Origin of the sequence: Halopseudomonas aestusnigri (assembly GCF_002197985.1) — a bacterium.
Lineage (GTDB): Bacteria > Pseudomonadota > Gammaproteobacteria > Pseudomonadales > Pseudomonadaceae > Halopseudomonas > Halopseudomonas aestusnigri.
The window spans coordinates 146,712-262,054 of the sequence record NZ_NBYK01000002.1 but is presented as its reverse complement, the minus strand read 5'-3'; the positions used below and the strand labels follow the sequence as shown (position 1 = coordinate 262,054).

At 59.6% G+C, this 115,343-nt stretch carries 105 protein-coding genes, 4 tRNA genes and 1 pseudogene (1 of these 110 only partly in view); 48 read left to right on the top strand and 62 right to left on the bottom strand.

The features are described from left to right. Positions 1 to 341: 341 nt before the first annotated feature. The 4 genes from B7O88_RS05285 to B7O88_RS05270 form a co-directional block, all read right to left on the bottom strand. Positions 342 to 431 (bottom strand) — tRNA-Ser (locus B7O88_RS05285). Between the two features lie 85 nt (positions 432 to 516). Next, on the bottom strand, positions 517 to 1,014 hold the full coding sequence (gene tpx / locus B7O88_RS05280; protein WP_088274165.1) for a thiol peroxidase: 498 nt from the start codon (positions 1,012 to 1,014) through the stop codon (positions 517 to 519). A 76-nt stretch (positions 1,015 to 1,090) separates the two neighbouring features. Continuing rightward, complete coding sequence (locus B7O88_RS05275) at positions 1,091 to 4,786, bottom strand: translocation/assembly module TamB domain-containing protein (protein WP_088274164.1); 3,696 nt, start codon at positions 4,784 to 4,786, stop codon at positions 1,091 to 1,093. Further along, positions 4,786 to 6,492 (bottom strand): autotransporter assembly complex protein TamA, encoded by a 1,707-nt coding sequence (locus B7O88_RS05270; protein WP_328587506.1) that lies wholly within the window; start codon positions 6,490 to 6,492, stop codon positions 4,786 to 4,788. Before B7O88_RS05270 ends, B7O88_RS05275 begins: the two co-directional genes overlap by 1 nt. Before the next feature lie 148 nt (positions 6,493 to 6,640). Here B7O88_RS05270 and xthA point away from each other — a divergent pair, with 148 nt between their 5' ends. After that, a complete protein-coding gene (xthA, locus tag B7O88_RS05265) occupies positions 6,641 to 7,453 on the top strand; it encodes an exodeoxyribonuclease III (protein WP_088274162.1) in 813 nt (270 codons plus the stop codon). 51 nt (positions 7,454 to 7,504) lie between these two features. On the opposite strand, the gene clpA is transcribed toward xthA, so the two are convergent. Both clpA and clpS read right to left on the bottom strand, forming a co-directional pair. Next, positions 7,505 to 9,772 carry an ATP-dependent Clp protease ATP-binding subunit ClpA gene (gene clpA, locus B7O88_RS05260; RefSeq protein ID WP_088274161.1) on the bottom strand — a complete coding sequence of 756 codons (2,268 nt, stop codon included), beginning with the start codon at positions 9,770 to 9,772 and terminating at the stop codon, positions 7,505 to 7,507. 33 nt (positions 9,773 to 9,805) lie between these two features. Beyond that, the gene (gene clpS, locus B7O88_RS05255; protein WP_412779060.1) at positions 9,806 to 10,159 is read right to left on the bottom strand and encodes an ATP-dependent Clp protease adapter ClpS; all 354 of its coding nucleotides are present in this window, start codon (positions 10,157 to 10,159) and stop codon (positions 9,806 to 9,808) included. A 227-nt stretch (positions 10,160 to 10,386) separates the two neighbouring features. On the opposite strand from clpS, the gene cspD reads away from it, so the two are divergent. Continuing rightward, on the top strand, positions 10,387 to 10,650 hold the full coding sequence (cspD, locus tag B7O88_RS05250) for a cold shock domain-containing protein CspD (protein ID WP_088274159.1): 264 nt from the start codon (positions 10,387 to 10,389) through the stop codon (positions 10,648 to 10,650). Positions 10,651 to 10,747: 97 nt separating this feature from the next. Here cspD and icd read toward each other — a convergent pair whose 3' ends face one another. Beyond that, a complete protein-coding gene (gene icd / locus B7O88_RS05245; RefSeq protein ID WP_088274158.1) occupies positions 10,748 to 12,004 on the bottom strand; it encodes an NADP-dependent isocitrate dehydrogenase in 1,257 nt (418 codons plus the stop codon). Between the two features lie 339 nt (positions 12,005 to 12,343). Between icd and B7O88_RS05240 the strand changes: the two genes are divergently transcribed. The 10 genes and pseudogenes from B7O88_RS05240 (at position 12,344) to B7O88_RS05195 (ending at position 22,493) form a co-directional block, all read left to right on the top strand. Beyond that, positions 12,344 to 12,778, top strand: a complete 435-nt coding sequence (locus B7O88_RS05240; protein ID WP_088274157.1) for an NUDIX hydrolase — start codon at positions 12,344 to 12,346, stop codon at positions 12,776 to 12,778. Position 12,779: 1 nt separating this feature from the next. Next, on the top strand, positions 12,780 to 13,904 hold the full coding sequence (gene mnmA / locus B7O88_RS05235) for a tRNA 2-thiouridine(34) synthase MnmA (RefSeq protein ID WP_088274156.1): 1,125 nt from the start codon (positions 12,780 to 12,782) through the stop codon (positions 13,902 to 13,904). After that, on the top strand, positions 13,901 to 14,521 hold the full coding sequence (hflD, locus tag B7O88_RS05230) for a high frequency lysogenization protein HflD (RefSeq protein WP_088274155.1): 621 nt from the start codon (positions 13,901 to 13,903) through the stop codon (positions 14,519 to 14,521). The genes mnmA and hflD overlap by 4 nt, the downstream gene beginning before the upstream one ends. A 34-nt stretch (positions 14,522 to 14,555) precedes the next feature. After that, positions 14,556 to 15,404, top strand: a pseudogene (locus B7O88_RS18270) (DMT family transporter). 37 nt (positions 15,405 to 15,441) lie between these two features. Further along, positions 15,442 to 16,812 (top strand): adenylosuccinate lyase, encoded by a 1,371-nt coding sequence (gene purB / locus B7O88_RS05220; protein ID WP_088274154.1) that lies wholly within the window; start codon positions 15,442 to 15,444, stop codon positions 16,810 to 16,812. A 79-nt stretch (positions 16,813 to 16,891) separates the two neighbouring features. Beyond that, positions 16,892 to 18,064, top strand: a complete 1,173-nt coding sequence (locus B7O88_RS05215) for a ribosomal protein uL16 3-hydroxylase (RefSeq protein WP_412779063.1) — start codon at positions 16,892 to 16,894, stop codon at positions 18,062 to 18,064. Further along, entirely contained in the window at positions 18,057 to 19,055 is a 999-nt protein-coding gene (locus B7O88_RS18310) for a GNAT family N-acetyltransferase (protein WP_088274152.1), read from the top strand. The genes B7O88_RS05215 and B7O88_RS18310 overlap by 8 nt, the downstream gene beginning before the upstream one ends. Beyond that, a complete protein-coding gene (locus tag B7O88_RS05205) occupies positions 19,052 to 19,870 on the top strand; it encodes a secretin N-terminal domain-containing protein (RefSeq protein ID WP_088274151.1) in 819 nt (272 codons plus the stop codon). The genes B7O88_RS18310 and B7O88_RS05205 overlap by 4 nt, the downstream gene beginning before the upstream one ends. A gap of 417 nt (positions 19,871 to 20,287) precedes the next feature. Beyond that, complete coding sequence (locus B7O88_RS05200; protein WP_088274150.1) at positions 20,288 to 21,886, top strand: isocitrate lyase; 1,599 nt, start codon at positions 20,288 to 20,290, stop codon at positions 21,884 to 21,886. A 145-nt stretch (positions 21,887 to 22,031) separates the two neighbouring features. Next, positions 22,032 to 22,493: an acyl-CoA thioesterase gene (locus B7O88_RS05195; RefSeq protein ID WP_088274149.1), complete on the top strand. Its 462-nt coding sequence runs from the start codon at positions 22,032 to 22,034 to the stop codon at positions 22,491 to 22,493. Between the two features lie 59 nt (positions 22,494 to 22,552). Here the strand turns inward: B7O88_RS05195 and B7O88_RS05190 are convergent, their stop codons facing one another. The 6 genes from B7O88_RS05190 to ppsA form a co-directional block, all read right to left on the bottom strand. After that, positions 22,553 to 23,521, bottom strand: coding sequence for an OmpA family protein (locus B7O88_RS05190; protein ID WP_088274148.1), 969 nt, complete (start codon positions 23,519 to 23,521; stop codon positions 22,553 to 22,555). A 90-nt stretch (positions 23,522 to 23,611) separates the two neighbouring features. After that, positions 23,612 to 24,196, bottom strand: coding sequence for an RNA polymerase sigma factor SigX (sigX, locus tag B7O88_RS05185; protein WP_228247523.1), 585 nt, complete (start codon positions 24,194 to 24,196; stop codon positions 23,612 to 23,614). 34 nt (positions 24,197 to 24,230) lie between these two features. Next, entirely contained in the window at positions 24,231 to 25,052 is an 822-nt protein-coding gene (locus B7O88_RS05180) for a mechanosensitive ion channel family protein (protein WP_088274146.1), read from the bottom strand. Between the two features lie 16 nt (positions 25,053 to 25,068). Next, positions 25,069 to 25,323, bottom strand: coding sequence for a hypothetical protein (locus B7O88_RS05175; RefSeq protein ID WP_088274145.1), 255 nt, complete (start codon positions 25,321 to 25,323; stop codon positions 25,069 to 25,071). 109 nt (positions 25,324 to 25,432) lie between these two features. Continuing rightward, complete coding sequence (rraA, locus tag B7O88_RS05170; protein ID WP_088274144.1) at positions 25,433 to 25,921, bottom strand: ribonuclease E activity regulator RraA; 489 nt, start codon at positions 25,919 to 25,921, stop codon at positions 25,433 to 25,435. A gap of 32 nt (positions 25,922 to 25,953) precedes the next feature. Then, positions 25,954 to 28,323 carry a phosphoenolpyruvate synthase gene (gene ppsA / locus B7O88_RS05165; RefSeq protein ID WP_088274143.1) on the bottom strand — a complete coding sequence of 790 codons (2,370 nt, stop codon included), beginning with the start codon at positions 28,321 to 28,323 and terminating at the stop codon, positions 25,954 to 25,956. A 157-nt stretch (positions 28,324 to 28,480) separates the two neighbouring features. Here ppsA and ppsR point away from each other — a divergent pair, with 157 nt between their 5' ends. Next, the gene (gene ppsR, locus B7O88_RS05160; protein WP_088274142.1) at positions 28,481 to 29,299 is read left to right on the top strand and encodes a posphoenolpyruvate synthetase regulatory kinase/phosphorylase PpsR; all 819 of its coding nucleotides are present in this window, start codon (positions 28,481 to 28,483) and stop codon (positions 29,297 to 29,299) included. Between the two features lie 266 nt (positions 29,300 to 29,565). After that, entirely contained in the window at positions 29,566 to 29,724 is a 159-nt protein-coding gene (locus tag B7O88_RS05155; protein ID WP_088274141.1) for a YqaE/Pmp3 family membrane protein, read from the top strand. On the opposite strand, the gene B7O88_RS05150 is transcribed toward B7O88_RS05155, so the two are convergent. Next, complete coding sequence (locus B7O88_RS05150) at positions 29,725 to 30,795, bottom strand: ABC transporter substrate-binding protein (protein WP_160003141.1); 1,071 nt, start codon at positions 30,793 to 30,795, stop codon at positions 29,725 to 29,727. Positions 30,796 to 31,065: 270 nt separating this feature from the next. Here B7O88_RS05150 and B7O88_RS05145 point away from each other — a divergent pair, with 270 nt between their 5' ends. Then, the gene (locus B7O88_RS05145) at positions 31,066 to 31,485 is read left to right on the top strand and encodes a DUF411 domain-containing protein (protein WP_088274139.1); all 420 of its coding nucleotides are present in this window, start codon (positions 31,066 to 31,068) and stop codon (positions 31,483 to 31,485) included. Positions 31,486 to 31,489: 4 nt separating this feature from the next. On the opposite strand, the gene B7O88_RS05140 is transcribed toward B7O88_RS05145, so the two are convergent. The 10 genes from B7O88_RS05140 to iscR all read right to left on the bottom strand — a co-directional run bounded on the left by B7O88_RS05140 (position 31,490) and on the right by iscR (position 39,804). Continuing rightward, entirely contained in the window at positions 31,490 to 31,843 is a 354-nt protein-coding gene (locus B7O88_RS05140) for a YkvA family protein (RefSeq protein ID WP_088274138.1), read from the bottom strand. Between the two features lie 71 nt (positions 31,844 to 31,914). Further along, positions 31,915 to 32,919 carry a GGDEF domain-containing protein gene (locus B7O88_RS05135; RefSeq protein ID WP_088274137.1) on the bottom strand — a complete coding sequence of 335 codons (1,005 nt, stop codon included), beginning with the start codon at positions 32,917 to 32,919 and terminating at the stop codon, positions 31,915 to 31,917. 127 nt (positions 32,920 to 33,046) lie between these two features. Continuing rightward, positions 33,047 to 33,460, bottom strand: coding sequence for a SufE family protein (locus B7O88_RS05130; protein WP_088274136.1), 414 nt, complete (start codon positions 33,458 to 33,460; stop codon positions 33,047 to 33,049). 12 nt (positions 33,461 to 33,472) lie between these two features. Continuing rightward, positions 33,473 to 34,006: a putative Fe-S cluster assembly protein SufT gene (sufT, locus tag B7O88_RS05125; protein ID WP_200818408.1), complete on the bottom strand. Its 534-nt coding sequence runs from the start codon at positions 34,004 to 34,006 to the stop codon at positions 33,473 to 33,475. A gap of 56 nt (positions 34,007 to 34,062) precedes the next feature. Next, on the bottom strand, positions 34,063 to 34,419 hold the full coding sequence (locus B7O88_RS05120) for a HesB/IscA family protein (RefSeq protein ID WP_088274333.1): 357 nt from the start codon (positions 34,417 to 34,419) through the stop codon (positions 34,063 to 34,065). A gap of 11 nt (positions 34,420 to 34,430) precedes the next feature. Next, positions 34,431 to 35,672, bottom strand: coding sequence for an aminotransferase class V-fold PLP-dependent enzyme (locus B7O88_RS05115; RefSeq protein WP_088274135.1), 1,242 nt, complete (start codon positions 35,670 to 35,672; stop codon positions 34,431 to 34,433). Next, positions 35,665 to 36,972, bottom strand: coding sequence for a Fe-S cluster assembly protein SufD (gene sufD / locus B7O88_RS05110; RefSeq protein ID WP_088274134.1), 1,308 nt, complete (start codon positions 36,970 to 36,972; stop codon positions 35,665 to 35,667). Before sufD ends, B7O88_RS05115 begins: the two co-directional genes overlap by 8 nt. Positions 36,973 to 36,975: 3 nt before the next feature. Then, positions 36,976 to 37,725, bottom strand: coding sequence for a Fe-S cluster assembly ATPase SufC (sufC, locus tag B7O88_RS05105; RefSeq protein WP_088274133.1), 750 nt, complete (start codon positions 37,723 to 37,725; stop codon positions 36,976 to 36,978). Positions 37,726 to 37,777: 52 nt separating this feature from the next. Next, the gene (gene sufB, locus B7O88_RS05100) at positions 37,778 to 39,214 is read right to left on the bottom strand and encodes a Fe-S cluster assembly protein SufB (protein ID WP_088274132.1); all 1,437 of its coding nucleotides are present in this window, start codon (positions 39,212 to 39,214) and stop codon (positions 37,778 to 37,780) included. A 107-nt stretch (positions 39,215 to 39,321) separates the two neighbouring features. Next, positions 39,322 to 39,804, bottom strand: coding sequence for a Fe-S cluster assembly transcriptional regulator IscR (gene iscR / locus B7O88_RS05095; protein WP_088274131.1), 483 nt, complete (start codon positions 39,802 to 39,804; stop codon positions 39,322 to 39,324). A gap of 230 nt (positions 39,805 to 40,034) precedes the next feature. On the opposite strand from iscR, the gene B7O88_RS05090 reads away from it, so the two are divergent. Beyond that, positions 40,035 to 41,465: an aldehyde dehydrogenase family protein gene (locus B7O88_RS05090; RefSeq protein ID WP_088274130.1), complete on the top strand. Its 1,431-nt coding sequence runs from the start codon at positions 40,035 to 40,037 to the stop codon at positions 41,463 to 41,465. Between the two features lie 101 nt (positions 41,466 to 41,566). Here B7O88_RS05090 and htpG read toward each other — a convergent pair whose 3' ends face one another. From htpG to B7O88_RS05070, 4 genes are all read right to left on the bottom strand, one after another. Further along, a complete protein-coding gene (gene htpG / locus B7O88_RS05085) occupies positions 41,567 to 43,471 on the bottom strand; it encodes a molecular chaperone HtpG (RefSeq protein ID WP_088274129.1) in 1,905 nt (634 codons plus the stop codon). Positions 43,472 to 43,585: 114 nt separating this feature from the next. Next, on the bottom strand, positions 43,586 to 44,554 hold the full coding sequence (locus B7O88_RS05080; RefSeq protein WP_088274128.1) for an LSm family protein: 969 nt from the start codon (positions 44,552 to 44,554) through the stop codon (positions 43,586 to 43,588). Between the two features lie 28 nt (positions 44,555 to 44,582). Further along, the gene (locus B7O88_RS05075; protein ID WP_172409643.1) at positions 44,583 to 45,023 is read right to left on the bottom strand and encodes a PaaI family thioesterase; all 441 of its coding nucleotides are present in this window, start codon (positions 45,021 to 45,023) and stop codon (positions 44,583 to 44,585) included. A 2-nt stretch (positions 45,024 to 45,025) separates the two neighbouring features. After that, complete coding sequence (locus tag B7O88_RS05070) at positions 45,026 to 45,493, bottom strand: PaaI family thioesterase (protein WP_088274126.1); 468 nt, start codon at positions 45,491 to 45,493, stop codon at positions 45,026 to 45,028. Positions 45,494 to 45,642: 149 nt separating this feature from the next. On the opposite strand from B7O88_RS05070, the gene B7O88_RS05065 reads away from it, so the two are divergent. Together B7O88_RS05065 and B7O88_RS05060 are read left to right on the top strand one after the other, a co-directional pair. Next, positions 45,643 to 45,834, top strand: a complete 192-nt coding sequence (locus B7O88_RS05065) for a hypothetical protein (protein ID WP_088274125.1) — start codon at positions 45,643 to 45,645, stop codon at positions 45,832 to 45,834. Between the two features lie 42 nt (positions 45,835 to 45,876). Then, a complete protein-coding gene (locus tag B7O88_RS05060; RefSeq protein WP_088274124.1) occupies positions 45,877 to 46,296 on the top strand; it encodes a hypothetical protein in 420 nt (139 codons plus the stop codon). A 49-nt stretch (positions 46,297 to 46,345) separates the two neighbouring features. Here the strand turns inward: B7O88_RS05060 and B7O88_RS05055 are convergent, their stop codons facing one another. The 13 genes from B7O88_RS05055 to sdhC form a co-directional block, all read right to left on the bottom strand. Beyond that, positions 46,346 to 46,738 (bottom strand): MAPEG family protein, encoded by a 393-nt coding sequence (locus B7O88_RS05055; RefSeq protein WP_088274123.1) that lies wholly within the window; start codon positions 46,736 to 46,738, stop codon positions 46,346 to 46,348. Continuing rightward, a complete protein-coding gene (locus B7O88_RS05050) occupies positions 46,735 to 47,481 on the bottom strand; it encodes a DUF599 domain-containing protein (protein WP_088274122.1) in 747 nt (248 codons plus the stop codon). Before B7O88_RS05050 ends, B7O88_RS05055 begins: the two co-directional genes overlap by 4 nt. Positions 47,482 to 47,526: 45 nt before the next feature. Beyond that, positions 47,527 to 48,852, bottom strand: coding sequence for a branched-chain amino acid transport system II carrier protein (gene brnQ / locus B7O88_RS05045; protein WP_103904627.1), 1,326 nt, complete (start codon positions 48,850 to 48,852; stop codon positions 47,527 to 47,529). Between the two features lie 74 nt (positions 48,853 to 48,926). After that, the gene (locus tag B7O88_RS05040) at positions 48,927 to 50,735 is read right to left on the bottom strand and encodes a DUF4153 domain-containing protein (protein ID WP_088274121.1); all 1,809 of its coding nucleotides are present in this window, start codon (positions 50,733 to 50,735) and stop codon (positions 48,927 to 48,929) included. A gap of 115 nt (positions 50,736 to 50,850) precedes the next feature. Continuing rightward, complete coding sequence (sucD, locus tag B7O88_RS05035) at positions 50,851 to 51,732, bottom strand: succinate--CoA ligase subunit alpha (protein WP_088274120.1); 882 nt, start codon at positions 51,730 to 51,732, stop codon at positions 50,851 to 50,853. Beyond that, complete coding sequence (gene sucC / locus B7O88_RS05030) at positions 51,732 to 52,898, bottom strand: ADP-forming succinate--CoA ligase subunit beta (RefSeq protein ID WP_088274119.1); 1,167 nt, start codon at positions 52,896 to 52,898, stop codon at positions 51,732 to 51,734. Before sucC ends, sucD begins: the two co-directional genes overlap by 1 nt. Before the next feature lie 293 nt (positions 52,899 to 53,191). After that, positions 53,192 to 54,628: a dihydrolipoyl dehydrogenase gene (gene lpdA, locus B7O88_RS05025; RefSeq protein WP_088274118.1), complete on the bottom strand. Its 1,437-nt coding sequence runs from the start codon at positions 54,626 to 54,628 to the stop codon at positions 53,192 to 53,194. Positions 54,629 to 54,719: 91 nt separating this feature from the next. Then, the gene (odhB, locus tag B7O88_RS05020) at positions 54,720 to 55,940 is read right to left on the bottom strand and encodes a 2-oxoglutarate dehydrogenase complex dihydrolipoyllysine-residue succinyltransferase (RefSeq protein ID WP_088274117.1); all 1,221 of its coding nucleotides are present in this window, start codon (positions 55,938 to 55,940) and stop codon (positions 54,720 to 54,722) included. Between the two features lie 36 nt (positions 55,941 to 55,976). Then, the gene (locus tag B7O88_RS05015; protein ID WP_088274116.1) at positions 55,977 to 58,814 is read right to left on the bottom strand and encodes a 2-oxoglutarate dehydrogenase E1 component; all 2,838 of its coding nucleotides are present in this window, start codon (positions 58,812 to 58,814) and stop codon (positions 55,977 to 55,979) included. 313 nt (positions 58,815 to 59,127) lie between these two features. Beyond that, positions 59,128 to 59,832: a succinate dehydrogenase iron-sulfur subunit gene (locus B7O88_RS05010; RefSeq protein WP_088274115.1), complete on the bottom strand. Its 705-nt coding sequence runs from the start codon at positions 59,830 to 59,832 to the stop codon at positions 59,128 to 59,130. Between the two features lie 11 nt (positions 59,833 to 59,843). Then, positions 59,844 to 61,616, bottom strand: coding sequence for a succinate dehydrogenase flavoprotein subunit (gene sdhA / locus B7O88_RS05005; protein WP_088274114.1), 1,773 nt, complete (start codon positions 61,614 to 61,616; stop codon positions 59,844 to 59,846). After that, positions 61,617 to 61,985, bottom strand: a complete 369-nt coding sequence (sdhD, locus tag B7O88_RS05000) for a succinate dehydrogenase, hydrophobic membrane anchor protein (protein ID WP_088274113.1) — start codon at positions 61,983 to 61,985, stop codon at positions 61,617 to 61,619. After that, positions 61,979 to 62,365, bottom strand: coding sequence for a succinate dehydrogenase, cytochrome b556 subunit (sdhC, locus tag B7O88_RS04995; protein WP_172409639.1), 387 nt, complete (start codon positions 62,363 to 62,365; stop codon positions 61,979 to 61,981). Before sdhC ends, sdhD begins: the two co-directional genes overlap by 7 nt. A gap of 341 nt (positions 62,366 to 62,706) precedes the next feature. Between sdhC and gltA the strand changes: the two genes are divergently transcribed. Together gltA and B7O88_RS04985 are read left to right on the top strand one after the other, a co-directional pair. Beyond that, on the top strand, positions 62,707 to 63,981 hold the full coding sequence (gltA, locus tag B7O88_RS04990) for a citrate synthase (protein WP_088274111.1): 1,275 nt from the start codon (positions 62,707 to 62,709) through the stop codon (positions 63,979 to 63,981). A gap of 151 nt (positions 63,982 to 64,132) precedes the next feature. Continuing rightward, on the top strand, positions 64,133 to 65,020 hold the full coding sequence (locus tag B7O88_RS04985; protein ID WP_088274110.1) for an EamA family transporter: 888 nt from the start codon (positions 64,133 to 64,135) through the stop codon (positions 65,018 to 65,020). Here B7O88_RS04985 and B7O88_RS17775 read toward each other — a convergent pair. Together B7O88_RS17775 and B7O88_RS04975 are read right to left on the bottom strand one after the other, a co-directional pair. Further along, complete coding sequence (locus tag B7O88_RS17775; RefSeq protein ID WP_140418565.1) at positions 65,017 to 65,274, bottom strand: YkgJ family cysteine cluster protein; 258 nt, start codon at positions 65,272 to 65,274, stop codon at positions 65,017 to 65,019. The two genes, B7O88_RS04985 and B7O88_RS17775, sit on opposite strands and share 4 nt — an antisense overlap. Next, on the bottom strand, positions 65,274 to 66,146 hold the full coding sequence (locus tag B7O88_RS04975; protein WP_088274108.1) for an NAD(P)-dependent oxidoreductase: 873 nt from the start codon (positions 66,144 to 66,146) through the stop codon (positions 65,274 to 65,276). The genes B7O88_RS17775 and B7O88_RS04975 overlap by 1 nt, the downstream gene beginning before the upstream one ends. A 127-nt stretch (positions 66,147 to 66,273) precedes the next feature. On the opposite strand from B7O88_RS04975, the gene ppnP reads away from it, so the two are divergent. Continuing rightward, positions 66,274 to 66,555: a pyrimidine/purine nucleoside phosphorylase gene (gene ppnP, locus B7O88_RS04970; RefSeq protein WP_088274107.1), complete on the top strand. Its 282-nt coding sequence runs from the start codon at positions 66,274 to 66,276 to the stop codon at positions 66,553 to 66,555. Positions 66,556 to 66,586: 31 nt separating this feature from the next. Here ppnP and B7O88_RS04965 read toward each other — a convergent pair whose 3' ends face one another. Continuing rightward, the gene (locus B7O88_RS04965; RefSeq protein WP_088274332.1) at positions 66,587 to 67,033 is read right to left on the bottom strand and encodes an acyl-CoA thioesterase; all 447 of its coding nucleotides are present in this window, start codon (positions 67,031 to 67,033) and stop codon (positions 66,587 to 66,589) included. A 139-nt stretch (positions 67,034 to 67,172) separates the two neighbouring features. On the opposite strand from B7O88_RS04965, the gene B7O88_RS04960 reads away from it, so the two are divergent. Then, complete coding sequence (locus tag B7O88_RS04960) at positions 67,173 to 69,422, top strand: Orn/Lys/Arg family decarboxylase (RefSeq protein ID WP_088274106.1); 2,250 nt, start codon at positions 67,173 to 67,175, stop codon at positions 69,420 to 69,422. Between the two features lie 41 nt (positions 69,423 to 69,463). Here B7O88_RS04960 and B7O88_RS04955 read toward each other — a convergent pair. From B7O88_RS04955 to B7O88_RS04935, 5 genes are all read right to left on the bottom strand, one after another. Then, positions 69,464 to 69,539 (bottom strand) — tRNA-Ala (locus B7O88_RS04955). A 41-nt stretch (positions 69,540 to 69,580) separates the two neighbouring features. Beyond that, positions 69,581 to 69,656: transfer RNA gene (locus B7O88_RS04950), tRNA-Glu, on the bottom strand. A gap of 78 nt (positions 69,657 to 69,734) precedes the next feature. Continuing rightward, a tRNA-Ala gene (locus B7O88_RS04945) sits at positions 69,735 to 69,810 on the bottom strand. 232 nt (positions 69,811 to 70,042) lie between these two features. Then, the gene (gltX, locus tag B7O88_RS04940; RefSeq protein ID WP_088274105.1) at positions 70,043 to 71,518 is read right to left on the bottom strand and encodes a glutamate--tRNA ligase; all 1,476 of its coding nucleotides are present in this window, start codon (positions 71,516 to 71,518) and stop codon (positions 70,043 to 70,045) included. Positions 71,519 to 71,587: 69 nt separating this feature from the next. Beyond that, entirely contained in the window at positions 71,588 to 72,490 is a 903-nt protein-coding gene (locus tag B7O88_RS04935) for a LysR family transcriptional regulator (RefSeq protein WP_088274104.1), read from the bottom strand. A 102-nt stretch (positions 72,491 to 72,592) separates the two neighbouring features. Here B7O88_RS04935 and B7O88_RS04930 point away from each other — a divergent pair, with 102 nt between their 5' ends. From B7O88_RS04930 to B7O88_RS04870, 14 genes are all read left to right on the top strand, one after another. Beyond that, positions 72,593 to 73,624, top strand: a complete 1,032-nt coding sequence (locus B7O88_RS04930; protein WP_088274103.1) for an HlyD family secretion protein — start codon at positions 72,593 to 72,595, stop codon at positions 73,622 to 73,624. After that, positions 73,617 to 75,188, top strand: a complete 1,572-nt coding sequence (locus B7O88_RS04925; protein ID WP_235005733.1) for a DHA2 family efflux MFS transporter permease subunit — start codon at positions 73,617 to 73,619, stop codon at positions 75,186 to 75,188. The genes B7O88_RS04930 and B7O88_RS04925 overlap by 8 nt, the downstream gene beginning before the upstream one ends. 102 nt (positions 75,189 to 75,290) lie before the next feature. Beyond that, positions 75,291 to 76,574 carry an NAD(P)/FAD-dependent oxidoreductase gene (locus B7O88_RS04920; RefSeq protein ID WP_088274101.1) on the top strand — a complete coding sequence of 428 codons (1,284 nt, stop codon included), beginning with the start codon at positions 75,291 to 75,293 and terminating at the stop codon, positions 76,572 to 76,574. A gap of 166 nt (positions 76,575 to 76,740) precedes the next feature. Beyond that, a complete protein-coding gene (locus tag B7O88_RS04915) occupies positions 76,741 to 77,133 on the top strand; it encodes a PA2779 family protein (protein ID WP_088274331.1) in 393 nt (130 codons plus the stop codon). Between the two features lie 4 nt (positions 77,134 to 77,137). Further along, positions 77,138 to 78,073 (top strand): PA2778 family cysteine peptidase, encoded by a 936-nt coding sequence (locus B7O88_RS04910; protein ID WP_088274100.1) that lies wholly within the window; start codon positions 77,138 to 77,140, stop codon positions 78,071 to 78,073. 38 nt (positions 78,074 to 78,111) lie between these two features. Further along, on the top strand, positions 78,112 to 78,528 hold the full coding sequence (locus B7O88_RS04905) for a PaaI family thioesterase (RefSeq protein WP_235005741.1): 417 nt from the start codon (positions 78,112 to 78,114) through the stop codon (positions 78,526 to 78,528). Positions 78,529 to 78,740: 212 nt separating this feature from the next. Continuing rightward, entirely contained in the window at positions 78,741 to 78,896 is a 156-nt protein-coding gene (locus tag B7O88_RS17770; protein WP_103904626.1) for a type VI secretion protein, read from the top strand. Beyond that, the gene (locus B7O88_RS04900) at positions 78,887 to 79,972 is read left to right on the top strand and encodes a type VI secretion system-associated FHA domain protein (protein WP_088274098.1); all 1,086 of its coding nucleotides are present in this window, start codon (positions 78,887 to 78,889) and stop codon (positions 79,970 to 79,972) included. The genes B7O88_RS17770 and B7O88_RS04900 overlap by 10 nt, the downstream gene beginning before the upstream one ends. A gap of 4 nt (positions 79,973 to 79,976) precedes the next feature. Beyond that, positions 79,977 to 80,453: a type VI secretion system lipoprotein TssJ gene (gene tssJ, locus B7O88_RS04895; protein ID WP_088274097.1), complete on the top strand. Its 477-nt coding sequence runs from the start codon at positions 79,977 to 79,979 to the stop codon at positions 80,451 to 80,453. A 1-nt stretch (position 80,454) separates the two neighbouring features. Then, the gene (gene tssK, locus B7O88_RS04890) at positions 80,455 to 81,786 is read left to right on the top strand and encodes a type VI secretion system baseplate subunit TssK (RefSeq protein WP_088274096.1); all 1,332 of its coding nucleotides are present in this window, start codon (positions 80,455 to 80,457) and stop codon (positions 81,784 to 81,786) included. Between the two features lie 5 nt (positions 81,787 to 81,791). Beyond that, on the top strand, positions 81,792 to 82,646 hold the full coding sequence (gene icmH, locus B7O88_RS04885; protein WP_088274095.1) for a type IVB secretion system protein IcmH/DotU: 855 nt from the start codon (positions 81,792 to 81,794) through the stop codon (positions 82,644 to 82,646). After that, positions 82,643 to 85,966 carry a type VI secretion system membrane subunit TssM gene (tssM, locus tag B7O88_RS04880; RefSeq protein WP_088274094.1) on the top strand — a complete coding sequence of 1,108 codons (3,324 nt, stop codon included), beginning with the start codon at positions 82,643 to 82,645 and terminating at the stop codon, positions 85,964 to 85,966. Before icmH ends, tssM begins: the two co-directional genes overlap by 4 nt. Next, positions 85,963 to 86,694, top strand: a complete 732-nt coding sequence (locus B7O88_RS04875) for a PP2C family protein-serine/threonine phosphatase (protein ID WP_088274093.1) — start codon at positions 85,963 to 85,965, stop codon at positions 86,692 to 86,694. The genes tssM and B7O88_RS04875 overlap by 4 nt, the downstream gene beginning before the upstream one ends. Beyond that, positions 86,694 to 87,686 carry a serine/threonine-protein kinase gene (locus B7O88_RS04870; RefSeq protein ID WP_088274092.1) on the top strand — a complete coding sequence of 331 codons (993 nt, stop codon included), beginning with the start codon at positions 86,694 to 86,696 and terminating at the stop codon, positions 87,684 to 87,686. Before B7O88_RS04875 ends, B7O88_RS04870 begins: the two co-directional genes overlap by 1 nt. Here the strand turns inward: B7O88_RS04870 and thrH are convergent. Then, on the bottom strand, positions 87,629 to 88,246 hold the full coding sequence (gene thrH / locus B7O88_RS04865) for a bifunctional phosphoserine phosphatase/homoserine phosphotransferase ThrH (protein ID WP_088274091.1): 618 nt from the start codon (positions 88,244 to 88,246) through the stop codon (positions 87,629 to 87,631). The two genes, B7O88_RS04870 and thrH, sit on opposite strands and share 58 nt — an antisense overlap. 217 nt (positions 88,247 to 88,463) lie before the next feature. Here thrH and B7O88_RS04860 point away from each other — a divergent pair, with 217 nt between their 5' ends. Beyond that, positions 88,464 to 89,189, top strand: coding sequence for a phosphoadenylyl-sulfate reductase (locus B7O88_RS04860; RefSeq protein ID WP_088274090.1), 726 nt, complete (start codon positions 88,464 to 88,466; stop codon positions 89,187 to 89,189). Between the two features lie 64 nt (positions 89,190 to 89,253). Here the strand turns inward: B7O88_RS04860 and cysB are convergent, their stop codons facing one another. From cysB to B7O88_RS04845, 3 genes are all read right to left on the bottom strand, one after another. Then, complete coding sequence (gene cysB, locus B7O88_RS04855) at positions 89,254 to 90,228, bottom strand: HTH-type transcriptional regulator CysB (protein WP_088274089.1); 975 nt, start codon at positions 90,226 to 90,228, stop codon at positions 89,254 to 89,256. Between the two features lie 167 nt (positions 90,229 to 90,395). After that, positions 90,396 to 91,313 carry a 5'-nucleotidase gene (locus tag B7O88_RS04850; RefSeq protein ID WP_088274088.1) on the bottom strand — a complete coding sequence of 306 codons (918 nt, stop codon included), beginning with the start codon at positions 91,311 to 91,313 and terminating at the stop codon, positions 90,396 to 90,398. Positions 91,314 to 91,322: 9 nt separating this feature from the next. Further along, positions 91,323 to 92,279: a putative 2-dehydropantoate 2-reductase gene (locus B7O88_RS04845; RefSeq protein WP_088274087.1), complete on the bottom strand. Its 957-nt coding sequence runs from the start codon at positions 92,277 to 92,279 to the stop codon at positions 91,323 to 91,325. A gap of 320 nt (positions 92,280 to 92,599) precedes the next feature. Here B7O88_RS04845 and B7O88_RS04840 point away from each other — a divergent pair, with 320 nt between their 5' ends. After that, a complete protein-coding gene (locus B7O88_RS04840) occupies positions 92,600 to 93,685 on the top strand; it encodes a 3-deoxy-7-phosphoheptulonate synthase (RefSeq protein WP_088274086.1) in 1,086 nt (361 codons plus the stop codon). Between the two features lie 62 nt (positions 93,686 to 93,747). Here the strand turns inward: B7O88_RS04840 and B7O88_RS04835 are convergent, their stop codons facing one another. Both B7O88_RS04835 and B7O88_RS04830 read right to left on the bottom strand, forming a co-directional pair. Continuing rightward, positions 93,748 to 94,023, bottom strand: a complete 276-nt coding sequence (locus tag B7O88_RS04835) for a GNAT family N-acetyltransferase (RefSeq protein ID WP_088274085.1) — start codon at positions 94,021 to 94,023, stop codon at positions 93,748 to 93,750. Between the two features lie 94 nt (positions 94,024 to 94,117). Further along, entirely contained in the window at positions 94,118 to 95,518 is a 1,401-nt protein-coding gene (locus B7O88_RS04830) for a GntP family permease (protein ID WP_088274084.1), read from the bottom strand. Positions 95,519 to 95,783: 265 nt separating this feature from the next. Here B7O88_RS04830 and B7O88_RS04825 point away from each other — a divergent pair, with 265 nt between their 5' ends. Further along, positions 95,784 to 96,038: an Lpp/OprI family alanine-zipper lipoprotein gene (locus B7O88_RS04825; RefSeq protein WP_088274083.1), complete on the top strand. Its 255-nt coding sequence runs from the start codon at positions 95,784 to 95,786 to the stop codon at positions 96,036 to 96,038. Between the two features lie 21 nt (positions 96,039 to 96,059). Here B7O88_RS04825 and B7O88_RS04820 read toward each other — a convergent pair whose 3' ends face one another. From B7O88_RS04820 to B7O88_RS04810, 3 genes are read right to left on the bottom strand one after another with little or no spacing between them, the layout of a single operon-like run. Next, positions 96,060 to 96,992: a L,D-transpeptidase family protein gene (locus tag B7O88_RS04820; RefSeq protein WP_228246765.1), complete on the bottom strand. Its 933-nt coding sequence runs from the start codon at positions 96,990 to 96,992 to the stop codon at positions 96,060 to 96,062. Positions 96,993 to 97,005: 13 nt separating this feature from the next. Beyond that, entirely contained in the window at positions 97,006 to 97,338 is a 333-nt protein-coding gene (locus B7O88_RS18060; protein ID WP_200818407.1) for a hypothetical protein, read from the bottom strand. Between the two features lie 14 nt (positions 97,339 to 97,352). Continuing rightward, on the bottom strand, positions 97,353 to 97,991 hold the full coding sequence (locus tag B7O88_RS04810) for an arylesterase (protein WP_088274081.1): 639 nt from the start codon (positions 97,989 to 97,991) through the stop codon (positions 97,353 to 97,355). Positions 97,992 to 98,005: 14 nt separating this feature from the next. Between B7O88_RS04810 and B7O88_RS04805 the strand changes: the two genes are divergently transcribed. The 5 genes from B7O88_RS04805 to B7O88_RS04785 all read left to right on the top strand — a co-directional run bounded on the left by B7O88_RS04805 (position 98,006) and on the right by B7O88_RS04785 (position 106,312). Continuing rightward, positions 98,006 to 98,686: an ABC transporter ATP-binding protein gene (locus tag B7O88_RS04805; RefSeq protein WP_088274080.1), complete on the top strand. Its 681-nt coding sequence runs from the start codon at positions 98,006 to 98,008 to the stop codon at positions 98,684 to 98,686. Beyond that, positions 98,683 to 101,208, top strand: a complete 2,526-nt coding sequence (locus B7O88_RS04800; RefSeq protein ID WP_088274079.1) for an ABC transporter permease — start codon at positions 98,683 to 98,685, stop codon at positions 101,206 to 101,208. Before B7O88_RS04805 ends, B7O88_RS04800 begins: the two co-directional genes overlap by 4 nt. A gap of 178 nt (positions 101,209 to 101,386) precedes the next feature. Then, the gene (locus tag B7O88_RS04795; protein WP_088274078.1) at positions 101,387 to 102,460 is read left to right on the top strand and encodes an HlyD family secretion protein; all 1,074 of its coding nucleotides are present in this window, start codon (positions 101,387 to 101,389) and stop codon (positions 102,458 to 102,460) included. A 2-nt stretch (positions 102,461 to 102,462) separates the two neighbouring features. Next, complete coding sequence (gene rbbA, locus B7O88_RS04790; protein WP_088274077.1) at positions 102,463 to 105,192, top strand: ribosome-associated ATPase/putative transporter RbbA; 2,730 nt, start codon at positions 102,463 to 102,465, stop codon at positions 105,190 to 105,192. A gap of 1 nt (position 105,193) precedes the next feature. Beyond that, entirely contained in the window at positions 105,194 to 106,312 is a 1,119-nt protein-coding gene (locus tag B7O88_RS04785) for an ABC transporter permease (protein WP_088274076.1), read from the top strand. A 12-nt stretch (positions 106,313 to 106,324) separates the two neighbouring features. Here the strand turns inward: B7O88_RS04785 and greB are convergent, their stop codons facing one another. From greB to B7O88_RS04770, 3 genes are all read right to left on the bottom strand, one after another. Next, on the bottom strand, positions 106,325 to 106,807 hold the full coding sequence (gene greB, locus B7O88_RS04780) for a transcription elongation factor GreB (RefSeq protein WP_088274075.1): 483 nt from the start codon (positions 106,805 to 106,807) through the stop codon (positions 106,325 to 106,327). Between the two features lie 87 nt (positions 106,808 to 106,894). Further along, on the bottom strand, positions 106,895 to 108,781 hold the full coding sequence (locus B7O88_RS04775) for a cation:proton antiporter (RefSeq protein WP_412779058.1): 1,887 nt from the start codon (positions 108,779 to 108,781) through the stop codon (positions 106,895 to 106,897). Position 108,782: 1 nt separating this feature from the next. After that, positions 108,783 to 109,748, bottom strand: coding sequence for a glutathione S-transferase family protein (locus tag B7O88_RS04770; RefSeq protein ID WP_088274074.1), 966 nt, complete (start codon positions 109,746 to 109,748; stop codon positions 108,783 to 108,785). A 143-nt stretch (positions 109,749 to 109,891) separates the two neighbouring features. On the opposite strand from B7O88_RS04770, the gene B7O88_RS04765 reads away from it, so the two are divergent. From B7O88_RS04765 to dacB, 4 genes are all read left to right on the top strand, one after another. Then, the gene (locus B7O88_RS04765; protein ID WP_088274073.1) at positions 109,892 to 111,598 is read left to right on the top strand and encodes a DEAD/DEAH box helicase; all 1,707 of its coding nucleotides are present in this window, start codon (positions 109,892 to 109,894) and stop codon (positions 111,596 to 111,598) included. 14 nt (positions 111,599 to 111,612) lie between these two features. Next, positions 111,613 to 112,413 (top strand): TatD family hydrolase, encoded by an 801-nt coding sequence (locus tag B7O88_RS04760; RefSeq protein WP_088274072.1) that lies wholly within the window; start codon positions 111,613 to 111,615, stop codon positions 112,411 to 112,413. 45 nt (positions 112,414 to 112,458) lie between these two features. Next, on the top strand, positions 112,459 to 113,592 hold the full coding sequence (locus tag B7O88_RS04755; RefSeq protein ID WP_088274071.1) for a PDC sensor domain-containing protein: 1,134 nt from the start codon (positions 112,459 to 112,461) through the stop codon (positions 113,590 to 113,592). Between the two features lie 121 nt (positions 113,593 to 113,713). Then, positions 113,714 to 115,189: a D-alanyl-D-alanine carboxypeptidase/D-alanyl-D-alanine endopeptidase gene (dacB, locus tag B7O88_RS04750; protein WP_088274070.1), complete on the top strand. Its 1,476-nt coding sequence runs from the start codon at positions 113,714 to 113,716 to the stop codon at positions 115,187 to 115,189. A gap of 20 nt (positions 115,190 to 115,209) precedes the next feature. Here dacB and rlmKL read toward each other — a convergent pair whose 3' ends face one another. Further along, on the bottom strand, positions 115,210 to 115,343 hold the end of the coding sequence (rlmKL, locus tag B7O88_RS04745) for a bifunctional 23S rRNA (guanine(2069)-N(7))-methyltransferase RlmK/23S rRNA (guanine(2445)-N(2))-methyltransferase RlmL (protein WP_088274069.1). It continues 2,041 nt past the right edge of the window; 134 of the gene's 2,175 nt are visible here — the last part of the coding sequence; its start codon lies beyond the right edge, outside the window; its stop codon occupies positions 115,210 to 115,212.

Here is a 115,343-nt window from a genome sequence, read left to right as displayed (position 1 = left end):
GTGCCACGTGCCTGCATCATCCGGCACACGAACGGCCGCTGGTCCACGCCAAGCTATCAGAAGACAGGAACAAATCACATACAGCGCCACCCATACCGTATCGAAATAATGGATAGCCATGCCTGGATACAACAAAGCCCCTGTATACGGGGCTTAAGGACGGAAGGTGGCAGAGGAACAGACCGGGTAATTCGGTGCACGATGCCCCCCCACTACGCGGCCGGCATGGCAGAGTAATAACCCTCCTCGCCTGCAACACGGAGTCGATCGAGCCAGATATCTCAGCGCGAACTCTCGTGAAAAACAAAAAACCCGGCACAAGGCCGGGTTCTTTGTTTGTGTGGCGGAGGGACAGGGATTCGAACCCTGGGAAGGCTTTCACCTTCGCCGGTTTTCAAGACCGGTGCATTCAACCGCTCTGCCATCCCTCCACGGCCGGCAATGTTACTGGAAATCCCTGCTGAGTCAATGGGGTAGACGCACAGAGTTCAGATAATTCCATTGCCCGCCCGGCGCTTACAGCGCTGCCAGTGCGGCTTCGTAGTCTGGCTCTTGGCCAATTTCGCTGACCAGCTCGCTGTACAGTACGTTGTCGTCTTCATCCAGAACCACAACAGCGCGCGCGGTCAGGCCGGCCAGCGGGCCATTTTCGATGTCGACGCCGTAGTTGCGGACAAACTCGCGACCACGCAGGGTGGACAGGTTGATGACATTGTCCAGACCTTCGGCACCGCAGAAACGAGCCTGTGCAAACGGCAGATCGGCGGAGATGCACAGCACAACGGTGTTTTCCAGGCTGCTGGCCTTGGCGTTGAAGGTGCGGATGGAGGTGGCGCAAACCGGCGTGTCGACGCTGGGGAAGATGTTGAGGATCTTGCGCTTGCCGGTCAGGCTGGACAGGCTGACGTCGGACAGGTCCTTGGCAACCAGCGTGAAGGCCGGAGCCTTGTCGCCCTTGACCGGGAAGGTGCCGCCGATGGAGATGGGATTACCGCGCAGAGTAACGCTGGACATAATGACTCCTTCAATGTGCCGTGGCACAGCATGGGTGTTCAAATGAACGGGCCGCTGAACGCCACCCGCCCGGAAATCAGAAGTCGATACGATAGAAGAAATCCAGCGAGCTGGCAAAGCCGCTGACCGCTTCAAGGTATAACCGTCGTGACAGCTCATAGCGCAGCGCCAGATTGTTGGACGGCTCAAACACGCCCACACCATAGCGCACGCTGAGCTTGTCGGTGAGGCTGCCGCTGGCAACGACCTGGGTATCAACGCCCTGCCCTTCGGACTCGACCACAAAATCCTCCAGCCCCAGAGCGTCACCGATATGCCGGGTGATCGGCGCCGCGCCTGCAAGCCCAAGACCCAGAGCTGCCTGCCCCAGCATGTTGCTGTCCCCTTCCTGCCCCAACGGACGCCCCAGCATCAGATACGCCATGGCTTCCTGCTGTGACATGCCGGGCTCCGAGAATACCCGAGTGGTGGGCGCCCGAGCGTTACCGGTCACGCGCAGGCCGGCGATGACGTCGTCCACCCGGCGAATCGCTTCGATATTCAGATAGGGCTGACTGAGTGGCCCGGAGAACAGCAACAGTGCGCGGCGCAGCCTGAGGTCCTGACCCAGACGACGGAATTCGCCATCCAGTATCTGCAGATCACCATTGGCATTCAGGTTTTCCTGTACTTCCAGCTGACCTTTCAGACGACCCTTGAGGCCGAAGGCATTGAGCCTGAGCTGATCACCTATGATCAACCTGACCCTGGCGGTAATACCGAGCTCCTCGGTGACGGCGGGCGCTTGCTGGCCAACAATAACCGTATCAGGTGAAACCCGGACCGCGCTGGCTGGCAACTCGCGCACCAAAATATCCCCCTCCGGAACCGCCAGCTCGCCGCCAACATGCAGATTGCCGCCACTCAGGCTGATATCGAGCGCAGGAGCCACCAGCACGCGGGCATAGGGCTCAACGGTGACCGGCAGATCGTGCCCGTTCAACTGCAGGGCAACGTCCAGCGGTGCCCAGCCGACGGTCCCTTGCAGTGCCCCTTCGCCCTTTTCACCGCTGCGCCAGCGCCCGTCGATATTCAGCCGTTGCCCATCAATGGCTATGTCGGCCTCAAGCTGCTCCAGACTAATGGGCAGGTTCGGCCCGCTTACCAGCCCATCGCGTAGCGTCAGCAGACCGGTCGCCACCGGAGCGCGCAACACGCCGGACAGTTGGCCGTCACCATTGAGGGTCGCCCGCAATTGCTCGACATTCGGCAGGAAGGGGCGCAGAAAGTCGAGCTTCAGGCCTTCTAGCTGATAGCGACCGCTCAACTGCTGCATGCCCGCAGGGTCGCGCACGTCAGCGTCGATTGCCAGCCGGCCGATCACATCGCTGCGCAATTCGAATTGTGCGGTGGCGGTTTTTGCTTGCAGTTCACTGGTCAGCTGCAGACGCTGGTAAGGAAAGGCCAGGGTCTCACGACCATCATCAACGGTAATAACGCCGTCATCCGACCCCAGCCGAATATCTGCCATGGGCGCTCTGCCCGCTTTCTGCTGCAGCGTAAGCTGGCCGTCAAGCAGGCCTTCCCAGTCAAAGTCCTCCGGCAGCCAGGCGGCAAGATCCGCCAGATTGAACGCTCTCAACGCAACGTCCAGCTGGCGATCCGGCATCAGCGTCTGCTCGCCTCTGAAGCAGAGCTCTGCATCGGACTGACGCCAGCAGTGCCCAGCCAGCTGAAGCCGCCCTGCGGCCAGTTGGTAGCGAAGCGCTGCTGGTGTTGCCTGCAACAGCTCAAGATGCTCGAAACGCAGCACACCCTGGCTCAACTCCCCCTGCCAGGCGACATCCGACAGGCTGCCCGACACTGACAGTTCAGCCTCGGCGACGCCGCCCAGCAGGCGCAGCTGCAACTCATGCCCGGCCCGCTCGCCACTCGCGGTCAGTTGCAGATTGCCGAGCGCAGTATCAGCGCTGCGCAGTTGATCCGCCGACAGGTTCAGGGACAGCGGCAGGCGGTCGCTCAGGGTAGTGTCAGCTTGTACGGCAAGCCTGTCGATACGAAGGTCGTCATAGCCCAGTTGCTCGCCATTGACGGCTACCCTGATCTGCGGTGCATCACGACTGCCGGCAAGCTGCAACTCGCCCTCGATCATGCCTCTCAGACCGGGCCAAAGTGTTTTCATCTCGTTGAGCTGCAGACTCAGCTGGCCATTGACCTCGGGGCCCCACTGTCCCTGGCCGGCTATCCGGTTGCTGCCCTGCAACAGACGCAGCCCGGAGATCGACCACACCTCAGCATGCTTGTTCAGGGCGCCGGCGAATTGCAGCGGCTCATTCCGTACCTCGCCCTGCACGCTCCAGTCTGACGCCAGTTGCAGCTGCTGGTTCTCAAGGGTGCCAGTGCTGTTAAGCTGGCCATTCAAGCGCCCTGGCAAGGTGGCAACAAAGATACCCGGGTCGATACCATCCAGCTCGAACCGACCGTCCCACCTGAGCACCGGCTGCAACCCCAGCTGCAGAGTCCCGGTAGCGTTGCCCGCAGCCGTCGACAGACTGAGCGGACTGATCTGCAGAGCCTGCTGATCCCCGCTGACCTGCGCCCCAACAATGACCTGCTGCCCGGCGACTCCGGTCAGCTCGCCGTCCAGCCGGGCATCAATTTTCCCCGAGCGCAGACTGGCGGCAGCAGCCAACTGCTGAAGTACCACCTCGCCGGTGTCGACCGGGTAAAGCGATTGCCAGGGAAACCGGTCCAGCGCCAGCTTGACGTCTGCCTCAAGTTCGCCGCGCCAGTTGGCTGTGCCGCTGAGGGAGAGTTGACGGGCCGGCTCGTCGACAACCGACAGCACCAGTGCCAGTTGATCAATACCGACGGTTGTCGCCAGTGCACTCAGGGTCAGGTCAACCTCGCCGTTCGCGGCGGGCAAGCGGGCATCGGCCTGCAGCGCATAACCGTTTTCCAGGTTGCCCTCCAGCTCAAGCACGAGCCCCTTAAGCGTCAGCGTCTCCGGCAAGCTGCGTAGCGGCAGGAAGTCCTCGCCACGCCAGTGCAAGCGGGCCGGATAACCTGCCTCAAACAGGTTTGCCTCGAGATTCAGCTGACCCGCGAGATAGCCTCGGCTATCGGCCTGCAACTGCAGCTCACGCAGGTCGCCGCCTGCCTTGAGCCGCATACGCCAGTCACGCTGATCGACCGCAGGTAGCGTCAGGTCCGCATTCAGCTCAAGCGGCCAGTCATCCTGCATCCGCACATACCCGTCCAGTCGCCAGCGCAGGTCCGGCCCTTCACCGCTGAACGTCTGCACGACCAATTTGTCATCGCGCCCAAAGGCAACCAGGTCGAGATCCCGCAGCAAGGCCGTCTCGCCATCCAGCGACAGGGTGCCCAGATGGAGCCGACCGACCTCCAGCGCGACAGGCAGCTGCACGTCGGGCAGGGTCAGAACGGACGTCCCCTCGGTCGCTTCACTGGCGCGGGCTATGATGCTGACCTTGTCTGCTGACAGACTATCAATACACAGCGTCGCACCGAACAGGCAGGAGGGGCTCCATTGCATTGCCAGCCGATCAATACCGATGTCGACGCTATCGTCCTGCCAGCGCACGCTGCCGAACGACCAGCCACGCCAGAGGTTGCCCTGCTCGAAGGCCAGTGACAGCTGCGGCAGGTGGTTGTCTGCCTGCTCGAACAGCCAGCGGTTCACCGCGTCACTGGACAGCAGCAGGCCCAGCAGCAACGGCAGCGCCAGCAGGATAACCAGCCCGCGCAGCAAGGCCTTGAGCAGAAAGCGCATCACAACTCAGGCCCCATCGAAAAGTGAATCTTGAAACCCACGTCCGGGTCCGACAGTGAGCGTGCCAGATCAAAGCGGATGGGGCCGATGGGCGACGCCCAGCGGATGCCGACACCCACGCTGGTTTTCAGCGGATCTGTCAGCGAATCCACCGCGTTGCCATGGTCGACAAAGGTTGCCGCGCGCCAATTGTGGATGAACTCGTACTGGTACTCGGCGCTGGAAGCCATCAGATAGCGCGCACCGATGGTTTCGCCTGTGCTGTCGACCGGCGACAGGCTCTGATAGTCATAGCCGCGAATGCTCTGGTCGCCGCCGGTAAAAAATCGCAGTGACGGCGGGATACTGGCAAAGTCGTTGGTAGCAACAGCCCCAAGCGCGACCCGGCCCAGAAAACGATGCCGCTCAAATACCGTATGGAGCCCCTTGAGCTGGCCCATGACACGGGCAAAGTCCACGGTCGACAACGCCCCCTCCTTGGCCCCCTGAACATCCAGCAACATGCTGTAGCCGCTCTGCGGGTCCATCCCGCCGGTGGAGTGCGTGCGCTGCAGCACCAGACTGGGAATCAGCATCGTGGCGGTTCCGCTGTCATCACCAAGCGAGAAGACCTCCTGCTGCAAACGCAGGCCAACACTGCGCTGCCAGCCGCTTTCAAGACGCTTGTTGACCTCGGCACCGAGCGCAAAACTGTGGGTCTGAACGTCGTCAATATCTTCCTTCTGCCAGCCGACGAAATAGCGCAGGTGGTGGGTGATCGGGTCATCCAGCGGCACCTGGTAGAAGGCACTGAGCTCCTGACGCGGCAGCGACAGCTCCATACTGGCCCCGCGACTGTGGCCCTGAGGATTGATCCAGTGCTGGTCCCAGGTCATTCGCGCCCGGGCGCCGACATCCGTGGAATAACCGCCACCAAAGCCGAGCGAGTTGGGATCACGCTCGGTGATTTCCACCTCGACCGGTACCTGCTCGCCAACCGCCTGGTCGGCCGGAGCGGTCACCAGCACGCCACTGAAGTAGCCACTGGAGAGCAAATCCTGGTTAAGCTTGCCGACCAGATCCGCGTCATAAGGTGCGCCGGCCTCGAACGGCACCATGCGCGCCAGCAGGTCATCACTGAACTGGGTTTCGGAAAAATGAACAGGCCCGAAGCGGTAACGCGGGCCGGTGTCGTAACGGATATCGACGTCTGCCTTGCCCTGCTCTGGGTCGACGCGAAGCTCGCGCTTGAGGTACTGCCCCTTGAAGTAACCGTAGCGCAGCGCACGGTTGCTTATGCGTGTCTTGAGTGTTTCGTATTGCCCATGATTGAGCACCTGCCCTTCGCGCAGCAGATCACTGACACCCAGCGCAAAGGCCGGCGTTGAAGCACCAGCGCCGAGCACCTGAACATCCACCCGGTCCAGCCGCACCGGCTCACCCGATTCGACGCGCACATTCAGCACGGGGTCGTCTTCGGGGCCGCTGATGGTCAACTCGTTGCGGGTCTGATAGTAGCCCAGCGCCTGGGCTGCGAGTGTTGCCTGCTGATCGAGATAACGTAACTGGCGCGCCATCTCGGCATGGCTGCCGGCTTCAACCGGACCGATATAGGCTTCGATATTTTCACGCAAGGCCCTTTTTGCAGGCTCGACTGTGACCTTGACCCCGGCCTGCGCTGCAGACACGGCAAAGACAAGAGACAACAGTGAAAAGGCGCGACGCATGAGCTCCATCCCGGCAAGTTTTCGCAACCCGAATGCTAACATGCCAGGCCTCTTGGCGGGTCCCAAATCCGCTCTGTTTAGGCTACCCTAGCGGCCACTGACTGCTCTGAAGCCGAGCAGCCGCATACCGACTTGCCAGGACATGCCCATGAAGATCGTCTCGTTCAACATCAATGGCCTGCGGGCTCGACCGCACCAATTGCAGGAGCTGGTGAGCCGCCACAACCCGGATGTCATCGGGCTGCAGGAAACCAAGGTTGACGATCCGCAGTTTCCGCTGGCCGCTGTCGAAGCGCTGGGTTACCACGTTGCCTTTCACGGTCAGAAGGGTCACTACGGTGTTGCCCTGCTGACCCGCCAGAAACCGCTGTGGGTGCGCAAGGGGTTTCCAACTGATCAAGATGATGCCCAGCGCCGAATGATCAGCGCCGCCATCCCCTGCGCCGATGGCGAGCCATTGATTGTACTCAATGGCTACTTCCCGCAAGGCGAAAGCCGCGATCATCCGGTCAAGTTCCCGGCCAAGGAGAAGTTCTATGCCGATCTGCAGAGCCACCTGGAGGGCGAGTTCACGCCGGATCAACGCATTGCCATCATCGGCGACATGAACATTTCCGATACCGACGCCGATATCGGCATTGGCCCGGACAACGCCAAGCGCTGGCTGCGTGCCGGCAAATGCAGCTTTCTGCCGGAAGAGCGCGACTGGATGGCGCGCCTCAAGGGCTGGGGGCTGGTGGACACCTTCCGCCACCTTAATCCCGAGTCGGATCGCTACAGCTGGTTCGACTATCGCAGCCGCGGCTTTGAAGACACGCCCAAGCGCGGCTTGCGCATTGATATGGTGCTGGCAAGCCGGGCGCTGGCCGAGCACTGCGTGGAAAGCGACATCGACTACGACATACGCGGCATGGAAAAACCCTCCGACCACGCACCAATCTGGGCTCGTTTCAGCGTCTGATCGAGACAAAAAAAGACCGGCACATGCCGGTCTTTTTCATAGCGGATGCCTTCAGGCGACTTCCGCCTCCGGCACCTCGATTTCCAGCTCGCCGTCGCGCAGCGTGACATGCACCGTACCGCCCTGCTCGGCCAGTTCGCCAAACAGAATCTGCTCGGCCAACGGGCGCTTGATCTTGTCCTGAATCAAACGTGCCATCGGCCGCGCGCCCATCAGCGGATCATAGCCATGCTCGGCCAGCCAGTTGCGGGCGTCTTCGTCCACATCCAGCAGTACGTGCTTGTCTTCCAGCTGGGCCTGCAGTTCGGTGAGGAACTTGTCGACCACGAACTTGATGCTTTCGTGGGTCAGACGGCCAAACTGGATGATGGCATCCAGACGGTTACGGAACTCCGGTGTAAAGGCTTTCTTGATGATTTCCATGCCATCGGTGCTGTGATCCTGCTTGGTAAAGCCGATCGAGGCACGCGACATGGTTTCGGCACCGGCGTTGGTGGTCATCACGATGATCACATTGCGGAAATCCGCCTTGCGCCCGTTGTTGTCGGTCAAGGTGCCGTGGTCCATCACCTGCAAAAGCAGGTTGAAGACTTCAGGATGCGCCTTCTCGATTTCATCAAGCAGCAATACGCAATGCGGGCTCTTGGTAACTGCTTCGGTCAGCAGACCGCCCTGATCGAAACCGACGTACCCCGGAGGCGCGCCGATCAGACGGGAGACCGTATGCCGCTCCATGTACTCCGACATGTCAAAGCGCAGCAGTTCTACCCCAAGGCTCTTGGCGAGCTGCCGGGTCACCTCGGTCTTGCCCACGCCGGTTGGACCGGCAAACAGGAAGGAACCAATCGGTTTATCCGCCGATTTCAGCCCTGCCCGCGACAGCTTGATCGCGGTCGCCAGAGCATCGATAGCGCTGTCCTGACCGAATACCACCAGCTTGAGGTCGCGCTCCAGATTCTTCAGCAGTTCCTTGTCATTGGAGGACACGTGCTTGGGCGGAATCCGCGCGATCTTGGCAACAATCGCCTCGACTTCGGCAACGTCGATGAACTCCGGGCGGTTTTCCGGCAGCTGCAGGCGCTGATAGGCGCCAGCCTCGTCGATCACGTCAATCGCCTTATCCGGCATGTGGCGGTCATTGATATACCGACTGGCCAATTCAGCCGCCGCTTTCAACGCCTCATCGGTATAGCGAATACCGTGGTGCTCCTCGAAGCGGCTCTTGAGCCCCTTGAGAATCTGAATGGTGTCACTGACCGACGGCTCGACCACGTCAACCTTCTGGAAGCGACGCGCCAGCGCACGATCCTTCTCGAAAATGCCGCGAAATTCCTGGAATGTGGTCGACCCGATGCAGCGAATCTCACCGGACGACAGCAGCGGCTTGAGCAGATTCGACGCATCCATCACGCCACCTGAAGCGGCGCCAGCACCGATGATGGTGTGGATTTCATCGATAAACAAAATCGCATGCGGGCGTTTCTTGAGCGCCTTGAGCAGCGCCTTGAAACGCTTCTCGAAGTCACCGCGATACTTGGTACCCGCCAGCAACGCACCCAGATCCAGGGAGTAGACCACGGCCTCGGAAAGCGTATCCGGCACTTCGCCATCGACAATACGCTTGGCCAACCCCTCGGCGATGGCAGTCTTGCCGACACCAGCCTCACCAACCAGCAGCGGGTTATTCTTGCGACGACGCATAAGAATCTGCGCAACGCGCTCGACTTCCGAGGCACGCCCAACCAGCGGATCGATCCGGCCCTTGCGCGCCATCTCATTCAGATTACTGGCGTAGGCCTCCAGCGGATTGCTGGCAGTAGCGCCCTCTGCGGTTTCTTCATCCATGGACTCCTGCTCGTCACCGAGCTGCTCGGCATCACTCTGAACCTTGGAAATGCCGTGCGAGATGAAGTTGACGATGTCGATACGCGCAATCTGCTGCTGCTTGAGGAAAAACACAGCCTGACTTTCCTGCTCGCTGAAAATCGCGACCAGAACATTTGCTCCGCTCACCTCGCCCTTGCCGGAGCTCTGTACGTGGAATACCGCGCGCTGCAGCACGCGCTGAAAGCCCAGCGTTGGCTGGGTCTCACGCTCCTGATCCTGCTTCGGGATCAGCGGCGTCGTGGAGTCAATAAATTCAGTCAGTTCTCGCCGCAGGCGTTCCAGATCCGCACCACAGGCGTTGAGCACTTCGATCGCTGCCTGGTTGTCCAGCAGCGCCAGCAACAGGTGTTCAACGGTCATGAATTCATGCCGTTTGTTGCGCGCATCCTTGAACGCCAGGTTCAGGGTGATCTCGAGATCTCTATTGAGCATGTTGCCACCTCGTATGCGATGCAATTCGCCTTGTTACGCTTCCCGTTCAATCTGACACATCAACGGGTGCTGGCATTCCCTCGCGTAGTCGTTGACGTCCGCGGCCTTGGTTTCGGCTATATCCCGGGTATAGATGCCGCAGACCGCTCTACCTTCAGTATGCACCTTGAGCATGATCTGTGTGGCACTTTCCCGGTTATGGGCAAAAAAACGCTCCAGAACCTCCACAACAAAATCCATCGGTGTGTAGTCATCGTTCAGCATGATGACCTTATAGCGGGACGGGGGCTTGAGCTGAGGCTTGCTGGTCTCGACCGCCAGGCCGTGATCATCCTCATGTTCGGGCTCACCCGCCCCGTGATTTAAGGTTAGTTGAAAATCTGTCATTGAAAACATTTGCCGTATCACCGCTGGAAGCCAGAAAAGATGCCGCTCATCGCAAAACTGCGTACTGGTACACAGGTTACTTTGGGGGCTGCTTGACTTGCCCCGATTCGATGTTAAAAGTGTAATAGTGCTTGACTGACCAGTCACCATTTACATCCCGAACACCCAGCTGGTCAGCAAGAACCACACCACTCACATGATGTGACAAGCTATCAGAGGGACGTAGTATGGAGAACGGTAAGGTCAAATGGTTCAACAATGCCAAGGGCTACGGATTTATCGTAGCGAACGGGCGGGACGAAGACCTCTTTGCGCACTATTCCGCCATTCACATGGACGGCTACAAAACGCTCAAGGCCGGTCAGCCGGTTCAGTTTGACATTATCCAGGGCCCCAAGGGCTTGCACGCCATCAACATCCAGTCCACCGTTGAGCAACCTAGCAAGAAACAGGTGGAAAATGAAGGCGCAACGAGCCTCATGCATGACTGAGTGACCATTCAGATCACGCAAACAACAAAGCCGGCTTTCGCCGGCTTTGTTGTTTTCAGCCAATGCGGATCGCTCAACACGACCCGCATCTTTGCGCTTACATGGCGCCGATGACGTCGTCACCAAACTCGGAGCACTTGCGCAGCTTCGCACCGTCCATCAGACGCTCGAAGTCGTAAGTCACTGTCTTGTTGGCGATGGCACCGTTAACGCCCTTGATAATCAGGTCGGCCGCTTCAACCCAGCCCATGTGGCGGAGCATCATTTCAGCAGACAGGATCACCGAACCCGGGTTGACCTTGTCCTGACCGGCGTACTTCGGCGCAGTACCGTGGGTCGCTTCGAACATGGCAACGGAGTCGGACAGGTTGGCACCCGGAGCAATACCGATACCGCCTACTTCAGCGGCCAGCGCGTCGGACAGGTAGTCACCGTTCAGGTTCAGGGTAGCGATAACGTCGTACTCGGCCGGACGCAGCAGGATCTGCTGCAGCATGGCGTCAGCGATGACGTCCTTGACTACGATGTTCTTGCCGGTGTTCGGGTTCTTGAACTGCATCCACGGACCGCCGTCCAGCAGCTCGGCGCCGAATTCATCGCGAGCAACTTCGTAACCCCAGTCCTTGAAGGCACCTTCGGTGAACTTCATGATGTTGCCCTTGTGAACCAGGGTCAGGGAGTCACGGTCGTTGTCGACGGTGTATTGCAGGGCCTGGCGAACCAGACGCTTGGTGCCTGCTTCGGAAACTGGCTTGATACCGATACCGCACATGTCGGTGAAGCGGATCTTCTTGACGCCCATTTCTTCGGTCAGGAACTTGATGATCTTTTCAGCTTCCGGGCTGCCGGCTTTCCACTCGACACCGGCGTAGATGTCTTCGGAGTTTTCGCGGAAGATGACCATGTCAACATCACCCGGCTTCTTGACCGGGCTCGGCACACCTTCGAACCAGCGAACAGGACGCTGGCAGACATAAAGGTCGAGTTCCTGACGCAGGGCAACGTTCAGGGAGCGGATACCACCGCCTACTGGGGTAGTCAGCGGGCCTTTGATGGAAACAACATACTCTTTGATGGCGTCCAGCGTTTCAGCCGGCAGCCAGGTGTCCTGATCATAGACTTGAGTGGCTTTCTCGCCCGCATAGACTTCCATCCAGGAAATCTTGCGCTTGCCGGCGTACGCTTTTTCAACAGCAGCGTCGACGACCTTGATCATGACAGGGGAAATATCGAAACCGATGCCGTCACCCTCGATGAAGGGGATGATCGGGTTGTCGGGTACGTTCAGGGAAAGGTCGGCGTTAACGGTAATTTTGTCGCCGCTGGCCGGCACCTTGATCTTTTGGTATCCCATCTTTGACTCCGTTTATGTTGTCGTTGCCACAGGCGATGCCGGCAGGCGGGTAACCCCCAACATCCCATGAATACGGATTTTCAGCCGCGCTATTGTTGTAGTTTTCCTACAGAATGTCACGCACTTTTGTCTACAATCTCGTGACCTGCCGCCCTCCACCGCCATTTGAGCTATCAATGAGGGATGATCAGTCGACAATATGTAGTAACACTACAACCACACTACAAAACACGACCACTCAGAATCCTAGCCGTTTTCCTCCGCTTTACCAAAGCCGGCAGCGGAGGTTCACCGAATCGGTGGTTTGCGCTACCCTATCGCACCTGCCGAGGAGCCGCGATGCGATTTCTACCCCACGTCACCGTCGCCACCATTATCGAACATCAATCGCGTTTTTTGATGGTCGAGGAAAAGCGCGATGGGCGCATTGTCCTGAATCAACCCGCCGGCCACCTTGAGGCCGACGAAACCCTGCTCCAGGCCGCCCTGAGGGAAACCCTGGAAGAAACGGGCTGGCACGTCGAGCTTACCACTGTCGTCGGCATCTATCTGTTCCAGGCGGCCAACGGCGAGACCTATCAGCGCGTTTGTTTCAGTGCCAAGCCTATCAGTCATGACGCCGGACGAACGCTGGACGAAGGTATTATTCGCGCACGCTGGATGTCGCTCGACGAACTTGTCGACAATACTGAACATCTGCGCAGCCATCTGGTTCTGGGCTGCGTGCAGGATTATCTGAATAAACCGCACTATTCACTGGATTTGATTCGCTGACATGTCTACCCAGCCAAGCACGCCCAACTCCGAAATTCGCGTCATCGTCGGCATGTCCGGCGGTGTCGACTCGTCCGTTTCAGCCGCACTGCTGCTGGAACAGGGCTATCAGGTCGAAGGCCTGTTCATGAAGAACTGGGACGAAGACGACGGCACCGAGTACTGTACTGCGATGGAAGACCTGGCCGACGCCCAGGCTGTGAGCGACAAACTGGGCATCAAGCTGCATACCGCCAACTTTGCCGCAGAGTACTGGGATAACGTCTTCGAGCACTTCCTGGAAGAGTACAAGGCCGGCCGCACCCCCAACCCGGATATCCTCTGCAACCGCGAGATCAAGTTCAAGGCGTTTCTGGACTATGCCCTGTCGCTGGGCGCCGACCTGATCGCAACCGGACACTACGTACGCCGTGCAGAGCGCGATGGTCAGACCGTCCTGCTGCGCGGGATCGACAACAACAAGGACCAGAGCTACTTCCTGCATGCCGTCGGCGCCGAGCAGATTGCCCGCACCCTGTTCCCGGTTGGCGAACTGGAAAAGCCCGAAGTGCGTCGCATCGCCGAGCGCTACGAGTTGGCCACCGCCCGCAAGAAGGACTCGACGGGCATCTGCTTTATCGGCGAGCGCCGCTTCAGCGACTTCCTCAAGCAATATCTGCCAGCGCAGCCGGGCGATATCGAAACAACCGACGGCACAGTGATCGGTCGGCACCACGGTTTGATGTACCACACCATCGGCCAGCGTCAGGGACTGGGTATTGGCGGCCTGCAGGGTGCCAGTGATGAACCCTGGTACGTGCTGCGCAAGGATCTGACCAACAACGTGCTGATTGTCGGCCAGGGCAACAACCACCCATGGCTGTTCTCCGACGCCCTCACCTGCTCCTCAATTTACTGGGTAAACCCGATCGAGATCACCGAACCTCGGCGCCTGACTGCCAAGGTCCGCTACCGGCAGACCGACCAGGCCTGCACGCTGGAGAAGACCCAAGACGGCTACCTGGTGCGCTTTGACGAGCCGCAGCGCGCGGTGACGCCCGGCCAGTCGCTGGTCTTGTACAGCGGCGACATCTGCCTCGGCGGCGGCGTGATCGAGACCGCCATTGCCAGCGGAGAAGCACCGTGAGCCGCGCCACCGATCAGGTCATTGCGTTAGGCGCCACCTTTGAGGCCGGCATTCAGGTCGACCGCCTGGCGCGCAGCGGAAAGCTGGCTGAGGGCCCGGGCTCCTGCCTGGTAGCCAGCATCCTCAAGCGCTCACCGGATAACGTCATTGATGTCTACGGCGGCAGCCCGCACCAGATTCGCAGCGGCCTGCAAGCACTGGAGGCCATGCTCGAGCGCGATACCGGAGCCCTCCAGCGCGATGCCCTGCGCTACGTCATGAACCTGCTCTCCCTTGAGCGTCAGCTGGCCAAGCGCGAGGACATGCTGCAGGTACTCGGCCAGCGTATTGCCCAGGCCGAAAACCAGGTCGAGCACTTTGGCCTGCTGCACGATAACGTCATGGCGTCGCTCGGAAGCACCTATCAAGACACCATCAGCACGCTGCGCCTGCGCATTCAGGTCCATGGTGACATGCGCTTTTTGCAGCAGCCGGAGGTCGCCAACCGGGTGCGCACGCTGCTGCTGGCAGGCATTCGCTCTGCGACGCTCTGGCGCCAGGTTGGCGGCCATCGCTGGCAGCTGCTGTTTCAACGCAAGAAGCTGCTGGACGCCACTCGCGCGGTGCTGCGTGGTTGAACTGGTCCGCCAGGACCAGCCCCGCGCCGGCGCCATGCTGCTGGCGCTGTCGGCCCTGCTGTTCGCCTGCATGGGGGTGCTGATCCGCGAAGTGTCAGAGGGCGTCAATAACGAAACCGTCGTCTTCGCCCGCAACCTGATCGGCGTACTGTTCTTCATCCCCATCATTCTGATGCGCGGCTTTGGCCCTTTTCGTACCAGCCGCCTTGGTAACCACTTCCTGCGTACCTTCTATGGCCTGGGGGCGATGTACTGCTTCTTCTACGCCATTGCCCATCTGCCGCTGGCCGATGCCATGGTGTTCACCTACGCAGCACCGGTCTTTACTCCCGTACTGGCCTGGTGGTGGCTGAAGGAAAGCCTGACCGGGCGCATGCTGCTTGCGGTGTCCATCGGCTTCGTCGGCGTTATCCTGGTCGCCAAGCCCAGCGGCGCGCTGTTTGACCCCAAGGCCCTCGCCGGCGTCGCCGCCAGCCTGCTCGCGGCCTGCGCCTTCGTCTCCATCAGGGCGATGAGCAACAGCGAGCCGGCAACCCGCATCGTTTTCTATTTTTCGACCTTTTCAGCGCTGCTGTCGGCCATTCCAATGATCTGGGCCTGACACCCCCTGACGCTGAAACAAATCGGCCTGTTGATCGCGGTAGGCCTGGTAGCAACGGTCAGCCAACTGGTCATGTCCAAGGCCTACGCCCTCGCGCCGCCCGGCAAGATCGGACCATTGAGCTACCTGGCTATCGTGTTTTCCGGTCTGTTTGCCTGGGCACTGTGGGGCGAGGTGCCGGGCTGGTCATCATGGGCCGGTGCCGGCCTGATCTTCGCCGCCAGCCTGATCAGCGTGTATCTGCCCTCCAAGTCGGGCAAAACCCGCCCGGCTGGTGTATGATTTGGCCCTTTTCCGCCAGCTGCTCGACGAGAGAACTATGCAACTTTCTTCCCTGACCGCCGTATCCCCGGTTGATGGCCGCTATGGCAGCAAGACCGCCAGCCTGCGTTCTATTTTCAGCGAATATGGTCTGATTCGCTTCCGTGTACAGGTCGAAGTGCGCTGGCTGCAGTGCCTCGCCGCTCACCCGGGCATCAGCGAAGTCGCGCCTTTCTCTGCCGACGCCAATGCGATCCTGAATCGCCTGGCTGAAGACTTCGACATGGCCCACGCCGAACGCGTCAAGGAGTTTGAGCGCACCACCAACCACGACGTGAAAGCCGTTGAGTACCTGCTCAAGGAGCAGGCCAAGCAGCTTCCGGAGCTGGAAAAAGTCAGCGAATTCATTCACTTCGCCTGTACTTCTGAGGACATCAACAACCTGTCCCACGCCCTGATGCTGCGTGCCGGCCGCGATGAGGTGCTGCTGCCGCTGATGCGCCAGATTGCTGCCGCCATTCGCGCCCTGGCCGTTGAGCATGCCGCCGTACCGATGCTGTCGCGCACCCACGGCCAGCCTGCCTCTCCGACCACACTCGGCAAGGAACTGGCCAACGTGGTTTACCGTCTGGAGCGTCAGATCGCCCAAATCGAGAGCATCCCGCTGCTGGGCAAGATCAATGGTGCCGTCGGCAACTACAACGCTCATCTGTCGGCCTACCCCGAGCTGGACTGGGAAGCCAACGCCAAGCAGTTCATTGAGCAGACGCTGGGCCTGCAGTTCAACCCCTATACCACCCAGATCGAGCCGCACGATTACATCGCCGAGCTGTTCGACGCGGTCGCTCGCTTCAACACTATCCTTATCGACTTCGACCGCGACATCTGGGGCTACATCTCGCTGGGCTACTTCAAGCAGAAGACCGTTGCCGGCGAAATCGGCTCCTCGACCATGCCACACAAGGTCAATCCGATCGACTTCGAAAACTCCGAAGGCAACCTGGGCATCGCCAACGCCATCATGCAGCATCTGGCAAGCAAACTGCCGATCTCCCGCTGGCAGCGCGACCTGACCGACTCGACCGTACTGCGTAACCTGGGCGTCGGCTTTGCCCACAGCGTCATTGCCTATGAATCGTCACTCAAGGGCATCGGCAAGCTGGAGCTGAACGAAGCCCGCCTGGCTGAGGATCTGAACAACTGCTGGGAAGTCCTGGCCGAGCCGATTCAGACCGTCATGCGCCGTTTCGGCGTTGAAAACGCCTATGAAAAACTCAAGGACCTGACCCGCGGCAAAGGCATTACCCCCGACGCCCTGCTAGCCTTCGTTGATAGCCTGGAGATTCCGGAGCAAGCCAAGGTCGAGCTCAAGGCGATGACCCCGGCCAGCTACATTGGCAATGCCGTGGCGCAAGCAAAACGCATCTGATCTGCCAGCCCCGTGCGGGCCGGCAACCCTTCCCCAGCGCCCGGATTGACCGGGCGTTGTCTATTCTGGAGCCAGAATGATGACAACTGAATTCGACTCGCTGTTTGGTGACATTGGCGTAGAACGCTTCCTCGCCGAGTATTGGCAACGCAAACCGCTGCTGATCCGCCAGGCCTTCCCCAACTTTGAAAGCCCCATTGAGCCAAACGAACTGGCCGGCCTGTCGCTGGAAGAAGAGGTTGAATCGCGCCTGGTCCTCAAGGACGGCGCTCACCCATGGGAGCTGCAGCGCGGCCCCTTCCCAGATGACACCTATTCCAGACTGCCGGAACGCGACTGGACACTGCTGGTCCAGGCCGTTGATCAGTTCGTTCCGGAGGTCGCGGACCTGCTCGACCGGTTCCGCTTCCTGCCTACCTGGCGGATTGACGATATCATGATCAGCTACGCCGCACCCGGCGGTGGCGTTGGGCCGCACTACGACAACTACGATGTGTTCCTGCTGCAAGGGTACGGCAAGCGCCGCTGGCGCATTGGCCAGCACTGCACCGTCGACAGCCCTCTGCTTGACCATCCGGATCTGCGCATCCTCGCCGACTTCGACTGCCAGGACGAGTGGGTACTGGAACCCGGTGACATGCTCTATATCCCCCCGGGGATTGCCCACGACGGCATCGCCGAAACCGACTGCATGACTATCTCCGTCGGCTTCCGCGCCCCGAGTCATCAGGAAGTGCTGGTGCACTTCACGGATTATCTTGCCCACCTGCTCAGTGACGACGAGCGCTACACCGATGCCGGTATCAGCCAGCCCCAGGACCCGGCCGCCATCGATCAGGCAGCGATCGACCGTTTGCAACAAAGCGTACTGGAACTGGTCTCAGATAAAGAGGCACTGGCAACCTGGTTCGGTCGGCACATGACCGAAGCAAAGTATCCGGAGCTGGCCCAGGCCTATGCTGGAGAACCGGAGCCATTGATGGACGCGCTGAATGACGGCATTGGCCTGTGCGCCAACCCGGCAGTCCGCCTGGCTTACTGGCAGGCCAACGATGGCAGCCTGCGACTGTTTGCCAACGGCGAACACTGCGTCGTTGGCAGCTCGCTGCTTCCGCTGGTTCAGCTAATCTGTAATCAGCGCTCACTGCCGGCCGAGTTACTGCTCGGCTGGACCAGCGAGGAAGACGCCCAAGAGCTGCTTGAACAGCTGGTGGAGAAAGGCTTTTTGCTAATGGAGAGGCAGAATGAGTGATGTCGTCGTGACAACCGTTGACTGGCAGGCAGGCAAGGCCCTGCGCGACATTCGTCAACGGGTATTCATCGATGAGCAGCAGGTCCCGGAAGACCTGGAGTGGGACGCGCAGGACGAGGAAGCAACCCACTTCCTGCTGCTGCGTGCCGGCCACCCGGTCGGCACCGGCAGACTGCTGAAGGACGGTCATATTGGCCGTATCGCCATTTTGCCGCAACACCGGGGCCTTGGCCTCGGCGAGCGCCTGATGCGGGCCATCATGGCGCACGCCATCGCCAAGGGCATGCGCACGCTGCTCCTGTCCGCGCAAACCCACGCCGTTCCCTTTTATCAGCGCCTGGGCTTTGAAGTCTGCTCGGACATCTATCTTGATGCCGGCATCGAACATCAGGACATGCGCTGGAGCAATGACACGCAGGAATCCGACCACCTGCCCCACATCGAGTTTGTCTCGCCGGGTCGCTTCACCATCCACAATCCAGACGAAGAGCCCCCAGCGAAACCGGACTACAGCGATCCGGATATGATCCCGATCACCGAGCAGAACGCGCAGGAGCAGCTGATCGAACTGCTTGACGGCTGCCTGCAGAGCGTGCGCATCTTCGCTCCCGAGCAGGCGCTGTGGCTGTTCAACCGCAAGGCCATACTGCAGGCCTGCGAGCGTCTGATTGCCCGCAATCCCAAGGCGCGCATTCAGGTCTTGCTGCAAGAAGTCAGTAACGACTTCCTCAGCGGTCATACCCTGCTGAGCCTTGCCCGTCGCTTCCCGAGCCTCTGCCAGGTGCGCAAGCAGCATCCTGACCTGCCCAGACAAAGCTATGCGCAGGCCATGATTGACCAACAGGGATTTCTGATGCTGCCCATAGCACGCCAGCGCGAGGGCTTTGTCCGCCAGACGTCACGGGATCAGGTCAAGCGCTGGAGCGATACCTTTGATGAGCGCTGGAACAGCAGCCAGACCGATCCGGCCATCAGGAGTTTTCTGCTATGAAACATTGCATCCTGGCAACTTTGCTCTGTCTGCTTTGCCTGGCAGCCAGCCCGCTGCAGGCGGCCCCCACGACCGAGATCGTTCCGCTGGGATACAACCTTGCGGAAAACCTGATCCCCGCCCTGCAGCCGATGCTGCAACCCAATGAGCGCGTTTCGGCCTACGGCAACCAGCTCCTGATAAGAGCCGAGCCAAATCGCATCAGCGAGATCAAAGCGCTGATCGCCCAGCTGGACCAACAACCATCCCGCCTGCTGATCAGCGTTGCCAGCAGCGGCAGCAGCAGCGGCAGTCAGCACGGTTACCGCGTCGACGGCAGTGTTGATACCGGACCGGTCGAGATCATTATCGGCCAGCCGGATGGCAACGGTAATACCGCCCGTATCATCAACCGTCGCACCACAGGCGCTAACGACGGTGTACGCCAGATCACCGCCACTGAAGGCTACCCGGTTCTGATTCAGGGCGGCCAGAGCGTACCGATCACGACCACGACCACCAACGTCTACGGCCAGCTTGTTCAACAGACCCAGTACCGCGACGTGACGCAGGGCTTCTATGCCACCGTTCGCCTCAGCGGCGACCTCGCGACCATCACCATCAGCGCCAACAATAATCGGCTCAATCCGCAGCACAGCGGCGTAATAGACGTGCAGCAAGCCGATACCGTAGTCACCGCTCGGCTGGGAGAGTGGGTATCTATTGGCGGAATCGACGAGTCGAACGGTGGCAATGACAGTGACCTCGGCCGCCGGATCAGCACCCAGCGAGTGGAGAGCGGAACACTGCGCCTGAAAGTCGACCGACTTGACTGATGCGTCACGCCCTGAACCTTGTAGTGCCGATTAAAAATCACTACAAACGGCATTGACTTATCAGGTTCGAAGTCCCATCATTGCGTCGCTCCCGCTAGCCAGAGACCTCAAGGTCTCCGCTTCGCACCCATACCAACGGTTCGATGCGTGTCTTTACAGCCCACAAGGCCGAATGACGAGGTGGCGACTGGAACCAAGTTGTCCTGAGGGACGGGGAAGCAATTAAAGCTGAACAGTTTACGCCAGCAGGCAAACGCCATTATCGATGGCTTAGCGCTCGCAAGACTGTCACCTCCTCTCCTCTTGGCACCATGCCAGTCTCCTCCTTTTCATACTGTCCTTTGAGCGTAACCGCAGCAGCGGAGCATTGGGTCGACAAATCGTGCTGAACCTAACGCAAACTTTGAAGGATTGACCATGTCAGCTTATCAAAACGACATCAAAGCAGCTGCCGAGCTGAAAGAAAAAGCAGGTAGTGGCTGGAGCGCTATCAACCCTGAGTCCGTCGCTCGCATGCGCGCGCAGAACCGTTTCAAGACCGGTCTGGACGTCGCCAAGTACACCGCGGCCATCATGCGCAAAGACATGGCTGAGTACGACGCCGACTCTTCTGTCTACACCCAGTCCCTGGGTTGCTGGCACGGCTTCATCGGTCAGCAGAAGCTGATCTCCATCAAGAAGCACCTAAAGACCACCAACAAGCGCTACCTGTACCTGTCCGGCTGGATGGTTGCTGCCCTGCGTTCCGAGTTCGGCCCGCTGCCTGACCAGTCCATGCACGAGAAGACTTCCGTTGCCGCTCTGATCGAAGAGCTGTACACCTTCCTGCGTCAAGCTGATGCCCGTGAACTGGACCTGCTGTTCACCGCTCTGGACGCTGCTCGCGAAGCTGGCGACCAGGCCAGGGCTGCTGAAATCCAGTCCCAGATCGACAACTACGAAACTCACGTAGTGCCGATCATCGCCGACATCGACGCTGGTTTCGGTAACGCCGAAGCGACCTACCTGCTGGCCAAGAAGATGATCGAAGCTGGTGCCTGCTGCATCCAGATCGAAAACCAGGTTTCCGACGAGAAGCAGTGCGGTCACCAGGACGGCAAAGTAACCGTTCCGCACTCCGACTTCCTCGCCAAGATCAACGCTGTTCGCTACGCCTTCCTCGAACTGGGCGTTGACGACGGTGTCATCGTTGCCCGTACCGACTCCCTGGGCGCCGGCCTGACCAAGCAGATCGCCGTCACCAACGAGCCGGGCGACCTGGGCGACCAGTACAACAGCTTCCTGGACGGTGACTACATCACCAGCGCTGACGACATCCAGAACGGCGACGTTGTAATCAAGTCCAATGGCAAGCTGCTCAAGCCCAAGCGTCTGGCTTCCGGCCTGTTCCAGTTCCGCAAGGACACCGGTGTTGACCGCGTTGTTCTGGACTGCATCACCAGCCTGCAAAACGGTGCCGATCTGCTGTGGATCGAAACCGAGAAGCCGCACGTTGGCCAGATCGCCGAAATGGTTAACCGTATCCGCGAAGTCGTACCGAACGCCAAGCTGGTTTACAACAACAGCCCGTCGTTCAACTGGACTCTGAACTTCCGCCAGCAGGTATTCGATGCCATGGCTGAAGAAGGCAAGGACGTTTCTGCATACGACCGCGCCAAGCTGATGAGCGTTGAGTACGATGAGACCGAACTGGCTCAACTGGCTGACGAGAAGATCCGTACCTTCCAGGCCGATGCGTCTCGTGAAGCAGGTATCTTCCACCACCTGATCACCCTGCCGACTTACCACACTGCTGCGCTGTCCACCGACAACCTGGCAAAAGGCTACTTCGACAAGGAAGGCATGCTGGCTTACGTCAAGGGCGTTCAGCGTCAGGAAATCCGTCAGGGTATCGCCTGCGTCAAGCACCAGAACATGGCTGGCTCCGACATCGGCGACAACCATAAAGAGTACTTCGCTGGTGAAGCTGCTCTGAAAGCCGGCGGTAAAGACAACACCATGAACCAGTTCGGCTGATAAGCCACTGATTCAGAGTCGCAAGACTCCGGTGTGAGAAAGGGGCTGCCATGGGCAGCCCCTTTTTTCTATCAAGCAGCAACCCTCTCAGGTAGAATGCGCTCCACTTCTGCCCTATGGTTCACGCAACAAGGCTTTATCAGTTATGGCACGTCTGCAACTCGACTTTCCCGAGAACCAGTTTTACTTCACCACGCAGCTCACAGTTCGTATCACCGACATCAACGGCGCCAACCACCTGGCCAATGATTCGATGATCTCGATGATCTCCGAGGCCAGAGCGCGGTTTCTGTATCAATTCGGCATCGAAGAAGTGAGCGAGAAAGGCGTTGGCATTATCGTTACCGACCTTGCCACCACCTATCTTCGTGAAGCCTTCGCCCGGGACGCACTGATTTTTGAAGTCGGCCTGATGGACCTGAACAAGTACGGCGGCGACATCATCTTTCGCATCAGCAAAGCCAGCAACGGCGAACTCGTTGCACTGGCAAAATCCGGTTTTGTGTTTTTCCATTTTGCGACCGGCAAGGTTCGTCCAATGCCGGAAGATTTCCGTCTGCGCTTCCCCGGCGTCAATTCAATCGAAGCGGACAGCAGCGAAACCTGATATTTCAGACAATAAAAAACCCGGCCGATGGCCGGGTTTTTTGTTCGCTGGAGAGTGAATTACTTCACTTCAACCTGGGCTTCAACTTCAGCTTCAACGCGGCGGTTCATTGAACGACCCTCGTCAGTGCTGTTGTCTGCAATCGGACGGGCTTCACCGTAACCGACAGAGCTGACGCGAGAGCCATCAACACCTTCGCTGATCAGTGCTTCGCGAACCGCATTGGCGCGACGCTCGGACAGGTTCTGGTTGTAGGCATCGCTACCGACGGAGTCAGTGTGACCTTCAACGGTAGTAGTAACCGACGGATAGGTCTTCATGAACTCGGCCAGGCTCTGAATATCCTGACGGTATTCCGGACGGATGGTGTCCTTGTCGAAGTCGAACAGCACATCGAGCTCAACACGAACGGATTGCATCTCGGGAGCCGGAGCAGGAGCCGGAGCCACTACCGGAGCGGGAGCCGGAGCCGGCTCGGCAACCGGTGCGGACTTGGCACCGAAGTTGATACCCAGGCCTACACCTGCCTGCCATTCGGTATTACCGTGGTCAAAACCGTAAAGCGCATCAACGCCAGCCTTGACGAAGAAGTTTTCGTTCAGGTAGTTCTTGATACCGACACCGGCCATCGCCATGGTAGTGCGATCATCAGTGTTGTCGCTGTCAGCCTTGAGCTCCTGGTGAGCCAGACCGGCAGAGATATAGGGGAGGACATTGCCGGTACCGAAGTGGTAGACCGCTTCGATCTGAGCCAGCTTGCCGTCGACATCTTCATTGGCGACGTCATCGACTTCCAGATTCCGGTACTTACCCAGACCAGCGTTCAGCAGTACGTTCTCGGTGACGAAATAGCCAATGCTGCCACCCACCAGGGTGCCATCGTTCAGACCATACATGCTGTCGGTGAAGTAACGGTCAGCAAAGGCTTCAACCTCGACCGACCCGGCTTTGCCGGCAGCCATGGCAGAAAAGCTGGACGCAGCAATAGCAGCACCAACAACGAGACCCACAGTGTTTTTCAATTTCATCTTTGAATCCCCATCAAATCCATTAAGACGTTAAGCTTGCGCAAAACTCCGCGACAGTATAACTGAATCCTGCTAACAACTATACAAGCCCTATATAAAAGGACTGTCAATCTGGTTTCGCAGTTTTTCCAGCGCGCGTTTATAACGCATTTTAGTCGCGCTCAATCCCATGTGCATAATGTCTGCAATTTCCTGAAATTCCAGCTCCGCCACAAAGCGCAACACCAGAATTTCCCGGTCAATGGGATTGACGTGGACCAGAAGACTGTTCAGCCCCTTTGAAGCCTGCGGCTGCAGCTCCTGTTCCTGCGCCTCTTCCTGAGGGTCGAGGCTGAGTGCATCAAGCAGGCGGCGCTTGCGTTTCTCTTTACGATACTGCGTTATGCACTCGTTATAAGTAATGCTATATAGCCATGTTTTAAACTTGGCCTTGCCTTCAAACTGCTTCAGTCCATGCAAAACCTTCAGCATTACTTCCTGACAAACGTCATCCGCGTCCCGCTCGTTACCTAAATACCGAACACAAACATTAAACAAAGTTCGCTGATAGCGCCGCATCAGCTCCTCATAGGCTGTCGTAGTGTGAATAAGCTCACTCTTTGCCCTGAGCACCAGCTCCTCATCATCGAGGTCGGCCGGATTGTAGTGGCGGCGTGGACGGCTGAGACTGACCAAGGTAGTAATGTCTTCCGTATGACTAAAGCGGCGCTCAGCGCCGCACCGGCTCATCAATCAGCAAGCGATTGGCCAGGGAAACAAGCTCGCCATCGTCACTGAGAATCTGCGTCTTGACGGTGCCTATTTCCTCCACCACACCCTCGACGCCGGCCACCTTGATCCGATCACCCGGCTGATAGAGTTCACGCACGTAGATACCCGCAATGATCTGACCGACCACCTGGCGACTGCCCAGCCCGAGTGCCAGAGCAGCGGCACCGCCGAAACAGACCAGCACGATAGCGATCACCAGATTCAGAAGCGCGGTTTCGATCTGCAACTGACCGATCGCCAGTGACACTGTGATGATGACCAGCAGCCCTTGAACAAAGCGACCAAGCCCGGACGCATACTCCATGCCCATGCTTTCGGCCGTGCCGCGCACAACGCCGTTTACCAGATGGGAGAGCAACAGACCACCAAGCAGAATGAGCGCCGCACCGACAACCTTGGGCAGATAAAGCGTGATGGCGTCCAACGTAGAAGACACCCGCGCAAGACCGAGCGACTCCGATGCCGACACAACAAAGGTCAGCAGAATGAACCAATAGGCTATCTTGCCGGTAAGCGCGGACACCGAGCTGTTGATGCCAACCCGGGCCAGCATCTTGTTTACACCGGTGCCGCTCATCAGTCGATCCAGACCGACCTTGGCCAGTCCTTTGCTCAACACCGCGTCGACAACCTTGGCCACGACAAGGCCAAGCAGCACGATAATCAGCGCCGCAATCAGATCGGGAATAAACGAGGCAACCTTGCTCCACAGCGTGGTCATGGCCGCAACGAAGCTTTGACTCCAGACATCGAATTCCATGGCTAAGCTCTCTTGACTACAGGTCGGAAGGGGTTGAGTTGTCAGCTTGGCGACGACTGGGCTTGAGGTTACGCACACCACGCGCGCCCCCCTCGGTCAGCACCCAGCCCCAGCGGGCTACCAGTCCAAGCAGGTCGAATACCGCGCCGTGAATGTGCGCCCGGTGCAGAACCCGATCCAGTCGCTGATCATCGGAGCGTTCGGCATCGCCGGCGCCTTCGTCGCGCATCATTGCGCGCAGCTGGCTTTCAAGCGAATCGTCGTTGGACATGACTCTGTTCTCCTGCATGGATGAAGCCGTGACGGAAATACGGCCCCCAGATGCAACAAGGGGGAGGTGTTGCCACCCTCCCCCTTGCCCGATACCACCAGGGCCGACGTTACTCGGGCATGATCAACGCGACAGGCGAGACAATGATGCCGTTGTTATCGGCGTAGACGAACTCACCCGGGCGGAAGGTCACGCCAGCAAAGGTGACGACGACGTTCAGATCGCCGATACCACGCTTGTCGGTCTTCATTGGGTGACTGGCCAGCGCCTGGATTCCAAGCGGCGTTTGCGCCAGTACGTCAACGTCACGCACACAGCCGTATACGATGATGCCTTCCCAGCCGTTCTTGGCCGCTTTCTCGGCCAGCATGTCACCCAGCAGGGCGCGGCGCATGGAACCGCCACCATCAACCACCATCACCTTGCCGGTGCCGTCCTGATCGACCTGCTCCTTGACAATCGAGTTGTCCTCGTGACACTTCACGGTGACGATCTGACCACCGAAGGAATCGTGGCCGCCGAAGTTGCTGAACATCGGCTCGACCACGGCCACATCGGGATAGGCATCACACAGATCCGGCGTTACATAGTGCTGCATGGCATTCTCCTTGAACTTGAAGGTACTGATGCTTACTTGTCATTCTCGGCAAGGAAGAACCAGGTGTCCATCACCGAATCCGGGTTCAGAGACACGCTCTCGATACCCTGCTCCATCAGCCAGCGCGCGAGATCCGGATGATCGGACGGGCCCTGACCACAAATACCGATGTACTTGTTGGCAGTACGGCAGGCGGAGATGGCGTAGCTCAGCAGCTTTTTGACCGCAGCATTACGCTCATCGAACAGATGCGCAATGATGCCCGAGTCACGGTCCAGCCCCAGAGTGAGCTGAGTCAGGTCGTTGGACCCGATCGAAAAGCCGTCGAAGTGCTCCAGGAACTCCTCGGCCAGCAGCGCGTTGGCAGGCAGCTCACACATCATGATCAGGCGCAGACCGTTTTCACCGCGCTTCAAGCCGTTTTCACCCAGCAGCTCAACAACCTGCTTGGCTTCGCCAACGGTGCGCACGAACGGAATCATGATCTCGACATTGGTCAGCCCCATTTCGTCGCGAACACGCTTCATCGCGCGACATTCCAGCTCGAAGCAGTCACGGAAGGAGTCACTGATGTAACGCGAGGCACCACGGAAGCCCAGCATCGGGTTTTCTTCTTCCGGCTCGTACAGCTTGCCGCCGATCAGGTTGGCATATTCGTTGGACTTGAAGTCCGACATGCGCACGATGACCTTCTTCGGCCAGAACGCCGCAGCCAGCGTGCTGATGCCTTCAACCAGCTTGTCGACGTAGAAATCGACCGGCGAGCCGTAACCGGCAACACGCTTCTGCACGCTGTCCTTGACGTCAACCGGCAGGCTGTCGAAGTTCAACAGTGCCTTGGGGTGAACGCCGATCATGCGGTTGATGATGAATTCCAGGCGCGCCAGTCCCACGCCCTCGTTGGGCAGGTTGGCAAAGTCGAAGGCGCGGTCGGGGTTGCCGACGTTCATCATGATCTTGAACGGCAGCGGCGGCATCGCATCAACGCTGTTGGTCTTGATGTCAAAGGACAGCTGGCCCGCGTAGATCAGACCGGTATCGCCCTCGGCGCAGGAAACAGTCACTTCCTGACCGTCCTTCAGCTCAGTGGTCGCATTGCCGCAACCGACAACAGCCGGAATACCCAGTTCGCGAGCAATAATCGCCGCGTGGCAGGTACGACCACCACGGTTGGTGACGATCGCGCTGGCGCGCTTCATGATCGGCTCCCAGTCCGGGTCGGTCATATCGGAGACCAGAACGTCACCCGGCTGGACTTTGTCCATCTCGGCAACGTCATTGACGATGCGCACGCGGCCGGCACCAATGCGCTGACCGATGGCACGACCTTCAACCAGCACAGTGCCCTTCTCTTTCAGCAGGTAACGCTCCATGACGTTGGCGCTGCTGCGGCTTTTAACGGTTTCTGGACGGGCCTGAACGATATAGAGCTTGCCGTCGTCGCCGTCTTTGGCCCACTCGATGTCCATCGGACGACCGTAGTGCTGCTCGATAATGACGGCCTGCTTGGCCAGATTCACCACTTCTTCCTCGGACAGACAGAAGCGGCTGCGCTCAGCCAGATCAACGTCGACAGTCTTGACCGACCGACCGGCCTTGGCTTCGTCGCCGTAGACCATCTTGATCGCTTTGCTGCCCAGATTGCGACGCAGAATCGACGGGCGACCAGCAGCCAGAGTGGGCTTGTGCACATAGAACTCGTCAGGGTTCACCGCACCCTGCACCACGGTTTCGCCCAGACCGTATGCGCCGGTGATAAACACGACGTCACGGAAACCGGATTCGGTATCCAGGGTAAACATCACACCGGCAGTGCCGGTTTCGGAGCGCACCATGCGCTGCACACCCGCTGACAGGGCAACCAGTTTGTGGTCGAAGCCCTGGTGTACGCGGTAGGCGATGGCGCGATCGTTGAACAGCGACGCAAACACTTCCTTGGCGGCGTGAATCACGTTATCCACACCACGAATGTTCAGGAAGGTTTCCTGCTGACCGGCGAAAGAGGCATCAGGCAAGTCTTCCGCCGTAGCGGAGGAGCGCACGGCAACGGCCAGATTGGGGTTACCGTCGGACAGTTTGGCAAAGGCTTCGCGAATTGCCTTGTCCAGCGCCGGCGGGAAGTCGGCGTCCATAACCCACTGACGAATCTGCGCACCGGTTTCGGCCAGAGCGTTAACGTCATCGACGTCGAGCTTGTCCAGTGCAGCGTGAATGCGATCATTGAGACCACTTTGCTCGAGAAACTCCCGATACGCATCTGCAGTGGTTGCAAAGCCACCGGGAACCGTTACGCCGGCGTTGGCCAGATTGCTGATCATTTCGCCAAGGGAGGCGTTCTTGCCGCCAACGCGCTCGACGTCATTGACACCCAGCTGCTCGAAGGACACTACGTACTCTAACAAGGTGATCTCTCCGTCAATCTATTAATAAGTCTGTGCGGCGGCGGGAGCATACTGGTCTGCCCGCTGCAAATGCGCCACAATGCCGATCTTTGGGGGCTGCTCCGACATATATGCGGGCTACCCGGTAACCGAGACACGACATCTTAAGGCTTCGTGAATGAAACGCACCGCTTTTTTCATTTCTGATGGTACCGGCATCACCGCCGAGACGCTTGGTCAAAGCCTGCTGGCACAGTTCGAGAACATCCAGTTCACCAAGCTGCTGCGCCCTTACGTCGATACCGTGGAAAAAGCGCGTGACATGGTACAACAAATCAATGCTGCTGCCGAGAAAGATGCAGCGCGGCCGATCATTTTCGATACCGTGGTCAACAGCGAGATTCGCCAGGAGCTGGCCAAATCCAATGGCTACATGATCGATATTTTCTCGACCTTCCTGGCGCCATTGGAACAGGAACTGGGTGACGGCTCGTCCTACTCGGTAGGCAAGACCCACTCGATCCAGCACAACAGCCATTACAAAGACCGTATTGACGCGGTGCACTTCGCCATGGACAACGACGATGGTGCGCGCACTCACCACTACGCCCAGGCCGATATCATCCTGGTTGGCGTCTCCCGCTGCGGCAAGACGCCAAGCTGTCTGTACATGGCGTTGCAATACGGTATTCGCGCCGCCAACTACCCCCTGACTGAGGACGACATGGAGCGCCTGCAGCTGCCCAAGGCGCTCAAGCAGAACAAGAGCAAGCTGTTCGGACTGACCATCGACCCAGACCGCCTGGCCAGCATCCGCAACGAACGCCGCCCCAACAGCCGCTATTCCAGCTACCCGCAGTGCGAATTTGAAGTACGGGAAGTGGAGAACCTGTTCCGCAAGGAGAACATTCCCTTCCTCAACTCAACGCACTACTCGGTAGAAGAGATTTCAGCGAAGATCCTGATGCAGATGGGCATTGAGCGCCGCCTTAAGTAGGGCTTCCAATCTATTGATTTAACTAGATTAAAAGAAGGCTATCGCGGGCACCGGATAGCCTTTTCTGTTACTACCGAACGCAAGGGCCAAGCTCTGCCAGCTGCCCAGCCGGATCGCCAGCCAGAGACGGCAACTCCCCCCCTCATTTCAGGGCATTCAGGTGCGACAGACCTTACCGGGAAGCATTTGGATATCAGCAGCAACTGAACGATCAATGGTACTGCGGGTCACAATGCATGAAACTTCCGGACACAAGGAACCAACACATGGACCTGATTCGCGTACTGATCGCCATTTTGCTGCCACCGCTGGGCGTGTTTTTACAGGTGGGTTTCGGTGGCGCCTTTTGGCTCAACATCCTGCTCACCCTGCTCGGCTACATTCCCGGCATCGTTCACGCAGTCTGGATTATCGCCAAACGCTGATTAGCGTCCGCCAGAATCAAGCACGGCCTCGTTCGCGGCTGCCAGCCAGCCGCGAATCGAGAAGTCATAGCTCTTGACTGCCGGATTGAGCACCTTGCTGAACCGGCGGTAATTCACCGCAGGCCGACCGGCCGCAAGATAGCCCAGATAATCCTCAGCCATTGACCGATCGAACAGAGCAAACATGCTCTTTTCCATCTCCAGGCCTTCGCTGTCGGCAAAATCCACACCATTTTCGTAGTCATACAACACTACCAGCGCCCAGGCTGCGGCAAGATGATGGCCGCCGACCACGACCTGCACCTCGCCATCAAGCAATGCTCGGGTTGCCTGCTCAGTCATGTTGACAGTCGACACCACAAGGTCACGCCCGACCGTACGACCGAGACTGCGCGCGCCTTCAATAGCGCCGTAGGCCATAAGATCATTACCGGTCCATACCAGCCGCGTTTGCGGATAGCGCTCAAGCAAAATGGGGGTCTGATAACGGGCATTGTCCCGCCGCCATTCACCGTAGACATTCTGACGCAAGCGAACCTCGGTAAACTCGGCGACCGCTCTGTGCATTCCGCGAGTACGGCGGCGAGAGCTGTCGGTCGACCTGTCACCCGATATGGCAACCATCTCCAACCGCTGCGACCTGCTCGCCGGAAACTGCTGCAACCCCTGCAGGATCAATGATCTGGCACTGAGGTAGCCGGCCTCTTCTGCATCAGGCACCAGGCTGCCTAGCCAGTGTTTCAGCCGATCGCGGGGATAGCCAAGCATTTCACGCTCGCTCTCCAATACACCGTTATACGCAGCAAATACCCGGATGCCCGCTTGCTCGGCAATCTGCAACTGCCCCGGCAGGACCTGCTTTTCCGCCGACACCAGCAGGTAGTCCGGGCGCTGGCCTGAAGGCCGACGCGACACATCCCTGGCCAAACTGAGCTGGGCCAGGTGGTCGCGTTCGGCGTGCAGAACCTCCAGCTCAACCCCCAGACTCGTTGCCGCGTGCTGCAGACCTTCGATCGCATCCATCCAGAATGGCTCATTGGATTTGCCCGGACTGATAAACACTACATGCATTGCCGAAGCGGGAGGTGCGAACAGGCAGACAAGGAGCAGGTACAGCGCCCCCACCAGACGGATTCGCCTTGGAGAGCGCTGACAACGAAAGACATCAGGAAAAAAAAGAAACATCATGCAACGACCATATACCTGCTTGACCAAGGCTTGCGGATGACACTCGCCGACTAACCCGCTAGTCTCTGCGGTCTGAACCTGACGGCGCGCATGGTAACAGAGCGCCCGGCCTGATGCAGCGCCGGAAGTCGGATATCCGAGGAGAGCAAGAGAATGAAAAACCTGATCGCTGGCGGTCTGCTGCTGGTGAGCAGCCTGTCTCAGGCTGCCGATATCGATGTATACCGCGATCCCTCATGCGGCTGCTGCCACGCCTGGATCGAACATCTTGAGGAAAATGGCCTTGAGGTCAACGACCACGTCACCTCTGAGGTCGTTGCGATGAAACAGAGCCTGGGAGTCGATCCGGCCCTGCGCTCGTGCCATACGGCGATTTACAAGGGCTTCTTCATTGAAGGGCATGTGCCGGCCAGCGACATTCTGGCACTTGAAGAGGGCAGCACCATAAAGGGCCTTGCCGTACCGGGCATGCCGATCGGCTCGCCCGGAATGGAAATGGGCGAGCGCCACCAGGCCTACCAGGTCATTGCCGTCGAGGCTGACGGCCGCCAACGGGTATATAGCCAGCACTAGGCAGCTAGCGCGCCTCGTCGACCTCTTCGATAAAAGGGCCGAACCAGCTGTCGGCCCGTCGACGCGCTGCCGTCCTGACGTCACCGTCTATATACATCGCAACCATTGCCAATGCGCTGGCAAACATACCCAGATCGTCGGTAAAGCCCAGCAACGGGGTGAAATCAGGAATCGCATCCAGAGGGGCGATAAAGTACGCCAGACAACTGACAATGACCGCCTTGGCCCAGGCTGGTGTTTCAGGACGGCGCGCCGCGTAATAGAGGCACAGCGCCTTTTCGACGACCTCACGCCCGGCCAGCCGGGCATGGGATCCGAGCTTGCGCCAAAAGGCGCCATCAGAATACGTCGTTCTCATGGAGATACCTCCAGACAGAGCATGTCAGTCGATAGTAGAGAGACAGGAGGAGCACTGCAACCGGGCGATACTCAAGGCGCTGCGATCACGATCTGGTCACGCCCTGCGTCCTTTGCGGCATAAAGACATGCATCTGCCTCGTGCAGCCAGGACTCGCGCTCCGTGTGACCATTGAGCATGCAACCGCCGATGGAAACAGTCACAGCCCGCCCGTCCGGCCGCCTCAAAACCTCGCGGACGCACTGCTGAATCTTGGTAGCAACGCCATTAAGGCCCTCACGGGCAACATTGGGAACCAGCAATACAAACTCCTCACCACCCAGCCTGAACAGACGATCAGATGGCCGGCAGGCCGCGTCGACCAGATTCACAAAACGCACCAGCACGTCATCGCCGACAGCATGTCCAAACTGGTCGTTTATCTGCTTGAAATGATCAAGATCGAGCACCAGCAGGCCAAAACGTATGTCGTATCGTCTGCTGTCGGCAACAGCGATATCCAGCTCCTTGTTCATGGTTCGCCGGTTGCCGATGCCGGTCAACGGATCCTCAGTCGCAAGCTGCGAAAGCTCACGCCGCTGGGCGCGACCACGATAAGCGAATACAAACGCAAATATACTGGAAAGTTCATAGGTGACGATAAATGAACCCATCTGGTAATGGCTGGCAAATACCTCTTGCGGATTCAGCCAGCCATACAGACAAACCGCAAGCAGGGTTACCTGCGTCACCATTACACTCTGACGCGGCGGTACCACAAAGAAATTGAACAGGATTAGCACATACATCCAGAACAGGCCGTTGGTACCCAGCTTGATGCTGACCAGAAAGGCTCCGATGGAGTAGATTGCGGCGAGAAACTGCCCAGGACGAACGGTATTGCCGGTACGCCAGGCATAGCATACGGCGAGCACAGTGCCCACCACGAGGAAACTGTCGGTAAAGCCGACCAGCCAGTTGCGCTGGCCAAGCCGATACACCGCATAAGGTGTCACGCCCAGCACGGCGAGACTCCCGACCAGCGTAATGATCGACAGCTGAAAGTCATCCTTCAGTCTGGACCAGAAGGCGCTCATTCAGAATGCTCTTGCGTTGTTATTGTTGTTTGCTGGCGCACCAGACAGCGCGCTCAGAAAGTCAAAATGTGACCATAACTGCAACCACTGTTCAGTACAACTGCTGCGAAATCAAATGCGGCAGCCGTTAGGCCGCCGCAGCCTGAATACGCTGCACCATGGCACGCAGGCCGTTACCACGAGTGACGCTCAGGTGCTTGAGCAGGTTGAGCCGTGAGAAGTAATCCTCGATATCGAATGCTCTGATCTCGTCTGCCCGCTTGCCATTGTAGGCCGCCAGAACAACAGCAAGCAGCCCCTTGACGATAAAGGCATCACTATCGGCATCGAAATACAGCTTGTCGCCATCGCGGTGACCGACCAGCCAGACCTGACTCTGGCAGCCGCGCACCAGGTTTTCATCGGTTCGCTGGCTTGCATCAAGCTCCGGCAATTCCTTGCCCAGATCAATAATGTACCTGTAGCGGTCTTCCCAGCTATCGAAGAACGACAGAGTATCAACGATATCTTCACTGGTGATTTCCGTACCAAATCGACTCATGTGCTGCCGTCCTCAGAAAAACATGCCGGTTTCGAGCTGTGCCTCTTCGCTCATCATGTGCCGTTGCCACGGCGGATCGAACACCAGGTCGACCTTGACGTGCTCGACATTGGGCACCCGCTTTACCCTGTATTCGACATCGCCAACCAGCACCGGCCCCATACCGCAGCCGGGGGCAGTCAGGGTCATCTGAATGGTCACCTTGTGCTCGGACTGGTCAATAGCAACGTTGTAGATCAGGCCGAGATTGACCAGATCAACCGGAATCTCCGGGTCGTAAACGGTTTTAAGGGCCTCCCAGACCTGCTCCTCGCGGATCTGGTCGTCAGTCGGCTCGGGGAACGACAGCAGCTCGGGTTCAAGCCCCAGCGCCTCGGCATCAGTACCATCGACCCGGACCATCTGACCGTTGTAGGTCACTGTGTAATTGCCGCCCAGCGCCTGGGTAATGGTCACGAAGGTGTCTTTCGGGATGGTCAGGGGTGTTCCATCGGGAACTCGGCGTGCCGGGCAATCGGCCCGGGCTACCACCATGCGACGTTCCATCGGGTTTCCTCAAAAATAAACGCGCCCAACCGGGCGCGCGGTAGACAGGAGCGAGATCAGTTCACGCTGAAGCTTTCGCCACAGCCACACTCGTCCTTAACGTTCGGATTGATGAACTTGATCTGTTGGTTGATGCCCTCGCGCACCAGATCAATCTCGGTGCCCGACAGCACCTGGATACTGTCACTGTCGACCAGCAACTCGACCTGATCATCAAGCTGGTAGTGCAAATCGCTGTCGCGCCCCTGCTCCACCAGATCAATGGCATACATAAAGCCGGTGCAGCCGCTCTTTTTCACGCTCAGACGCACCGCCTTGCCCTGCTGCCCGTTCAGTTGCCGACGAAAATGCGCCAGCGCAGCCGGGGTAACGGTCACCGCCTGTTGTTTGGGATCAAAGGATTCAACGCTCATCTGCAGCACTCCTAAATCAGAAACTGCCGTACTTTTTCCAGCGCCTCGAACAACCGGTCCACATCGGCTCTGGTGTTGTAGAACGCCAAGCTGGCCCGCACAGTACCCGGAATACCAAACTGCTCCATGATCGGCTGCGCGCAATGATTGCCGGTTCGCACCGCAACACCCTGCTGATCCAGCAACATACCCACGTCATTGGGGTGCGCACCCTCCAGCAGAAAGCTCATGACGCTGGTCTTGTGCGCGGAGGTACCAACCAGGCGAATACCGGGCGTTGCCCGTGCACGCTCTTCGGCATAGGTCAGCAGCGCCTGCTCGTGGGCAGCGGCGCCAACACGATCAAGCTGATTCAGGTAGTCGATCGCCGCGCCAAAAGCGATCACGCCGGCAATATCCGGGGTACCCGCTTCAAACTTGTAGGGAAGCTGGTTGAAGGTAGTGCCGGCAAAGCTGACGGTTTCGATCATTTCACCGCCGCCCTGGTAAGGCGGCATGGCTTCGAGCAACGCACGCTTGCCGTAGAGCACACCCAGGCCGGTCGGGCCGAACAGCTTGTGCGCGGAGAAAACGTAAAAATCACAATCCAGCGCCTGCACATCGACTGGCCAGTGGCTGACGGCTTGCGCCCCGTCAATCAGCACCAGCGCGCCGGCAGCATGGGCCAGACGCACTATATCGGCAACCGGGTTAACAGTGCCGAGGGCGTTGGACACGTGGCCACAGGCAACCAGCCTGACACGCTCATCCAGCATCGACTCCAGCGCCGCCATATCCAGAGTGCCGTCAGCATCCACCGGAATCGGCTCAACGCTGGCACCCTTCTCAGCAGCTATAAGCTGCCAGGGCACGATATTGGAGTGGTGCTCCATCGCCGACACCAGCACGCGGTCACCGGCCTGCAAATTGGCCCGCCCCCAACTGGACGCCACCAGATTGATGCTCTCGGTGGTGCCTCGGGTCCAGATAACCTGGCGCGCCTCGGGTGCGTTGATAAACGCGGCAACCTTGACCCGTGCGGCCTCGAACTTCTGTGTCGCCCGATCTGCCAGCGCGTGAGCACCACGATGAACGTTGCTGTTGTCCTGCTCGTAGTAGTCGACCAGCGCCTGAATCACCGCGCGCGGCTTCTGCGTGGTCGCGGCGTTATCCAGATACACCAGTGGGTGGCCGTTGACCTCCTGATTCAGGATCGGAAAGTCGGCACGCACGCGCTCGGCGTCAAACGGCAACGGTTTGCTCAGGTCATTCATAACCGATCTGCCCTACCATCTCGCTTGGCTGGCCGAACAGCGACACCAGACGCGGACGCAGATAATCCTGCACCGCCTGCTCCGGCACCTGGTTTAGCAGCTCATTGATAAAGCCAAAGCTCAGCATGGTGATGGCATCTGCCTTGGTTACGCCGCGGCTCTGCAGGTAATAAAGCGAGGTTTCGTCCAGCTGACTGATGGTCGCGCCGTGGGCGCAACGCACGTCGTCGGCGTAGATTTCCAGCTCGGGCTTGGTATTGATCTCGGCCGTGCGGGACGTGAGCAGGTTCTTGTTACTCAGTTCGGCCAGCGTTTTCTGCGCCTGCGGATGAATATGAATCCGGCCATTGAATATCGCCTTGGCCGAGTCACCAATAATCCCGCGGAATACCTCATTGCTGGTGCAATGCGGCACGCAATGCTCAACGTTGGTGTGATAGTCGATCACCTGGCGGTTGCGCGGCAAGTAGACGCCGTTCAGCTCCAGATGTGCTCCCTCGCCCAGCATGTTGACCTGATAGTCAATGCGCTTGAGGCGGCTGCCCTGGGCCAGAGTGAAGCCGTGGAAGCGGGCATCGCGCTGCAGGTTCACGTGAACACCGCCAACGTGCAGCAGATCTTCCTGCTCCAGGTTGATGCGGTAGTGCTGCACCTGCGCATTGTTACCGACCACGACCTCGGTGAGACTGTTGACGAAGCCGTTCTGGCTGGCGCTGTCGGAAGCGTAATGCTCGATCAGCTCCGCCTCGGCGTTCTCTTCCAGCACCACCAGCACGCGCTGGCTGGCCGCGACCGGATTCGCCTGCGCAGTGGAGACGTTGACGATATAGACCGGTTTTTCCAGCTTGTGACCCGGAGCAACGTGCAGCAGCACGCCATCTGCAGCCCAGGCATTACTCAGGGCGGCAAACAGATGACGCTCGCTGTCGACGACCTTGCCAAGATGCTGCTGAATCAATGCCTGCTGTTCGGTATTGGCATCGGCGAAACGCACGACGCCGGCTGGCAAGGCACTGGAGCGCGCGGCGTTGAAGCGACCGTCGACAAAAACCAGACGGATAGCGTCCAGCTCGACCTGCTCGACGGCGTCCAGCGCGACGTCATCAGACTCACTGCTCCAACCAAGCTGTTCGCATTGCTGCAGCGGAGCCAGAGAAATGTACTTCCAGTGTTCGGTCTTGCGGCCAGGCCAGGCTGCAGCTGCCCAGGTACTGGCGCCCTGCTCGCGCAGTGCTGCGAGCCATACCGGCGTCTGCTGCTCGGCAGCAAGCTCCAAGGCTGTCTGTTGGAAATCAGTCATGGGTCAGACCACCTCGTTTTCGAGCCAACCGTAACCCTTGGCTTCCAGCTCCAGCGCCAGGCTCTTGTCGCCGGATTTGACGATGCGACCGCCGGCCAGGACGTGAACGTAATCAGGCACGATGTAATCCAGCAGACGTTGATAGTGCGTCACCACCAGGAAGCTGCGCTTGCCGTCACGCATTGCATTGACGCCATCGGCAACCACCTGCAGGGCATCGATATCCAGACCGGAGTCGGTCTCGTCGAGAATGCACAGATCCGGTTCCAGCAGCATCATCTGCATGATCTCGTTGCGCTTCTTCTCACCGCCGGAAAACCCTTCGTTCACACCGCGCTTCAGGAAGCTGGCGTCCAGGTTGACTCGCTTGCAGGTTTCGCGCGCCAGCTTGAGGAAGTCAACCGAGGATATTTCGTCCAGCCCCTGATGCTTGCGCTTGGCATCAACAGCCGCCTTGAGAAATTCCATGTTGCTGACGCCGGGGATCTCCACCGGATACTGGAACGCCAGGAACAGGCCTTCGCGTGCACGCTCTTCGGTTTCCATTTCGAGCAGGTCGTGCCCCTTGAAGGTCACGCTGCCAGCTGTGGCTTCGTAACCAGGCCGGCCGGAAAGCACGTTGCCCATGGTGCTCTTGCCCGACCCGTTGGGGCCCATGATGGCGTGAACTTCGCCCGGTTTGACCTCGATGGACAGCCCTTTAAGGATATCCTTCTCTTCAACTTTCGCGTGCAAGTCTTTGATATTTAGCATCATTTATGCCTGATAAATTACTTTAACCGTTTCGAGCTGCGCCAGCAGGCGATCAACCCACAGAACCTTCGAGACTGACTTCAAGCAGCTTGCCGGCTTCCACCGCAAACTCCATGGGCAGCTCCTTGAACACCTCGCGGCAGAAACCGTTGACGATCATCGAGACCGCCTTTTCGGCATCCAGTCCACGCTGCTGGCACAGGAACAACTGGTCATCGCTGACCTTTGAGGTTGTTGCCTCGTGCTCCACAACGGCGCTCGGGTTCTTGCTTTCGATATACGGGAAGGTATGCGCGCCGCAGCGATCACCAATCAGCAGCGAGTCGCACTGGGTGTAGTTACGCCCCCCCTCGGCACCAGGATTGATACGCACCAGGCCGCGATAGGCACTGTCGCTGCGACCGGCAGAAATACCTTTGGCAACAATGGTCGAGCGGGTGTTCTTGCCAAGATGGATCATCTTGGTACCGGTATCGGCCTGCTGGAAATTGTTGGTCAGGGCTACCGAGTAGAACTCGCCAACGCTATTGTCGCCTTTGAGAATGCAGCTGGGGTACTTCCAGGTGACGGCAGAGCCGGTTTCAACCTGAGTCCAGGAGATCTTCGCGTTAGTGTGGGCCACGCCCCGCTTGGTCACGAAGTTGTAGATCCCGCCCTTGCCTTCTGCGTTACCCGGATACCAGTTCTGAACGGTGGAGTACTTGATCTGCGCATTATCCAGCGCAACCAGCTCGACAACCGCCGCGTGCAACTGGTTCTCGTCACGCATCGGCGCGGTACAGCCTTCCAGGTAGCTGACGTAGGAACCCTCATCCGCAACGATAAGGGTACGCTCGAACTGCCCGGTGTTCATCTCGTTGATGCGAAAATAGGTCGACAGCTCCATCGGGCAGCGAACGCCCTTGGGAATGTAGACGAAGGAACCATCGGAGAATACGGCAGAGTTCAGCGCAGCGTAGAAGTTGTCCTTCTGCGGCACGACGCTGCCCAGATACTGCTTGATCAGCTCCGGGTACTTGTGAACAGCCTCGCTGATCGGGCAGAAAATAACGCCCGCTTCCAGTAGCTTCTCCCGGAAGGTGGTAACGACCGAAACCGAGTCAAAGACCGCATCAACGGCAACACCCGCCAGCATCTCCTGCTCGTGCAGGGGAATACCCAGCTTTTCGTAGGTGGCCAGCAGCTCCGGGTCTACTTCATCGAGACTCTTGGGCTTGCTGTCCATGCTCTTGGGCGCGGAATAGTAGGAGACCGCCTGGAAGTCGATTTCCGGGTAATGCACATGGGCCCAGGTTGGCTCTTCCATCTCCTGCCAGGAGCGGAATGCCTTGAGCCGCCATTCGAGCAGCCACTCAGGCTCGCCTTTCTTGGCAGAAATGAACCGGATAACGTCTTCATTCAGTCCAGGAGGCAGGGTTTCGGACTCGATGGACGAGTGGAATCCCGCCGCGTAGTCCTTCCTGATCAGGCTTTCGACTTCTTCAGTCACGGTATCACCTCAATCTTGCAACCTGCGCCAGAAGCGAGGCCGCTACTTCTTGATTCAGGCACGCATCCGCCCGCGGGCGCTGCGTGCATGGAGAGCTCTGTGACTCTTTAGATAATGCGCTCAAGCGCGCTGACTGTGCTGCGTACTTTGGATACACAATGATCCTGGCGCGAACTGACGCGCTGGATATCTTCGCGTGACACCAGATCTGCCAGACTGATCTCGTCCAGAAACTGTCGCAGCCTTGCACTCAGATCGGACCAGAGATGATGCGTCAGGCACACTGCGCCGTCCTGACAGTCGCCCTTTCCAAGGCAACGGGTGGCATCCATCGAGTCGTTCACGGCCTCGACAATCTGCGCAACACTGATGGCTGCAGCCCCACCCGCCAGTCGGTAACCGCCGCCGGGGCCACGAACACTCTCGACCAGCTTGCCACGACGCAACTTGGCAAACAGCTGTTCAAGGTAGGAGATGGAGACGCCCTGACGCATGGAAATGTCTGCCAGCGTGATGGGCCCCTGGTCCTGGTGTAACGCCAGATCCAGCATGGCTGTGACGGCGTAACGACCTTTGGTGGTCAATCGCATAGACGCTCTCGAGCGGATGAATTCACCGCGCCACTATGCAATATCCAAGCAATTCAGTCAAGTATTCGACAGGTATAAGCCGCCGCATTATAAAGGGATGCGCTCTGTATCGAAAGACGACAACACGGCGTCACTTACACTGCTTCACAAGAAATCTGCTGAAGCGCCGCCAGCGACAATGCTATGGTGCGATGTTTATGCACTACACCAATAACAAGGAGCCATGCAGAATGAGCCATTACCAGCAGTTCTACATCAACGGCAACTGGGTTGCGCCCAAAGGCACTCAAACCCTGGACGTCATCAACCCCGCCACCGAAGAAGCCGTTGCCACTATCGCCCTCGGCAATAAGGAAGACGTGGATCTCGCCGTTGCTGCCGCCAAGGCCGCATTTGAAAGCTACTCCCAGACTACTCGCGAAGAGCGCATTGCCCTGCTAGAGCGCGTCACCGAGGTTTTCAAGAAGCGCATGGGTGATGTTGCCACCGCCATCTCTCAGGAAATGGGCGCGCCGGCCAAGCTGGCCAAGGTTGCGCAGGCTCCCTCAGGGCTGGGCCACTTTGTTACCGCGCTCGCCGCACTCAAAGAATTCGAGTTCGAAGAAACCATTGGCACTACCCTGGTAACCAAGGAGCCGATCGGTGTCTGCGGCCTGATCACCCCCTGGAACTGGCCGATGAACCAACTGACCTGCAAGGTCGCACCGGCGCTGGCTACCGGCTGCACCATGGTGCTCAAGCCTTCCGAGGTTGCGCCTCTGTCGGCACTGGTCCTTGCCGAGATCCTGGACGAAGCCGGCGTACCGGCGGGCGTGTTCAACCTGGTCAACGGTGACGGCCCGACCGTCGGCGCGGCCATGTCGGCTCACCCGGATATCGACATGATGTCTTTCACCGGCTCCACTGCGGCAGGCCGCCAGGTCATGACCAACGGCGCACAAACCATCAAGCGTGTCGCGCTGGAGCTGGGCGGCAAGTCGGCCAACATCCTGCTCGACGACGTCAATTTCGAGAAGATGGTCGCCCACGGTGTCATGTCCTGCATGAACAACAGTGGCCAGTCCTGCAACGCACCCACCCGCATGCTGGTGCCCAATAGCCGCATGGATGAGGTCGCAGCCATTGCCCAGGCCGTTGTCGCCAAGGTCAAGGCCGGCGACCCGAACGCTGAAGACACCGTTATCGGCCCGGTGGTATCCAAGGCCCAGTGGACCAAGATTCAGGACCTGATCACCGCCGGCATCGAAGAAGGTGCCAAGGTCATCGCTGGCGGCCCGGGCCGTCCGGAAGGCCTGGATAAGGGTTACTACGTCAAGCCGACCATCTTCAGCCATGTAAACAACGAAATGACCATCGCCCGCGAAGAGATCTTCGGTCCGGTGCTGTCGATCATCGGCTACGAAGACGAAGACGATGCAGTACGCATTGCCAACGACACCCGCTACGGTCTGTCCGGCTATGTGTCTTCCGGCGATCTGGACCGCGCTCGCAAGGTTGCCCGCCGCATCCGTACCGGCATGGTCCACCTCAATGGCGCCCAGCTTGACCCGCGCGCCCCGTTCGGTGGCTACAAGGAGTCGGGTAACGGCCGTGAATGGGGCCATTACGGTTTCGAGGACTTCCTTGAAGTGAAATCGATCTTCGGTTACCACCAGGCCTGATATTCCCGGGCCGAAAACAAAAACCCCTCTGCCCTGGTGGGCAGAGGGGTTTTTTATTTCCTGCATCACAGCGGGGCGCAAACACCCCGCTGTGACAGAGTCTAGCGACTCAACTCAACCAGCAGCGCGTTGAGACGACGGACATAGGCCGCCGGATCATTGAGCGACTCGCCAGCAGCCAGGGCGGCCTGATCAAACAGAATTCGACTCAGATCAGCGAAGCGCTCCTCGTCCTGCTCGGCGTCCAGACGGTCAAGCAGCGGGTGCGAAGGGTTGATCTCCAGGATCGGCTTGCTGTCCGGCGCCTTCTGCCCGGTGGCTTCCAGAATGCGCCGCATTTGCAGACCCATGTCGTCCTCATTGATCACCAGCACTGCCGGCGAGTCGGTCAGGCGATGGGACACGCGCACCTCTTGCAGGTCATCCTTGAGCACCTCCTGGATACGCTTGACCAGATCGGCCTTCTCTTGCGCAGCCTTCTCCTGCTCCTGCTTATCTTCTTCAGCCTCGAGCTTGCCAAGATCAAGGTCGCCACGCGCGACATCGACAAACTGCTTGCCCTTGTACTCGTTCAAGTGACTCATCAGCCACTCGTCAATGCGATCAGTCAGCAGCAGCACCTCGATGCCTTTTTTGCGGAAGATCTCCAGGTGCGGGCTGTTCTTGACCTGTGCATAGCGCTCGCCAGTCAGATAGTAGATCTTGTCCTGCCCCTCTACCATGCGCTCGATATAGGCATCCAGGCTGACCACTTCGCTGTCATCGTTCTGGGTGGTTGAGGCAAAGCGCAGCAAGCCGGCGATTTTTTCACGGTTGGCGAAATCCTCAGCCGGGCCTTCCTTCATCACGCTGCCAAAGGCCTTCCAGAAAGTTGCGTACTGCTCAGGCTCCTTCTTCGCCATCTTCTCCAGCATATCGAGCACGCGCTTGGTCAGCGCTGACTTCATGCTGTCGATGGCCGGATCTTTTTGCAGAATTTCGCGTGATACGTTCAGCGACAGGTCATTGGAGTCGACCACACCCTTGATGAAGCGCAGATACAGCGGCAGGAACTGCTCTGCGTCATCCATGATAAACACCCGCTGCACGTACAGCTTCAGCCCACGCGGCGCCTCACGCTGATACAGATCGAACGGCGCACGACCCGGCACATACAGCAGACTGGTGTACTCCAGCTTGCCCTCGACCTTGTTGTGACTCCAGCTCAGCGGATCTTCGAAGTCATGGGCAACGTGCTTGTAGAACGCCTTGTACTCATCATCCGACACCTCGGTGCGCGGGCGGGTCCAGAGCGCGCTGGCGCGGTTGACGCTTTCCCACTCGAGTTCGGCAGGCGCGTCCTTTTCGTCGCCAAAATGCTGCTTGGGCAGCTCAATCGGCAGGGAAATATGATCGGAATACTTGGTAATCACATTGCGCAGACGGAAGCCGTCGGCGAATTCCTTTTCGGCTGCCTTCAGGTGCAGAACGATGCGGGTGCCGCGCTCGGGCTTTTCGATAGTGGCGATGCTGAACTCGCCTTCACCGGCCGACTCCCAATGCACCCCCTCCTCTGCCGCCAGCCCCGCACGGCGGGTAAACACCTCGACCCTGTCAGCGACGATAAAGGCACTGTAGAAACCGACACCAAACTGGCCGATCAGTTGAGAGTCCTTCTTCTGATCACCGGTCAACTGCTGCATAAAGGCCGCAGTACCCGACTTGGCGATGGTCCCCAAGTGATCGATGACCTCCTGACGCGACATACCGATACCATTGTCTTCAATAGTCAGGGTATTGGCTGCAGAATCAGCGCTGATACGAATACGCAGGTCGGGCTGATCCTCGAGCAGCGCGGGAGCGGCAATAGCCTCGAATCGCAACTTGTCTGCGGCATCCGATGCGTTGGAAATCAGCTCTCGCAGGAATATTTCCTTGTTCGAGTACATCGAATGAATCATGAGGTGCAGTAGCTGCTTGACCTCAGTCTGGAAGCCGAGTGTTTCCTTATGAGCGTCCACGGTCATAACGAAGTGTCTCCATTGATGCTGTTCATGGCGAGCCGGCCAGTCCGGCGATGCATGAAGAGATGGGGACAATCCGATTATTTTCAAGGCCCTGCGGAAAGTTTAGCGGGCCTGTCAACGCGTGGGGCGCGACTCGATCCGTGCGACATCCTCGGGATGGAACTGAAAGTCGACCTGATTGGCACCCTGAGGGAGCGCCAAAACGATTCGCCGGTCATCGGTAACCGCCTTTAGCACCCCCTCGAACTCCCGCCCACCGATCGTCAGCACCCGGGCAGGCCTGCCGACGAAACGAGCCGGGTTCTCAAGCAGTGTCTGCAGACTCAGCTCCTGCCAACCGACAGGCTGCATCGGCATCGGAGCAGGCTCGACCTTGACCGGCTCCGGCTGGCCGGAGGTCTTGCCCAGCCATTCCGGGCGCTCATCAAGCCGACTATGGCCGCCAAGGCGAGTAGCGTAGGCCGCAGGAAGGTGCAGGTGGACGGTCATATCAGCCTGTTTTGCCCCGGCCGGCGCAAGCGAGATACTCAGGCTGTAGCCGGACGAAATCCGCTGAAGGCCCGGCGCAGAGAGCGCGCCGGTATACCATTGGATCACCAGCTCGGGCCACGGACCATCGTCACCAGGCAACAGGTCGATGGCGGTTCCCTGCAGTAGCGAGGGTGCCTGATCAAAACGCACAACCAGCGAGCGCAGCGTTCGATTGCCGGTGGCCGTTTCGGCGAACACCAGTTGATCACCCCGCCAGTAGACCTGATCGGGCAAGAACGGCTGCCCCATCAGCGTTCCGCTGAGAACCATGTCGGCCGGAGAAGCAGACCAGTTGCCACTGAATAATCGCTCGAAGCGCTCGGGCTCATCGCGATAGAGCAGCGCCACCCCCGCCGTGAACGACACAAGGGCCAACACCATCAACAACCTTGGCAGCACCGGGTAACCGCGCCCGCGCACCAGCGGCGTCACCACCGGCACCAGGGTTGCCAGCATTAGCGGCCCCGGGCCAAGACCCAGGCTGGCAAACACCAGCCAGGCCCAGGAAACGGCCAGCGCTACCACTCCACCCAGAATCAATAAGGCTTCCATGTCGCCCGAATCGCTCCCGATTATGTGTCTAGTCCAGCTTGAAGTGCGCCCGCGCCGTGGCGATGGGTTCACTGGAGTGCGTTTGCCAGGCAGTAATCGCGACGTTGCCGACCCGCCTGCCCTGCCGCCAGACCTGGCAGGTCGCATAAGTATCACGGTACAAGCCGGCACGCAGGTAATCCACCGAAAAATCGATGATTTTAGGAAACACTTCACTGTTCATGAACATCATCAGATGGAGCATTGCAGACTGCTCCATAAAGCCGGCAATCACGCCGCCATGAAGCGCGGGAAGAACCGGGTTGCCGATGTTAATGTCCTGACGGGGAAGCGTGAAGAACGCTTCGTTGCCCAAACGCGTCACCTGCATGCCGATCATGCGGGCGTAGGGAATCAGCTCGACCAGCGCACTGTAGTCACCGGTCTCGTGGGAACGAGTAATTATCTGCTGCACCTGCTGCTCACTCAAACTCATGCGTCCCCCTGATCGATCCGCTTGCCAAGATCTGCCGGATCGACGGCCTTGCCCATCCGCATGAAGGTACCAACAACATGGGCAATCGGCTGTTCGCGGTCATCCTGGTAGGCAATACCCCGGGTAAAAATGACCGTCGGAGTCACCCGATAGCATTCGGCAAAACCGAAAATCGGCTTGCCCGGTTCCGCCGGATGCATGTAGTCAATCCGCAGATCCAGGGTCGGACAGATTTCGAATTCCGGCAGGTAGCAGACGGTAGAAATACCGCAGCAGGTGTCCATGAGCGTTGTAATGGCACCGCCGTGAATAACACCGGTTACCGGGTTTCCTACTATCTGATCACTGTAGGGAAGACGCAGCACCAGGCCATCCTCATCAGCCCGCTCCACCGTCATCTGCAAATGCTGGCAGTGGCGCAGTACGGACAGAAAACGGCGCGCGCGCAGTTCTATTTCGCTCATCGACAATACGACCCCGGGATGAATACTCGATAAAGCCGAGCATAGTACCCAGAACGTGAACTAGACTCCATAAGTTGGTCTCGGATTGAACTTTGGCGCACACCGACAGCACTAACCCCTTGAATCCACTGATCTGCAGGAGAGTTCAGATGAATAGCAAAGGGTGTGTTGCCGCAGCGCTGGCGTTGACTGCCAGTCTTTGGCTGACGGGTTGCCAGCAGGAGCCCGAAGACAAGCTTGAGGATGCGAAGCAGGAAATGTCTGACGCGGTAGACAGCGTGGGTGACGCTGCCGAAAGCACAGGCGAGGCCATAGAGCAGAAAGCCCAAGAAGCACAATAAGAAGGGGCAAGGGTACTGCCCTGACTATCAAGGAGAGAAGCAATGAAAAAAGTAGCTGCCGCAGTGATGTTGATGGCGAGCGTAGGTCTGATGGCGGGTTGCCAGGAGAGCCCGGAAGACAAGATGGAAGACGCACGCGAGTCCATGTCTGATGCCGTAGACAGCATGCAGGAGGCTGCGGGCGATGTGGCCGACGCCACCGAGCAGAAAGCGCAGGAAATGACCGGTAACGAGCCGACCGCCGGCGAGGTGCTGGAACAAAAGGTTGAAGCAGCTGGTGAGCAGGTTGAGCAAGCCTACGACGCGACCAAGGAAAACGTCGAACAGGCGTACGACGCGACCAAGGACAATGTTGAGCAGGCGTACGATACATCCGCCGACTACATTGAGGAAAAGGCAGACGCAGTTCAGGATGCGGCTACCGACTCCAAAAACGAAATGGAGAAAGCCATGGAGGAGTAACAACTCTGTGGTGCAGGCATGCCTCCCGGCATGCCTGCCTACCTGCCCCTCAGGCCAGCGCGGGCACCAGCAGAAGGCCCAGACAGCAGACAAAGCCTACGATCCAGACCAGACTGCGCAACGTCGCCTGATTCATGAGATACAGCGCACTGTAGATAATCCTGCAGGCAATAAAAAGCAGGCACAGCAAATTGGCAAGGCTGCCAGCGGTTCCCGTTACCTGCACTACCAGCACCCCCGCCGCAAACAGCGGAAACGCCTCAATCATATTCTGATGAGACGCCAGCGCACGTGCACCCCAGCCGGTCAATGCCGCCTGCTGAGCACGCGGATGCGCGTTGTCATACCCCTTGCCCGAACGCCCCTGCGCAATGGCAACCGGGACTTTGGTAAACACCAGCAGCAACGCTGCGAAAAACAAACACCACAGAGGCACACTCATTCCGTTTTCTCCATTTGTGCGGACGGGGGTATCGGCGCCGGGCTGAACATCATGATATGCAGCACGTCCGAATGAAACTCACGGCGATACAGTACCACCACCACACCGGCAACGGTCAAAATGAAGAGCAGCGGATTGATGAACCAGGTAAGCGCTCCCAGGGCGAAGTAGTAGGAACGAAGACCAAGGTTGAACTCATTGCCTGCCATGGACAGCACCCGGGCCATGCGCTCGGCATAGGCATTGCGCTCTGCCTCGGTGACGTTCTTCTCGCCCAGCAGCGGCGCTGAGCCCAGCAGTACCGAGGCAAAGTTGTACTGGCGCATGCCCCAGGAGAAGGTAAAAAACGCATAGACAAAGATCGCCGTCAGTACCAGAAGCTTGAGCTCGAATATCTCGCGCCCAACCTGGGCAACAAAGGGCAGTTCGTGCAGCAGCACAACAGCCTTGTCTGACGCCCCAATAACAGTAATCAGACCCGCAAGTATCAGCAGGGTACTGGACGCGAAAAATGACGTGTTTCGCTCCAGATTACCAATCACGCTGGCATCAGCCATGCGTTGCTCACGCATCAGCAGACGGTTCATCCAGTCTCGACGATACAGGTGCAGCACAGTAGCCAAACACGCGGTGTCGCGGCCCTTGCGCAACGCATAGTAGGTGTAGCCAACCCAGCAGAGCAAAAACCAGCTGATCGCCAGCAGATTGATCCAAAGACTTCCCGCATCCGGAATCGACAGCATTACCTCTCCTCAGATTCCACCGCTAATACCTGCAATAGAGCAGCATCACCGCCCCGCCTGTTGCTGATGCAGACTGCCGTGGCGCAGATACTCGACGAGTATAGCGGCCAACAGGGTTACAGCGACCGGCAGCAACCAGCCAAGACTCTGATCCGACAGCGGCAATGCATCGATCCAGGCGCCCGCAGTGCTGATCAGACCGGCCGCCTTCAAACCGTCAATCACACCGAACACCAAGGTGACCAGCATGACCGGGCGCATCAGATTCTGCGGACGCGCCATCCCTGCACACAGCAGACTCATGCAAACCAGCGCGATCGCCAGCGGGTACAGACCAACCAGCACAGGGATCGACACACTGATCAGGCTGTCCAGACCCTGATTGGCAACCGCCATGCTGAACAGACCAAACACCCAGACTACGGCCCGATAACTGAGCGGCAGCAAGCGACTGAAATACTCGCCGCAGGCTGTCAGCAAGCCAACGGCCGTTGTCAGGCACGCCAGAATAATTACCAGGGCCAACAGCGCACTGCCTGCAACACCAAAACGGTGCTGAACGTAGGACGCCAGGATCTGCCCGCCATTGACGCCCTCACCGACCAGTGCGCCACTGGTCGCGCCCAGATAAAACAAAGCCAGATACACCATCGACAAGCCGGCAGCGGCAATAACGGCAGCCAGCACGGTATAGCGGGTAATCAGACGCGTCTCGCTGACCTGGCGGTCACGAATCGCCGTGGTGATTACGATACCGAACACCAGAGCACCAAGCGTGTCCATGGTCAGATAGCCCTGCAAAAAACCCTGAATCAGTGGCGCAGAGCGATACTGCTCGGAAGGTGCGTGCATTTGACCAGCGGGAAAAAGGAGCGCGGCAACCCCCAGCATCAGCAACCCCAGCAGCAGTACCGGAGTGATGTACTTACCGATGCGATCAACCAGTTGACCCGGCTTCAGAGCCAGAAAGATGACGACCGAGAAGTACACGATCGAATAGCCGAGCAAGGCTCGCCAACCATCCTGGACAAAAGGCACCACACCGATCTGATAGGAGACGACAGCAGTCCGCGGCGTAGCAAACAACGGCCCGATCGCGAGATACACGAGAACGCTCAGCAGCACACCGGCCACGCGCCCAAGGGGGCCGGTGAGCTGAGCCAGACCACCTCCAACCCGAGCCAGTGCAATCAGTGTCAACAGCGGCAGGCCAACAGCGGTAATCAGAAAACCAAAGGCCGTTGGCCAGATATTTTCGCCGGCAGCGAGGCCCGCACCGGGCGGAAAGATTACGTTGCCCGCACCGAGAAACAGTGCAAAGGTCATGAAGCCGAGGGCGAGTACATCAATGGGTGTAAGTTGTTTGGTCATAGATTTGAGTTTGACTGTTCGTTGTACGAGTGACTGATCCCTGTACCCTCGAACCTGAATTTAAGCCCAGGACGCTACCGACAACCGTCGGCAGACCAGATAGTCGTGGGAATCCGAAACCGGTCAAAAACCAGGTCCCGTATGTTTTTGGCGGCGAATTCTACCCTGTTCTGCACTACTGCATCGAACAAACCTGCCGGGCGGTAATCGCTGGCCTCGCAACCATCCAGCGTCTGAGCCGGGCCGAGCGTACCGCCGATCTTCCAGTCGCCCTGCTCGTCTTCAAACCAGATTCGGCCAAAGGGTGGCTGCTCTGTGAACTCGCGTCCCAGCACAACAAAAGCGGACTGGCCGGTGACCTCCAGTTGCAAGGCCCAAATCAGACACGCGTTGTTATCAGCTACCTGAGCGCTGCAGCCGGCCAGCAGCGGTTCATCACCCAACCTTTCCAGCAGCGCAGAAGGTACAGTGCTCGTACGGGGGAACACCGGTAGCGAAGCAACCTGCTCGTGCAACCGGCTGCGATTTTCGCGCATGCGCCCAAGCATCTGCAAAGCCATGGCCGAGCGGCGCGCCGCCCCGCTATCGCTCTCACTCGCCTCGCGGGCAAGCGAGGTCAGCGCCGCCACACCGTAGCTGCCACCTTGCCAGGCCAGAAAGTTGACCAACGCCTGGTCGTCTCCGCCCGACACATCCAGTCGCGCCATCTGACTGTTTACGCTCAAACGTCTTGGATCAAGCGGGCCTCCGAGCAGCAACAGAATCGCGAGCACAGTGACTACCGCAGCAACAACATTAGTTGCAGGCATCAGCCAGCCTGGATAACGGTCGCGCAGCGCGCCAAGTGCATCCAGTACGTAACCGACCACAAGCAGTCCGACGATCAGGGTGACCACCATTGCCCAGACACGTTCCGGCGTAAGACCGTACTGACTGATACGCAAACTGAGAGAATAACCGGCCACTGCCACCATCGGCAGCAACACCAGCTTGCCCAGCGCCGTTAACGTGCGCATCGCGCGCCCTCCAGCCACCGGCTCGGCGCCGCCTCGCGACGCCAGGTTGAGCAGTAGCAGGCTGAGCACCACAAACCACAGCAACAGACTGGCAGCACGACCGGTGGAGAGCAGTCGCTCGATGCCCTGTACGCCCCAGCTGCCGACAAACCCGATCCCCAGCAGCGCTGCCAAGGGATACAACCAACCGCAAAGCTGCCTCGCACGCAGATAAATAAAGTCGGCTACCCGATTTATGCGAACGACTACCGACACTGCGTGGGCGAACACCAGCGTACTCAGAGGTATGGAGAACCAGGCTTGCTCAATCAGATCCGCGAGAAAGGTCAACGCCACCAGCTTGAACAATCCGGCAGCAGACGCCAGGACGCCCCAGAACAGCGCAAGAACCAGCGCAGCCTGCCCAAGAATCAGCGCGTTACGGAGCAAGGCGTCAACCCAACGAGCGTAATCTACTCGCCAGCGATCACGCGATATGAGTGCCAGTGCGGGAACCAGCAGGAACGCCGCCACAAAAAAGATCAAGGCAGGCCCAAGGTAGTCCCCTACCTGCGACGGCGACCAACCGGCAGCAGTCTCGGCATGTCGACGCAGGCTGCCGGTAGTAAGGCCCTGATGCAGACCAACCAGTGCGGCAGCCAGCGCTACGCCAATACTCAGCAGCCAGCGCCGCACCGCCATCGCCTCGCTGGCACAGTAAAAACTCAGCGGCAAAAAGACCATTACCATGAACAGCGGGATATAGGCGGCAGCATGGGTTGCCGGCCAGACATGCAACTCGGCCGATTGGTATAACCCGTATGCGAGCATGGCCTGCAGCGCCCCTGCCATAAGATGCAGAACGCTGATGCGGTCAAATACCTTCATGTGACTTATATCCTGCGACCCATGTGCCCCGGCACACAGCGATGTGGGAAAGCATGGCAGATAAAACAAAACCCCGCCGAAGCGGGGTTCTGTCACTACCGTTGACCAATGAAAATCACTTCATGGTCCAGCCAGTCAGTTCAGCCAGCGCTGCGCCGATGTCGGCCAGCGAGCGAACAGTTTTCACGCCAGCGTCTTCCAGAGCAGCAAACTTCTCGTCTGCAGTACCCTTGCCGCCGGAGATGATCGCACCAGCGTGACCCATACGCTTGCCTGCCGGAGCAGTAACACCAGCGATGTAGGATACAACCGGCTTGGTGACGTTGGCCTTGATGAACGCAGCCGCTTCTTCTTCAGCGCTACCGCCGATCTCACCGATCATGACGATCGCTTCGGTCTTCGGATCTTCCTGGAACATCTTCAGGATGTCGATGAAGTTGGAGCCCGGGATCGGGTCGCCACCGATACCGACGCAAGTGGACTGACCGAAGCCGGCGTCAGTAGTCTGCTTGACCGCTTCATAGGTCAGGGTACCGGAACGGGAAACGATACCGACTTTGCCCGGCAGGTGGATGTGACCCGGCATGATACCGATCTTGCACTCGCCGGGGGTGATGACACCCGGGCAGTTCGGGCCGATCAGGCGCACGCCCAGCTCGTCACACTTGACCTTGGCGTCCAGCATGTCGAGAGTCGGGATGCCTTCGGTGATGCAGACAATCAGCTTGATGCCGCTGTTGGCCGCTTCAAGGATGGAGTCCTTGCAGAACGGAGCCGGAACGTAGATCACGCTGGCTTCGGCGCCAGTTGCTTCAACCGCTTCAGCAACGGTGTTGAACACCGGCAGGCCCAGGTGAGTAGTGCCACCTTTGCCCGGAGTAACGCCACCAACCATCTTGGTGCCGTAGGCAATCGCCTGCTCGGAGTGGAAAGTACCCTGCGAGCCGGTGAAGCCCTGGCAGATGACCTTGGTGTCTTTGTTGATCAGGATGCTCATTATTTACCCTCCGCGGCCTTGACGACTTGCTGGGCAGCGTCGGTCAGACTGGTTGCAGCGATGATGTTCAGGCCACTCTCGGCCAATACCTTGGCGCCGAGATCGGCGTTGTTGCCTTCCAGACGAACAACAACCGGTACCTTAACGCCTACTTCTTTAACGGCGCCGATGATGCCTTCAGCAATCATGTCGCAGCGTACGATACCGCCGAAGATGTTAACCAGAACCGCTTGTACGTTGGAGTCGGACAGGATGATCTTGAACGCTTCGGTAACGCGCTCTTTGGTCGCGCCGCCGCCCACGTCCAGGAAGTTGGCCGGCTTGCCGCCGTGCAGGTTGACGATGTCCATGGTACCCATGGCCAGACCGGCGCCGTTAACCATGCAGCCGATGTTGCCCTCCAGAGCAACGTAGTTCAGTTCGAACTTGGCAGCGTGGGCTTCACGCGGATCGTCCTGGGACGGATCGTGCATGGCGCGCAGCTTGGGCTGACGGTACATGGCGTTGCCGTCGATGTTGATCTTGGCGTCCAGGCAATGCAGGTTGCCGTCTTCCTTGATCACCAGCGGATTGATTTCCAGCAGCGCCAGGTCGTAGTCGGCGAACAGCTTGCCCAGGCCTACGAAAATGTTGGTGAACTGCTTGATCTGGTCGCCTTCGAGGCCCAGCTTGAATGCCAGCTCACGGCCCTGATAGGGCTGCGGGCCAACCAGCGGGTCGATGGTTGCCTTGAGGATCTTCTCGGGGGTTTCTTCCGCAACCTTCTCGATCTCGACACCACCTTCGGTGGAGGCCATGAAGACGATACGGCGAGTGGAACGATCAACTACTGCGCCCAGGTACAGTTCCTTGGCGATGTCGGTGCAGGACTCAACCAGAATCTTGCTGACCGGCTGACCATTGGCGTCAGTCTGGTAAGTAACCAGACGCTGACCCAGCCACTTCTCGGCGAAGGCTTTTGCATCTTCCTTGCTCTTGACCAGCTTTACACCGCCGGCTTTACCACGGCCACCAGCGTGAACCTGAGCCTTGACGACCCACATGTCGCCGCCAATCTTGTCACAGGCTTCAGCCGCTTCTTCCGGAGTGTCGACAGCAAAACCCTTGGATACTGGAAGGCCGTATTCAGCGAACAGCTGCTTCCCCTGATATTCGTGAAGATTCATGCTTTTCTACCGTTTTGATCGTGTAGGAATTACGTTTTATAGCCACTGTCCTAGGGGACCGTAACCACCAATGCCGTTCTGCCGGAGACCTGCTGACCCGCACATGTCTCATCCTTTACATGCCCTGCTGCCTGCACTCGCCCTTTTCGACGGGCTCGTGACGGGCAAACCGGCATCCGGCAACACGGCTGACCACCCTATCGTGGCCTGGCCGATTGCTCGGCCAAAGTTGTCCTTTAAGCTGCGCTGTTGACCCGACTGTCGCACTGCGACCGCCGGGTCAGCGCGCTATATTAACGCTTCTTGCGGTTGGCGACATGAATTGCGTGGCCATTTACCGCCAGTGCCGCTTCATGCAGTGCCTCGGACAGCGTCGGATGCGAGAAGACCATCATGCCCAGATCTTCTGCGCTGGTACCGAATTCCATCGCGATGGCGCCCTGCTGAACCAGTTCCGCAGCGCTCGGGCCAATAACGTGAACACCCAATACGCGGTCTGTCTTGGCATCGGCAATCATCTTGACGAAGCCGCCGGTGTCGTTGGCAGCAACCGCACGGCCACTGGCAGCGAACGGGAATACGCCGACGTTGAACTCGACGCCTTCAGCCTTGAGCTGCTTCTCGTTCTTGCCGACCCATGCGATTTCCGGGTGGGTGTAAATAACAGACGGGATCAGGTCGTAGTTCATCGCGGCCTTGTGCCCGGCGATGCGCTCGGCAACCATTACGCCCTCTTCCGACGACTTGTGGGCCAGCATCGGGCCGCGAACCATGTCACCGACGGCGTATACGCCCGGCACGCTGGTGGCGCAGTAGTCATCAACATACACCATGCCACGCTCGTCCAGATCGACACCACAATCGGAGGCCAGCAGGTTTTCGGTGTAAGGACGGCGGCCAACGGCCACAATCAGCTTGTCAAAGGTCAGCTGCTGCTCGCCTTCGCTGTCGGTAAACGACACGGTAACCTGTTTGCGCTTGATCTCGGTACCGGTAACGCGCGCGCCCAGGCGAACCTGCAGACCCTGCTTGGTGAAGGTCTTCAGGGCTTCCTTGGCAACCTGCTCATCGGCCAGGCTCAGGAAGGAATCCAGCGCTTCGAATACGACCACTTCAGCGCCCAGACGGCGCCATACCGAACCCAGTTCCAGACCGATCACACCGGCGCCGATAACGCCCAGTTTCTTCGGTACAGAGGTGAAGTCCAGAGCACCGGTGGAATCGACGATAATATCGTCGGTCAGCGGTGCCGGCGGAATGTTGATCGGCACGGAGCCGGAGGCCAGAATCACGTTCTCAGCATCCAGTACAGTCACGGTACCATCGGGGGCGGTGACTTCAACCTTCTTGCCGGCCAGCAGCTTGCCGTGACCTTCAATACTGGTGACACCATTGGCCTTGAACAGGGTCGCAACGCCACCGCTGAACTGCTTGACGATCTTGTCCTTGCGCTCGACCATCGCCGGAACATCCATGCTGATGCCCTTGACGTCGATACCGTGGACCTTGTAGCCCTCTTTGGCTTCGTAGTACTTCCAGCTGCTGTCCAGCAGTGCCTTGGACGGGATACAGCCAACATTCAGGCAGGTGCCACCAAGGGCGTTCTTGCCGTCCTTGCCGACATATTTCTCGATACAGGCGGTCTTCAGACCCAGCTGCGCGGCACGGATGGCGGCAACGTAGCCGCCAGGGCCCGCGCCAATGACTACCACATCGTATTTCTGACTCATGAGCAAATCCTCTGTTGGCAGCAGAACTCAAAACGGAGCCCGGCACTGGGTGCCGGGCGAGTAATCTGCTACTAAAAACCCGTAGTACCGATCAAACGTCCAGCAGCAGACGAGCCGGGTCTTCCAGCAGGTCCTTGATGGCAACCAGGAAGCTCACCGCTTCCTTGCCGTCGATCAGGCGGTGGTCGTAGGACAGTGCCAAATACATCATCGGCAGGATGACAACCTGACCGTTGACCGCCATCGGTCGCTCCTGGATCTTGTGCATGCCCAGAATAGCTGCCTGCGGCGGGTTGACGATCGGCGTGGATACCAGCGAACCGAATACACCACCGTTGGAGATAGTGAAGGTGCCGCCGGTCATCTCTTCCATGGTCAGCTTGCCGTCGCGAGCCTTGCGGCCGTAATCGGCGATGGTGCCTTCGATGTCTGCCAGGCCCATGTGCTCGGTGTTGCGCAGAATCGGCACAACAAGACCGCGGTCACTGGATACGGCAACGCCAATATCCTGATAGCCGTGGTAGACAATGTCGTTGCCGTCAATGGAGGCGTTGACCGCCGGGAAGCGCTTGAGTGCTTCGGTAGCCGCCTTGACGAAGAAGGACATGAAGCCCAGACGCACGCCGTTGTGCTTCTTCTCGAACAGGTCCTTGTACTTGCTGCGCAGGTCCATGACCGGCTTCATGTTGACCTCGTTGAAGGTAGTCAGCATGGCCATGTTGGACTGGGCGTCAACCAGACGCTCGGCGATACGCGCACGCAGGCGGGTCATCGGCACGCGCTTCTCGGTGCGATCACCTTCAGGCAGGGCAACAGCGGCAGCCGGTGCCACCGGCGCGGCGGGCTTGGCAGCCGGTGCGTTCTTCTTGGCTTCAACAGCGTTCAGCACGTCTTCCTTGGTGACGCGACCGCCCTTGCCGGTACCGGAAATCTCGGACGCGACCAGACCGTTTTCCTCGGCCAGCTTGCGAGCGGCCGGCGACAGCATGGGCTCTTCGCCCGTGGCTTCGGCAGCAGCCGGTGCAGACTCGGCCTTGGCCTCAGCCGGCTTGGCAGCCGGCGCTGCAGCAGCCTCACCGTCTTTCAGCACGCCCAGGACTTCGCCGCTCAGTACGGTGTCGCCTTCGGCCTTGGCAATGTCGCCCATGACGCCGTCAGCTTCCGCCAGCACTTCCATAACGACCTTGTCGGTCTCGATATCTACCAGCAGCTCATCGCGTTTTACCGCATCACCCGGTTGCTTGTGCCACGTGGCAACAGTGCCGTCAGCCACCGATTCCGGAAAAGTTGGGGCTTTGATTTCAATAGCCATTGTCGATCCTTATTAATCTCTGTTGTCTGACGTAGCTCAGACGGTAAAGGCGTCTTGCAGGAGCTTTTCCTGCTGTTCAGCGTGCATGGAAGGATGGCCGCAGGCCGGCGCGGCAGAAGCCTCACGTCCAGCGTAGTCCAGATACAGATTCTTGGTCTTGTGCTGAGACAGTACACGACGCATGTGATGCTGGCTGCAGTACCAGGCGCCCTGGTTCATCGGCTCTTCCTGACACCAGACAACCTTCTTCAGGTTCTTGTAGGGTGCCAGCACATCGGCCAGATCGTCCTCGGGGAACGGATACAGCTGTTCGATACGGATAACCGCAACGTTGTCCAGCTCCTCGTTGCGACGCTTTTCCAGCAGGTCATAGTAGACCTTGCCACTACACATCACGACGCGATCAACCTTCTTCGGATCGATGGCATCGATCTCCGGAATCACAGTCTGGAAGGAGCCTTCGGCCAGTTCTTCCAGAGTCGAGGTAGCCAGCTTGTGGCGCAGCAGCGACTTGGGAGTCAGGGCAATCAGCGGCTTGCGCAGCGGACGAATCACCTGGCGGCGCAGCATGTGGTAGACCTGAGCCGGAGTAGACGGCACGCACACCTGAATATTGTGCTCGGCACACAGTTGCAGGAAGCGCTCGAGACGGGCGGACGAGTGCTCCGGACCCTGCCCTTCGTAGCCGTGCGGCAGCAGCATGGTCAGACCACACAGACGTCCCCACTTGTGCTCGCCGCTGGTGATGAACTGGTCAACGACCACCTGGGCACCGTTGAAGAAGTCACCGAACTGGGCTTCCCAGATAACCAGCGCATTGGGCGTGGTTGTTGCGTAACCGTATTCAAACGCCAGTACGGCTTCCTCCGACAGGAAGGAGTCGTAGATATCGAAACGCGGCTGGTTGTCGCTCAGCTTGCGCAGCGGAACATAGGCACGACCATCGTTTTGACTGTGCAGCACAGCGTGACGGTGCGAGAAGGTGCCGCGACCCACGTCCTGGCCGGTGATGCGCACAGGATGCCCTTCGTGCAGCAGCGTGGCGTAAGCCATGGTTTCGGCGAAGCCCCAGTTCAGCGCCAGAGCACCGGCAGCCATCTTGCGACGGTCTTCGATGATCTTGCCAACCTGACGCTGCAGCACCAGGCCGTCCGGCAGATCGGTCAAGCGGTTGGCCAGCTCCTGCAGGGTCTTCAGGTCAAAACTGGTGTCGTGACGCGCAGTCCACTTGTGATTCAGGTACGGCGCCCAGTCAACGAACGAACTGCTGTCCGGCTCCTTGACCAGGCTCTTAACCACGTGATCACCGTTATCCAGCGCGTTGCGGTACTCCTCGAAGTAATCCTGAACGTCTTCCTTGCTCAGCACGCCTTCGGCAACCAGGCGCTCCGCGTAGATTTCGCGGGTTGTCGGGTGCTTGGTAATGACTTCATACATCAGCGGCTGGGTGCCGGAGGGCTCGTCGGCTTCGTTGTGGCCGCGACGGCGGTAGCAGACCATATCGATGACGACGTCACGCTTGAACTGCATGCGGTAGTCAACGGCCAGCTGGGTTACAAACAGAACCGCTTCCGGATCATCGCCATTGACGTGGAAGATCGGCGCCTGAATCATCTTGGCAACGTCGGTGCAGTACTCGGTGGAACGCGCATCGTCCTGGCGGCTGGTGGTGAAGCCAACCTGGTTGTTGATGACGATGTGGATGGTGCCACCAGTCTTGTAGGCTCGGGTCTGGGACATCTGGAATGTCTCCATGACCACACCCTGACCGGCAAAGGCTGCATCACCGTGAATGCTGATCGGCAGTACCTTGTCGCCGGTCACGTCAAGGCGACGGTCCTGACGGGCGCGTACGGACCCCTCGACCACCGGAGAAACAATCTCCAGGTGAGACGGGTTGAACGCCAGCGCCAAATGGACTTCGCCACCGGAGGTCATGACGTTGGACGAGAAGCCCTGGTGGTATTTGACGTCACCGGAACCCATGTCGACCTTCTTCTTGCCTTCGAACTCGTCGAACAGGTCGCGGGGGTTCTTGCCGAGGGTGTTGACCAGCACGTTCAATCGGCCGCGGTGTGCCATGCCGAGCACAACTTCCTGGGTGCCGTAGGAGCCTGCACGCTGAATGATTTCATCCAGCATGGGAATGAGGCTCTCACCCCCTTCCACACCAAAACGCTTGGTACCCGGATACTTGGTACCCAGATACTTCTCCAGACCTTCAGCAGCAGTCAGACGCTCGAGCAGGTGACGCTTGGTATCAGCGCCCAGCTGGGGCTTGCCGCGCACGCTTTCGATACGCTGCTGGAACCAGCGGCGCTGGGTGGAATCCACGATGTGCATGTACTCGGCCCCGAAGGTCGAGCAATAGGTCGATTTCAGCGCATCCAGAATTTCACGCAGGGTCGCCTCATCCTTGCCGATCTGCAGCTCACCGGTGCGGAACACCGTGTCCAGATCAGCATTGGTCAGGCCGTAATCGGCCAGAGTCAGGTCGGCGATTTCTTCGCGCTTCCAAAGGCCCAGGGGATCAAGAGTGGAAGCCTGATGGCCACGCATCCGGAAAGCCTGGATCAGACGCAGAACATCGATCTGCTTTTTCTCGTGCTCGCTACTGACTGCGCCGCCGCTGACAGCCTGCGGACGACGATTGCTCTTGGCGAGCTGAAGGAAGTGGTCGCGAATTGCGGAGTGGGGAACGTCCGAACCGGCGTGACCGTTTACCTGGGGCAGCTTTTGGAAATAGCTTCGCCACTCTTCGGAAACACTGTTCGGATCTTGCAGGTAGAGCTCATAAAGCTCTTCAACATAGGACGCATTCCCACCGTCAAGGTGAGAGGTGCTCCACAGCTGCTGCATTACGCTGTCTGGCATGCTTGGTCACCCTCTATAAGGGGACACCACCTGGCGCTAAGACCATTAATTGGCGAGTCATTCAATGACTCAGCCATCCGCGCGAAACTGCTGGCGTTGACTAGTGGCAGTGTCGCTGCCTCCAATCCTGCCGCCACCTATCCCGTTTAACGGAAAATTGCCGGCCCCGACAGATAGTTCGGGTGTTACCCGAGTGCCCCTGCTGGTTTAGGTACATACAAACCGCTGCTTTTTGGGCTGCGGTTCGTTAAAAAACTGACCGGCTCCCTATGGCAGGAGCCGGTACAGGCCAACTTAATGCAATTTAAGCCGATCAGGTACCGCTTTGCAGCAGCATGTTGCGGATGTGACCAATGGCACGTGTCGGGTTGAGACCCTTCGGGCACACATTCACGCAGTTCATAATGCCGCGGCAGCGGAATACACTGAACGGATCATCCAGGGAAGCCAGACGCTCGTCGGTCTTTTCATCGCGACTATCCGCCAGGAAGCGGTAAGCCTGCAGCAGACCAGCCGGGCCGATAAACTTGTCCGGGTTCCACCAGAAGGAAGGACAGGAAGTCGAACAGCAAGCACAGAGAATACACTCGTACAGGCCATCCAGTTTTTCCCGCTCTTCGGGTGACTGCAGGCGCTCGATAGCGGGCGCCGGCGTGTCGTTTTGCAGATACGGCTGCACTTTTTCGTACTGCTTGTAGAAGATGCTCATATCTACAACCAAGTCACGAATTACCGGCAAACCTGGCAAAGGACGCAGCACAAGCTTGTTGTTCTTGACCACGGAAGACAGCGGAGTGATACACGCCAGGCCGTTTTTGCCGTTGATATTCATGCCATCAGAGCCGCACACACCTTCACGACAGGAACGGCGGTAGGAAAAACCTACATCCTGTTCCTTGATCAGGGCCAGCACGTCAAGAACCATGATGTCCTTGCCGCCGGTATCAACCTGAAAATCCTGCATGTGAGGAGCGTTGTCGCTCTCGGGGTTGTAACGATAAACACTAACTTGCAACATATCGATCACCCTTAGTAAGTACGCACTTTAGGCTCAAATGCCGGAACAGTCTTGGGCGCGAAGTTAACCGCACGCTTGTTCAGCTGCTTGGTTTCAGGCATGTACAGGCTGTGGCACAGCCAGTTCACGTCATCGCGCTCCTCGAAGTCTTCACGCGCATGGGCACCGCGGCTTTCCTTGCGGGCTTCAGCTGCGATCGCAGTGGCTTCGGCCACTTCCAGCAGGTTCTGCAGTTCCAGCGCTTCAATACGTGCAGTGTTGAATGCCTGGCTCTTGTCTTCGATCTTGACGTTGGCGATGCGCTCACGCAGATCGGCCAGCTGGGCAATACCCTTCTGCATGTATTCGCCAGTACGGAATACACCGAAGTAGTTCTGCATGCAGTTCTGCAGTTCCTTACGCAGCGGAGCAACGTCTTCGCCGGAAGTACGCTCGTTCAGACCGGACAGGCGCGCCAGCGACGCGTCGATGTCGGACTCGGACGCACCACGGTGCTCGATACCTTCCTTCAGCGCAGACTCCAGGTGCAGACCGGCAGCACGACCGAAGACCACCAGGTCCAGCAGCGAGTTACCGCCCAGGCGGTTGGCACCGTGGACCGATACGCAGGCCACTTCACCTACTGCGAACAAACCGTCAACAATCTTGTCGTTGCCGTTGGCATCCTGGGTAATCGCCTGACCGTGAATATTGGTAGCGATACCACCCATCATGTAGTGACAGGTCGGGACAACCGGAATCGGCGCAGTAACAGGATCAACGTGAGCGAAGGTCTTGGACAGTTCGCAGATACCGGGCAGACGGCTGTGCAGAACTTCTTCGCCCAGGTGATCCAGCTTGAGCATGACGTGATCGCCATCCGGACCACAGCCATTACCGGCCAGAATTTCCTTGACCATGGAACGGGCAACAACGTCGCGACCAGCCAGGTCTTTAGCGTTCGGCGCATAACGCTCCATGAAACGCTCGCCGTGCTTGTTAATCAGGTAGCCACCTTCGCCACGGCAACCCTCGGTAACCAGGGTACCGGCACCGGCGATACCGGTCGGGTGGAACTGCCACATTTCGATGTCCTGCACCGGCACGCCAGCACGCAAAGCCATGCCAACGCCGTCACCAGTGTTGATCAGGGCATTGGTGGTAGAGGCATAGATGCGACCTGCACCACCGGTAGCCAGCACGGTGGCCTTGGCGCGGATGTATACGGTTTCGCCGGTTTCGATGCAGATGGCGATCACACCAACGACTGCACCGTCCTGGTTCTTCACCAGGTCCACGGCGTACCACTCATTCAGGAACGAGGTGTTGTGCTTGACGTTGTTCTGATACAGGGTGTGCAGCAGCGCGTGACCGGTACGGTCGGCCGCAGCACAGGTCCGGGCAGCCTGAGTCGGGTTGTCAGGTCCCTTGGACTGACCACCGAACGGACGCTGATAGATGCGGCCGGTTTCGGTACGGGAAAACGGCAGACCCATGTGCTCAAGCTCGAAGACCGCTTCCGGGCCAACGGAGCACATGTACTCGATTGCGTCCTGGTCACCGATATAGTCGGAGCCCTTGACGGTGTCGTACATGTGCCAGCGCCAATCGTCATTCGGATCAGCAGAGGCAATGGCACAGGTGATACCACCCTGGGCCGAAACGGTGTGCGAGCGAGTCGGGAATACCTTGGTTACAACAGCGGTCTTGTGACCACCTTGAGCCAGCTGCAGTGCAGCGCGCATGCCGGCACCACCACCACCTACGATGATGGCATCAAAAGTCAGTGTGCGAATGTTAGACATTTAGTTACCCCAGAGAATCTGCACGCCCCAGACGAAAATCACGAACATGACCAGACCGCAGACCGCCTGGAACAGGAAGCGGACAACGGTGGCAGATTTGCCAAGGGCCATGGGAGTCAGGTAGTCGGTCGAGATGGTCCACATCCCAACCCACGCATGCACACTAAGCGAAACCAGTGTCAGCAGGCTGAAGATGCGCATCCAGCTCTGGGAAAACAGACCATGCCAATCAGCAAAGGTCAGCCCCGGATTGCAAATCAGGTAGCCAAGCAAAAACAGCACATAAGCAGCCAGCACTACAGCGGAGACGCGCTGCGCCATCCAGTCATAGAGACCGCTGCGAGACAGGTTGGTGACATTCGTTACCATATCCACACCCCCAGAAGAACAATCACGATGGCAGAAACCACGATTACTACCTGCGAACCAAGCTTGCCGCTTTCCAGCCCTTCACCAATCCCCGCATCCATCACCAGATGACGCACACCGGCAATGAGGTGGTAGAGAAGCGCGGACAGAATGCCCCAGATGACCAGTTTGGCCAGTGGGTTCTGCAGGCAGCTCTTGATTTGCTCAAAGCCGCTCTCGGAGGCGAGAGAGGTATCGAGCATCCAGAGAAGCCCAGCGATGGCGACAAACAGGATCACGCCAGAAATGCGATGCAGAATTGACGTGTATGCGGTTACAGGAAGCTTGATAGTCCTGAGGTCGAGGTTGACGGGTCGTTTGCTATTCACGGCTATATTCACACTCAGGGCCCTGTGGACAGGGCTGGATTATAGGAAGATGCACTGTGACACCTTTAATGACCCGCCCCAGCAGCCTCTGGCGAAGCCCTGCGGGTCACTTTGCCGGTCAAGGAGTATAGTGACTTAGACCGTTGATTACAACGGAACACCTGGCGGGAAACGCTCTGTTTCCGCGGTGCCAAGTCTAGCCAAGCGACAATAAAAGCTTGCAATTAAACCTTTTAATTGACCTCATTTCCTTTCACTATCCGCACAATTGACAAACCAATTTATCACCTTATAGTGATGCGGGCCCTGCGTGGGGGGTCACCTTTTCGATACAGCAAAACAGGAGGCCATCAATGGCTGACAAAAAGGCGCAGTTGATCATCGAGGGCGCGGCCCCCATCGAGCTGCCAGTCTATTCCGGGACCATGGGCCCCGACGTTGTGGACGTACGCGGCCTGACCGCCCAAGGCGTATTCACCTTCGACCCCGGCTTTATGGCCACCTCGTCCTGTGAATCCAAGATCACCTACATCGACGGCGACAAGGGCGTGCTCCTGCACCGCGGCTACCCGATCGATCAGTTGGCCGAGAAATCCGACTTCCTGGAGACCTGCTTCCTGCTGCTCAAGGGCGAACTGCCCAGCGCAGAAGAGAAGGCCAAATTCGACAACACCATCAAGAACCACACCATGGTTCACGAGCAGCTGAAGAACTTCTTCAACGGCTTCCGCCGCGATGCGCACCCGATGGCCATCATGTGCGGTGTTGTCGGCGCCCTCTCCGCCTTCTACCACGACTCGCTGGATATCAACGACCCGCATCACCGCGAAATTTCCGCAATTCGTCTGATCGCCAAGATGCCGACCCTGGCCGCGATGGTCTACAAGTACTCCATGGGGCAGCCCATGATGTACCCGCGCAATGACCTGAGCTACTCCGAAAACTTCCTGCACATGATGTTCAATACCCCATGTGAAGAGAAGAAGATCAGCCCGGTGCTGGCCAAGGCCATGGATCGTATCTTCGTCCTGCACGCCGACCACGAGCAGAACGCCTCCACCTCAACCGTACGCCTGGCCGGCTCGTCCGGAGCCAACCCGTTCGCCTGCATTGCAGCCGGTATCGCAGCCCTGTGGGGGCCTGCGCACGGCGGTGCAAACGAAGCGGTACTGCGCATGCTGGACGAGATCGGTGATGTATCGAACATCGAAAAATTCGTCGCCAAGGCCAAAGACAAGGACGACCCTTTCAAGCTGATGGGCTTCGGCCACCGCGTTTACAAGAACTTCGACCCGCGCGCCAAGGTCATGAAGCAGACCTGCGACGAAGTTCTGGCCGAGCTGGGCATCAACGATCCGCAGCTGGAACTGGCCATGAAGCTGGAAGAGATTGCGCGCAACGACCCGTACTTCAAAGAGCGCAACCTGTACCCGAACGTCGATTTCTACTCAGGCATCATCCTGAAAGCGATCGGCATTCCGACCGAAATGTTCACCGTTATCTTTGCCACCGGCCGTACTCCGGGCTGGATTGCACACTGGAACGAGATGATCAGCGGCCCCTACAAGATTGGCCGGCCACGCCAGCTGTACACCGGCTCAACCCAGCGCGACTACCCTTCCAAGTAATTGCGCCGAGAGTGAAAAATCCCCGCCATGTGCGGGGATTTTTTTTGCACGCATCAAACTGTTCAGCTCACATGACACCTGACTGTATGGCTTGCCCGGCGGGCTTTCGTGATTGGATAGACCGCTACCCAAACACATGAGGATCCTGCCAATGCCCCTGAGTGACCTGCTCCGCGCGCTCGCCGTGATCCTGTTGTGGGGCCTTAACTTCGTTGTTATCAAGCTAGGGCTCGACAGCCTGCCGCCGATGCTCCTTGGCGCCATGCGCTTCACGCTTGCCGCCATTCCGGCCGTATTTTTCATACCCCGGCCACGCATCCCCCTGCGCTGGCTAATAGCCTACGGGATGACCATTTCCTTCGGGCAGTTCGCATTCCTGTTCAGCGCCATGACCAGCGGCATGCCGGCAGGCATGGCCTCTCTGGTGCTGCAGTCGCAAGCATTTTTCACCCTGATGCTGGCAGCAGCGCTACTAGGCGAAAAGGCCCGCACCCACAACCTGGCCGGCCTTCTGGTCGCCGCGACCGGGCTGCTGCTGATCGGCCTCGAAAGCGGCTCGAGCATGACAACGCTGGGCCTGATCCTGACGCTGTGTGCAGCCCTGATGTGGGCCTGCGGCAACATCATTACCAAGCAGGTTGGACAGGTTAACCTGACCAGCCTGGTGGTATGGGGCAGCCTTATCCCGCCAGTACCGTTCATGGCAATGTCATTCTGGCTCGAAGGTCCGCAACAAATTCACCAGGCGCTGTCAGGGGTCAGCGGGACCGCCATTTTTGCCCTGTTTTATCTGGCATTCGGCGCCACACTGATTGGCTACGGCCTCTGGAGCCGACTACTGTCGCGTTACCCGGCGGGCCGGGTTGCGCCCTTCTCGATGCTCGTTCCGGTGGTAGGTCTCAGCTCATCAAGCCTGATTCTCGGCGAAAAGCTCAATGAGATGCAGATTCTGGGCGCGCTACTGATCATGCTGGGACTCGCAGTGAACGTATTCGGTGGCGCTCTACGTCGTCGCGGCAGGCGGCTGCAGCAAGGTTAGGCTGCGCCTGTCTCGGACTCCAGCCAACCAATAATCCGCAGAGCATCAGCCCGCGTGCTGCCGCAAACACTTTCTTCCGGCAAAAATCCCGCACAGACCGCAGGGCGCTCAGGCGAGCTGAAGATCGCACAGCGCATATCGGGCAGCAGTTGCACACAGGGCACGCCAGCGGGCTTGCCGCCAGGCATACCGGGAATCGGCGAGGTGATGGACGGCGCCGTACAACAGGCGCCGCACTCTGCGCGACAGTCCATCAATCACCCTTCTGCAGACGGGCGATCAGACTGGATGTATCCCAGCGCCCGCCGCCCATCGCCTGAACATCGGCATAGAACTGGTCAACCAGCGCCGTAACCGGTAGCTGCGCACCGTTGCGCCGCGCCTCATCCAGCACGATGGCGAAGTCCTTGCGCATCCAGTCAACCGCAAAGCCGAAATCAAATTCGCCATCGAGCATGGTTCGGTAGCGATTCTCCATCTGCCAGGACTGCGCTGCGCCCTTGCTGATCACTGACACCACGGCATCGCCATCCAGCCCGGCACGCTGAGCGAAATGCATTGCTTCGGCCAACCCCTGGAGCAAGCCACCGATGCATATCTGGTTAACCATCTTGGTCAACTGACCACTACCCGCTTCACCCATATGCCGAAGCATCTTCGAATAACAATGAAGAACCGGTCTCGCCAGATCGAATACCGACTCATCACCGCCAGCCATGATCGTCAGCTGCCCCTTCTCCGCCCCCGCCTGACCACCGGAAACAGGCGCATCCAGAAAGCCTACACCGAGTTGCGCAGCGGCCTGCGCCAGCTCGCGCGCCACGCCGGCCGATGCCGTGGTGTGATCCACTACCACCTGCCCCTTGTGCGAGCCGGCAAACACGCCCAGCTCACCACACACGACAGCCCGCAGATCATCATCGTTGCCAACGCACAGCAGCACAAAGTCCTGCCCTCGCGCCGCAGAGGCGGGCGTATCGGCAGAACGGCCACCATACTCCTGCACCCAGCGCACCGCCTTCTCGGCAGTACGGTTGTAAACCGTAACCTGATGCCCCGCGCGCTGCAGGTGCCCCGCCATGGGGTAGCCCATGACACCCAGACCGATAAATGCAACATTTGCCATAGCACACCTCTTTGTTGTCGGGCGCCAACGACCGCCCAGACCTACAGTCGAACCTGCATCACCCCAATTGCCCGCCAGATCAGCCCTCGGCATAATGAGCGCCCTTTCATCTGCAGGAGTATTGCGCGTGTTCCAGGTAAATCAGTATTTCGATGGTCAGGTTGCCTCTATCGCCTTTAAGCAACCCGAAGGCGCAGCCACTGTCGGCGTAATGGCTCCGGGCGAGTACGAGTTCGGCACCAGCCAACTGGAAATCATGCACGTCATCAACGGCGCGCTGACCGTCAAGCTGCCCGGTAGCGACGAATGGACCACCTACAACGCTGGCGACCAGTTCACTGTGCCGGCCAACAGCCGCTTCAACCTGAAGGTCGAGCGCGATACCGCCTACCTGTGCGAGTACCGCTAAGCGCCTGCCCGGCGCCCTGCGCCGGGCCTTCTCAGAACCCTTCCGGGGCCTGCGTCATACCTTTGCGATAGCCCTCGATAAAGGCCTCGGGCATACGCTTTGGGCGGCCGGAGGACAACTCGATACAGACAAATGTGGTACGCGCACGGAGCAAGGTGACACCATCACTTTTGCGCACCAACTGAAAATGCCGCGTCATTCGCAGCTTGCGATCCCAGGTAAAGATCCAGGTCGCCATCTCCAGCTCGTCACCCTCGTATGCCGACGCCAGGTAATCGATCTCGTGGCGCAGTACCGCCATCGCCCGATCCAGCTCACGATACTCCGCCAGCCCCAGCCCCAACGACTTGGAATGCTCCCAGGCACAGCGCTCAAGCCAGCGCACATACACTGCATTATTGGCGTGCCCAAGCTCGTCGATATCCTCGGACACGACCCTGATAGGCTGAATAAAAGGGGTTGGCAGATCCCAATTCACTGACATGCATCTCCTTGCGGCGTGGTTGTTGGCTGGATGGGCGATGGTACTACAAAGACACCAGCCAAGCCGCACACCAGCATGCAAAGCACGCCAACCTGGATTAGTCTGGAGGCACTGTCACCACCAGGGACGCACCATGTTCAAACAGCTCAACTTCCCGATCCTTGTCATCCATCCCGCCATCGGACAGAACAACGTTGCCGGCCGCCAACTGGCCGCGCTGCTCGAGGCTCTGGGCAATGAAGGCTTTGAGGTACTGGGTGCAGAGCAGCTGGAAGAAGGCCGACTGATTGCCGAGGCACATCGCGGGCTCGCCTGCATCCTCTTCACGCCCGAGGCACTCAGCGAAATAAACGACGTTGAGGCGCTGTTTGATGCGGCGCACAGCCGCTCGCCCGAGCTGCCGATCATGGCAATTACCACCCGCCAGACCATCGACCCCGAGCAACTCAGCGCCCTGCGCGAACTGCACCAGATACGCGGAATCATTTATCTGTTTGAAGACACTCTGCCCTTTATTGCCGGGCAAATTGCACGAACCGCCCGCAGCTATCTGGCTCAGCTGCTTCCACCCTTTTTCAGGGCCCTGCTCGAGTACAGCAGCCGTGCCAGCTACTCCTGGCACTCACCCGGACACGGCGGTGGCGTCGCCTTTCGCAAGAGCCCGGTCGGCCGCGCCTTCCATGACTTCTTCGGCGAAAACACCCTGCGTTCGGATCTCTCGGTCTCGGTACCGGGGCTCGGCTCACTGCTTGACCATACCGGCCCGGTTGCCGACGCCGAGCACAACACCGCCCGCGTCTTCGGCGCAGATCACGCCTTCTATGTGGTCAACGGCACCTCCACATCGAACAAGATCATCTGGCACGCGTACGTTACCCGCGACGACCTGGTACTGGTTGACCGCAACTGCCACAAGTCGATTCTGCACGCGATCATCATGACCGGCGCCATACCCATCTATCTGACCGGCTCGCGCAACGACTACGGCATCATCGGCCCGATAGCCCGCCAGAGCTTCAGCAGCGAGCACCTGTCTCGCCTGATCAGCGACCATCCCCTGCTGCAGAACCGCACAGACAGCGCCCGCATTCGCCTTGCAGTCCTGACCAACTCGACCTACGACGGCCTGTGCTACAACACCGACATGGTCGCCGAGCAACTGCGCGAGCGCGTTGACGTGCTGCACTTCGATGAGGCGTGGTACGGCTACGCAGCCTTCCACCCCTTCTATCAGGGCCGGCACGGCATGAGCCATAGCCAGCCGAGCCGAACCGGCCACCCCCTTGTGTTCGCCACCCAGTCGCCGCACAAGGTACTGGCCGCACTATCCCAGGCGTCCATCATCCTGGCACGTGACAGCGCGGACCAGCAGCTCGACCACGAGCGCTTCAATGAGGCCTACATGATGCACACCTCGACCTCGCCCCATTACGGCATGATTGCGTCGATCGACGTTGCCACCGGCATGATGGCCGGCCCGGCCGGCGAGTCGCTGGTTCAGGAAACGCTGGACGAGGCACTCTCCTTCCGCCGCGCCATGCAGCAGACCGCCGAACAGCTGGCCGATGACGAATGGTGGTTCGATGTCTGGGAACCAGAGGAGGCACTGGACGCAGAACAGCTGCAAGCAAAAAACTGGACACTCGGTAACAATGACGACTGGCATGGCTTTGGCGCCATGGCCGAGGACTATGCGCTGCTCGACCCAATCAAGGTCACCCTGCTCACTCCGGGTGTCGAGGAGAAGGGACGGCTTGGCAAAAGCGGCATCCCGGCAGCGATAGTCACCCGCTTCCTTGCCAGTCGCGGCCTGGTCGTAGAGAAGACTGGTCTATATTCCTTTCTCATTCTGTTTTCGCTGGGGATAACCAAGGGCAAATGGAGCACGCTGCTGTCGGAACTGCGCGAATTCAAGCGCCTGTACGATCAAAACGCACCGCTGGAAAGCACACTGCCCGAGATCGCCCGGCAGCCACAATACGCAGGGCTTGGCCTGCGCGACCTGTGTCAGCAGTTGCACCAATGCTACAAACAGCATGCTCTGGTGCACCTGCAGCGCGCGATGTACACCGAACTGCCCGAGATGACACTGCGCCCGGCAGATGCCTATCAGCAAATGGTCAGAGGCAAGGTTGAAGCCGTCCCGGTAAGCGCCCTCAGTGGCCGGCTCAGCGCCGTAATGCTGGTGCCTTACCCGCCCGGAATCCCCGTCATCATGCCGGGAGAACGCTTTCCAACGGATAACACCATCGCCGCCTACCTGGCCGCTGCAATCGACCTGGAAACCCGCTTCCCCGGCTTTGGCAACGACATTCACGGCCTGCGTCAGGACCTGATAGAAGGCGAACGCTGCTGGCGGGTAGATTGCCTGATTGAGGAATAACAGATAAGAAAAAGGCCGGCGAATTCGCCGGCCCTTCTAAATGGTGGAGCTAAGCGGGATCGAACCGCTGACCTCCTGCATGCCATGCAGGCGCTCTCCCAGCTGAGCTATAGCCCCAGGTCTTGCGACCCTGACACACTCGCGTGTGCCGGTAAAAATGGCGTCCCCTAGGGGACTCGAACCCCTGTTACCGCCGTGAAAGGGCGGTGTCCTAGGCCACTAGACGAAGGGGACGCAATCCCTTCTCTGAACAGGCTGGAATCTGTTCAGCAGTGTATAAAACAGGTCAACGCGAACGTTGACCAAAAAACTTGGTGGAGCTAAGCGGGATCGAACCGCTGACCTCCTGCATGCCATGCAGGCGCTCTCCCAGCTGAGCTATAGCCCCGTCTCAAGGACGGGGCGAATATTAAGAGCGAACCCCAAGGGTGTCAACAGAAATTTACGCAAAACAGCAACTTATCTTAAAAAAAGCCGCAAGCCTTAAGCTGTAAGCCACAAGCTGATTAGGGTGGCGGCGAAGCGCGGCGCGAGGCTCGAACCCTGCGCGGCTTTTGCTTTCAACTTCTAGCTTCTAGCTTACGACTCACCGCTTGCAGCTTGCAGCTTGCAGCTGGAGGCTAGATAGCCTCCAGTTCCTTCTGCCACGCCTTGTTCTCTTTCTTCGAGGTGCCGCCCAGCAGTTCGACGGTCTGACGCAGGCGGTAGCGGGTAAGGTCCGGGCCCAGATGAGCCATGGCGTCCAGTACTGAGACCGAGCTGGCCTGACCGGTAATCGCCGGGAACAGCAGCGGCATCAGATCGCGCAGCTTCAGTTCCATATAGGCTGCGACAGCCTGAATGACACCGGTGATGTTGTCCTTGTCCCAGTCGCGCAGCGCTTCAAGCTTCCAGAGCAACAACTGCAGCGCCTTGCGCACGCCGTCGGCGTCCAGTTTTTTGTGTACAAAAAGCTCAGGTGCGGGATCAACCTTGCCGGCCATAAAGAAGCCCAGCAGATTCGGCAGATCACTGAAGGTTTCCACCCGGGTCTGCGCCAGCGAGATCATCGGCTTGAGGTACGCTGGATTCAGCGCCCACTGCTGCACTGCTGCGGCAAACTGGTCTTCCGACAACTCACGAATCCACTGCCCGTTCAGCCACGACAGCTTGTCGATATCGAAAATAGGCCCACCCAGCGAGACACGCTGAATGTCGAAGTGCTCGACCATTTCAGCGAGGGTGAATTTCTCCCGCTCATCCGGCATCGACCAGCCCATGCGGCCGAGGTAGTTCAGCAGCGCCTCGGGCAGGTAACCCATGCGCTCGTAGAAGGTAATACTGGTCGGGTTCTTGCGTTTGGACAACTTGCTCTTGTCCGGGTTGCGCAGCAGCGGCATGTGGCACAACTGTGGCATCTCCCAGCCAAAATACTGGTACAACAGGATGTGCTTTGGCGCCGAGTTGATCCACTCCTCGCCGCGCAGGACGTGGGTAATACCCATCAGGTGATCGTCTACCACGTTGGCCAGGTGGTAGGTCGGCAGCCCATCGGCCTTCATCAGCACCTGCATGTCGACCTGTTCCCACGGGATATCGATCTCGCCGCGCAACATATCCTGCACCTTGCAGATGCCCTCGGCCGGGACCTTCATGCGCACAACGTGCGACTCACCGGCAGCAACGCGCGCACTGACTTCTTCGGTGCTCAGGCTGAGGCAGTGGCCGTCATAGCCGGGCGTCTGCTTGTTCGCCATCTGCTCGGCCCGTAGCGCATCAAGACGCTCGCTGGAGCAGAAGCAGCGGAAGGCATGGCCCTTCTCGATCAGCGCTTCACTGTGCTCGTGATAGATCGCGCTGCGCTCGCTCTGACGATAGGGACCGTGCGGGCCGCCAACATCAGGCCCCTCATCCCACTCAAGTCCCAGCCAGCGCAGCGAATCGAGAATCTGCTTCTCGGAGGCGGCGCTGGATCGGACCTGGTCGGTATCCTCGATACGCAGGATGAACTGACCACCGTGCTGGCGGGCAAAACACTGGTTGAACAGTGCAATGTAAGCGGTGCCAACGTGAGGATCACCGGTAGGGGAAGGTGCGATGCGGGTACGAACAGTCATGAACTCTCTCGATCAGGTGACCCGGACAATCCGGGACGAACTACACAATGGGGCGAATTTTATCAGGGCTCAGCCCTCAACCTCTATATAACTAGACGATCGCAATTGCAGTCGCTCAACCACAAAGTCGATAAACGCCTTCACCTTCATGGCCTGGAAGCGACGCGATGGATAGAGCGCGTACAATTCCCCGGAGGGCAGCTCGGTCTGTTCCAGAACGCGCACCAGGCTCCCCTCCTCGACACAGGGCTCGGCAATAAATGCGGGCACGTTGATGATACCGACCCCGGCCAGCGCCGCCTCGCGCGCAAAGGTAATGTTGTTGACTACCAGCACCGGCGAGATAGGTACGCTGATCGCCGGCTGATCAAACCGCCATTTGCGGGCACCATCGGCCAACGCGTGAATGCAGCGGTGCTGAGTCAGTTCAGACGCCTCGGCCGGCATGCCGCAACGCTTGATGTAGTCCGGGCTGGCGTACAACTGCCGGGGGCTGGTCATCAGTCGCCGGGCGACCAGGCTGGAGTCCTGTGGACGCCCGAGGTGGATCACCACATCAACGCCCTCCTCGACCGGGTCGACAGCACGCGTGGTCAGCTCGACCTCTACCTGAATGGCCGGATAGCAGCGCATGAACTCACCGACGACACCTCCGAGAAACAGCTGCCCGAACTCGATGGGCGAGCTGACGCGCAACAGGCCCGTGGGCTCGCGCTGCAGTTGCATGATGGCCTGCTCGGCTTCGGAGAACTCCTGCATGATCTGGCGACAACGTTCGTAGTAGGCCTGCCCCACTTCGGTGAGCCGCAACTTGCGCGTCGTACGGTTGAGCAGGCGCACGCCCAGGCGCTCTTCAAGCTGGGCAATACGGCGGCTGACCGTTGATTTCTGCATACCCAAGGTCGCCGCCGCACTGGTAAAACTGTGGCACTCCACAACCCGCGTGAAGATCAACGCATCATCCAAACCCATGCTTACTGTTCCCTCGCTGCAACAAAGTTTCCAGATTCTAGCGCCTCCGGCACCCTGCGGAACAGTGTTAGAGTGCAGGCAGAAAAATAATCGAGAAATTGTATGTCAGCCCGAGTTAGAGCACGCCTGTTCGTTTTCCTTCTCCTCTGCGCAGTCGCCGGTCTGGTCGCCGTCGGACACTGGTGGCTGGTAGGCCGTTTCTACGAAGAAACCGACAACGCCTACGTTCAGGGCGATATCACCCTGGTATCCAGTCGCCTCTCTGCACAGGTCACAGAGGTACTGGTGGATGACAACCAGACCGTGGTACCGGGTGACCTGCTGGTCCGGCTTGATCCCCGCGACTTCGAAATTGCCCTGGCGCAAGCGACCGCCAACCTGGCGACCCGCAGCGCCGAGAAGCAACAGGCGCAATCACGGCTACGACAGCAGGACAGCCTGATAGCGGCAGCCGAGGCCAACGTCGAAGCCTCTCAAGCCGAGCAGCGGCGCGTTGAACTCGATATCAAACGCATCACGCCACTGCGGCAGTCGGGCTATGCCTCCGAAGAACAGCTCAGCAACTACCGGGCGCAGCTGGAAGTAGCTCGAGCGCAGGTCAGCAAGGCACGGGCGGAGCTGCAGACACAAACACTGGCCAAGGATACCCTTGCCGCCGACATCGCCCGCCTGGACGCCCAGATTCAGGCAGCCGAGGCGGCAGTCGGGCAGGCCCGCCTGGACCTTGAACGTACCGAAATTCGCGCCCCGGTCGCCGGCCGAATCGGTCAGCGTAATGTACGCATCGGCCAGAACGTCTCTCCCGGCAGCAATTTGCTTGCAGTGGTCCCGGATACCGAACTGTGGATCAAGGCCAATTTCAAGGAAACCCAGATCAGCCGTATGCACGAAGGGCTGAGGGCCGAACTGGTATTCGACACCTTTCCCGATCAGCCAGTTACCGGCACATTACAGAGCCTGTTCCCCGCCTCGGGCGCCCAATTCAGTCTGCTCCCGCCGGACAACGCTACCGGCAACTTCACCAAGGTGGTTCAGCGCATCCCGGTCAAGCTGGTGGTCGATGAAGACAATCCGCTGGCTGGCCTGATCCGACCCGGCATGTCGGTGCACGTGAAGGTCGATCTGCGTGACTAACGCCGGCTCCGCCCACGACATACCACCACCGGGCAGGCGCGACTGGATCGCCCTGCTCAGCGCCATTCTCGGCGCCTTCATGGCGATTCTGGACATTCAGATCATCAACTCGTCGCTGAAGGATATTCAGGGCGCGCTGTCGGCCACCATCGAGGAAGGCTCCTGGATTTCTACCTCCTATCTGGTGGCAGAGATCATCATCATCCCCCTCGCGGCCTGGTTGACTACCATCTTCTCGCCACGCCGCTTTGCGGTAACCATCTCGGCCATCTTCGTCATCGCGTCGCTGCTGTGTTCGGTGGCCTGGAGCCTGGAAAGCATGATCGTGTTTCGTGCGCTGCAAGGCCTTGCCGGCGGCGCACTGATCCCGTTTGCCTTTACCCTGATTCTGATCAAGCTGCCGCCCTCCTCGCGCCCCAAGGGCATGGCACTGTTTGCCATTACCGCCACCTTTGCTCCATCGATCGGCCCCACCATCGGTGGCTGGCTGACCGAACATTTTGGCTGGGAATACATTTTCTACATCAACATCGTTCCCGGCATTCTGATGGCCGCCGGGCTGATGTACGGACTGGACAAGTCGCAACCACGCTGGGATCTGCTGCGCCAGGGCGATTACATGGGCATTGTTACCATGGCGGTCGGCCTGGGTTGCCTGCAGGTGTTTCTGGAAGAAGGCCATCGCAAGGACTGGCTGGAGTCCAATCTGATGCTGGCACTGGCGATCATCAGCTTTGTCAGTCTGATCAGCTTCGTCATCATTCAGCTCACCAGAGAAAACCCTCTAGTCAATCTGCGCCTGCTAAAGGATCGCAACTTTCTGTTCGGCAGCCTGGCCAATATTGGCCTGGGGGTCGGCCTGTACGGCACGGTATTCGTATTGCCGGTCTACCTGGCCCAGATTCAGCAATACAACGCGCTGCAGATTGGTCAGGTCATCATGTGGATGGGCATCCCCCAGCTGCTGATCATTCCGCTGGTACCGATCCTCATGCGCTTTATCGATGCGCGGCTGATCTGCGCGACCGGGTTCTTTCTGTTCGCCTTTGCCAGCTTCTACAGCGGCAGCCTGAGCCTGGATTTTGCCGGCGATCAGTTTATCGCCATCCAGATCTTCCGCGCCTTCGGACAACCCATGGTCCTGGTGCCCATGTCGATCATCGCTACCGCCATGATTGCGCCTTCGCAGGCCGGCTCTGCCTCCAGTCTGTACAATATTCTGCGCAACCTTGGCGGCGCTATCGGCATCGCCGCGCTGGCGACCATTCTCGACAGCCGCGCCAAATACTATTTCGACTTCCTGCGTGAGCATATAACCCCGGGCAATCCGGCATTCGAAGAACGCATGCACCTACTCACCGGCCAGCTTGGCAATGAGCAGAGCGCACTGCAACTGCTGAGCAACCAGGTGCATCAGCAGGCCGCCATCATGGCCTACAACGATGCCTTCCATCTGATTGCCCTGATGCTCGGCTGCTCGATGATCTTCGTATTACTGTGCAAACCATTGCCAAAAGCGCCACCACAAGGTGGCGCGGCAGAGGCTGAACCCGCACACCCCTGACTGTCGTTTTTTTTGATCACCCTATAGCAATAGAGCATCCCAGGCGTTAGGATCGGCGCATATTGTCAAATATTTTCAACAAACATTTGCACAGGTGCCCCCATGGCCGAGACCCGACACACCACTTCCTACTACGCAGCCTCAGCCAACCCCGCGCCCGAGCGCCCCGCCCTGCAAGGCAGCCATGAAACCGACGTCTGCATCGTCGGTGCCGGCTTCACCGGTATCTCTGCCGCCCTGCACCTGGCGGAGCAGGGCTTCAAAGTCACCGTACTGGAAGCAGTCAAGGTCGGCTTTGGCGCATCCGGTCGTAACGGTGGCCAGATCGTCAACAGCTACAGCCGCGACATTGACGTTATCGAGCGCACCCTGGGCGCTCAGCAAGCACGATTGCTAGGCGATATGGCCTTTGAAGGCGGACGCATCATTCGCGAGCGCGTAGCCCAGTACAACATCCAGTGTGACCTCAAAGACGGCGGCGTCTTTGCCGCGTTCAACAGCAAGCACATGAAGCACCTTGAGGCTCAAAAGCAGCTTTGGGAGCGCTACGGCCACACCCAACTCGAGATGCTGGACAGCAAGCGCATCCGCGAGGTGGTCAATACCGATATCTATGTCGGCGGCATGCTCGATATGAGCGGCGGCCACATTCACCCGTTGAACCTGGTGCTCGGCGAGGCAGCCGCCTTCGAATCACTGGGCGGCATCATTCACGAGCTGTCGCCGGTGACCCGTATCGACCAGGGCGAGCATCCCGTCGTGCACACCGCGCAGGGTCAGGTAAAAGCCCGTTATGTAATCGTCGCCGGCAACGCTTATCTGGGCGACCTGCTGCCGCAACTGGCGGCCAAGTCCATGCCTTGCGGTACCCAGGTGGTTACCACAGAGCCGCTGTCGGACGAGCTGGCCGCATCGCTGCTGCCGCAGGACTATTGTGTAGAGGATTGTGCCTATCTGCTCGACTACTACCGTCTCTCCGGCGACAAGCGCCTCATCTTTGGCGGCGGGGTTGTCTACGGTGCCCGTGACCCGAGCAACATCGAGGCGCTGATTCGTCCCAACCTGATCAAGACTTTCCCGCAGCTCAAGGACGTGAAGATCGACTATGCATGGACCGGCAATTTCCTGCTGACCCTGTCACGCCTGCCGCAGATGGGTCGCATTGGCAACAACATTTACTACTCGCAAGGCTGCAGTGGCCACGGGGTTACCTTTACCCACGTTGCCGGCCGGGTGCTCGCAGAGGTCCTGCGCGGCCAGGCAGAGCGTTTCGACGCCTTTGCCGCACTGCCGCATTACCCCTTCCCGGGCGGCAGACTGTTCCGCATTCCGTTCACCGCGATTGGCGCCTGGTACTACCAGATGCGCGACAAGCTGGGCATCTGAGGAGTCGTGAACCAGGTCACAGCAGCAATGGCATAGTGGAACCCGCAGGCATTGCATGGGTCGGTTATAGGGAGCGCGTCTTACGCACCAGCAGAAGCCACCTATCGTGGTTAACAGCTTCCAAGCAGGGAAGCCACAACAAATCGAGGTATGTCCGATGACTTTCATGCGAACAACAAAGCGTTATCTGTCCATCATGCTCACCGCCCTGTTCATGCTGACGTCCCTGGCCAGCATTCAGGCCCAGGCCGCCATGGTCGGCACTGGTGAGGCCATTGCCCAGCAGCAACTGACTGTGGACCGTGCCGAACTCAAAAGCATGCTCGATGATCAGGCCGTTCAGGACAAGCTGGCCAGTATGGGTGTAACACCCGACCAGGTTGAAAAGCGCATCGACAGCCTGACCACCGCCGAGCTTGCCCAGTTCAACAGCCAGCTGGATGAAGCACCCGCAGGTGCCGGCGTTGTTGGCATCATCGTGCTGTTTCTGGTCATCTTCATCATCACCGACATGCTCTGCGCAACCAACGTCTACAGCTTCGTCAACTGCGTAAACTGACATCATGATCAGGGCTATTCGGCTGGCCCTGGCACTTGGGCTGACAGCACTGCTGTCAGCCTGTGCCGGGCTAACCCCCACCCCACAGCAAAACCTCCCGGACAACCTCCCGGCCAATCGGCTGCTGACCAATCTGCCGTTTCATGCCCAGGATGAGTATCAGTGCGGCCCTGCAGCGCTGTCGATGCTGCTTGGTCAGCGCAACATCGACATCGCACCGGAGCAGCTCACCGATCGTGTCTACTTGCCCGAGCGCCAGGGCAGCCTGCAAGTAGAAATGATTGCAGCCGCCCGAGAACAGGGTCTGCTGGTCTATCCGCTCGCGCCTGAACTGGGCGCAATCCTGCGCGAAATCGATGCCGGCAATGCGGTGCTGGTCATGCAGAACCTGGCCTTCGACTGGTACCCGCAATGGCACTACGCAGTGGTGGTTGGCTATGATCTCAACACCCGGGATCTAATCCTTCACTCCGGCCTGAACGCGCGCCAGCGCGAATCCTTTGCGCTATTCCTGCGCACCTGGCAACGCGCGAACAGTTGGGCCGTCGTCGCAGTTCCGGCAGACCGAATACCGGCGACAGCCGAGCCTTTGCCCTACCTGAAAGCTGCAGCGGATCTCGAACAGGTTGGTCAGACCACCAGTGCCGAGGCGGCCTATCGGCAGGCCAGCGAGCGCTGGAGCGAACAGCCGGCGCCACTACTCGGCCTCGGCAATATCGCCTGGAGCAGCGGACGCCACAGCGAAGCGCTGGAGCACTTCAGCGAACTGGTGCGGCGTTTCCCCGACTACCAGGCAGGCTGGAACAATCTGGCAACCGGCATGGAAGAACTGGGCTGCACAGAGGCCGCAGCACAGGTTCGTGCCTGCGCCGCAAACCATTCGCAAAACGGCATACATGTTGGCGCTGACGCCGCTTGTACGATCCCGGTCTGTCGATGACCATAGAGCCTCCCCCAGGTGAGGCTCCAATCCTGATGCTGTCATCCAGCGATATTCAAACCCTGATCCGGGAAGGCGTGCCACAGGCCGACGACCTCGACTTGCAGGTCATCAGCAGCGATAGCAACATTGCGGTCGCCTGCGTCCCGTTCAACACCCGGCTGATCCGCCCCGGCGGCACACTATCCGGACCAACCATGATGGCACTGGCAGACGCCGCCATGTATGCGCTGATTCTTGCCGGGCCGGGTCGCCAGGAGATGGCTGTCACCAGCAACCTGAACATCCACTTTCTGGCACCCCCCGCGCCACTTGACCTCTACGCCAGAGCAACCTGGATGAAGCGCGGCGAACGCCAGGCGGTCTGCGCAGTTGATCTGTACAGCGCAGGCGACGAACACAATCTGGTGGCGCATGCCACCGGAACCTATGCCCTGGCCCGCCAGATACCTTGAGCCTGCCGGCGGTCCTGCGCCAGTTTTTACCGCTACTGCGCAGGCCTTTGCGCACCATGGTGACAACCCCGTCACAACGGCATCCATCGTGAGTCACAAACAGAACCCAAGCTTTTGATTTAACTGATTTATATAATTCAGGAACAGAGATTGCTGAAGTGACCCCAAGCGCAATTCAGGACGATTCGCGCCGGACCCGCAACGGATTTGCCATGCCCAGAACACCACCACAGTACCGTCTTGCTACCCTGCTGCTGCTCTGCCTGCTCGGCGGCTGCACCGGAAATCTGCGCTTTGACGATGAGCGATACCGCCCACTCGACACGCCAATAGAGCCGCGACCCATGGAGCGTGGCGCATGGAATTGACGCTGGATGTGATTCATCCGCCACGCCGCGAGGATGAGCCCGCGCGCTGCCGAACCTTCAGAGCAGCCGGCGGCATCATCGGCCGGGCCAGCCACTGTGACTGGGTGCTGGACGACCCGTCTCGCATACTGTCCGGCCAGCATGCCGAGATCCGCTTCGACCAGCAACGCTACCAGTTGGTCGATCTGAGCAGCAACGGCATTACCCGCAAGCACGACAGCCAAAAGCTGCCGCACGGTACGCCGGTAGACATCGAGCACGGCCACATCTATCGCATGGGTGAACTTGAGGTCAGAGCCAGACTCCAAGCCGTCCCCGTGACTCCGCAGGGCCTTATTCCGGATGACGCCTTTCTCGAACTGGGCGGCAGCGACGCCGACTACCACACCGACGACCTGCTCGACGCGCTGTTACCCGCCAACGAGCCAAAGCCCAATATCGTCGCGCCCGCCCACCTGGCAACCGAGGACGATCACCACCGCATAGAGTCGGAGCATGTCCGCTTGCCGCGGCGGGCAATATTGTCAGACTACAGGCCGCCTGAAGACGACACGCTGGCCGAACAGATCTGCCAGCGCCTCGGGCTGGACCTCAACAACCGCGACAACCTCGCCGAGCAGGCGCTGCAAGCTGCATCCCTGCTAAGAGTTCTGCTGGGCGAGCTGCAACTCAGCCTGCGCGCAGCGCAGCAGCTGGACGAGACCCTGGGTCTCAGGGACCACCCCCATCCCGGCCTCCAGCACGATACGCCCCAGGCACTGCTTGAGCACCTGTTACAGCATGAGCCAGACGCCACCGGCTTGCTGCGCAGCGGCTGTCACCGACTGCGCGCCCAGATATTGGCAATGCAACAGGCCAACCGCCACTGCACCGAGCGTCTGACGCAACTGCTCGCACCTCACCACCTGGTCGGATCGATGGGCCCACTGCGCAGTGACGGCGCCCGCTGGCGCGCACTGTGTGAAGTTTATGCCCGGCGGCCGGAGCAGCTGCAGCAGCTATTAAGCGATGCGTTCAATCGCACCTATCAGGATCAGGCACGCCTTCTGGGCGCGTTTCACCAACATCTCGGATAACCCCATGCCCTTTGCCCGTTTTCTTGTCAGTCTCACAGCCTGCGCGCTGCTCGGTGCCTGCAGCCAGCTGTCACCCTACTCTGATCTGACCAAACTCGATCTGACCCTGAATGCATCGGACCAACTCAATCCGGACTTGAACGGCAGGCCCTCTCCGCTGGTACTGCAACTGGTTGAACTCAGCCACGCCACCGCTTTCGAGCAAGCCGACTACTTCGATCTGCAGCAACGTCCGGCAGCGCTGCTGGCACCGGACCTGCTGGCTATGGAAGAGATGGAGCTGCGCCCGGGCGAGCAGCGCACACTGAAACTGGCCCTGCAACCGGACACCCGTCATCTCGGGCTGGTGGCCAGCTATCGCGACCTGGCCGGTGCCCGCTGGCGTCTGACCCTGGACCTGGCCCCGCGCAAGCGCAACGCCGTTCGAGTGCAGCTCGACAGCAACGGGCTGCACCCGCCAGTCAGCAATGGAGCACCCTGACATGCAGGCACTGAAGATCGTCTGGCAGGAGGGCATGCTGCTGCGCCCCCAGCACTTCCAGGGGCAGGACAGGTACCACGAACAGCAATTGGCGCTACGCATCAAAGGCCTGCTCGCAGACGCGTGGGGCTTTCACAGCCTCAAGATCGACGAAGCCTTTCTGCCAATGGGGAAACTGGTCATCTGCCAGGCCAGCGGACTGCTGCCGGATGGCACGCTGTTTCAACTGGACAGCGACCCGACACCACTTGCGCTGGATATCCCCGCTAACCAGACCGACACCGACATTTATCTGACCCTGCCACTGCAGGCCGCTGAACCCACCGGGGCTGTCCCCCCTGAACGCGACAACGCCATGGCCCGGTTCGCGACCATCACGCAGCCGTTGAACGAGAGTAACGGACACGCCGAAACAGAGAGCCCGCTGCTCTGCGCCAGACCGAATCTTCAACTACAACTGGACGCTGACGCACAGTCGCCCGGGTTGGTCCGCATGAGGGTCTGTACGGTCCGCGACAGCACTGCAGACGGAGGCGTCAGGCTGGACGAGCGTTTTCCGGCAACCTTTATTCACTGTCAGCCCAGCCCCTTTCTCGGACGCTGCCTGCAGGAGGTAATCAGCCTGCTGCAGCAGCGCGCAGACGTATTGGCAGAACGAATGCTCGCCCGTGGCCAGGCCGCCGGGGCAGAGATCGGGGATCTGCTGACCCTGCAGTTGATCAACCGCCATGAGGCAATCCTCCGGCACCACCAGCACAGGACCCAGACACCCGCCGCCGAGCTGTACAGCATTCTGCTGTCGTTGCAGGCAGAGCTGGCGACATTCTGCTCCGACAGTCGGCGGCCATCGCCGGCGTTGCAATATCAGCATATTGATCAAAGCCGGAGTTTCGACGCCCTGATGCGGGTCCTGCGGCAACGTCTATCCAGCGTTCTGGAACAGCACAGTGTCGAGTTACCGCTGCAGCAGCGTCAGTATGGTGTGCAAGTCGCGCCCATCAACGACCCCGACCTCATTGACGGGGCACGCTTTGTACTCGCCGCAACGGCAGCCTGCAGCAGCGAGGAACTGCGCAACCGTTTGCCCAACCACCTCAAGGTCGGCGCTGTCGAACATATTCGTCAGCTGGTCAACCTGCACCTGCCCGGCATCCGCCTGCAGCCACTGCCCGTCGCGCCCAGACAGCTTCCCTTCCGCCGGGACCACTGCTATTTCGCGCTGACACCCGGCAGCGATGAACGCGCACAGCTATCACGCTCCGGCGGCATTGCCTTCCACGCCGCCGGCGATCTGCCCGAATTGAAACTGGCCCTGTGGGCTATCAGAGACTGACTTGCATGTACAACGGCGACTACCCTGACGACGATCGCACTGTCATCCTGTCCGGCAGCATGGCCGGGCACACTCGATACTCGCTGACCGACCACGCGGCATCCGCGGCGTGCATCGCACCGCGAACAGACGATGATCTGTGCCGCACCACTGACGTGCAGCCCAACCCGCTGCTCGCCGCCGCAGCGCCACTGCTGTCCGAACTGGTCGCCCTGCGCACCGGCAGCGGCGAGCGCGAGCCAATCGACGTCCTGCGCGTCACCCTGGAAGCCGGCATACGGCAGTTTGACCAGCAGTGCAGACACCTCGAGGTTGCGCCAGCCAGCAGGCAGGCTGCCCGCTACGTGCTCTGCACCGCCCTGGACGAAGCCATTCTCACTACCCGCTGGGGCAACAACAGCAACTGGTCCAGCCGCAGCCTTCTCAGCGCCTTCCACCAGGAAACCTTTGGGGGAGAGAAGTTCTTTCTGTTGCTCACCCGCCTGTCACAGGACATGGCCCGGCATATCGACATGCTCGAATTGATGCTGGCCTGCCTCTGCCTCGGTTTTGAAGGTCGCTACCGGCTGCAACTGCGCGGCCAGCAAGAACTGGAACACATTCGCAGCCGCTTGCACGCCGCGCTACAGCATTACCGCAGCCCGCCGGATATGCACCTGGGCTCACAGATCGTCCACCCTGAACCGTGCCCCCCGGTGAGGCCGGTGCCTGGCTGGGTGACGGCGGTTGCCACCGCCAGCTGTCTGGCAATCCTGTTCCTGGGGTTCAACCATTATCTGGAGCAACACCGCAACGCCGCGCTGGAGCCTTACCTGACCAGCAGCGCGGGCATCACCGCACAACCGGGAGTCAAACGATGAAGGCCCTTTATCAGCGGGTAGCCTCCTATCTGCGCAAACCTGCCGGCTGGTCTCTGCTGATACTGCTGATCCTCGCTGCCTTGATCTGGGTGCTCGGCCCGAACATCGCCTTCAACGGCAAGACCATACTGGCCGGCCCCGGCAGCCGCCTGCTGGCTGGTACGATACTGCTCTCGCCCTGGCTGGTCTGGCAGTTGCTCGATCAGCTCAAGCAAAGGCGAGCAAACGGCGATCAAGCCGCCAGTAACGCAGCAACCCTGCAGGCCCGCGTCGCCCTGGAACAACGCTATGGATTAAGTCGCCACCTGCTGGCAGAGCACGGGGTAAGCCAACGCCAGCAACGTCGGCAACCCTGGTATCTGCTGCTCGGCCCGGAGAACTCGGGCAAGAAGCGCCTGTTTGCAAGCGCAGAGTTAAGCGGATACTGCACAACTGTCACTGCCCCCCATGGGCCCCAGGGTATCAGCCCGGCAGAGTGGCACAGCCTCAGCCACTGCAGTTGGCTTCAAGCGGGTGGCAGCTGCCTGCCGTCCGCAGATCAGGAGCCACGTTCACCGGCCTGGACAGCACTGCTGGGGCTATTGCGTCAGCGTCGGGCGCCGGCGCTCAATGCCATCGCGCTGATGCTGCCAATGGACCTGCTGACCACGCAGAACACCCTTGAGCTCGACCAACTGGCACGCCGGTACAGGCTTGCACTGAGCACGTTGCGCAAGGCACTGGGACTGGACCTGCCGGTTTACCTGCTGCTGAGCAAGGCCGATCTGCTGCCCGGCATCATTGAGTTATGCCAGCAACTGACACCGGAGCAGCGTCTGCAGCCACTGGGCGCGACGCTGCCGGGTGCAGCGGACCCGGCACAGGCCAGTACCGGCGCCCTTGGCCCGCTGCTGGCTCAGCTGAATCGTCAAATCCTCTGTCGAACCCAACAGGAGTCGGACAGCCTGCGCCGCGGCCGTCTTTACGATCTTCCCTATCAACTGGCGAAACTGGAAGGGTCGCTTCGTCAGTTCCTCAACCAGGCATTTGACAGCAACAGCTACCAGCATGGCAGTCGAGTGCATGGAATCTATCTGACGATCGCCGCCAGCGAACACGACGTTCTGATCCCTGGCTCGCTGCCGCGCCCTTCGGTTCAAGGCGCCTTCAGCAGGCGATTACTGGAAAATCCGCTTGCCGGGCGGCCTGATGGCGTCACGGTCGCAGACGAGCAGCGCACGCGACAACGCACCAGGCAACGGGTCACGGTCGGTCTCGCCGCAGCCTGTGTGACACTGTCTGCAACTGGCTGGGCTTGGCGCTACGGGCACGAGGCCGAGCAGCTGCAGCAACTTGCCGAGCTTGGCCGACACGTCGTCCAGGATGCTGCCGCGGTCCAGGCACACAGCAGAATCGAACCCTTGCTTCAGCAGCTCGATACCCGCTACGCGGCAACGCTGATACCCCAGCCGGCGTCGATGCCTGCCGGCCTCCAGCGCCTGAGTCTTGAGCAGTCCGAGGCGACTCTGCCGGTAGTCGAAAAGGCCTATTCAGATGCACTGCGTACCTTCCTGCTGCCACTGGTAATGCGTCAACTGGAATACCGCCTGAGCACCGACCTTGAAGACCGCCAGCAGTTGATCGGGCACCTGCGCGCTTACCTGATGCTGGGTCTGCCGGAGCGCCTGGACAGCGCCTACCTTGAGGAATGGATGCACACGGAGTGGACGCGCCGCTACCCCAGACAACCCGCGGTCAGAGAGAGCCTGGAGGCCCATTTAAGCCGCCTGCTTGCCTCCGCTCCAACGCCCCAGACGCTTGATGAGTCCCTGGTAGCCAGCGCTAGGGAGATCATGCGGCAAGAGCCCCTGGCCCGACTTTGCTACCGATTGCTCCGGGAACGCTCCAGATCCCTCCCCGACTACCGCCTCGATGCCCGCCTTGGACGCCACCACCGGTTACTGACATCCGAACCGGTCGACATTCCCGGGTTCTACATCAATACCGGCTATGAAAGCCTGATCAAAACCAGAGGTCCGGCGCTGATTCATGACTTGCTGGCCGACGACTGGGTACTGGGCCTCGCCGAACCGGTTAACAGGCAAACCGAGCAGGCGCTGATGGTAGACGTGGAGAGCATCTACTTTCAGGATTACACCTCGCATTGGAATCGCGCCCTGGCCAGCCTCCGCCTGCAACCACACTCCGGCGCTAGCGCGGACCAGCTGGCGGCGCTCTCGTCCGGGCACTCACTCCTGCTGACGCTGCTGCAGGAGATCAGGCTGCACACTCGACTGACAACCGCTAACGACCCAACACCCAGCGCAGGCAAGCTGGCCATGCAACAGCACTTCAGCCACCTTCACCGCCTGCTTGATGACGATGCCATGCCCGCTCCGGAATTGGCTGGCGCATTGCAAAGCATCGGTCAATTGCAACACCAGCTCGCCCAGCTCAGCGACAGCAGCGCCCGCGGACTGCTTACCTACAAGATGGCCAGCGCACGCATGCAGCGCCAAAGCGATGCTATCAGCGCGACCCGCGACAGTGCAGCACAACTGCCGCCGCCGCTGCAGCTATGGGTGAAGCAGCTTGCCGACCAGAGTTGGCGAACCGTGCTGAGCGCAGCGGCCGAGTATCTGAACGGCCAGTATCGCAGCCAGGTGTATCGCCCATACCGGGACGCAATCGCGGACTACTACCCCTTCAATCCAGCCAGTCAGCGGGAAGTGGAGCTAGGCGACTTCCAGCGTTTCTTCCAGCAGGAGGGCACTATTCAGGGCTTTACCGAACAGTATCTGGAGCCCTTTTTGATCAGCACGGACGCGGGCTACCGGCTGCGACTGCTGGACGGGCGGGCATTGCCCATGTCCGCAAGGCTGCTGACACAACTGAACCGGGCCAGGACCATTCACGACAGCTTTTTTGCCAGCAATCCGCTTGAGCCGGGCATCGGGTTTCGCCTGGAACCCTACTCACTTGATGCCAGCCTCAGCCGCGCCAGCTTTTATTACGGGAACCATCAGCTGGAATATCGCCACGGCCCCATCATTCCCAAGGCGTTCACTTGGCCGGCAAGCCTGGACGACAGCCGCATCAGCTTGACCCTGGAGGATCTGGGAGGCCGGCGAATGACCCTGCATGGACAGCAGGGTACCTGGTCGCTGTTTCGCCTGCTTGAGCAACTGACACTCGAGCATGAGGACCAACGCGACGCGCTTCAACTACGGGCCAATATCGGCGGCATGCGTGCCCGCTATCTGCTGCACAGTCAACGCGCTCCAAACCCGTTCGAGCCTGGCCTGCTGGCAGACTTCAACCTCCCGGCCCGACTGCAATGAACTGGTCAAGCTGCTCTCAAACCGATCCAGGCAATCAGCGTCGACACAATGAAGATGCCATTCTGGCCCTTCAGGACTCCGGGCTCTGGGCGGTCGCCGATGGTATGGGCGGTCACCGCAACGGCGCGCTCGCCAGCCGCCTGATAATCGACACACTGGGCGCACTTGAGCTGACTGGAAATATCGACCAGAACCAGCGTCGGGTGCGTCAGGCCCTGCAGCAGGTCAACCGCAGGCTGACTCAGGACATGACCCAGGTGCAGGGCCAGCCAGCCGGTCCGGTCGGCAGCACCGTGGTTATCCTTCTGGCAACTGCAAATCGGGCGCTCTGCCTGTGGGCAGGTGACAGTCGCTGTTATCTCTGGCGCCAGCAAACACTTCACCAACTGACCCGCGACCACTCGCTGCTGCAGCAACTGATAGACCGCGGCGCTGTAACCGGCACCGCGGCCGCCTCACACCCCGGTGCCCATGTACTGACCCGCGCGGTCGGCGCGCATGACCATCTTAAACTGGACAGTGTGGCGTTCATGACTCAACCGGGTGATACCTTGCTGCTGTGCAGTGACGGCCTGCATCGCGAGCTGAGCCCCGCGCAACTGTCCTCGGTCCTTGAACACCAAGACAGCAGCAGCGGTGCGGCGCAGCTGGTGAGCCTGGCATTGCGGGGACCGGCACGCGACAACCTGAGCGCAGTGGTTGTCAAAATCAGTGCAGGAGCAAGCTGATGCCCTCCAGGACGCCTCCGGTTGCGCCAGCCGCCATACCCGAACTACTGGGTAACCGATACCGTATTGAGCGCCTGCTTGGGGTAGGAGGCATGGGTGCGGTCTATCAGGTGCGTGACCTGCTGCGCGAGCAATTCAACGACCCTCAACCCACTGTGGCACTGAAGGCCCTGAACGATCAATTTGCTGCCCATGCCGATGCCAACGCTCTGCTTTACGCGGAGTACGCCCTCACCTGCCGCCTGCACCATCCGAATGTGATCCGCCCCTACAGCTACCACATCGACCCGGCGAGCGGTCGTGCATTCATGACGCTTGAGTTGCTTGAGGGCCCTGCGCTGGATCAGATCATCGCCGACCATCCCGACGGGATGGCCTGGCCGGCGCTGCAACCCCTCGCAGTCGGCCTGCTGTCTGCTCTTGCCCATGCACACGACGCCGGCGTGCTGCACGGTGATCTGAAGCCGGGCAATATCATCCTGAGCACCGCCGGCCTGCGTCTGTTTGATTTCGGGCTGGGACGAGGCTGTCGGGGCCCCCTGCAGCGATTACCCAGGCTCAGCCGACGTCTGGCCGCCTGGACACCGCGTTACGCTGCACTGGAGCTGCTTGATGGCGAAGAGTTGACCGCGGCCGCTGATCTGTATGCGGTCGCCTGTGTCCTGTATGAGTTGGCCAGCGGGCATCACCCCTTCAGCCGCCTGACGGCGCGCCAGGCAATGCGCATGCAGCAAGAAACCGGTTTACAGAAACCGCATGGCATACCAAAACCGGTATGGCGTGAACTGCGCACGGCACTGGCCTTTGATCCGGCAGCGCGGATCACCAGCGTGGCTGCGCTGTTGGAAGCATTCAGAAAGGGAAGCAAAACCGGCTGGCCACCGGCGGTCCGGCGGCGATGGCAGCCGGCGGCGGGACCGCCGGCTGCATCAGATCAGAGCGACAGGTCGCGGTTGGACGCTGCGATGAAGGCCTTTTTCAGGTCCTCGTAGGTATGCACCGCCGGGAACTGCGGAAACTCGCGAATCACGTTTTCCGGCGCGTGGAACAGGATGCCGGCATGCGCTTCCGAGAGCATGGTGGTGTCGTTGTACGAATCGCCTGCGGCAATGATGCGGTAGTACAGGCTCTTGAGCGCAATCACCGACTGACGCTTGGGATCCTTCTGACGCAACTGGTAGTCAACGACCCGGTCGGTTTCGTCGGTAATCAGGCGGTGACACAGTAGCGTCGGGAAACCGAGCTGGCGCATCAACGGCTGAGAAAACTCGTAGAAGGTGTCCGACAGAATAACCACCTGGAAACGCTCGCGCAGCCAGTCGACAAACTCGACGGCGCCATCAAGCGGTTTGAGGGTCGCAATGACTTCCTGAATATCCGACAGTTTGAGGCCGTGCTTGTCGAGAATGGACAGGCGCTGCTTCATCAGCACGTCATAGTCGGGAATGTCACGGGTGGTTGCCTTGAGCTCCTCAATGCCGGTTTTCTCGGCAAAGGCAATCCAGATTTCAGGGACCAGCACCCCTTCCAGGTCAAGGCAAGCGATTTCCACACGACACTCCTGAGATTCACATTTGAGACTGGCGCACAATCTACCGGCAAGCGGGTCTCGGCGCAATCACAAGGCGGCTGGAGCCTGCCGTTCTAAGTCGAAAATCGCATAAAAGTATAACCAAATAAAAGAGGATGGACTAAGGCGGCCTTTGCTAGACTGCCGATCACAGAACGGTGGCACACCGATCCACCGCCGGATTGAGAGCCTGATTTCCATGAGTACCTTCGACATCGATCAACTGGCTATCGACTACGCCAGCAAATCCCCTCAACAGATTCTGGAGCTGGCATTCGCCAACTTCGACAACCTCTGGCTGTCGTTCAGCGGCGCCGACGACATCGTCGTGCTGGACATGGCCTGGAAACTCAACCCGAACGTCAAGGTATTTACCCTCGACACCGGCCGCCTGCACGCCGAGACCTATCGGTTTCTGGAGCAGGTGCGCAAGCATTACGGGATCGAGCTTGAGGTGTTGTCGCCCGACCACCAGCAGCTTGAAGCCTATGTGCGCGAAAAAGGCCTGTTCGACTTCTACGAGAGCGGTCATGGCGAATGCTGTGGCGTGCGCAAGATTGCGCCGCTGCGCCGCAAACTGGCCAGCGTCGATGCCTGGATCACCGGGCAGCGCAAGGATCAAAGCCCGACCCGGGCAGATGTTCCGGTGGTGCAGCTGGACGGCGGGTTCTCAACCCCGACGCACCCATTGGTCAAATTCAATCCGCTGGCCAATTACACCAGCGAGGACGTCTGGAACTACATCCGCATGCTGGAGATTCCCTACAACCCGCTGCACGAGCGTGGTTTTATCAGCATCGGCTGCGAGCCCTGCACCCGCCCTGTATTGCCGAACCAGCACGAGCGTGAAGGTCGCTGGTGGTGGGAAGAGGCAACGAAAAAGGAATGCGGCCTGCACGGCAGCAACCTGATCGCCAAGTCCTGAAACTGAAAAAGCCGGCGCACCGCTATACGCCGGCCTTCTTCTCTCCCTCAGCAGCCGCTACCCGTCAGTGAACCGGCAGCTCCACCCCATCAAATAATGCTTCCAGCTCGAGCTTGCTGCTGCACTGCAGCGCCCGATCAATCATCTCGCGGGTCAGATGTGGCGCGAACGCCTCAATAAATTCATACATGTAGCCACGCAGGAACGTGCCGCGACGAAAGCCGATCTTGGTGATGCTGGACTCGAACAGGCGACTGGCATCGATCACCTCCAGGTCGGGATCCATCTCGGGGTCGACAGCCATGTGAGCGACAATACCAACGCCCAGACCGAGCCGCACATAGGTCTTGATCACATCCGCATCGGCGGCGGTGAACACGACCTTCGGTGACAGGCCACGGTTACTGAACGCGTCATCCAGCTTCGATCGCCCGGTAAACCCGAAGACATAGGTAACCAGCGGCCAGTCGGCCAATGCCTCCAGGGTCAGCTCTGCGCCGCTGGCCAGAGGATGCCCCTTGGGTACGATCACGCAGCGGTTCCAGCGATAGCACGGCATCATCACCAGATCCGAAAACAGCTCCAGCGCTTCGGTGGCGATGGCAAAGTCGGCCGTTCCATCGACCGTCATCTCGCAAATTTGCATCGGCGTGCCCTGATGCATGTGCAGCGACACATCCGGGTAGTTCTTGATGAATTTCTGAATGATTGGCGGCAACGCATAACGTGCCTGGGTGTGGGTGGTTGCCAGTGTCAGCGTGCCCTTGCGCTCGTTGCTGAACTCCTGGGCAATCTGCTTGATGCTGTCGACCTTGCGCAGAATCTCGCCGGCAGTGGCAATGATGCGTTCTCCGGCCGGTGTGATGCGGGTCAGGTGCTTGCCACTACGGGAAAAGACCTCGACACCCAGCTCATCCTCCAGCAGCCTGATCTGCTTGCTGATGCCCGGTTGCGAGGTATACAGACTCTGGGCAGTTGCCGATACGTTCAGCTCATGATGGGCTACTTCCCAGATGTAACGCAGTTGCTGCAATTTCATGATTGTCTTCCCCTTGCGAGCCGCAGCACCACGCCTTCCAAGGCAGGGATCAATGGCACGCTTATAACCAGATAGGCCGTTATGCCTGCTAGCTTAGTCCATAAACTCCTGCTCGCATACGGCATCTCGAGGGACTGGCCGACCGACGGCCGATTGAGTGGCTCAGGTCACACTGAATGCGGGGATTTGAGATTGCTGATGCCGTGCGGCACATGCCCGGTGGGGACCACATCAACGGCGCGTCGACAATGTCCCTCCTGGTCATCAAAGAACAGGTCGGCGCCGAACGCCTGAAGAAAGCTGGACTTGTCCAAGCCGCCGAGGAACAAGGATTCGTCCAGCCGAATGTTCCATTCGCGCAGGGTACGAATCACCCGCTCATGCGCCGGCGCACTGCGCGCGGTGAACAATGCCGTCCGGATCGGGCACTGTTCGCCGGCAAACTCGGTCTGGATCCGGTTGAGCGCGGCAAGAAACGGCTTGAACGGTCCACCGCCAAGCGGCTCGCGCGCCGCCGCCTGCTCGCTGGCCTGAAAGGCAGCCAATCCCTCTTTCTGAAACACCTGCTCGGATTCATCGGAGAACAGCACTGCATCCCCATCAAAGGCTATGCGCAGCTCATCACGTTGCTCACGGGCCCGCTTGGCGGGAAAGATGGTGGCGGCAGCAAATCCCGCCTCCAGCGTCGCGCGCACATCCTCGGCGTGGGTCGACAGAAACAGCTGGCAGCCGAAGGCGGGAATATAGGTGAAGGGACTGCGCCCGCCGGCGAAGGCCGCGCGGGTGATGCCAAGCCCGTAATGCTGAATCGAATTGAACACCCGCAGTCCGGTATCGGCACTGTTACGCGATATCAGTACGACCTCGACCCGGCTGTCGCCCTCAAGCAAGTTGTTGATACGCAACAACTTCTGCACCAGCGGAAAGGCCTCCCCCGGTTCCAGCGGAATGTCTTCCCGGGCAATCTGATACTGCCGATAGGCCTCCAGCCCTTCCTGCTCAAAAACCTGGTGACTTTCGTCCAGATCGAACAGCGCTCTGGAGGAGATGGCGATGACCAATTTGTCTCCGAGCAGGGTGGGCATGGGGCGTCCTTATTGGTTACTGAGATAGCGAGCCTGGAGGAATTTCAGCTGATCCAACATTGCCTCTATTTTCGGCAGGCTGCAACCGACTTCCCTACCAAGACGCAGTAACTCACCGTACAACGCGTCCAGCTCCATGGGGCGCTTGTGCAGCCAGTCGTGGTACATGCTCGGATAGTAATCGGGCATGATCTCGGTGCCCTTGAACATGTAGCCGATCACGCCGTCGGGAATGTCGATGCCACGGGCCCGAGCCGCCGCAATGACCTCTTCCATCATCTCGGTGATCAACTTGCGACTGGCGGGGTTGCCCACCAGCTCCTGGGTGCCGGCATTGAGTACCACAGAGATACCGTTGAACGGCGCATTCCAGACCAGCTTCTGCCAGCGCGCCTCGTCAACACCGGGCAACAGCCGCGTCGGAATATTGCCGGATTCGAGCAGCGCTGCGCCTTCCTTCAACAGTGCCTGCTGCTCTTCCTTGGATACAGCGGGGCCGGAGTGGTAACCCAGGTCGATCATGCCATTGGACTGGTGCTTGACCAGACCTGGGCCTTCACGGAACAGGCAGACGTAGCACAGACCGCCGATCAGGTGCATGCTGTCCGGCAGCAACGGTCGCAGATGATCTTCGTTGTTCAGGCCGTTTTGCAGCAGAACCACCTTGGCATCCGGCTTGCCGGCGGCTGCAATGATGTCACCCAGGTTGTCTGCTGTGGACTTGGCACCCACCAGCAGCCAATCGCACTTCGGCATATCCGCTGCATCCTGGTAGGCCTGTACCGGGTGAATATGCAATTCGGGATTGACCAGGCTGTTGATGGTGATGCCCTTCTCCTTGACCGCCTGGTATTCGCTGCGCAGCAGAAAGTGCACGTCGTTTCCGCCATTGACCAGCATGGCGCCATAGAAACCGCCGATTGCACCGGTGCCAATAATCCCGATCTTCAGATCACTCTGACTCATACAACCCTCATCTGGATGATGTATTTATTGGTATGCAGGCATGTTAATCCGCTCGCGCCAGGCGAGACAGTCAATAACACGACAAACCTGCGGCCAAATGCCCCATCATTCACATCGCGGTTGAGCACGGGCAAGCGGCCAGGCTTTGACCCGCCGATTTCCGCCGGCCACTCAGCGTGCAGCACGAAAGGCCAATTTATATTGTTTTTCAGGGCAATAGAGCCTGGGCGGGGTAGCCTAAGCCGGCAAGCTTGATTAAGCTGTGTAGCACTCAAAAAGCGCCGCATTGCCGTGGCGAGCACCACATTCCGGGATGACTGATGGCCGATTTACCTATTGATGACCTGAACATAACCTCCAATGAGATTCTGATTACGCCTGAACAGCTCAAGGCCCAGATTCCGCTTAGCGAAGCCGCACAGGCGACCGTGGTGCAAAGCCGCCAGGTCATTCGCGACATCCTCGACGGCAAGGACCATCGCCTGTTTATTGTCATCGGCCCCTGCTCCATCCACGACGTCAACGCTGCCAAGGACTACGCCGCACGCCTCAAGGAGCTGGCGGCGGAAGTAGGCGACACCCTGTATCTGGTCATGCGCGTCTACTTCGAAAAGCCGCGCACAACCGTGGGCTGGAAGGGATTGATCAACGACCCCTACCTGGATGACTCCTTCAAGATTCAGGACGGTCTGAAGATTGGTCGCCAGTTGCTGCGCGACCTGACCGAAATGGGGCTGCCAACGGCAACCGAAGCGCTTGATCCGATTTCGCCGCAATACCTGCAGGATCTCATCTCCTGGTCTGCCATCGGGGCCCGCACCACCGAATCACAGACCCACCGGGAAATGTCCTCCGGCCTGTCCTCGGCCGTAGGTTTCAAGAACGGTACCGACGGCGGACTGGCAGTGGCGATCAACGCGCTGCAATCGGTGTCCAGCCCGCACCGCTTCCTCGGCATCAATCAGCAGGGCCAGGTCTCGATCGTGACTACCAAGGGCAACCCCTATGGTCACGTCGTCTTGCGCGGCGGTAACGGTAAGCCGAACTACGACTCGGTCAGCGTAGCGCTGTGCGAGAAGGATCTGGAAAAGGCCGGTATCAGCAAGAACATCATGGTCGACTGCAGCCACGCCAACTCCAACAAGGATCCGGGCTTGCAGCCGCTGGTGATGGATAACGTGGCCAACCAGATCCTGGAAGGCAATGACTCCATCATCGGCCTGATGGTTGAGAGCAACATTGGCTGGGGTAACCAGTCTATTCCGAAGGACCTGTCCCAACTGCAATACGGCGTGTCCGTGACCGATGCCTGCATTGACTGGGCCACCACTGTGCAAAGCGTGCGTTCCATGCGCGACAAGCTGAAGGATGTACTGCCGCGCCGCGCGCGCCTGAAGCAGGACTGAGGTCCTCAGCCATAAAAAAACCGGCCATTGGCCGGTTTTTTTATGGCGATATGACTGAACACCTAACTGACCGCTGCTGCATTGCGGTCCATATAGCGTTCAACGTATGAGCAGGACGGGATCACCGTATAACCATGCTCCTGCGCGTATGTCAGCGCATGGGCAGTCAGGCGTGCAGCCAACCCCTTGCCACGAAGACTGTCCGGAACGAAGGTCCGATAGATATCCAGCGTGTTCTTGCCCAAGTCCATATAGGCCAGATATGCCCGCATACCGTCCAATGTAATATAGAACTGCTTGCCGTCCTGATCGTGCTGGATGGTCGCATTCATATTCATTGTCTGTCTCCCAGGCAGAAAGCGTCGAGCGAAGAGTTATCCACTATAGACCGGGATCGGGCGGAATGTTTCCCCGCCCGTCTCAAAAAGTGAACTACCCCGCCGAAACCATCCCCATTCCCAGCGACATCAGCAGGGCAATGGATGCCAGACAGGCAATGACCGGCACTGCCACCGTCACCACAAAGATGTCGCGATAGGCTTCCTTGTGGGTAATACCCATGATCATGAAAGTCGCAATCACCGCGCCACAGTGCGGCAGCGAATCCAGCCCGCCAGCGGCGATGGCAGCGATACGGTGCAGGATCTCGGGGTCAACACCCATCTCGATGTAATGCGGCCCAAGCGACTGCATAAAGATCTGCAGGCCACCGGACGACGAGCCGACAATCGCCGAGACCACGCTGACGGAAGCAAATACCGACAACAGCGGCGGCAGATCGACATTCAGGATCCAGTTAGCGAACTGGGCGAAGCCAGCAGTCTGGGTCACAACTCCGCCAAAGCCGATCACGGCCGCGGTATTGAGCAACGGCATGATGGAATCATCAGCTCCCTGACCAAATGCCTGTGCGGCCTTGCGACGCAAGCCCGGAAACAGCAGTACGCAGGTCAGCGAACCAAGAATGAGCGAGATACTGGGCCAAATGATCGGCTGCGCTGCACTGAACAATAGAACGCGAGCGATGATACTGTCGCTTTCGGACCAGTCAGCCAGACCCAGAATAGCGCGTGGCAGCATGATAGAACCCAGTACCACTACCATGGGGATCAACGCCATCCACCATACCGGAGCATCATTCGGATCACCGATAAGCTGCTCCATGCGACGGTCCTGGGCATTTTCGACAAACCCTTCGCCGCGGGCCTGGGCGCGTTTCCACTGGTTTTCCACATACCACATGCCAAGACCAGCCATAATCAGCGCAGCAAAGATGCCGATCCAGCCTCCGGCAAACAGGTCGGTACCCAGCGCACTGGCAGAAATCACGTTGTGAATGGACGGCGTTCCCGGCAGCGCGGTCATGGTGAAGGTGCCCGCGCCAACCGAGGTCGCAGCCGCCCAAAGCCGCTTGGGCAGGTTGGCTTCACGCATCAGCGTGATACCCAGCGGATACATGGTGAACACCACCACAAACACCACAACACCGCCGTAGGTCAGCAAGGCGCAGACGATCATGCCAACCAGCAGCGTATGACGCACACCCAGCGCGCGAGTGATCGATAACGCAATACTCTTGGCCGCCTGACTGGTCGCCATCACCTTGCCGAAAATAGCACCACAGAGGAACAGCAAAAAGAACTTCCCGGCAAAGGTAAACGCACCCAGCGGGCCAAACGGGAAGAACTCCAGAAAGGTTTGCGAGATCAGCATATTGTTGGTCAGCGCGACCACCAATGCGCAGACCAGAGACGCAATAAAGATATTGATCCCTCGCAAGGCCAGATAAATAAGTAACGTCACGCCGGCGAGAAGACCGAGATTTCCGAGCATTGTTTTTATCCTTGTAGTTGACTGCGCTGGCTACATTACCCCAGCGCAGATTCACTACAAAGCCTTTAGCACCGGAATCAGAGCGCTTTATTGTTGTGTATTGGTAACAGAATTATCGGTTGCCCACTTCCAACCCACGATGCAACTGCTACTATTACTGGCGCTATCAGGAACGTACAGCCGAAGACCGACGGAACTTCGAGCCGCTTGTTCGGTCTTGGGCTGTGCGTTCTTGAAGCAAGACTTTTTACACAAGGGGAAAGTTATGAAAACTGCACTGAAAGTATCCGCCGTAGCTCTGGCCGCTCTGCTGGCCGCCGGCTGCAGCAACAGCATGGAAAAGGAACTGAGCGCTCGCGTTGCCGCTAACGAAAACGCTACTGCCAGTGCCCAAGCCCGTGCTGACGAAGCTTACCGCAAGGCCGAAGAAGCTCTGGCTGCCGCTCAGCGCGCACAACAGACTGCTGACGAAGCCAACGAGCGCGCCCTGCGCATGCTCGAGAAAGCCAGCCAGAAATAAGGCCAGCTTTGCCGATCCGGATCACATGGTCCGGATCGGTTGTCCAATTACGCCCGGAATACCGCTCTCGGCGTAAACCAGATCGCGAATCGCCGTCCAGTCCAGCCGAAACCCCCGCACCTTCTCCTGCTGCTCTTCCAGCAATGCCTGAATCGCCGCCTGCTTGTCCAGTGTTGAAGGCATGCCATGTTCATCCAGGGCGGTATGTACCTCCAGGTACAGCAAGCCATCCTTGACGCCCAGCTTATAAGGCTGGTTGACAATGGTTACCGGCGTGCCGACCGGCACCTGCGGAAACAGCTCGGTGATATCCTCGTTACGCATCCGGAAACAGCCATGACTGACCCGCGTTCCGATACCGAACTTCTTGTTGGTGCCATGGATCACATAACCACTGAGCGCCAGATTCATCTTGAACGGGCCCATCGGGTTATTCGGCCCCGGCGGCACCACTGACGGCAGCGGGTCACCATTGGCAGCGTGCTCCTCCAGGATGGATTTGGGTGGATACCAGGAAGGGTTGGCTTCCTTGCGCAGAATGCGCGTTTCACCAATCGGCGAGGACCAGCCTTCGCGGCCGATACCAACCGGGTAGCTGGAAACCAGTTCACCGCCCTTGTGGAAGTAATACATGCGAAATTCGGGGAGATTGATGACCACACCTTCGCGCGGCCCGACCGGAAGGATGTGCTGGCCCGGGAGGATGATTTCGACTCCCTCGCCGGGCAACCAGGGGTCGATACCCGGGTTCGCCGCGGTCATCTCCAGATATCCGAAACCCCGCGCACTGCCAAGGTCGGCAAAGGTATCCTCATAGAGCGCCTGATAGCGGGTGACCTCGCCAATCAGATCCTGATCCGCCGACAACAACGGGTAGTCGTTTGCCTGGGCCGCACCAAGACCCAGCCCGGTAAACAGCAGCGCCGCGGTGATTCTGCCCAGTCGAGAACACACGCTCAACATTCCTTCAGCTCCCACTTAGCATCATATTCAAGTCAAACTGCTGCACTTGACCGCTATCACCATTATTGCGCGCAGCGACAGGACGACGCCCTGCCACCCTCGCCTGCTCGGCCAGATCAACACAGGTCGGACACAGGTTACGCAGATCCGCACGCGTCAACTCACGGTAGATCGGCGACGACGGCAACAGGTCTCCACACAGGGTGCGCTCGCGCGGTACGTCGAGCCGCAGATTGATATCAACCAGGTGAACATGCCAGGGATCTTCCACAAACAGATCCCGCTGCTCATCCTGCTCCACCAGACACCAGCGTCTGGCCATCCAGGACACACTCAATTCAGGGCTCCACCTTAATCGTTTATCGCAGCAGGCTGCTGCGTCAGAACCCATTCACGTATTACCGGCCAGGCATTATCGAGAATACCCGGCTGCCCCTGCGCGTTCGGATGAATGCCGTCGGCCTGCATCAGTTCACCGCGATCAGCCACGCCTTCGAGCAGGAACGGCACCAGCGGCACCTGCTGTCGATCGGCAATCTGCCGGTACACCTGCTCAAAGGCTTGCGTATAGCGAACACCATAATTGGGTGGGATCCGCATACCCAGCAGTATGACGTCAGCGCCGGCCGCACGCGACTGTTCAACCATGGCAGTAAGATTCTGTTGCATATTATCCGGCGGCAGGCCGCGAAGGCCATCATTACCACCCAGCTCGAGGATGACCAGGTCCGGCGCATGCTGCCCCAACAGCGCTGGCAAGCGGGCCAGACCACCGGCGGTGGTATCTCCGCTTACAGAGGCATTGTGGACCGGCAAAGGGTAATTTTCCGTCTCCAGCCGCCGCTCCAGCAGGGCAACCCAGCCCTCACCAATTTCCAGACCGAAAGCGGCGCTGATACTATCACCGACAATCAGGATCCCCTGAGCTGCCGCAGGAAAGGAGAGCAGATACAGCAGTACCGCTCCCAACCAGTTTCTCAAGCCATTCATCAGGTCCGTACACCATGTCCGATGCCGTTGTAATCGCTCGCCACCTTAGCAAAGTCGTGACCAGCTCGGAAGCGCCGCTGCAGATCCTCGACGACGTCTCACTCAGTATCGAACGCAGCAGCAGCCTGGCCATTGTCGGCGCTTCGGGATCGGGCAAGTCAACCCTGCTCAGCCTGCTGGCCGGTCTGGACCTGCCAAGCAGTGGTCAGGTCATACTCGCCGGCGAAGACCTCACGGCACTCAACGAAGACCAGCGTGCGACACTGCGCGGCCGTGAGGTAGGCTTCGTCTTTCAATCCTTTCAGCTGCTGGACAGCCTCACCGCGCTGGAAAATGTCATGCTGCCACTGGAACTGGCCGGGCGATCCGACGCACGGGAGCGCGCCAGCGAGCTGCTGCAGCGGGTCGGACTCGAAGCCCGGCGCCAGCACTACCCCCAGCAACTCTCTGGGGGCGAACAGCAACGGGTAGCCATCGCCCGCGCCTTTGCCAGCGAACCCAGCATCCTGTTTGCCGACGAGCCAACCGGCAACCTGGACGCAGCCACCGGCGAGCGCATCAGCGACCTGCTGTTTGCACTCAATCGCGAGCGCGGCACCACTCTGGTGCTGGTAACGCATGACGCGCAGCTGGCCGACCGTTGCCAGCACGCAGTACGCATGCAGGCGGGCCGCCTGCTTGGAGACGATGCATGAACCGACCGCCGCTGGCCCGACTGGCCTGGCGCCTGTTGCGCAGGGAATGGCGGGCGGGCGAACTGACCGTGCTGCTGGGTGCCCTGCTTATCGCGGTGACCATCAGCACCGCCATCAGTCTGTTTACCCAACGGCTTGAGCGCAGCATGACCGATCGCGCCGCAGAGTTTCTGGGCGCCGATCTGGTTGTCTCCTCGCGTAGCCCCTTGCCAGACAGTTACGCAGAGCAGGCGGCAGTCAATGACCTGATGCTCAGTCATCAGCTCGAGTTTTCCAGCGTCATGGCCAGCGACTCGGCAATGCAGCTATCCAGTGTCAAGGCGGTTGACGCGGCGTATCCCTTGCGCGGCGAGTTACGTATCAGCCGTTCCGCTTTTGCCGAGGAAACAGCAACCCGCTGCGTACCGGCCGCCGGTGAAATCTGGGTGGAACCACGCTTGCTGAACCAGCTGGGAGTTCAGGTCGGCGACAGCCTGGAGGTTGGCTATGCGACGCTGCGAATTAGCGCTGTACTGACCCATGAACCTGACCGCGCAAGCGACTTCTACAGTCTCACCCCGCGGGTGCTGATGAACCTCGATGACCTTGACGCAACCGGTGTGGTCCAGCCCGGCAGCCGGGTAACCTATCGTTTGCTGTTGAGCGGCGAACGCCAGGCACTGGAGCGTTACCGTAACTGGATAGAGCCGCTGCTGGCGGTAAACCAGCGACTCAGCGGCGTGGAAGATGGAAACCGCCAGGTTGGCAATGCGCTAACGCGGGCCAACCAGTTCCTCGGTCTTGCCAGCATTGCGGCCATTATTTTGGCTGGCGTTGCCGTGGCACTGTCATCCGGGCGTTTTGCGCTTCGTCATTTCGACAGCAGCGCCCTGCTGCGCTGTATGGGACTGCAACGCCGGCAGGTGCTCACCCTGTTCACCCTTCAGTTGCTCTATATCGGGATCATTGCCACCGTCGCCGGCCTTGCCCTGGGGCTGCTCGTGCAGTGGGGGCTGATGCAGCTGCTCGCCGATCTGCTGCCGCCACGGTTGCCGGAGCCGGGCGTCTTGCCGCTGCTGGTTGGCGCGGCTACCGGCTTCAGCGCACTGCTCGGATTCGCCCTGCCGCCGCTGCTGCGACTTGGCAACGTCGCACCTTTGCGGGTGCTGCGCCGCGACCTCGAACCGATGCCTGTCAGCAGCTGGCTGATCTATGGGCTCGCCCTCGCCGTCCTCAGCCTGCTGATGTGGCAGTTCACCGGCGATCTGACCATCACCCTGGCCATGCTGTTCGGCGGAGCACTCGCTGCATTGCTGCTCGGGCTGCTCGCCTGGCTGCTGCTGCGCGCGGTCGCCGGCAAGCTGCGCGAGGCCAGCCTGGCCTGGCGGTTAGGCAGCGGTGAACTGCTCAAGCGCCCAACGGCCGCCGCCACGCAGATGCTGTCATTCGGTCTGATTTTCATGTGCATGCTGGTTGTCCTGATCCTGCGGACCGAGCTGCTCAGCACCTGGCAGAATCAATTACCGGATGACGCTCCCAACCACTTCGTGCTGAACGTGCTGCCAGCTGAACAACAGGCGTTCAGCCAGGCACTGGAGAATATCGGTGCACGCAGCGCCCCGCTCTACCCGGTCACGCCAGGACGTCTGGTCAGCATCAACGGCGAGCCTGTGCGCACCGAGGTAAGCAAGGAAGATGGCAATCGCGATCGCGGAACCCGGGCCATCAACCGTGACCTCAGCCTGACCTGGGCAGCCGAGCTGCCCGCAGACAATCAACTGCGCGAAGGCCAGTGGTGGCCAGCAGTCGCAGCCCCTGCTCCATCCGCCATGGCCCGTGTGTCCATCGAGGCCGAGCTGGCCGACAGCCTGGGTGTCACCCTTGGTGACAGGCTGGGATTCGTCATTGAAGGCAGGACTCTGGACGCCGAGGTCAGCAGCGTCCGCAGCGTCGAATGGGACAACTTCACGCCCAACTTTTACATGATCTTCGCCCCGGGGGACCTTGACGGCTTCCCCGCGACCCTGCTGACCAGTTTCTATTTGCCGGCCGAGCAACGCGTTGCCCTGCGGGAGCTGAACCGTCAGTTCCCGGCAATGACGCTGCTGGAAGTCGGCCCCTTGCTGGCCCAGATTCGCGACATTCTCAGGCAAGTCACGCTGGCAGTAGAATATGTCCTGCTGTTTGTTCTGCTCGCCGGGATGACAGTGCTGTTTGCCGCCCTGCAGGCTACCCTTGACGAACGGCTGTATCAGGGCGCATTGCTGCGCACACTGGGGGCCGGGCGAGCGCTGCTGCGCCGCGCAAGCTGGATGGAGTTTTTGCTGCTGGGGCTGATGTCCGGCCTGATGGCAGTGGTGGCCGCTGAGCTGGCCACCTGGGCGCTGTATCGATTTGCGCTGAATCTGGATTGGGCACCGCATTTGCTGTTTTGGCTGCTGACACCCTCGGCAGCGGCCTTGCTGATCGGTTGCGCGGGCGTCTGGGGGACCAGGGCGGTGCTCCAGCAAAGCCCCATGCGCTTGATCAACCGCGGCGCCTGAGCAGACCCGAATGCAGCCGTCGATCAACACCGGATAATCCGGTGCGGCAGCTGCTCGGGTTTCTTGACGCATGGCCGCCGCACTTGATCGACGTCAACCTCACCTCGCAGCAAAGCGTCTAGAATGGATTTCAGCGGCCTGGCAACAGCAGCCAGCCGCCCCAGCACAAGGAACCGTCATGCCAAAACCTCCTCGCCATCTCCTTCGGGCCCTGATCGCCGCGGCCGTGCTCGCCGGCATTGCTCTGGTTACCTGGCTGGAGCTGCAGCCTGACGGCTACGGTGATGGTTTTGCCAGCGGTAACGGGCGGATTGAGGCGACCGAGATCAACATCGCGACCAAGCTCGGTGGACGTATTGCCCGGATCCTGGTCGACGAAGGTGATTTCGTCGAACCCGGACAGCTGCTGGGCGAAATGGATACCAGCGTACTGCAGGCGCAACTGCTGCAGGCCGAGGCACAGGCTCGGCAGGCCGAGAACGCTATCCAGACAGCCCGCGCACAGGTTGGCCTGCGCGAAAGCGAGCGCTCTGCCGCAGAGGCGTTGTTGCTGCAGCGCCAGGCTGAACACAATGCAGCGCGCAAGCGCCATGAGCGCATCAGTGTACTGGTCCAGCGCAACGCCGCCTCGCGCCAGCAATTGGACGATGCCCTGGCGGCCATGCAAAGCGCCGAGGCAGCCGTTGCATCGGCGCGGGCCCAGATCCATGCAACCGAGGCCGGCATTGCCGCGGCGCGCTCGCAGGTGATCGAAGCCGAATCAGCGCTGGATGCTACACGCGCAGCGGTAGAGCGCATCGCTGCAGATATCAACGACAGCAAGCTGACCGCCGATCGCAAGGCAAGGGTGCAGTTTCGTACCGTTCAGCCCGGTGAGGTACTTGGCGCAGGTGGCCGGGTTTTGAATCTGGTGGATCTGACCGATGTCTACATGACCTTCTTTCTGCCCGAACGGCTGGCGGGTCGCGTCGCGATGGGCTCCGATGCGCGGATCATTATCGATGCTGCGCCACAGTATGTGATTCCGGCCACGGTCAGCTACGTTTCCAGCGTGGCCCAGTTCACCCCCAAATCGGTGGAAACGGAGCAGGAGCGGGAAAAAATGATGTTCCGCATTCGCGCACGTATCGACCCGGCGCTGCTGGAGCAGCATATCGAACAGGTCAAGACCGGCCTGCCCGGCGTCGCCTGGCTGAAACTGGATGCCAGTGCCGAGTGGCCCGACGCACTCAGCGTTAACATCGGCAACTGAACATGAGCCAGCCGCAGCCGGTCGCCCAACTGCGCGATATCAGCCTGCATTACAAGCACGTCGCTGCCCTGGACAAGGTCACCCTTGACCTGCCGGCGGGCTGTATGGTCGGCCTGATTGGCCCGGATGGCGTTGGCAAATCCAGCCTGCTGGCACTGGTCGCCGGCGCGCGTCGCCTGCAACAGGGCGAGCTGCAGGTCCTGTGTGGGGACATGCGCAGCGCCAGCCACCGCAGCCACGTGTGCCCGCGTATCGCCTTCATGCCCCAGGGGCTGGGCAAGAACCTGTATCCGACCCTTAGCGTCGCCGAGAACCTCGAATTCTTTGGCCGGCTGTTCAATCAGGGTGAAGCCGAGCGCAGGCAGCGCATCCAGCAGTTACTGGCCAGCACCGGCATGAGCCGCTTTGCCGATCGCCCGGCCGGCAAGCTCTCCGGCGGCATGAAGCAAAAACTGGGGCTGTGCTGCGCGCTGATCCATGACCCTGACCTGCTGGTGCTGGATGAGCCCACTACCGGTGTCGACCCCCTGTCGCGCAGCCAGTTCTGGGAGCTTATTCGACGCATCCGTGCCGGCAGGCCGCAGATGAGTGTGCTGATCGCCAGTGCCTATATGGATGAGGCCCAGGGCTTTGACTGGCTGGTTGCAATGGATGCCGGCAAGGTACTGGCAACCGGCACGCCACAGCAGATTCTCGCCGATACCAACAGCAGGAGCCTCGAACAGGCCTTCGTTGCGCTGCTGCCAGAGGAAAAACGCCGTCAGCACAGGCAGTTGCAGATACCGCCGCGCACGATGCATGCCGGTATTGCCATCGAGGCACACGACCTGACCTGTCGCTTCGGCGATTTCGTCGCGGTCGACAAGGTGAATTTCCGCATCGAGCGCGGGGAAATCTTCGGTTTTCTCGGTTCCAACGGCTGTGGCAAGTCGACCACAATGAAAATGCTCACCGGCCTGCTGCCCTTCAGCGAGGGCGAAGCCTGGTTGCTGGGCAAGCCGGTTGACCCGACCGACATGGCCATCCGCATGCGGGTTGGCTACATGTCCCAGTCATTCTCGTTGTACAGCGAACTGACGGTGCGCCAGAACCTGGCGCTGCATACCAAGCTGTTTCAGCTCCCCGCCGAGCAAAGCGCCGAGCGGATTGATGAACTGCTTACGCAGTTCAATCTCCAGGCAGTTGCTGACAGCTTGCCGCTGTCCCTGCCACTGGGGGTGCGCCAACGCCTTTCGCTCGCGGTGGCGGTGATTCATAAACCGGAGGTGCTGATTCTCGACGAGCCCACCTCCGGGGTGGACCCGATCGCCCGGGATCTGTTCTGGAGCTTGCTGGTCAGGCTGTCACGGGAGGACGGCGTTACCATCTTCATCTCGACTCACTTCATGAACGAGGCCGAGCGTTGCGACCGGATGTCGTTAATGCACGCCGGCAAGGTACTGGTCAGCGGCGCACCCGATGATCTGCGGCAGCAGCGGGGCAAGGCAACGCTGGAGGACGCGTTCATCGACTGGTTGCGCGAGGCCAGTGGCCAGCAAGAGCAGGTGCCTGACGCCGCGGCACTGTCATCCAGAGTCGCTCAGCCTGACACTGAAAAGCGCCCTCCCCGTTTCAGTTTGCGCCGAATGCTCAGCTATACCCGTCGGGAGGCGATGGAACTCAAGCGCGATCCGTTGCGTGCACTGCTCGCACTGGCCGGCTCGGTTCTGCTGATGGTAATCATGGGGTACGGCATCAATATGGATGTGGACGACCTGACCTTTGCCGTGCTGGACCGGGACCAGACCACCTACAGCCAGGCCTACGCTCTGGAGCTGGCAGGTTCCGGCTATTTTATTGAGCGCCCGCCACTGCACAGTCATGCCGAGCTGGAGCAGCGCATGCGAGCCGGCGACATCAGCCTGGCACTGGAAATCCCGCCCGGCTTCGGTCGCGACCTGCTGCGCGGCGATTTCCCGCAGGTTGCCTACTGGGTCGATGGTGCCATGCCGGTGCGGGCCGACACCCTGCGTGGCTATGCCCAGGGCATTCATTTGAACTACCTGCGTTCACTGGCAAGCCGTCAACCCACACCCATCGCGGTCAGCCTGGTGAACGTGGAAACGCGCTATCGCTACAACCCCGATGTGAAGAGCCTGCCCGCGATGGTGCCGGCGGTAATTCCGATTCTGCTGATGATGATTCCGGCCATGCTCACCGCGTTGGCAGTGGTGCGCGAAAAGGAGCTGGGCTCCATCACCAATTTCTATGTAACCCCGGTAACCCGGCTCGAGTTCCTGCTCGGCAAGCAGCTGCCCTACGTGGTACTCGGCTTCATCAATTTCATCGCATTGCTGCTGCTCGCGGTGCTGGCTTTCGATGTCCCGATCAAGGGCAGCCTGCCGAGCCTGCTGCTCGGCGGCCTGCTGTATATCGTTTGTGCCACCGGCCTCGGGTTGCTGGTCTCCTCGCTGCTGAAAAGCCAGATCGCTGCCATCTTCGGTACCGCCATCGCAACGCTGATTCCGGCGGTCCAGTTCTCCGGCATGATGCATCCGGTGTCTGCAATGGAGGGGCTCGGCGCGATGATCGGGCAGCTGTATCCCACCACCCACTTCCTGATCATTTCCCGCGGCGTGTTTTCCAAGGCATTGGGGTTCAGCGACCTCTATTTCTACTTCATCCCCCTGCTACTGGCGATACCGGTACTGACGCTGGCCAGCGTCGCGGGACTGAAAAAGCAGGAACAGTGACATGCACCGAGCGTTGAGTAACGTACTGCAGCTGGGAGTAAAGGAGCTGCGCAGCCTCGCCCGGGACCCGGCGATGGTCATACTGATCATCTACGCATTCAGCATGGCCATCTACTCCTCCGCCACGGCGATGCCGGAAACGCCAAACCGGGCAACCATAGCGGTGGTAGACGAGGATCGCTCGCAGGTTTCCAGCCGGCTGATCGACGCTTTCCAGCTGCCCTACTTCATGCCCCCGACCCTGATCAACCACCGCCAGATGGATCGGGGCATGGACAGCGGACTCTACACCTTCACCCTGAACATTCCTCCGGACTTTCAGCGTGACCTGCTGGCCGGACAGCAACCGACGATCCAGCTCAATGTCGATGCCACCCAGATCAGCCAGGCGTTCAGTGGCGCCGGCCACATTCAGCAGATCATCCAGAATGAAACCACCGCCTTCGTGCAGGGCTATAGCGGCGCGGCAGCCCTGCCTCTGGAAGCGGTGGTACGCATGGCCTACAACCCGAACCTGGAGGCCAGCTGGTTCGGTTCGATAAGCGAAGTCATCAACCAGATTACGATGCTGTCGATCATCCTCACGGGGGCGGCGCTGATTCGTGAGCGCGAACACGGCACCATCGAACATCTGTTGGTCATGCCGGTGACGCCGCTGGAAATCATGCTGGCAAAGGTATGGGCCATGGGCCTGGTGGTACTGATCGCCTGCGCACTGTCGCTGCGTCTGGTGGTACAGGACTGGCTGGGCGTACCCATTCAGGGCGCAGTCAGCCTGTTTCTGGCCGGCACCGCGCTGCACCTTTTTGCAACCACATCGATGGGGATTTTCCTTGGTACCGTGGCGCGCTCCATGCCGCAGCTCGGGCTGCTGATCATTCTGGTGCTGATCCCGCTGGAAATCCTCTCCGGAGCGGTAACGCCGCGCGAGAGCATGCCGGTCGTGGTGCAGACCATCATGTCGCTGGCTCCGACCACGCACTTTGTTCAACTGGCACAGGGCGTTCTGCTCAGAGGCGCCGGCATCGGCATTATCTGGCCGCAACTGCTGGCCCTGGCTGCCATCGGGCTGGTGTTCTTCTATGCGGCGTTACGCCGGCTGCGCACTACCCTGCAGTAACCCGGCTGCACGCTAGCGGCACTCAGGCTGGTAGCAAATATCCGTGATCTCCCAGCTTTTTTCGGATTCCGGCGTGCGCACAACCACTTCATCGCCAACCACCTTGCCAAGACACGCCCTGACGATCGGCGCGTTGACCGACACATAGTCCTTGCGGCCATAGATTTCGTCAGGGCCAACAATTCTGAAACGCAGGGTGTTGTCATCCTCATCAACCAGTTCAATCCAGGCACCGAAGAAGGCACGCCCCTCCTGCACCGGGCTGTATTCAACCACCCGAAGCTTGTCGAGACGATTGCGCAGAAACCGTACCCGCCGGTCGATTTCGCGCAGCCGTTTCTTGTTGTACTGATAATCGGCGTTCTCGGAACGGTCTCCCAGACTGGCAGCCCACTGCACCAGTCGGGTGACCTCCGGACGTTCCCTGCGCCACAGAGTATCCAGCTCCTCTTTAAGCGCAGCATGACCTTCCGGCGTAATTACGTTGGTATCCATGATGTCCTGTATCGGGGTTTGGCGGCGACTATGCACGCGTGTTACCGGTTATTTTCGGTGCAGGCGCGGGCTTCTGTCGATGCCTGCCTACTCGCTTGCCTGCGCCTCCCCGCTATCACCCTTTTCTGTCTTTTCTCCCTTTTCTGCGTTGCGACGAGCCGCAGACTCGGGCTCGGTCTCCAGGTAAATCAGCGTCCAGTCCGCTGCCGGCTCGAACGGCTGAGCCGGCGAGAACACCCGTACCCTGCGCTCAGGCGTCAGGGCCAGCAAAGCGATACGCCCCTTACCCGCCTCCTGCTGCCACTGACTGAAACCGAAGTCCTCGGTGAGCGTCGTTGCCTTGAAGCGCGCGCCCTGACTGACCAGACTGGAGAGCTTGCTGAAGGTCAGCCCCTCGGGGCCGAGCGGCGCGCCCTCGTGCCTTGACGATATCTGCAGGCGCTCACTGGCACCGCTGCGCTCATTGCGTACGGTGTAGATACGGTGGGCTGCAAAGTCGCGACGAAAATGCTGATTCAGCAGCGCGTTGCGTTCGCGCTCCGGCGTCATGGTCAGCAGGGTACCCAGTCCGGTCAGATCAAGGATGCTGTCGACCTGTGCCGACAGGGGATTACCGCGCAGGGTGCGCAGTCCCTTCATCCGTGCCTGGCTGATCGACTCCCAATGGGTGTCGACCACCAGCAGCGGCACTTCCAGCTTCTGCAATACCTCACCCAGTGCCCGAGCTACCGCATTGGCACCGATCATGAGTACCCCGCGACGCTCAGGCTCGGTAACCCCGAGCAGGCGCGCAACGGTGCGCGCGGTCGCGCTCTGAAACACTACCGTGCCGATAATCACGGCAAAGGTCAGCGCACTGACCAGCGCCGCGTCCTCATAACCGGCCTGCTCCAGACGCAGGGCAAACAGTGCCGAGACCGCCGCGGCGACAATCCCGCGCGGGCCGATCCAGGCAATCAACGCCCGCTCTCGCCAATTAAGCTCGCTGCCCAGACTGCTTATCCAGACCGCCAGCGGCCTTGCAACGAACTGGATCACCAGCAGCAGGGCCAGCGCCGGCAGGCCCAGGGCAAGCAGTGCATCCAGATCCAGTCGCGCCGCCAGCAGGATAAACAGCCCGGAAATCAGCAGCACCGACAGGTGCTCCTTGAACACCAGGATCTCTTCAATATCCACACCGCGAGCATTGGCCAGCCAGATGCCCATCACCGTCACAGCCAGCAAACCGGATTCATGGGCCAGCTCGTTGGCCAGCGTGAAGGTCACCAGCACCAGAGTCAGCGAGGCCAGCACCTCAAGGTATTCGGGAATCCAGCGCCGACGCATGGCGGTCGCCATCAGCGCACCACCAGCCACCCCGGCGACCGTACCGTAGCACACTACCTTGAAGAAGATCAGCGAACCGGCCAGCAAGCCGCTGTCACCCGCGCTCTGGGCAGCAATCCATTCGTAGACCAGTACCGCCAGCAGCGCACCGATCGGATCAATCAGGATGCCTTCCCAACGCAACACACGCGAGATTCGCTGGGTTGCACGCAGGGTACGCAGCATCGGCACAATCACCGTTGGCCCGGTTACCACCACAAGCGCACCGAACAACGCAGACAGACCGGGATCCAGACCAATCAGCCAGTGGCAGGCAACACTGATCACCCCCCAGGTCACCAGCGCACCCAGAGTAACCAGCCTGCGCACCACGGTACCGGTTTCCTTGAGCTGTTCGAACTTCAGGGTCAGGCTGCCTTCAAACAGGATCAGGGCGACACACAGCGACACCAGCGGAAACAGCAGCTCACCAAGGAAGTCATCGGGCGACAACAGCCCTGCGACCGGCCCAAGCAGGATACCCGCCAACAGCAGAAACAGAATCGCCGGCAGGCGCAGGCGCCAGGCACCAAGCTGGCAAACCAGGCTTACCAGCGCCACCCCGGAGAAAATCAGTGCCGGGGTAATCAGATGTTGCATCTCGCTCACGTTAACGTCCCTGCTGCGATGTATCGGCGGTCAACCCGTCACGTTGGTGGGGCGCAAGCAGATCCGGCCCCATGCCCAGCGCGACAATCCGGTTGGGATTGATGGTCGGGTGACTGTAGTAGTAATGCTGCTTGATATGACTGAAATCCACCGTGTCCGCAATCCCCGGATACTGATACAGCTCACGCAGATACCCCAGCAGATTCGGGTAGTCCTCAATCCGTCGCAGATTGCACTTGAAGTGCCCGTGATAGACCGGATCAAAGCGCACCAGCGTGGTGAACAGTCGCCAGTCGGCCAGGGTCAGTCGGCTGCCGGCCAGATAACGGCGCTCGCCAAGCAGCGCCTCCAGCCAGTCAAGCGCGGAAAACAGCTCACGACAGGCCTGTTCATAGACTTCCTGGTCAGTCGCAAACCCGGCCTTGTAGACCCCGTTGTTGATCTCACTGTAGACCCGCTCGTTGATCCGCTCGATCTCGTCCTGAAGCGCTGCCGGATAATAGTCGTCACGGTTACCGGTCAGCGCATCAAACGCGCTGTTGAAGATACGGATAATCTCGGCGGACTCGTTGTTGACGATTGTCTCCTCACGCCTATCCCAGAGCACCGGAACGGTCACGCGCCCGGTGTAGTTCACCCGGGCATGGGTATACAGCTGGTGCATGCAGCGATAACCGTAGAGCGGCTCGGGCTCGGCAAACTCCCAGCCCTGCTCCAGCATGTGCGGATGCACGACTGTGACACCGATATGTTCCTCGAGCCCCTTCAGCCGCCGCATGATCAGCGTGCGATGCGCCCACGGACATGCCAGCGAAACATAGAGATGGTAGCGGCCTGAATCCGGCGCAAAGCGCGTATCGGCAGCAACCCACTCGCGAAACCCGGCATCCTCGCGCTTGAAGGCGCCGCCGTTACTGTCGGTGTCATACCACTGATCGACCCACTGGCCTTCAACGAGACGTCCCATTCGGTACTCCTTGATCCTGTCAGTTGGCCTCCAAGCCTGACATCTTGTGCCGCCGCTGAACAGGTCAGACAAATGGCACGGGCAATTTTTCCATAAAGCGCGTATACTACGCGGCTATCTCTTCCCTAAGGTTCACTTCCCGTATGTCCGAAACCGCTCCGGCCCGGCAATTTGCCGATCTCGGCCTGCCCGCTCATCTCCTCGAGGCTCTCAACAGCCTTGGCTACGAAACTCCCTCCCCTATCCAGGCTGAAGCCATCCCGACGCTTCTGGCCGGCAAGGATCTGCTCGGTCTGGCACAGACCGGTACCGGCAAGACTGCAGCCTTCGCGCTGCCCGTACTCGCTGGCATTGATGTCAGCCTGCGCGCCACTCAGGCGCTGATTCTGACCCCGACCCGCGAGCTCGCTCTGCAAGTTGCAGAGGCGTTCCAGCGCTACGCCCAGAACATGCGCGGCTTTACCGTGCTCGCCCTGTATGGCGGCTCGGCTTTCGCCCCCCAGTTCAAGGCACTTGAGCGCGGCGCGCATGTTGTTGTCGCCACGCCGGGCCGACTGACCGATCACCTGCGCCGCGGCAGCCTGAAGTTGCAGGAGCTGCGCTATCTGGCACTCGACGAAGCCGACGAAATGCTCAAGATGGGCTTCGCCGACGATCTGGAAGCGGTCTTTGAAGCGGTTCCAGACACCACCCAGAAGGCACTGTTCTCCGCAACCATGCCGCCGGGTGTGCGCAATGTCGCGCGCAACCACATGAAAGAGCCTGCCGAAATCCGCCTGCACAGCGGCGCCAGCAGCAGTCTCGAGACCATTACCCAGAAAGTCTGGGAAGTCTCCAACCACCACAAACTGGACGCCATGACCCGCCTGCTCGAAGTCGAGCCGGTTGAAGCCATGATTGTCTTCGTGCGCACCAAGACCGCCAGTCTTGAGCTGGCCGAGCGCCTTGAAGCGCGTGGCTTTGCTGCGGCGGCACTGAACGGCGACCTGACCCAGCAGCTGCGCGAGCAAGTGGTTGATCGCCTCAAGCGCGGCCTGCTCGACATCGTCGTGGCTACCGACGTGGCAGCCCGCGGACTGGACGTCGAGCGCATCACCCACGTGCTCAACTACGACCTGCCGCACGACAGCGAAAGCTATGTACACCGTATCGGTCGTACCGGTCGCGCCGGTCGTCAGGGCACGGCGATTCTGTTCGCAACCCCGCGCGAGCGTCGTCTGCTGCACGTACTCGAGCGCGCTACCGGCCAGAAAATCGAGCCGCAGGCCCTGCCGACTGCCGATGCGGTACGCAGTGGTCGCCTGAACAAGCTGGCATCACGTCTGAACGACGCCCGCGAGAACGCCACCGCACTGCATCAGCAGCTGGTCAGCGATCTGCAGGAACTCACTAGCCTGGATGCCACCGAACTGGCCGCCGCGCTGCTGACCCTGCTGCCGAGCGCCAAGGCCCTGCTGGAGCCGGTTGCCGACCTGCCGAGCGCGCCGCCGCGCCGAGAGCGCGAAGAGTTTGACCGCGACGCCGGCCTGACCCGCTACAAGGTTCAAGGCGGTCGCAAGACCGGCCTGATGCCCAAGCCGCTGGTCGACGTGCTGGTCAAGGTAGGAGGCCTGCAGCGTCAGCAGATCGGCCACATCAAGCTGTTCAACGAGCACACTGGTGTGTTCCTGCCGACGCTCGACCAGTCGGTACTGAACCGCCTGGCCGGCGCCGAAATCAACGGCGTGACCTTGCAGATCAAGGCCTGGCCGCTGCCTGAAGGTGAATTGCCGCCACGTGACCGCGCGCCCCGAGGCAAGCCGCCTCGCCGTGAGTTCGCCGGCAAGCCCAAAGGCCCGCGCAAGGCCTGAGGGACGCACTGCAGATGGAATGGGTCGACATCGGCGTCAACCTGACGGACAAAGCCTTCGACAGCGACCGCGACGCGGTACTGGAGCGGGCCCGTCAGGCCGGTGTCAGCCAGCAGTTGCTGACCATGACCTCGCTGGAGCAGGCAGAACACCTGCTTGCTCTGTGCGCGGATCATCCTGAACACCTCTTCACCACCGCCGGCGTGCATCCGCACGAGGCGCGTCACTGGACTGCAGACAGCAGCCGTCAGTTACTTGAACTGAGCCAAAAGCCTGCCGTTCGCGCCATTGGCGAATGCGGCCTCGATTACAACCGCGACTTCTCACCACGCCCCGACCAGTTGCGCGCACTGGAAGAGCAGCTCGCAGTAGCCGTGGAGACCCGGCTGCCAGTCTTTCTCCATGAACGCGAAGCCAGCGACACGCTGATCGACGTTCTGCGTGATTATCGCGACCAGCTCAGCGGCGCCGTGGTGCACTGCTTTACCGCTGACCGCAAGGCGCTGTACGCCTACCTCGACCTTGATCTGCATATCGGCATCACCGGCTGGATTTGCGACGAGCGCCGCGGAACCGACCTGCAGGTGCTGGCCAGGGATATCCCCGACAACCGGCTGCTGCTGGAAACCGATGCTCCCTGGCTACTGCCCCGCACCCTTGATCCCAAGCCGAAGAACCGGCGCAACGAGCCTGCGTTTTTGCCGGAAGTCGCACAGATGGTTGCCAGCTGCCGCCAGCAGCATCTGGACCAACTCAGTCAACACACCTGCGAGAACGCCCGGCGTCTGTTCCGGCTGCCAGCCCCTCGGCAATAGTCTATATTGGCTGCATCACCGCATTGGACGCAGCCAAGGACTCGCATGCCAGATACGAAACGGACCGCTCGCAGCCGACATTCCATTTTCCTTCTGCTGGGCATGCTGCCCATGCTGCTCCTTGGTATTTCCCTGAGTCTGTTTCACTACCAGCAGCTCGACAAACTGATTCGCACCGATGGAGATGCCCTCTTCCAGCGTATCGTCGATCAGGTCAGCGGCGAGCTTGAAAACATCTATCATCCGCCCATGCAGGCGCTGAATATCATGGCCCTGAGCAAGCTGGTGACCACCACCAACCTGTCGGAACGGCTGGACTACCTGCCGATGATGGCACAGGTACTCAGCGACAACGTGCAGCTCAACTCCGTCTACATCGGCTGGCAAGGCGGCGACTATCTGATGTTGCGCCCGCTTGGAAACCGGCTAAGCCTGCAACGCTTCAGCGCGCCGCGACAGGCCCGCTGGATGGCCTGGCACATCGGCAGCTCAGCAGCCACCCGGCAGAACAGCTACCTGTTCCTGAACGAAAACCTGCAGATCATCGAGGCACGCATGGCCCCGGATGAGGGTTATGACCCCCGCGAGCGCCCCTGGTATGCCGCGGCCAGCGCGGCCAATCAGCGCCTTATCACTACGCCCTACCTGTTTTTCTCGACCCGCGAATTCGGCACCACCCTGGCACGAGCAAGCAATGACCTTGCTGTACTGGGGGCCGACCTGACCCTGGACAGGCTCTCAGAAGCCCTGCGCCAGCAACGCATGACACCTTCATCAGAGCTCATTCTGTATACCTCCGATGGCGTTGTCGTAGCCTATCAGGACCCTAACCGCCTGCTGCACACCACCCAGGGCAGCAACTCGCTGGAGCCCCGCAGATTTAATGAACTGGGCAGCACCCTGCTGGCGACCCTGGCTCAGGACGGCTACGAGCAGGAGCGCCAGACAATCAAGGAGCTGGAGGGCCAGCGCTGGGTCATACAGCAGCAGAGAATCAACATCCTCGGAACGCCGGACGTTTACCTTGCCGTGCTAATACCCGAAGCCGAACTGCTGTCCGAGGCGTATCGGTTACGCACACTCGGACTCTGGCTGTCCCTGGCGATCAGTCTGTTGCTGCTGCCACTCAGCTGGCTGCTGTGGCGCAGGCTGCTGGGATTGCAGCAGGCCGACCGTTGATCTAACAAATTACTTTAACCTCTTGGCCCAAATCATTATTTAAGTGATGATGCGAGAAAACGGCAACTGACGAACAGACAGCTCTGTCGTCAGCAACCCACAGGCTACGGAGCTGGATACCATGTCCAACCTTTTCGCGCGCACCCTGCTCTGCCTGATCCCCACGATCAGCCTCATTGCCACCCCGCTGCAGGCCGCCGACAGCGGCACCATTCCCGCCCGCGTCAACAGCGCCCTGCAAGCCGCCAAAATCCCGTCCGATGCCCTGTCACTGGCCGTCATACCGCTTGAAAACCAGGGCATGGCCCAGTTCATCAATGCCGACCAGCCAGTCAACCCGGCGTCAACCATGAAGCTGGTAACCACCTACGCTGCGCTGGAGCTGCTGGGGCCCACCTATCAGTGGAACAGCGACCTGCTGGTAGACGGTCCGGTCGTCGATGGCACCCTGCAGGGCGATCTGATTTTCCGCAGTGGTGGCGATCCCAAGCTGACGCTGGAACGCATGTGGCTGATGCTGCGTGATCTGAAGGCGGCGGGCATTCGCACCATCAACGGCGATCTGGTCCTGCAACCGGCCGACATGCGCTTCCCTGCCGACATTCCGCCGTTCATTGATGACAGCGGCAACCAGAACCGTCCATTTCTGGTCGAGCCCGATCCGTTGCTGACCAACCTGAAGGTATTTGTGCTCAGCAGCTATGCCGAACGCGGCGGCGTGCGTATCAACCTTGAGCCGGCGCTCCCCGAGGTCAAGGTGGTCAACCAGATTGCCCTGCTGCCGGCGCCCAATCGCAGTTGCCCGGCCCCCAACGTCGCCTACAGCATTCAGGACAGCGGCCACGAGGCAGTGATTACCCTCACCGGCAACCTGCACGAGGGGTGCATGGCCCAGCGCTATCTGACAGCCCTGACCGCGACCACCTACACCGCCAGCACCCTGCGCACGCTGTGGGCCGAAATGGGCGGCAGCATCCTCGGCGGCAACCAGATCGGTCGTGCGCCGGCAAGCGCCCGCCTGGTCTCGCGCAGCACCTCGCCCGACCTGGTTGAAGTGGTCCGCGACATCAACAAATGGAGTAACAACACCATGGCGCGGCAGCTGTTCCTGACCATCGGCCGGGAACATCGCATTGCTGCCGACCGTGACGATCACAAGGCCGCCGTACGGGTCATCAACGCCTGGCTGAACGACAAGGGGATTCGCGCCAACACGCTGGTCATGGAAAACGGCTCCGGCCTCTCACGCATGGAACGCATGACCGCTCGCGAAATGGCACAGCTGCTCGCGCAAGCCTGGCAAAGCCCCTACAGCGCCGAGTTCATCGCATCCATGCCGCTGGCCGCCATGGACGGCACCATGCGCCGCCGGCTGCGCAATACGCCGGTTGCCGGCCAGGCCCACATCAAGACCGGATCACTTCGTAACGTCAAGGCCATCGCCGGCATTACCCGCGATGCCAACGGCCAGAGCTGGGCGGTGACCGCCATCGTCAACCACGCCGCCGCCGGCGCCAGTGGTCAGGCGCTGGATCTGGTGCTGCAGGATGTCTACCGCCGGGCACCGACCGACATCGCCAGCGCCAGCAGCCGCTAGAGTGGTAAAGCTCATCGCCCTCAGGGGCGATGAGTGAATTTCCAGGTCCGATGAATCCGGCTGTTACGCTGGAAATCGCGATCCAGCGTCTCTGCCGAGATATCGGTTACCAGATACCGAGCTTCCACCGCCGGATCCATGCGGAAACGCCGGA

Coding starts and splice junctions, on each gene's coding strand:
- tpx (WP_088274165.1), bottom strand. CDS start 1,014: ATGTCCAGCGTTACTCTGCGCGGTAATCCCATCTCCATCGGCGGCACC.
- B7O88_RS05275 (WP_088274164.1), bottom strand. CDS start 4,786: ATGCGCTTTCTGCTCAAGGCCTTGCTGCGCGGGCTGGTTATCCTGCTG.
- B7O88_RS05270 (WP_328587506.1), bottom strand. CDS start 6,492: ATGCGTCGCGCCTTTTCACTGTTGTCTCTTGTCTTTGCCGTGTCTGCA.
- xthA (WP_088274162.1), top strand. CDS start 6,641: ATGAAGATCGTCTCGTTCAACATCAATGGCCTGCGGGCTCGACCGCAC.
- clpA (WP_088274161.1), bottom strand. CDS start 9,772: ATGCTCAATAGAGATCTCGAGATCACCCTGAACCTGGCGTTCAAGGAT.
- clpS (WP_412779060.1), bottom strand. CDS start 10,159: ATGACAGATTTTCAACTAACCTTAAATCACGGGGCGGGTGAGCCCGAA.
- cspD (WP_088274159.1), top strand. CDS start 10,387: ATGGAGAACGGTAAGGTCAAATGGTTCAACAATGCCAAGGGCTACGGA.
- icd (WP_088274158.1), bottom strand. CDS start 12,004: ATGGGATACCAAAAGATCAAGGTGCCGGCCAGCGGCGACAAAATTACC.
- B7O88_RS05240 (WP_088274157.1), top strand. CDS start 12,344: ATGCGATTTCTACCCCACGTCACCGTCGCCACCATTATCGAACATCAA.
- mnmA (WP_088274156.1), top strand. CDS start 12,780: ATGTCTACCCAGCCAAGCACGCCCAACTCCGAAATTCGCGTCATCGTC.
- purB (WP_088274154.1), top strand. CDS start 15,442: ATGCAACTTTCTTCCCTGACCGCCGTATCCCCGGTTGATGGCCGCTAT.
- B7O88_RS05215 (WP_412779063.1), top strand. CDS start 16,892: ATGACAACTGAATTCGACTCGCTGTTTGGTGACATTGGCGTAGAACGC.
- B7O88_RS18310 (WP_088274152.1), top strand. CDS start 18,057: ATGAGTGATGTCGTCGTGACAACCGTTGACTGGCAGGCAGGCAAGGCC.
- B7O88_RS05205 (WP_088274151.1), top strand. CDS start 19,052: ATGAAACATTGCATCCTGGCAACTTTGCTCTGTCTGCTTTGCCTGGCA.
- B7O88_RS05200 (WP_088274150.1), top strand. CDS start 20,288: ATGTCAGCTTATCAAAACGACATCAAAGCAGCTGCCGAGCTGAAAGAA.
- B7O88_RS05195 (WP_088274149.1), top strand. CDS start 22,032: ATGGCACGTCTGCAACTCGACTTTCCCGAGAACCAGTTTTACTTCACC.
- B7O88_RS05190 (WP_088274148.1), bottom strand. CDS start 23,521: ATGAAATTGAAAAACACTGTGGGTCTCGTTGTTGGTGCTGCTATTGCT.
- B7O88_RS05180 (WP_088274146.1), bottom strand. CDS start 25,052: ATGGAATTCGATGTCTGGAGTCAAAGCTTCGTTGCGGCCATGACCACG.
- B7O88_RS05175 (WP_088274145.1), bottom strand. CDS start 25,323: ATGTCCAACGACGATTCGCTTGAAAGCCAGCTGCGCGCAATGATGCGC.
- rraA (WP_088274144.1), bottom strand. CDS start 25,921: ATGCAGCACTATGTAACGCCGGATCTGTGTGATGCCTATCCCGATGTG.
- ppsR (WP_088274142.1), top strand. CDS start 28,481: ATGAAACGCACCGCTTTTTTCATTTCTGATGGTACCGGCATCACCGCC.
- B7O88_RS05155 (WP_088274141.1), top strand. CDS start 29,566: ATGGACCTGATTCGCGTACTGATCGCCATTTTGCTGCCACCGCTGGGC.
- B7O88_RS05150 (WP_160003141.1), bottom strand. CDS start 30,795: ATGCATGTAGTGTTTATCAGTCCGGGCAAATCCAATGAGCCATTCTGG.
- B7O88_RS05145 (WP_088274139.1), top strand. CDS start 31,066: ATGAAAAACCTGATCGCTGGCGGTCTGCTGCTGGTGAGCAGCCTGTCT.
- B7O88_RS05140 (WP_088274138.1), bottom strand. CDS start 31,843: ATGAGAACGACGTATTCTGATGGCGCCTTTTGGCGCAAGCTCGGATCC.
- B7O88_RS05135 (WP_088274137.1), bottom strand. CDS start 32,919: ATGAGCGCCTTCTGGTCCAGACTGAAGGATGACTTTCAGCTGTCGATC.
- B7O88_RS05130 (WP_088274136.1), bottom strand. CDS start 33,460: ATGAGTCGATTTGGTACGGAAATCACCAGTGAAGATATCGTTGATACT.
- sufT (WP_200818408.1), bottom strand. CDS start 34,006: ATGGAACGTCGCATGGTGGTAGCCCGGGCCGATTGCCCGGCACGCCGA.
- B7O88_RS05120 (WP_088274333.1), bottom strand. CDS start 34,419: ATGAGCGTTGAATCCTTTGATCCCAAACAACAGGCGGTGACCGTTACC.
- B7O88_RS05115 (WP_088274135.1), bottom strand. CDS start 35,672: ATGAATGACCTGAGCAAACCGTTGCCGTTTGACGCCGAGCGCGTGCGT.
- sufD (WP_088274134.1), bottom strand. CDS start 36,972: ATGACTGATTTCCAACAGACAGCCTTGGAGCTTGCTGCCGAGCAGCAG.
- sufC (WP_088274133.1), bottom strand. CDS start 37,725: ATGCTAAATATCAAAGACTTGCACGCGAAAGTTGAAGAGAAGGATATC.
- iscR (WP_088274131.1), bottom strand. CDS start 39,804: ATGCGATTGACCACCAAAGGTCGTTACGCCGTCACAGCCATGCTGGAT.
- B7O88_RS05090 (WP_088274130.1), top strand. CDS start 40,035: ATGAGCCATTACCAGCAGTTCTACATCAACGGCAACTGGGTTGCGCCC.
- htpG (WP_088274129.1), bottom strand. CDS start 43,471: ATGACCGTGGACGCTCATAAGGAAACACTCGGCTTCCAGACTGAGGTC.
- B7O88_RS05080 (WP_088274128.1), bottom strand. CDS start 44,554: ATGGAAGCCTTATTGATTCTGGGTGGAGTGGTAGCGCTGGCCGTTTCC.
- B7O88_RS05070 (WP_088274126.1), bottom strand. CDS start 45,493: ATGAGCGAAATAGAACTGCGCGCGCGCCGTTTTCTGTCCGTACTGCGC.
- B7O88_RS05065 (WP_088274125.1), top strand. CDS start 45,643: ATGAATAGCAAAGGGTGTGTTGCCGCAGCGCTGGCGTTGACTGCCAGT.
- B7O88_RS05060 (WP_088274124.1), top strand. CDS start 45,877: ATGAAAAAAGTAGCTGCCGCAGTGATGTTGATGGCGAGCGTAGGTCTG.
- B7O88_RS05055 (WP_088274123.1), bottom strand. CDS start 46,738: ATGAGTGTGCCTCTGTGGTGTTTGTTTTTCGCAGCGTTGCTGCTGGTG.
- B7O88_RS05050 (WP_088274122.1), bottom strand. CDS start 47,481: ATGCTGTCGATTCCGGATGCGGGAAGTCTTTGGATCAATCTGCTGGCG.
- brnQ (WP_103904627.1), bottom strand. CDS start 48,852: ATGACCAAACAACTTACACCCATTGATGTACTCGCCCTCGGCTTCATG.
- B7O88_RS05040 (WP_088274121.1), bottom strand. CDS start 50,735: ATGAAGGTATTTGACCGCATCAGCGTTCTGCATCTTATGGCAGGGGCG.
- sucD (WP_088274120.1), bottom strand. CDS start 51,732: ATGAGCATCCTGATCAACAAAGACACCAAGGTCATCTGCCAGGGCTTC.
- sucC (WP_088274119.1), bottom strand. CDS start 52,898: ATGAATCTTCACGAATATCAGGGGAAGCAGCTGTTCGCTGAATACGGC.
- lpdA (WP_088274118.1), bottom strand. CDS start 54,628: ATGAGTCAGAAATACGATGTGGTAGTCATTGGCGCGGGCCCTGGCGGC.
- odhB (WP_088274117.1), bottom strand. CDS start 55,940: ATGGCTATTGAAATCAAAGCCCCAACTTTTCCGGAATCGGTGGCTGAC.
- B7O88_RS05015 (WP_088274116.1), bottom strand. CDS start 58,814: ATGCCAGACAGCGTAATGCAGCAGCTGTGGAGCACCTCTCACCTTGAC.
- B7O88_RS05010 (WP_088274115.1), bottom strand. CDS start 59,832: ATGTTGCAAGTTAGTGTTTATCGTTACAACCCCGAGAGCGACAACGCT.
- sdhA (WP_088274114.1), bottom strand. CDS start 61,616: ATGTCTAACATTCGCACACTGACTTTTGATGCCATCATCGTAGGTGGT.
- sdhD (WP_088274113.1), bottom strand. CDS start 61,985: ATGGTAACGAATGTCACCAACCTGTCTCGCAGCGGTCTCTATGACTGG.
- gltA (WP_088274111.1), top strand. CDS start 62,707: ATGGCTGACAAAAAGGCGCAGTTGATCATCGAGGGCGCGGCCCCCATC.
- B7O88_RS04985 (WP_088274110.1), top strand. CDS start 64,133: ATGCCCCTGAGTGACCTGCTCCGCGCGCTCGCCGTGATCCTGTTGTGG.
- B7O88_RS17775 (WP_140418565.1), bottom strand. CDS start 65,274: ATGGACTGTCGCGCAGAGTGCGGCGCCTGTTGTACGGCGCCGTCCATC.
- B7O88_RS04975 (WP_088274108.1), bottom strand. CDS start 66,146: ATGGCAAATGTTGCATTTATCGGTCTGGGTGTCATGGGCTACCCCATG.
- B7O88_RS04960 (WP_088274106.1), top strand. CDS start 67,173: ATGTTCAAACAGCTCAACTTCCCGATCCTTGTCATCCATCCCGCCATC.
- gltX (WP_088274105.1), bottom strand. CDS start 71,518: ATGACTGTTCGTACCCGCATCGCACCTTCCCCTACCGGTGATCCTCAC.
- B7O88_RS04935 (WP_088274104.1), bottom strand. CDS start 72,490: ATGGGTTTGGATGATGCGTTGATCTTCACGCGGGTTGTGGAGTGCCAC.
- B7O88_RS04930 (WP_088274103.1), top strand. CDS start 72,593: ATGTCAGCCCGAGTTAGAGCACGCCTGTTCGTTTTCCTTCTCCTCTGC.
- B7O88_RS04920 (WP_088274101.1), top strand. CDS start 75,291: ATGGCCGAGACCCGACACACCACTTCCTACTACGCAGCCTCAGCCAAC.
- B7O88_RS04915 (WP_088274331.1), top strand. CDS start 76,741: ATGCGAACAACAAAGCGTTATCTGTCCATCATGCTCACCGCCCTGTTC.
- B7O88_RS04910 (WP_088274100.1), top strand. CDS start 77,138: ATGATCAGGGCTATTCGGCTGGCCCTGGCACTTGGGCTGACAGCACTG.
- B7O88_RS17770 (WP_103904626.1), top strand. CDS start 78,741: ATGCCCAGAACACCACCACAGTACCGTCTTGCTACCCTGCTGCTGCTC.
- B7O88_RS04900 (WP_088274098.1), top strand. CDS start 78,887: ATGGAATTGACGCTGGATGTGATTCATCCGCCACGCCGCGAGGATGAG.
- tssJ (WP_088274097.1), top strand. CDS start 79,977: ATGCCCTTTGCCCGTTTTCTTGTCAGTCTCACAGCCTGCGCGCTGCTC.
- tssK (WP_088274096.1), top strand. CDS start 80,455: ATGCAGGCACTGAAGATCGTCTGGCAGGAGGGCATGCTGCTGCGCCCC.
- icmH (WP_088274095.1), top strand. CDS start 81,792: ATGTACAACGGCGACTACCCTGACGACGATCGCACTGTCATCCTGTCC.
- tssM (WP_088274094.1), top strand. CDS start 82,643: ATGAAGGCCCTTTATCAGCGGGTAGCCTCCTATCTGCGCAAACCTGCC.
- B7O88_RS04875 (WP_088274093.1), top strand. CDS start 85,963: ATGAACTGGTCAAGCTGCTCTCAAACCGATCCAGGCAATCAGCGTCGA.
- B7O88_RS04870 (WP_088274092.1), top strand. CDS start 86,694: ATGCCCTCCAGGACGCCTCCGGTTGCGCCAGCCGCCATACCCGAACTA.
- B7O88_RS04860 (WP_088274090.1), top strand. CDS start 88,464: ATGAGTACCTTCGACATCGATCAACTGGCTATCGACTACGCCAGCAAA.
- cysB (WP_088274089.1), bottom strand. CDS start 90,228: ATGAAATTGCAGCAACTGCGTTACATCTGGGAAGTAGCCCATCATGAG.
- B7O88_RS04850 (WP_088274088.1), bottom strand. CDS start 91,313: ATGCCCACCCTGCTCGGAGACAAATTGGTCATCGCCATCTCCTCCAGA.
- B7O88_RS04845 (WP_088274087.1), bottom strand. CDS start 92,279: ATGAGTCAGAGTGATCTGAAGATCGGGATTATTGGCACCGGTGCAATC.
- B7O88_RS04840 (WP_088274086.1), top strand. CDS start 92,600: ATGGCCGATTTACCTATTGATGACCTGAACATAACCTCCAATGAGATT.
- B7O88_RS04835 (WP_088274085.1), bottom strand. CDS start 94,023: ATGAATATGAATGCGACCATCCAGCACGATCAGGACGGCAAGCAGTTC.
- B7O88_RS04830 (WP_088274084.1), bottom strand. CDS start 95,518: ATGCTCGGAAATCTCGGTCTTCTCGCCGGCGTGACGTTACTTATTTAT.
- B7O88_RS04825 (WP_088274083.1), top strand. CDS start 95,784: ATGAAAACTGCACTGAAAGTATCCGCCGTAGCTCTGGCCGCTCTGCTG.
- B7O88_RS04810 (WP_088274081.1), bottom strand. CDS start 97,991: ATGAATGGCTTGAGAAACTGGTTGGGAGCGGTACTGCTGTATCTGCTC.
- B7O88_RS04805 (WP_088274080.1), top strand. CDS start 98,006: ATGTCCGATGCCGTTGTAATCGCTCGCCACCTTAGCAAAGTCGTGACC.
- B7O88_RS04800 (WP_088274079.1), top strand. CDS start 98,683: ATGAACCGACCGCCGCTGGCCCGACTGGCCTGGCGCCTGTTGCGCAGG.
- B7O88_RS04795 (WP_088274078.1), top strand. CDS start 101,387: ATGCCAAAACCTCCTCGCCATCTCCTTCGGGCCCTGATCGCCGCGGCC.
- rbbA (WP_088274077.1), top strand. CDS start 102,463: ATGAGCCAGCCGCAGCCGGTCGCCCAACTGCGCGATATCAGCCTGCAT.
- B7O88_RS04785 (WP_088274076.1), top strand. CDS start 105,194: ATGCACCGAGCGTTGAGTAACGTACTGCAGCTGGGAGTAAAGGAGCTG.
- greB (WP_088274075.1), bottom strand. CDS start 106,807: ATGGATACCAACGTAATTACGCCGGAAGGTCATGCTGCGCTTAAAGAG.
- B7O88_RS04770 (WP_088274074.1), bottom strand. CDS start 109,748: ATGGGACGTCTCGTTGAAGGCCAGTGGGTCGATCAGTGGTATGACACC.
- B7O88_RS04765 (WP_088274073.1), top strand. CDS start 109,892: ATGTCCGAAACCGCTCCGGCCCGGCAATTTGCCGATCTCGGCCTGCCC.
- B7O88_RS04760 (WP_088274072.1), top strand. CDS start 111,613: ATGGAATGGGTCGACATCGGCGTCAACCTGACGGACAAAGCCTTCGAC.
- B7O88_RS04755 (WP_088274071.1), top strand. CDS start 112,459: ATGCCAGATACGAAACGGACCGCTCGCAGCCGACATTCCATTTTCCTT.
- dacB (WP_088274070.1), top strand. CDS start 113,714: ATGTCCAACCTTTTCGCGCGCACCCTGCTCTGCCTGATCCCCACGATC.